We start from the raw sequence: 115,343 nt of genomic DNA, 5'->3' as shown, positions 1-115,343 counted from the left end.
ACGGCATTGCCCTTGCCCCTATTTCAGGGAAAGTGATGGCAAACGTCGCTTGCGGTGAAGACCCGGGAATCGACATACGGCCCTTTTCTATGGATCGTTTTCAAGAACCCGTTACTCCTAAAGGGAAATAAGAATTCCTCTCCTAAAGGGGACCGCTTCTATGAAACGGGATCAGCCAAAAGGGAGTGAAGAACATAATGAATGCCTACCGATTGGATTCCTCTGAAAAGAAACGAGAGCCCATCGAATTTTATTTTAATAACAAGAAATTAAGTGGCTATGACGGCGAGCCCATTGCCGTTTCCCTGCTTGCGAACGGAATTCAAACCATTCGAACGTGCGAGGTGACGGGAGAAGGACGAGGCGTGTTTTGCGGTATTGGCCATTGTTACGAATGCCGCGCAGAAGTAGACGGCGTGGCCAACGTACGGACATGCCTCACGCCGAACCATCAAGGAACAAAAGTCATTTCGCCTCGTTCGTTTACGATAAGGGAGACATTAAACGATGATAGTTGATGTAGTCATTATTGGCGCAGGGCCATCCGGCTTATCTGCTGCCATAGAAGTCGCGCAACATGGATTAACGGCAGCTGTGATCGATGAATATTACCGTCCTGGCGGTAGATTACTAGGACAGCATTACGAAGATCCCAATGCTCCTCCGGACGACAAAGTATGGGACGGCAAAAAAGTGGCAGACGAATTGGCGCGCAAAGCAGAGGACCTGGGAGTTCATTTATTTACGAATGTTACCGCTTGGTCGGTCAGTGGAAAATGGAAGGTTGAACTAACAGGGGCTTCTGTAAAGTCTGTAGAAGCAAAAGCCATGTTATTAGCGACCGGCTCCATCGAAAAGGCCTTGCCTCTTCCAGGGTGGACCTTGCCAGGAACGATCAGTATTGGCGCTGCGCAAACGTTTACGAATTTACACCATATTGCCGTAGGGAAAAAAGTGATGATCGTAGGGGTGGATCCTCTTTCTTTATCCGTCATGATGGAGATGAAAAACACGGGCATTGATGTCGTTGGCATGGTCCTGCCTCCCGATACGCCAGCGATCGGACACGGCCATTCACCGGCACGAACGCTCGAACGACTGAGTGACGTCGCGGGACTTGCTCCGAATCCGCTGTTGCGAACAGTCGGGAAATTTTCCTTAACCCGCTTTCCACGTCTTGTCGCCCACGCCTTGCGTTTTAATTTTCTTAAAGTAAATGGCGTACCGCTCCAACTCCGTAAAGTGGCGACCGAGATAGAAGGGAACGGAAAGGTCGAAGGAATCACACTGCAATCTGTCACAATTGATGGCAAGATAACCGGTGAGCCAGAGCATGTAGAAGTCGATACCGTCTGTTTATCAGCTGGCTTATATCCGATGGTAGATCTTGCGCAAACGGCTGGCTGTCCGATGGTCGATGTCCCTGAGCTTGGCGGGACGGTTCCGCTTCATGGCCCGGACATGTCTACCCCCGTGGAAGGGTTATACGTGGCAGGAAATATCACCGGCATCGAAGGAGCAAAAGTGACCATCGCTCAAGGCCAACTGGCGGGCATCTCAATGTTAGCGTCTTTTGGCAAATCAGGGTCGCTGTCCGTGCAAGAAGCAAAGGAGAACGTCAACAAAGCTCGTGATATTTCTCCACTGCGTTTCATGCCGGACATTGAAAAAGGACGCTTGAAAATGGAAGAAATATGGAAGGAAGAGGGAGTTTATGAGCGACGTAATCATTTGCAGGTGTGAAGGTGTCTGTCTTAATCAAATTACAGAAGCCATTGACCAGGGGGCGAGCAGTGTACCAGGAATTAAGAAAAGAGTTCGCGTCGGCATGGGATATTGCCAAGGAAGAGTGTGTCAGCCTGTTGTTCGTCAAATTCTCGAATCCGAACTGAAAGAAGACAGCAAAACAAAACCGCCGCTTCAGCGGGCTCAATCTCCCGTCCGTCCCGTTCTTTTAGGAGATATCCTCAAGGAGTAAGGAGCGGAATTCAAGCAGAAGGCAAACGAAAATCTCGCGAAATACGAAAAGGGGGTAAAAAAGTGGGGGAACAAACGAACTTCCTCGTAATGGGGGGAGACCAACGGTATGTGGAAGTTGTCCATCAATTATCTCAAAAAGGAATCCATATTTATTTAGCAGGTTATGATCATTTATCATTTTCAAAACCAAATGTTCAACATATCGATTCAGAGAATGCAGACCTTAGCAAAATGGATGCCATCCTGCTTCCTTTAAGTGGAACGAATGCGGATGGCGAAGTAGAAGCAGAGTATACAGATAAACAATGGTCCCTGACCCTTGACATGTTAAAGAACATGCCAAAACATGCCGTCGTCTACACAGGAATTTCTAACGAATATTTAGACCGTATTACTAGCGAAGCAGATAGAAAACTAGTGAAGCTCATCGCTCGTGACGATGTAGCGATTCTGAATTCGATCCCGACTGCAGAAGCGACACTAGGCATTGCCATCCAGGAAACAGACATAACGATACACGGTGCAAACGTGTTGATCCTCGGATTCGGAAGAACAGGTATCACATTAGCAAGACTCTTTGCCGCGACAGGAGCGAACGTAAGCGTCGCTGTTCGAAAAGAAGCAGATGCTGCGAGAATTACAGAAATGGGACTGCTTCCGGTTCGTATGGAGGATATCAACGAAGAAGTTACAAATATGGATATTTGTATCAACACGGTGCCTCACGAAGTGTTGAACGAAGACGTGATTTCCCACATGTCCCCGTCTTCCTTGATCATAGACATTGCCTCGAAACCAGGTGGCACAGACTTCAAAGCTGCAAACGAAAAAGGAATAAAAGCCATACATGCTCTCGGCCTTCCCGGAAAAACAGCACCAAAGTCAGCCGGAGAAATCATCAGCTCTGTTTTGCTGAAACTGTTGCTTCAGAAGTGATCATATTTTGCTTCAGGGAAGAAAAAAGAAGTCATGGAGCAAAGGTAACGGGTTCGCTTCAGAGGTGCAAACAAGTCATTCACAATCCAAAACGCATGGGATTTCACAATGAAATTCTCATGCGTTTTACTGTTGATATATAAGGGATTCTTTATCTTGTTCATACATTTACACCTTAAATTCGCAAGGGGAGAATAAGTCATTTCCTGACTACGATGTTGAGTGCGATTGGTCATGTTTAATAAAAGGGTTTGGAGATAAATGATAAAATGAATAGCAGAAGGAAGGCGTTGTATGACAAATAGAATAAAAATAATAATAGCAATAAGTGTTTTATCTATTGTTACAGTAGCGTTTTTAATTAGTACTCAATCATATTTCAATAACAAAGAAATTAGACTTGCGAGTGACCAATGCTATGAAATAGGTGGCTTGCCTAAAGTAGAACGTGATTCTCTGACTTTAAGCTTTTCATTTTCTCGCCAAAAGGATAACTAATTTAGGTGCAGTGTAATGGCTAAATGCTTATGTCACTAAAGGGGGAGCTTGTTGAAGAATAAAATGAACGTGAAATTTTTCTTTTCTAAGCTTTTTTATAGTGAATTCCGTTGGGTATTTCCATGATTTGACATGCGCCATGGAAAAGGTATGAGACAAGAATTCTAGTGAAGTCTATAAATGTATGTTTCATGGATGATAAAAACGAGGTCATAGAGCAAAATTATCTTGTTTTTTAAAGAAAAAGTGCTCCATGGACGTTTCATAAGACAAGTATTCCATGAAAAAGTACAAAACTATGTCTCATGGCATAAGAAAACGAAGAAAATAGATCATCCGAACGAATGGACCTCGTATCCACCGTTCGGATGAGTTTCGTTATACGCTGTTTCCTATTTTACCGATTCCGTCTTCTTAGAAAGCCATGTTTCAAATGTATACGACATTTCCCAGAATGCGAGCTCGTATTCTTTTGCGATCACAAACTGTTCTTTGATCTTTTCTTTTTCTGCGTCACTCGCCTGGTCCGCCAAGGAATCGAGCAAATCAATCATTTCCTGGGTGGAATTCTGGAACCAATCACTCGCATACATCTGGATCCAGTTGGCATAGATTTTTTCCTCCGGCTTCGCGTCTTGATATTTCAGCCCAATATCAGCATAGAGCCAATAACATGGCAGCATCGCCGCTACGATTTGTCCCAAGCTTCCAGACAAAGACGCTCGGTACAAATGGGACGTATAGGCATAAGCGGTAGGGGCCGGTTGAAAGGTTTCCATCTCTTCCTCGGTGATATTTAAGAGGTCCGCATGCTCCTTATGCACGGTGAGCTCTGCTTCCGCTGTCATCTTCGCTTTCTCAGAAAGACTCGCGGAAATGTGAAAGTCGTCTGCATGAGCTGCCGCAAACGCATGCACTTTCCCGTAATGCTTTAAATAATAAATATCTTGCATGATGTAGTTTTTAAATGTCTCGAGCGGCAAATCACCATTGGCAATCCCTCTTACAAACGGATGATTCAAACTCAGACCCCAGCTATGCTTCGTTGCTTCTCTTAATTCTTCTGTAAATCGCATAGAAAAATCCTCCTCTATTTTCGTTTCCGATGATGGAGGAGGAAATGGATGTACGCTATAAGAACACAATCATTTTATGTTGAATCAGCGTGACTTCCACTTCCCTCCGCTGGTATTAACCAGATCAGGTTCAAAGGGTGACTCTCAAGCCCGGAGGCTACCCCTAGCAGAAACGTATATTGTATTTCATCTCTACCGTAACATAGTTACTCGATTTTTCAAAATAATAATAACACAGAGTATGCGTCAAGTTTTCCTCGTGAAGGTTATTGCACTAATATTTCCAGCACTCGATTTTTGTACACCGTTTATCTCTGAAGGGGCGGTTTGACTTCCATTCGCTCTGGACGAATGCTTTCCGCGGGCATGGCTTGAGCCTCCTCGACCCTCTAAAGCGGGTCTGCGGGGTCTCAAGACTCATGCTTTTCCCGCAGGAGTCATCGCCCAAAGCTCCTTCCAGTCAATAAACTCGCTAGAAAATTACAAATAGCTATAGGATATATAAAACATCAATAAAACACAGATATTGCTTATTTTGGCCATCTTCACCCTTTTCCGTGGTTCTTCATGGGTGAAAAACCTTTCAAGGGTTTAACGTTGTCCTCGCTACGTTCACTCTTGAAGAAACCTTCCTCCATAAGATGTTTTTTGCAATAATTAGTTCAAATAATCTCGAGAAATATTTTACACATACTAACACAGATGGTTATTATCGTGAAACAACATATAGAGTTTCCATCGAATCATCGGATGGACTTTGGAAATAGGCGCCGGTTTCTTTCAATTTGTTGATCGCCTTGACGTGCTTCGTTATTATTTTTTCACCCGGGGTGAGGAGCGGGATTCCTGGTGGATAAGGAAGGACGGTTTCCGCGCAAATCTCACCGACCGCATGTTTCAAGGGCACCTGTTTTCTCTTACTGTGAAACGCTTCACTCATTGGCATTTCCGGTTGATGGATGGTTCCTTCTTCAGCAAACAACTCCATATCAAGAGAGGACACTTCAGCCCATTGAGACATGTTCTGCAGTTTTTTATCGATGGTGTTGATCGCAGTAACGACTTTTTTGATATCCTCTTCGCTTTCACTGAGTGAGAAAAGGAAGCAAATATTTCGTGGATCACTAATCTCAGCCGTACACCCTTCTTCATAAAACATATCCAGTAATTGATACCCCGTTACCCCTTCGCAGGAAATAATCCATTTGAGAGGATCCATGTGATCGACGCCCTCGCTGCCACTCCAAATGGAAAGCTTCTGCAATTGACAAGAAAGCACCCTTCTCTCTTTTTCCAATCGCTTCACTGTATCTTTTAATTGCACGGCCCCTTGTGTCGCGATGTAACGTCTGGCCAAGTCCAAGGATGCAAGAAGTGGATAAGAAGGACTTGTCGATTGCACCATTCCGAGAACTTGAGAAAGTCTTTCCCGATCAATGAAGGTGGATTGGACATGCAGCATGGAAGCCATTGTCATCGCCGGCAACATTTTGTGTGTCGATTGAACGACGAGATCGGCTCCTTGGGATAAAGCAGAAGGAGGAACCTCATCAATTAGACCAAAATGGGCGCCATGTGCTTCATCAACGATAAGAGGGATCTCTCTTTCATGACAAAAACGGGCAAGCGACGTCATGTCCTGGTGCATGCCGTAATAGTTTGGATTCGTGATCCACACTCCTTTCGCGTCAGGATGATCCTCTAACGCCTGTTTGATAAAGGAGATATCCGACATTTTTGCTACTTTTGTCGTCGCTTCCATGGAAGGCGCGATAAAAATAGGACGTGCACCTGCGATCATTAGTCCGTGAAACACAGACTTATGCATGTTACGCTGCACGAGAATTTTATCGCCTGGTCTACATAAAGTAAGCGCCGTACTCATATTTCCAACCGTGCTTCCCCCAACGAGAAAATACGTATGATCGGCCCTGAATGTCTCCGCTGCCAAACGCTGAGCTTCCGCAATAAAGTCTTGCGGGTGATGCAAATCATCGATCCCTTTTGAATGAGTCGTATCGATTTTCATCACTTCCGAGAAGTGAGCGGTTCCTATTGGATCGAATACCCGACCGTCTTTATGTCCCGGCACATGAAGAGAAGTGCGATTGCTTTGTTCGTAGGAACGCAGGGCATCATATAGAGGAGCCTGCTTTTGTGTATCTTCGTGAATCGGCTGCTCGTTAATCGTAAGAGCTGACATGTTCCACATCGTGATCCCTCCGCCGTTAAGTTTGAAAACAGACTTATTTCTCTTCCTTTTTAATTTGCAAGAATTGTGCCAATTGACATCGAGGGCAGGAAATCAAGATCTAACAGGCGTTCCGGGGTCTAATGGTGATTCATGAAGAGGGAGTACTGACTTTGTAACGTAAAAAACCGCCGAATTTTTGGCGGTTTAGATCTGACAGTGAGAGGTAACTTGTTGTTTTCGATAAGTACAATGCTAAGAGAAGGAGGTGAAGCAAAAGATAGAGGAGAAAGACAAGAGTAGAAGCAGCAGAAATCTAGTTTTCATTGATGAGTCTTTCGTTTGTGGGTATGATAAAGAAAAGGCACCCGCTGTGAACGAGTGCCATGCAGCTTAGCAAGAAAGACAGAGTCCCGATGGAAGTATAGTTACCAAAGAGAAGTAACCTATATCCTGAGCAAGTTTTCCCCAAAACGAACGCAGGATAGGGTTACTTTTTTGGTTTATGGATACAATAATTCGTCTAGCACTTTTTCTGTGAAAATAAAAAGGTAAAACTTCTACGGAATTCTGCATATTTGTCATGAAGCGACGACTTGAAAGGGGGATTTGTGTTTGTAAACATTTAAAAAGTGGATTTTTAGAAAAAAAGACAATAGGAAATAGAGGGTGTGATCTCATTTTTTTGAAAATCACAACCTAGAGGAATATTGTGTTGGATGGGTTAACCGACTAGACGTGGTTCAGAAAAATGCTGTTTATTAAGAAGTAAAGTATAAATGATCCGAAGAACCTTGTGTGCGATAGCCTGTAAAGCCTTTTTCTTACCTCGTCTTGCGGAAAGAGACCAGAAAGTATTTGCCATTGAAGTATTTTTCGATCTTGATATGGCCCACGCGACCTCACATAGAGCTGCTTTTATATGTGGGTTTCCTTGAACGCTTTTGGTGCTTTTTTTTTACCAGCACTTTCATTATTCCCAGGTGATACACCAGCCCAAGAAGCTAAATGTCTTGATGAAGGGAATTGGCTCATATCTGTTCCGATTTCAGCAATAATACAGGCTGCGGTATTTTCTTTTATTCCTGGTATCGATAATAGAATCTCCTGTTCTTCCTGGTAATATTGTAGAATCGTTTCAATGCGTGTTTCTAGCTCTTGGATTGATTTTTCCAAGTACACGATGTGGTTCCATGAGCTTTTGATCATAAACATTTGGTGTTCATTTAACGTTCCAAAAAGGGATTCAGAGATGGTGTCAGCCTTCTTACGGAGTGAATGATGGATATTGGCATCGACATCCGTTTTATCAAGATACCCTTTTTCCGCGAGTTGATTTAAAAGTTTGCGGCCGGATACTCCGAAGATGTCAGAGATAACGGAACCGAGTTTTATGTTAGAGCATTCAAGCACTTTTGAGATTCTATTTTTTTCTGAGGTCAAGGTACCAATCCATTTTTTTCGTAATCGAGTGAGATCACGCATTTCTCGAAGGTCTTGCGAGGGAACAAAACTTTTCTCAATTAACCCGTGACGAAGAAGTTTGGCAATCCATTCCGCATCAGAAACATCTGTTTTACGACCGGGAACGTTTTTGATTCGTTGGGCATTGGCAACCGTAATGTCAAAGTACCCTTCAAGGATATTATACACCGGCTTCCAATAAATTCCTGTACTTTCCATGGCAATGTGGGTAATTTCCTTTTCCTCCAACCATTTTAATAATTCAAAAAGACTTTTGGTTAGAGTTGAAAAGGTCTTGATCTCTTTTTGGATGACTTCCTCACTAGAGCCAGTTAAGGTACAGACAACAATCTCTTTTTGATGAACATCCATCCCAGCACAATGAGTTAATAAAATGTCCAAATAAAACAACCTCCACAATAATGTCTATGGAAAGTGGAATAAGCTTGGTCAAATAGCATTTTTCTGTACGTGATCATCTTCAAACGTTGAAGAGTCGACATAGGGGTGTACACAAGACAAATCCCAAACAGTTTCTTACACAGGGTAAAACCACCACAAAAGCGCACGTAAAAATTACTTTCCATAGCATTAATCAGTATGGAAAAATAGACAAAAATAAAAACCCCAGCTTTAATAATTTTCATGCCGGGGTGTGAGTGTGAAATCATGAGTGTTTCTTAGTGCACATTTAATTTATTCATTTTATATTGAAGCGTTTGTCTCGGGATGCGTAACAGTTTAGCTGCTCGTTGGACATTGCCGTTCGTTTCTTGCAAGGCTTCTTGGATGAGTCGTTTTTCCGTGTCTAACACGGCTTCCCGGAGAGGCGGGAATGTTTCAGGACTGGCCTGCGACGAGGAAGACATCGTATCAATGATATGTTGAGGCAAGTGCTCGGTTGTGATAGTGTCTCCTTCAACCAGGTTCATCGCGGATTCAATGGCATGCTCGAGTTCACGCACATTTCCGGGCCAATGGTACGAGTGAAAGATCTCTTTCACGGCAGGGTCTACTCTTGTAACGAGCGTTTCGAATTGATAGTTGTATTTTTGAATGAAGTGATCGATGAGTACAGGGATATCGTCTCGTCTTTCCCGCAGTTCAGGGATAGGCAGATAAATTACATTGAGGCGGTAATAGAGATCGGAACGTAATTTTTCCTTTTCCACACAGATTTCCGGTTCTTCATTCAACGCTGCGATGATACGAACGTTAACCGGAAATTCTTTTGTCCCTCCGACTCTCCGAATCAAGCCGTTTTGCAAGACACGGAGTAGTTTGGCTTGAATATCAAGCGGCATCGAGCTTAATTCGTCCAGAAAGAGAGTGCCGCCATCGGCGAGTTCGAACAGGCCAGGCCGGTCGATCGCTCCGGTGTAACTTCCTTTTACTGTTCCAAACAAAGTACTTTCCAATAGAGAAGAGGGAATAGCGGCGCAATTTTGGGCGACAAATGGCTTGGTTTTCCGAGGGGAGGCATTATGGATGGCCTGCACGAGAAGCTCTTTTCCCGTACCCGTCTCCCCGTAAATTAATATCGGTGATGTCGTCGCCGCGACTTTTTCTGCCTTCTTCTTCAATTCCTGAAATGCCTCGTTCTTCGTAATAATATCCCTCATATGAAAGACAGCGCCCGTCGTGTCGTTCGTGTTGCTTCTGTTCGTTTTCCCTTTTTCAATTTTTGCTTGTAAATCTAGAAGCTTCTCCGATAAATGCTTCACTTTCGTAACGTCTTTTGCAACTTCCACCGCTCCGATAAGCTTCCCGTTTTCTTTAATAGGAAGCGTTGTGTTCACGGTATCTACCAATACACCGCGGCTGTTTTGATACGTTTGGTGCTGGTTATAAATGGCTTCCCCGGTCTGGCACACTTTCATTAACGTGCTTGTCTCGATTGTTAGAGAAGGGAAGTTCGTAAGCAAGTGCTTGCCGAGAACCTCTTCTTGTTCGAGGCCGTCAAGCTTGGCGGCTACGTGATTATAATAAATCGTAATCCCATCCGCATCCACCGCATGAATCCCTTCATCAATCGTACGCAAAATAGCATGAAGCATTTTATTTGTATTGTTCATTTATGACCTCCTCCAGTCAGAGAAGATTGCCAACTTTTCGTCATTTTAACCGCCGGAAATTCGGCACCCGCTCTACAAGCAGGAAAAAATTTCATGCCATGATTATAAGTTATTTTTTCATGTTTGTCACAAGAGCCACAAAAGCAATACATACCTCGACCTTTATATTTTCTCAATAAAACTTTACGTAAGATTAAGGCTAATCTAATAGTACCTACATAATTATTCGATACGATGTAACTGTCGAAGCAATTACATATCCTCTTTACCAAGGGTGATGAGACGATGGAGAATACCCAAGTGTAGAAGAAGGAAGTTATCAACGTGTGGATAACTATGCCTTCCCGCGCTTGGGTATTCTTTTTTTACACAAGAAGGAGGGGCGCCATGTTCAGAAGAGAGCAGTGGGAACCAACGTATCCGATCACGGCAGCAGTAAGGGATCTGAAGCATATGGATATCGCCGTTCAGTCTGCCGTACCTACTATCTTTTTAATGTGCGGTGACATTCTAACCGTGAAAGAATGTGTGGATAAAGCGAAAGACGCGAATAAAAAGATTTATCTACATGTGGATTTAATTAAAGGTCTTGCCAATGTGAAAGAAGGCATTATGTATCTTGCGAAGGAATGTCAGCCCGATGGTATCGTTACGACGAAAACCCAACTGATCAAAGCAGCCAAAGAAGCAGGTCTCACGGCAATCCAGCAAGTCTTCTTGTTTGATACACAAGCCTATCACACGGCATTAAAAAATATTAACAAGTCCGAGCCGGATGCGGTGGAAATGATGCCTGCGTTGATGCCACGAGTCATTGAAGAATTTACTAACGCCGTACAACAGCCCGTCATTGCTGGCGGCTTAATACAGTCGCAGGGCGAAATAGAGGCGGCTCTCGAAGCGGGAGCCAATGCGGTGACTATCGGAAACCCAGCGATGTGGGAGATAGATATTAGCAAAAGTAAAGGGAGACAGCGATATGCATGAAACCTTACAGAGAGTGGAGTGGGAAAAGATAAAAGGCTTTTTCTTTGACTTGGACGGGTGTATGTACGCAGGGGACAAACCGTATCCGAGGTCCCAAGAATTAATTCTGTACCTTCTGCAACAGGGAAAGAAAGTAGCCTTTCTCAGCAACAATTCCACCGATCGAACGGAAACGGTAAGAAAGAGAATGAGACGGATGGGCTTTCTCGTGGAAAAGACACCGATTGTGTTAGCGTCCGAATTAGTAGGAGATTATTTGAATAAAAAGGTTGGAAACGTAGCGGCTGCCATTTTCGGTTCTGACGAATTAAAAGAGTCAGTGCAGAAAGCTGGGCACACACTGGTGGACTCTCCCATAGATGTGAGCGAGGTCGTCATTGTCGGGAGGGATGAAACTTTTTCCTATCAGAAACTGCAATTCGCTTGTGACCAGCTGTCTCATCATTCAAGGCTGATTGCAGTGAATGCCGATGTGTCCCATCCGCGGACGAACGGTAAAATGGTCCCGGATACCGGATCTCTCATTGCGGCCATTGAAGCGGTGACGGGCGTAGAGGCAGAAATTGTCGGTAAGCCTTCCACTCACGCTTTCGAGCATCTGTGCCAAGTAACAGGGTTATCCACAGACGAATGCCTCATGGTCGGTGACAACCTATACACAGACGTGGAAGGCGGGGAAAGAAGCGGCATGCATACGTGCTGGATCACTCACGGAAAAACGAAACCGGATTTTGTTTCCGTCCAGCCAACGATCGAAATTCCAGCCATTGCGAACTTGTATGATCTGCTGATACAGAAAAGAAAACATATTTTACATTAGAGAGGCAGGAGAGGGAAATGGAACGTCGCGTAATCATGATTTGTATTGATGGAATGGCCGGGTATTACTTACATGATTCACAGTGCAAGATGCCGAATTTACATAAACTGTTGCAAAGCGGGGTGCACTCTAAGAATGTGACCACCTCTTATCCTAGTTCCACGTGGATTGCGAACACATCGATTGTGACAGGCGTTCATGCGGACAAGCATGGGGTTCTCGGTAATTGGGTCGTCGATCGCCATACGAAGCAAGTGAAGCAGTTTTTCGGAGACCGTGATTTCAACAAAGAAGATGTCGTAAAAGTGCCGACTATTTACGACGTCGCCCATGATAACCAACTGAACACAGCAGCTTTGTGCTGGCCGGTCACAAGAGGCGCCGAGAAATTGGACTGGAACATTCCTGAGTTTTATGAACAGGAATTGTTCGAAGAGTGGGTCGATGAAGGGTTTTGGAATGAATTAAAACAAGCAGGACTTCCCGTCGAACAATACGGAATCTGGAGCAAAGATCATGCGCGAGGACCTATGCAAGATTGGTTGACGACCGAAATCGGTAAGCATTTACTAAAAAACCACCAGCCAGAAGTGCTTCTCATGCACTATTTAACAGCAGACAGCTTCCAGCATGATTACGGGGTTCAGACGCCGGAAGCATACTGGGCACTTGAGTATATCGATCGGATGATTGGAGATCTCATCCAGACGCTCGAAGAACAATCTCTTCTTGAAGAAACACATATTCTTCTCGTCTCTGATCATGGTTTTTCGAAAGTGGACCAAGTGTTTGCGCCGAATGTGTTATTCAAACAAAAAGGCTGGCTGAATGAAGCAGAACCGGAGAAAAGTGATGTGATCGCAGTCTCCAATGGCGGCTCAGGTTACATTTATATTCTGAACGAAACGAAGAAAGAAACATTGCGCGAAGAAGTGAAAGAAGCATTGCAAAGCTATGGGTGTGTGGAGCATGTCTATGAAGCAGATGCCTTCGAGTCGCTGCATTTACCACAGGAGGAGGAAAACCGATTTACCCCTGACTTCGTATGTGAAGTGAGTGCTCCGTATTTTGTCTACTACGGAAGCGAAGGAGAAGACGTCCTGTCTGATCATCCGTACCGTGGAATGCACGGATTTTTGCCGGCCAAAGAAGATCTTAAAGCTCTTTTCATCGGGGCGGGTCCTCAATTCAAGCCGAACCAAGAGATCGAATCGATGAGTACGGTAGATATTGCGCCTACCATTGCGAGACTTCTCGGCCTTGATATGAAAAATACCGATGGCCGAGTGCTTGAAGAAGGATTAAAACAGGAGAGTTTCCTATGAATGGCATGAAGCCGCAGAAGTCGTTTGCCCATGTACCGACCGACGGAGCGAATACGGCAGGAGGTTCATCTGTTTTCGGAGGACAAGCCCCCTCTCACAAGAAATGGCTGACAGGAATCAAAGAGAATATATGGGCGTATGTGTTCTTGGCCCCCGCTCTCCTGTTATTTGGCATCTTTTTTGTCTATCCGTTTGTCTATTCCAGTTATCTTAGTTTCATGGATTGGAATTTATACAATGATGCTAAGGAATTTGTCGGACTTGCCAATTATCAAGCGCTATTCGGAGACCCTGTTTTTTGGAAAGCAGCATTAAATACCGGGTTGTACGTCATTGGAACGGTTCCGGTCTCGATGATTCTCGCCCTCGGGTTAGCGATCCTCGTAGAAAAGGCGGGAAAGCTAAAAGAATTTTATCGGTTTCTCTTATTTATTCCGGTGGTAGCTTCGATCGCGGTCGTAGGGATTATATGGAGTCTCTTGTATAGCCCAGCCGGAGGATTCATCAACCAAATGTTAGCGCTCATCGGTATTCAAGGACCAAACTGGTTGAACGACCCGAAGTTTGCGCTCGTTTCTTTAATGATCATCGGGATTTGGAGTGCGGTCGGCTACAATATGGTGCTATACATCGCCGGCTTAAAAGGGATTGATCCACAGCTGTACGAAGCCGCCGAGCTGGACGGAGCTTCCGGATGGCAGCAATTCTGGAAAATTACTGTCCCTCAATTATCACCAGTCTCTTTCTTTGTGTTTATTATTAGTATTTTTAACTCGTTTCAAGTATTTTCAACGATTCACATTATGACACAAGGGGGACCGAACAACGCTACAAACGTCGTCATTTACCAAATGTATCAAGAAGCCTTTCAATTTTTTAACATTGGCAAAGCGAGTGCATTAACGTTTGTCATTTTCTGCGCCGTCTTACTATTAACGGTTGTCTTTATCCGATCCACCCAACGAAACGTTCACTATGAATAGGAGGGAGTGACGTGGCTGTTCCGACGAAAAAAATAAAAGCAGGGTTTTTTCACAGTTTCATGTTTGGCGTGATTTTAGCGATTCTCTTTCCACTGCTATGGATGGTTCTCGTGTCGATCCGGCCGGCTGATCAAGTCTTTGGGGCAAGCTTGTTTTTCTCTACCTCATTTTCACTGGAGTCTTATAAGCAAGTGTTTGAACAACGACCACTCGGCGTTTGGATGATGAATACCGCTGTAGTTTCCATCTTACAGACCGCAGGCCAAGTAATGATTGCGATTTTCGCAGCGTTCGCTTTCAGTTACTTTCGTTTTCCAGGAAGAGACGTGTTATTCTATTTCGTTCTCGTCACGATGATCGTACCGCTCCAGGCTTTAATGGTGCCGACCTATCTCATTGTCGATACGATGGGCTGGCTAAATAGCTTTGCTGCGGTGATCGTGCCGACACTAGCAAGCGGCTACGCGATTTTTCTCATGAGACAATTTTTCCTGCAAGTACCGAAAGAATTGACAGAAGCGGCCAAAATGGACGGCTGCGGCCCGCTTCGGATATTACGAAATATTTACTTACCCGTGTCGATTCCAGCCATCACGGCACTGTCCGCTATTTTGTTTGTCACCAACTGGAATGAATACTATTGGCCGCTTTTAGTTCTCACCGATGAAATGAAACAAGTGCTGCCTGTTGCCATTACGAGCTTCACAAATGAAGGAATTGTCGATTGGGGACCGACTATGGCAGTAGCAACATTAACCGTATTACCGGTGATGGTTCTATATTTCTTTTTACAAAAGAATTTCGTCGAAAGTTTCTCACAATCTGGGTTAAAATAAAGGGGGATACTTCATTGTTAAAAAAATCATGGTTTGCGTCAGGTGCTGTATTGTCTATGCTTCTCATCGCAGGGTGTTCAGGAGACCCGAGTAGTTCCGAAGCATCGAATGAAAATACAAATGGAGAAGGACCGACAGAAATTGAATTCTATCATATTCACGGCGGGGAAGCGGGAGAAGCTGTCGATGAATTGGTAGCAGAATATCACGAACAACAGGATGATGTAAGAGTCACTCCGGTATACGTCGAAGGTTCTTATGAAGGAATGCTTGAAAAATTGCAAATGCAAGCGACGTCCGGAGAACTCCCGGCAGTTGCTCAAGCCGGATTTGTGTACAGCCGTTTCATGATTGAAAACATGCCAGTCGCACCGATTCAAGACTTTATCGATGAAGAAAATTACAACTTAGATGATTATTATCCGAAAATGCTCGATTTAGGCCGGGACGATGAAGAAACAATTTGGAGTCTGCCATTTGCGGTGAGTACCCCAGTCGTCTACTACAATAAAGATTGGTTTGAAGAAGCAGGATTAGACCCAGAAAATCCACCGCTTGACACATGGGAAGATGTGCGTGACACTGCAAGTGTGTTAGCAGAAGAAGATGGCAAGTATGGAGTCTTCTACAACCATACGATCACAGGAAACTGGATGTTTCAAGCGATGACCGAAACAGCAGGTGGACGTATGGTGAACGATGACGCAACAGAAGTCACCTTTAATGAAGAACCAGGTGTGAAGTCCCTTCAATATTGGGTGGACTTAGTAAATAAAGATCAGTCAATGCCGAACGTAAACAATGACCAAGCGGTACAAGCATTCAACAGTGAAGAGCTTGGCATTTATATCAATACGACCGCAAGCTTGCGTCAGCTGCAAACGAACAGTGAATTTGAAGTAGGTACCGCACCGTTTCCAACCGTGGACGGCCACGATCGTCAAGTACCTGCAGGCGGAAACAGCGTCTATATCATGGATACCGATGAAGCACAAAAACAAGCAGCCTGGGATTTCATTAAGTTTTTAACGAACCCAGAAGGCACAACGACATTCTCCTCGGCATCAGGATACATGGCAGTTCGCGAAAGTGCGGTCGAACAAGATGAACTGTTAGGAAAGTATTTAAATGAAGAAAATCCAGCTGCGAAAACAACGTATGAACAGACAGACGAAATGGTACCATGGTTTAATTTCCCAGGGGACGCTGGTACGAGAATTTACAAGATCGTTCAAGACAATATTCAAGCAGCCTTAACCGAACAAAAGACTGCCGAAGAAGCGCTGCAGGACGCGGCGGAAGAAGCAAACCAATTGATTGAAAAATAGGAGGGATACCGTATGGCAGACATTTCCCTGCAGCATATTTATAAAACATATGACCAGTCGGTAACGGCCGTGAACGATTTTGATTTGAACATCCACGATAAAGAATTTATTGTTCTCGTCGGACCCTCCGGATGTGGAAAGTCGACAACGTTACGGATGATCGCGGGACTCGAGGACATCACTGAAGGCAATTTAATCATCGGGGACAAGCTCATGAACGACGTCCCCAGCAAAAAACGAAACATAGCGATGGTCTTTCAAAACTATGCCCTATACCCGCATATGAACGTCTATAACAATATAGCGTTCGGCTTGAAATTAAGGAAAATGAAAAAAGACGAGATCGAGAAAAAAGTGAAAAGAGCCGCTCACATTCTAGGCATTGAATCACTGTTAGACAGAAAGCCGAAAGAGTTATCAGGCGGCCAGCGCCAGCGTGTCGCATTGGGACGAGCCATCGTTCGCGAAGCCGATGTCTTTTTGATGGACGAACCTCTTTCTAATTTGGATGCAAAATTAAGAGTACAAATGCGTGCCGAGATTTCCAAGCTCCACAAACAACTGCAAACAACAATGATTTATGTGACGCATGACCAAATCGAAGCGATGACGATGGCAGACCGTTTAGTAATCATGAAAGACGGTGTCATCCAGCAAGTCGGCACGCCGAAAGAAGTATACAATTCTCCAAAAAACGTATTTGTTGGTGGTTTTATCGGTTCTCCTCCGATGAACTTTATCAGAGGCCAGCTGGCACAAGACACCTTTTACTTCGGAGATCAAGCGGTCGTCCTCCCAAACACCGTACGAGACCGTCTGGCAGACTACCAAGGGAAAGAAGTCATTATGGGAATACGTCCGGAGAATATGGAGATTGAAGACAGTTCCGACGAAACACCGGGGCAAGCAGTGGAAGTATATGTAGAGGTGTGCGAATTAATGGGAGCCGAATCTTACCTTCACTGTCACGTTGCAGAAAATCGCTTCATTGCCAAAGTTTACACCCAAGATGAGGTGGCAGAAGGAGAACAACTCCAACTCCGTTTTGATATGAAAAACGTACATTTTTTTGATACCCAGACGGAAGAATGTCTGACCCTGAACCATACAGCAAAAGAGGCAGGAAAACCAAGAAAGCTTGCGACTGTTTAATAGAGGGATGAGAGAGGGAGAACAGAGGATTCATCTGTTTTTCCTCTCTTTTTAATGGCTGTTTGGCGATTGTAAGATCCTGTACCAAGGGCGTCTCGCAGCAGTCCGAGGTTGCGTGCCCGGAAATGAAGTCGGGATTCGCTTGAGGTCAAGCAAGGTTCTGGATCGTGCCCGCAAATGGGAAAACTGTCGTATAGAGTCACGCAAGCCAGTGGAAGCTGCCCAAAATGGAAACGGAATTCTTATGAGGTCACGCAATCCAGAGGAAGCTGCCCAAAATGGAATCGGAATTCTCGTGAGGTAACGCAATCCAGTGGAAGTTACCCAAAAAGCAAATCGGCATCTTCGTGAGGGCAGGCAGGGAGTCGGAAGCTGCCCAAAATGGAATCGGAATTCTCATGAGGTCACGCAAGCCAGAGGAAGTTGCCCAAAAAGCAAATCGGCATCCTCGTGAGGTCAGGCAAGGAGATGGAAGTTACCCAAAAAGCAAATCGGTATCTTCGTGAGGTCAGGCAGGGAGGAGGAAGCTGCCCAAAAAGAGAATAGGCATCCTCATGAGGTCACGCAAAGAATCAAAACTTACCCAAAAACAAAAGAATAATCTTGGTAGGTCACCCAAACCCATCCTACAAACGTTTCCCAAGTGTTAGGAGCATTCGATAAGCGAAACCCCATTCCAAATGTGCTAGTAACGTACATACAATCGACAGTCTACTTCACGCATTGACCTTCTTCCGCACCGAAAAATGTGGTAAAATATTACATAATTTTATTTTGACATATAACTGACCCTTTTCTATCGTAATCTATTCCATAGAGAAAGAGGAAAAAAGAAGGATTAACAAGATTTTTGGAGAATTTTACAAATAATAAAATGGGCTTTGGTGTACCAAATGATGTACAATGAATAAAAATAGGTTCTCTTCCAGAGAAGCTGCAACATGTCACTTTTCTGATGCTTGGCTCGGTGGGAAGAGGTACAACGAGATAGTACTCTATAAGCAATGGGGGAATGTAAAGTGGCAAAGCGGGCTCAAGGATTGCAGGAATTTGAAATAGACGTCGGGCACGGACACTATACGTGGGATTTAAAGCAAGGAAGCTATCAATTAGAAGGAGAAGAAGTTGTCCTCTTTTGGGTGGAGACGGCGTTGAAGTCATTCATCGACACGATCGAGGAAGTATCAGGAGATGACGCAGCGAGCGTCGTTATGGAAACAGCTGGGTACCGGATGGGGAAAATCGTCGTAGACTTTTTCAAGGCAGAAAAAGGTGGAAGGGTGCTTGACTATCTGCCATCGATTTACGCGTCTGCAGGTTGGGGGACCGTGGACATTGTAGAGGCCTGCGAAGAGAATAAATCATTTACGATCCGCTTTACAAATACATGGGAATACAAAATCAATAAAGCACAAGGAAAGAAAAAGATTGGCTCATTTATTCCGGGCCACTGGGCTGGATTATTAACGTCTCTGTATGAAACGGAGATGGGGTACTACAAAGAGAAGAGCCAGGTGGAAGGGGATGAGTATGACGAGTTTCTCTTTTATCCCACCAATGAATCGCCAGTAGAAAACATTCATACCTTCTCACGCCGACGCGAACAAGAAGAAATAGAAAAGCTGGAAGCTCTCGTCAGCGACCGAACAGCGGAACTAGAAAATCTGGTGCGAGATATTTCTTCTCCGATTATTCCCGTCTTGGAAAATGTTGTCGTCGTGCCGATGCTCGGAAAATACGACCGGGAAAGAGCAGAAGACATGCTGGATCAGATTATGTACAGAATTCCGGAGTATGGCGCGAGATATTTAATTCTTGATTTAACAGGTATCGACGAAAACATTGATGAGTTTGCGATTACACTCATTAACCGTCTCATCCAAGCAACCACTCTCTTAGGAATCAAACCAATTTTAGTAGGGATCTCACCAAAGCTCAGCATGCAACTCGCTCATTCTGATTTTGACTTGGAGCGCGTTGACTGTTTTGCTAATTTAAAGCATGGTGTACATTTCGCCTTGGCACAAGAAGGGAAACAAATTATGGGATAAACCGGACGGAGTAGAAGCCGTCCGGGTTTTCTTATTCATACGGTAATCAGTGATTCTCTTTTCTTATGAAAGTCTTGTAAATACTCCTTTTCAAAAGCGGCAGCTGCTTGTAAAAGGCGGCGCTCTTCGTGATAACGGCCGACGAGCTGCAACCCGAACGGCAAACCGGAGCTGTTGAGTCCTCCTGGCATGGACAGGGCTGGATGACCAGACATGTTAAAAATAGACGTGTAGCGGATCATTGCTTCGAAAATGCTCTCTTTTTCGCCGATTTCCACTTCGGTGGTACCGAGCTTGACGGATGTCATTGGAAGAGTTGGAGTTGCGAGCACATCGACATCACGCAAAGCTGTGTTCACCGCTTCCCGAATTTCTTCTCTACGCTTCAACGCCTCAATGTACATGAAAGAAGAAATCGAGAGACTGGACGTTAAAAATTCTTTCACGTTATCACTATATTGGGACAGAGAGTGTTCCATGTCGTCGCGGTGCACGTAGGCTCCTTCTGCTTTTTCGATCACAAAGACGCGGTCCACGTCACGCTTCGATAAGGGAAGAGCCACCTCTACTAATCTCGCTCCTGCCGCTTCCATTTGGTGGAGCGCGTGCTGATAGAGGGCAAGCACTTCATCTTCTGCTTGTTCATTAAAATACGTCAAAGGCACCCCGATGCGGACTCCGCGCAAATCGTTTTCCGCTTCTTCGATTTGATAGCTTTTTCCTAACAAGGCCTCTGTGAGAGAAATCAGATCGCTCGCATTGTTTGCTATCGGACCGATATGGTCGAGGGACCAAGCAATGGCTGTCACGCCAGATGTTGAAACAGAACCATAAGTCGGTTTCAAACCAAATGTCCCGGTTAAAGCAGAAGGCATGCGAATCGAACCGCCGGTATCTGTCCCGATCGAGCCTAGACCTAAGTGAGAGAGGGCCGCTACCGACGAACCACCGCTTGAACCGCCGACTGAGTATTTGTCGTTCCATGGATTTCGTATCGTTCCAAAGAAAGGATTTTCTCCTGTCGTGCCGAGTGCAAATTCATCCAAGTTCGTTTTGCCGAGGGAGACGGCACCTTCCCGTTCTAGAAGATCCACCACAGCTGCATTTTTCGTTGGGACGTGTTCGGTGTAGATCGATGACCCACTCGTCGTCCGAATTCCTTTCGTAGCTATCAGATCTTTGATGGAGAGAGGAATGCCTTCCAATGCACCGATATACCCGCCGGCTACATATTTCTGTTCGGCGATACCCGCTTGATGCAACGCGTGATCGGCTGTCACGGTAAGAAAAGCGTTATAATCTTTATTCATTTGTTCGATACGATCAAGAAAGGCAGATGTAATTTCTACGGGGGAGAATTCTTTTTGCCGGTATCCTTGTAACAATTGTCGGATCGTCCATCGTTCCATTCGTTTTTCCCCTTTCAAACAAAAGGCGAAGCGCTCAGGCTCCGCCTCTCCTTATAGTTCGTACAGCTCTTCGCGACGGTCGTGAAGCACGTGGTTGCGCTCACTTACCGTCCGGGATAGTGTGGCCTTGCTTAAATCACAGGAACCATACACGATTTCTTCTTGATCCTGAGATGCAGGTCCTGATATCGGCCGGCCGCTAGGTTCAATAATGACACTATGTCCGAGAAATGATTGTCCTCTTTCTGTTCCGATCCGGTCCGCGGCAGCAACAAACACACCATTGGAATGAGCGTTAGCCATGCATAAGTGAACGGCCATCGGGAGATCTTCCTTTTTCTGTTCGGGCATCGGGACCCAGTTTGTCGGGACAGCGACAATTTCAGCACCGTTTAAGGCGCAAGTACGGAATGATTCTGGGAACCAGACGTCATAGCAGTTTAAAATGCCGATGCGCCCGACCGGTGTATGGAAGACAGGATTTTTGGCGTCGCCCGGTTCAAAAAAGAGCTTTTCTTTGTTCCATAAGTGAACTTTCCGGTACGTTCCAATGTAACCTTGCGGGCCGGTGAGAACGACGGAATTGTATAACTTGTCGTTGTCTCTTTCATTAATCCCCGCCGCAATGTACACATCATGTTTGCGGGCAGCTTCCGTCCACGCTTGTGTCGTATCTCCTTCTGGAATGGGTTCGGACAAGGAGTATGCTTCTTCGCGGTCGTTAAACACATAACCCGAATTACACAGCTCTGGAAGAACGATCAGTTTCGCACCTTGGCTTGCTGCTTCACCAATCAACTTCAGCGAATGTTCAACGTTGTACGTTTTGTCTCCGACGCGCGGGTCAAACTGTATACAAGCGACTTCCAACATAATTCATTTCCCCCTTATGAAAAATTTGTTTATACTTTTCGGAATTCACGCCCGCCAATTTTGGGACATACACAGGCGCTTGTTGTCGCCGATAGGCAGGCGCCTTCCGCTTTTCATGATGTCCAGCTTCAGCGCCTAGCTGCTCGGAGGCCCACACGACGTGGGTCAGATCGGCGTTGTCCTAGGACAGGACGAATTTAGCCGATCATCTATAATCGCCTTCCCCTCCGGCCATCAGGATGGCCTGGCATATTCGAAGGATCACCGCCTAAGTACTCCACGTCCTGTGGAAACGGCGGTGCTAGTACCTCCTGTACGTCGGAACCTGTCGCAGCTAAGCAAGGTGCTTTCGCTTTTCTGTTTACCAAATGCTTTTTTGTTTTAGTTCATAGACAAAGTAACCGAAAACGGTAATCATCAAGATCGCAGAAATGGCAATGCTTCCCCAAACGAGGATTTGAAATAATCCTAATGATATATACATTATGAAACCTCCTCTTCTTTTCCTGCATCTTTCAGTGTTTTCCAGTTAAAGTTGGCGGGCATCAGTAAGCTTCCGATCCAGCAAATGAGGAACGAGAGCCAGCCGCTCGTCACAATGCCTTGCAAGTCGCCGATTGTGAAGTAAACGACGTAGCCGACTGCAATCGCGACAACGGATGCGGTGAACGTGACATTCACATTGAGCTTTTTCCAAAACAAGCCAAACGTGATTGGGAAAATAAAGGCAGCGTTCACAACACCTAAGAACAACAGCATCTGCAGCATCGATGTAAGCTGTGGCAGACTGAAGAGAAGGGCAACGACCCCGATCACGAGCGTCATCATACGAACGACTTTGATTTGGTTCTTTCCTTCTGTGTTCGGTTTGATTTTCAAATACACATCATTATAAATAAGAGACACAAGAGCGTTAATTAAAGCAGCAATCGTTGACGCAAGCGCCGCCCACACACCAACTAAGAAAGCCCATTTCGCGAACTGGCCGCCGTAGATTTCAGCAATGTAAGGAGCAACTTGGTTGACTTGATCAGGAGCCTGCTGGGTACTTATCGCAACGAACGCGAGAGATGCAACAGCAAGTGGTACGAAAATCCAACCGATTCCCGCTAAGCTGAAGATTCCCATAATTTTGTCGCGACGTACAGCATAAGCTCTTTGCCAAAACGTATTATCCATGAACACTTCCCCGATAAACATCGCAGGAGCGGCAAACAGGAATAACAATCCTGGCTGGTTCAGTAAATTCAACGAATCAGGATTCACTTGCATCATGCCTTCGTAAACAGGAGTCGCGCCAACTGTAAAGTAAACAATAGGCGGTACGACGATGACGACGACTAATATCAGCATAACTTGGAAGAATGCAATCCCCGTAACGGATGAAAAACCACCCATCGTGGAATAAATGATAACGATAAGAAAGGTAAGAATAACAGCTAACTCATAAGGTACACTAAATATTTGCTCAAGCAGAAGTCCTCCGCCGATACCTTGTGTCATTAAGAAGCCAAATACCCATACAAACGCCATAATTAAAAATAAAATGTAATTTTTGCGGTCAAAACGGTTTTTAAACAAATCCCCGACCGTACGCCCATTTGGAAGCACTTGATGTATCCGGCGGGCGAGCGGTGCAAACGCAAACACAGCGACACCGGCCATAATACCGTATCCGAGCGCACCTAACACGCCGTCTACGTAAGCCGCTTCCGGGCCGGCCATAATGGTGTTTCCTGTAATCCAGAATGCTAACAGAGACGTCGTTCCGAACGCCACTCCGAGCTTACCGCGGCCGCTAATATAATCATCGACCGACGACAGCTTCCGGGAAATAAACCAGCTCGAAATGATAAAAGCAGCCCCTAATAGCAAAATAATAAAAACATTACCCCAAGGTATATTCATCTCTCTTCCCCCTCTTGAAGATTACTCTTTGTCTTTGGTGCCGTATAAGTTGAAATACGTGCCGAATGAACAAATTAAAATAACAACAAATAATAGAAAACTAGCGATAATCCAAAACGTCATCAGTTTTCCCTCCTTTCCTTCGCAACGAGCCGCGTCTCATTATACAAACGCGTATCTAAATCCTCTAAGTAAGGAATGCGGCGGCGTTGCTTATCGACGTCAGCCAAATTAATGGTTGCGACAATGACGTCGTCTTCTCTAGTTGCTTCTTGAAGTACGTCTCCACTCGGAGAAACGATGCGGGATTTGCCGCCAAAGACCGTTTCCGACTTTTCTGTACCTGTCCGATTGGCGGCAATGACGAAAATGCCGTTTTCAATCGCACGGGCACGAGTAGCGATATCCCACACATGACTGCGCGCTTTTCCAAATGCAGAAGGGTAGACGATAATATCTGCCCCGTTTAAGGTAAGAAGACGTGACGGTTCCGGAAAACCGACTTCATAACAGATTTGCAGACCGACTTGAACGTCACCATCGATGTTAAATGGCTCTAAATCCGAATGTCCAAAAGAAAAACGTTCTTTTTCTCTGTCCCATAAATACGTTTTGCGGTAACGGCCAATCACACCTGTCTCATCAGCAGCAACAGCAACGTCATATACCTTGTCCTCACTTTTTTCCATATAACAGGCAACGAGAGTGATGCTGTGTTCTTGGGCGATATCAGTCATCCAGTGCGATGTTTTCCCGGGAATGGATTCAGCGAGGATGCTGTCGTTTTCTTCCACGCGGTAGCCGGTATTGAACAACTCTGGAAGGACGATAAACTCGGCTCCTTGCTTGACCGCTTCTTCAATCAACCGTCCCGCTTTTTTCGTGTTGGCTTCCCAATTTTCTAAGTCGCAGTTCATTTGCACAGCGGCGACGGTCATTTGCTGTTTTCTCATAGTCTCACCTCCTCTGTGGCACTTGTACTATAAAATATTGCAATAATTGTGCCAAAATTTTAAATCGCGACACAGAGAAGTTTCATGTGAAACAAAAATCACTCGGATGCAAATGTGCATTTCAAAATACTGTAAAATAAGACAAAATGAGTAGAAAAACAGCAGATTGGTATTCATGCAAAAAGGCATGAGTCATGCTTAAATGCATGAACATTAGAGAGTAATACGATATTTTTTCAGCTTCCGGCTGATGGTTGATTGATTCACACCGAGTTTTTCGGCCATGTCATACATATTTGGATACTCCTTAGCCGCCCGCTCGAGCAACATCTTTTCCACTTTTTCTGTCGCTTCTTTTAAAGGAAGAATGGAAGAAAGATGAACATCACCGTGGATAGGACCGTCTTGATTGTGACCAAACAGACCGGGTGGCACATCAGCAAGGGTAAGCACGTTAGTAAGAGACGTAACGATGAGACGCTCTGTGACATTTTGAAGCTCCCGGACGTTCCCCGGCCAAGCATGGCGCTCGAAAGCTTCTAACAAATCTGTATCAAACTTAATGTCTTTTTCATATTTCTCGTTATAATAATTTTTAAAATGCATGCAGAGCGGAATGATATCTTCCGGCCGCTCGCGAAGGGGAGGAATCAGAAGAGGCACGACATGAAGGCGGTAGTAGAGATCTTGCCGGAAACGCCCATGTTTCATTTCTTCTTCTAAATTTTTATTCGTGGCGGCGAGAATACGCACGTCCACTTTCACGGACTGGTCGGACCCTAATGGATAAATCTCCTGGTCTTGAAGAGCTCGCAACAGCTTCACTTGGAGAGCCAAAGGTAACTCACCAATTTCATCTAAAAATAACGTCCCGCGGTCGGCGAGTTGAAACATCCCTTTTTTCTTGCTGGAAGCTCCGGTATAAGCACCTTTCTCATGACCAAACAATTCTGATTCAAGCAGCTGATCCGGGATCGCTCCGCAATTAATTTTAATAAAAGGCTGGTCCGCTCGTTTACTGTGATCATGAATGTACGTGGCTACGACTTCTTTTCCGACACCGGATTCTCCGGACAAAAGAACCGTCGAATCAGCGTCTGCCACCGTCGAAGCAAGGGTGAAGACGGCTTCCATTTGACTGCTTTTATAGATGATGTGGCTTTCTTGATCTCTCGTAATTTTTGCTTGCTTTAACTGTTTACGGTAGCCATCGAGGGTAGAACGAAGCTCGCCGACTTCTTCCTCTAAACGGGACTCCGCGGTAATATCACGAGAAGTGTTTACGACGCGAACGATGTGGCCGTCATCGTCTTTAATCGGAGTACCAACGACAGTAAGGGTCCGGCCCGTTTTTGTTTTTTGCAACGAACGAACCGGCTTTTGACTCTCCAAGACGAGTCTCGTGATGGACGGGGAATAAATACCTTGTCGCTCTAACTCATATACATTTTCTCCAACGAGTGATTCCGCCTCGATGCCCCAGAGCTCTTTGGCGGCAGAGCTGACTCGCAGCGTATTACCGTCTTGATCGGCCACATAAATGACGTCGAAGCTTGACTCAAATACAGCCCGCAAATCGAGAGCTAAATTCGAGCTTTCCTCAAACACTCTCTCTAGTAAGGAAAAGAGAGGCATAGTGGCCTGTTGTTTCTGTAAATCAGCGGAAGTCAGAGGTGGAGACTGCAGGACACGAAACAGCTCTTGATACTCTTTCTTTATTTTCCGTGTGAACTGCTCCTCATCCAGCCAGCCTGTATAACGGCCGTTTGTTTGCAGTATATACACATCCGTTGCCTCGAAATCGATTGTTGCAACCGAAAATGTTTGTGGCGTTACCACTTCCCATCTGGTTAGAGAGCGAGCGGTTTGGGGTACATAAACATGCGTGAGCTTCTCATCTTGGACAACGAGCTGGGCATCATCCGTCTCTTGGTTCACGTCGCTTATGTTTGTTCGTACAATAATCGATTTATTAAAAAAGTAATCGGCATACAATATAATGTCACCTCTTTCGGTCTTTGAAGGAGAGAATCTCGTCAACACAAGGAATAAAGAAAAATCATGATGGAAAAGTCAGAAAAAAATGTGTAATCTTATTATACTAAAAAATAGACGGAGTGACGACTGATGCAAAACGAATTCAATTGGTATAGAATGGATCTAGAATTGTCGACAAAGAAGGTTTGGTAAAGATGAAAGATTCGCCATACGAGGAAAACGTTTCGGCGCCTCCGGAAAAGACAGGAGCTATTAAGAAATTCAACCCGTGGCAGATGCTCGGGTGGCTGTTGGTGACACAGGTGATGGTCGCCTTCGTCGGACGAAGCATTGCGCCACTTGGCGTGTTTATCGGGAGCAGTTTGTCGCTCACAAACACGCAAATCGGAATGTTGCCGGCAGCTTTGTTTCTCGGACAAATTGCAGCATCGATTCCGTCGGGTCTCCTCGTCGATCGGATCGGATCGAGAGCACTACTGTTGCAGCTTTCCCTCTGTCTCGGCTTGAGTTTTATTGTCGCAACCATGACGTCGAGTTTTATTTTGCTGCTTCTTATTTTAGTCATTGGCGGAATCGGCTATGGATCGATGCATCCCACATCGAATCTCGGTATCTTGCATTGGTTTGAAACGAGGAGCCGGGGGACAGCAATGGGAATAAAACAAATGGGCGTGACCGCGGGTTCGGCGCTTGCCGCTATTATACTCGTTCCGCTCGCCGCTTCATTTGGCTGGCGTCCCGTCGTTTTCGGAGCTTCTCTTCTGCTCGTAGCGATAGGATTAGTAAGTTTTCTCCGCTTCCAAGACGGACCAGGATTCAAGAAAACAAAAAAGGGAGAGAAAAAAGAAACCGGAAAAGCATTTCTAAAGATGACGAAAAATCGCACCTTGCTGGCGTTAAGCAGTGGAGCTATCGGGTTAACAATCGCCCAGACATCGCTAAATACATACGTCATTATTTATGCCAATCAAGTGCTTGGGATTTCGATTGCGCTCGCGGCGGCTTTGCTCGTTATTGCGGAAGTTGGCGGTTCGATCGGCCGCATCGGTTGGGGAATGATCAGCGACCGGCTGTTTAACGGCAATCGTATGATTATTCTCATGATGACGGCTTTGATTTCTTCTATAGCTGCCGTTTGTATCGCACTGTTTAAGCCGGGAGTCCCGTTCTTGTTTCTCGCCATTGTCATTTTCTTTTTCGGCCTCGGGTGTTCGGGATTTAACGGCCTGTGGATGAACGCAGCGACCGAAATTGTCCCACCGAAGCAAGCAGGATTATCGAGCGGTTTCAGCCTCAGCGTCGGGTCCTGGGGAATGGTGATCGGGCCGCCGCTATTCGGATTTATCGTTGATATGACCGGTTCGTTCACTCTCGGCTGGTATATTCTTGCAGTCATTCTCATTCTTACCGCTATGTTATATTTACGCATTCATTTCACACTGAAAAAGGAAGGAGCTACCGAACATGCCTAACGAACATGCTCACATTTTTAATCCAGAAGATCTGCGCACGCAAGACATGTACAAGTTAATGATCGGGTCCGTGGTGCCACGCCCGATTGCCTGGATCTCATCGAAGTCCAAAGAAGGAGTGCTCAACTTGGCGCCTTTCAGCTTTTTCACCGTCGCTTCCCGCAAGCCGCCAACCTTGCTTGTCTCCATCGGACCGGGGGTAGGCGAACGGAAAGGTACCATCAAAGACACCCTCACGAACATCCGCGACGTCGAAGAATATGTGATTAACATCGTACCAGACAAACTGGCAAACCCGATGCATGAAAGCTCACTCCATGTCGCACCGGAAGTGAACGAATTTGAAAGCGCCGGACTTACTCCCGAGCCATCAGTCACGATCGACGTGCCGGCTGTGAAAGAATCACCCATCGCATTTGAATGCAAGCTCGACCGCATCATCGAAGTCGGCACCGACCATCTCGTCCTCGGCCAAGTACAACGGGCCCGCATTGACGACGATGCCTACCTCGGCAACTACAAAACCGACATAGAAAACTGGAAGCCGCTCGCCCGTCTCGCCGGCGACTACGCTAATCTCACGCCATCATTTAAGCTGCCGCGAGAGTAGAGCGGACCATGGATTGTACCCTTGATAGAAGAGAAGGGGAAATCAAGGTTACTAATGGTAGCGGTAGGTGCCCTTGAAAGTAAGAGAAAGAAGAGGAAGGGAACTATTTTCTCTCTAGGAGCTGTGTTAGCGACATAGGAAGAAGAAAAACGAGAAGCAAGGGCATGAATAAGAATGGATATGGATAATGCCCTTGAAAGAAGAAAAAGCAAACTCAAGGTAAATAACGGGTTCGGTTGGTGCCCTAGAAGGCAGGAAAAAGAAGAGGAAGGGAACGAACTTTTCTCTAGGAGCTATCTTAGCGACGTAGGAAGAAGAAAAATGAAAAGCAAGGGCATGAATAAGAGTGGATGATGACCTTGAAAAGAGAAAAAGCAAACTCAAAGTAAATAACGGGTTCGGTTGGTGCCCTTGAAAGTAGGAAAAAGAAAAGGAAGGGAACGAACTTCTCTCCAGGCACAGTCTTAGCGACGTAGGAAGAAGAAAAATGAAAAGCAAGGGCATGAATAAGAGTGGATGATGACCTTGAAAAGAGAAAAAGCAAACTCAAAGTAAATAACGGGTTCGGTTGGTGCCCTTGAAAGTAGGAAAAAGAAAAGGAAGGGAACGAACTTCTCTCCAGGCACAGTCTTAGCGACATAGGAAGAAGAAAAACGAGAAGCAAGGGCATGAACAAGAATAGATGATGCCCTTGAAAGAAGAAAAAACGTAATCAACGTCTTTAATGAATGACGTTCGTGCCCGTGATCACAGCAAAAAGCCAGGCATGGTAACGAGAACAACCTACCCCCCACGAACGACACCAATGACGACAGAGAAGAAAGCAAGAAAAGGGAGGCAATGACGATGAAGCTGAGCATACTCGATCAATCACCGATCATGGCAGGACAGACACCGCAAGAAGCATTAGAAGCATCCGTCACCCTCGCACAGCTAGGAGAACGGCTCGGGTATACTCGTTTCTGGATGACCGAACACCACGATTTAGCAGGGCTCGCCAGTTCTGCACCTGAAGTGATGCTCAGCTACATCGGTGCACAGACCGAATCGATCCGGCTCGGGACAGGAGCCGTGCTGCTTCCGCATTACAAGCCATACAAAGTGGCAGAAATACACCACACCCTTGCGACATTGTTTCCGGACCGCATCGACGTTGGTGTCGGACGGGCACCCGGCGGATCCGCAGAAGCGACCAATGCCCTCTCTGACAACTATCTGCAACAAGTATATAAAATGCCTGACTTGGTAAAACAACTGCTGCGCTTTATAGACAATATGGGACCCGAAGAAGGAGCCAACCCATTATCTGCGGCCCCGGTGCCAGACATTCCCCCAGAACAATGGCTCTTAGGTACGAGTGAAAAAAGCGCCCGGCTCGCCGCGGAAAACGGCATGGCCTATGCGTTCGGCCAATTTATGAGTGACAACAACGGCCCGGCAGCGGTACAAACATACCGGGAATCGTTTCAACTGAGAAAGAGAGGCCAGACCCTGCGCCAGGCCTCCCCCCAAAAACCACAAGTCATCGTCACAGTCTCCGCGCTCTGTGCAGAAACAGCATCCAAAGCGGAAGACCTGGCACGCTGCAACTTTGTCTGGTCGCGGCAAAAAGACAAAGGGGAAGAAAAAGAAACCATACCCTTCGTGGACGAAGCAAAAAAATATCCTCTTACCGAAGAAGAGGAAAAGAAATTCGAGAAAATGAAGCGCAACATGGCGCTCGGTGATCCCGCACAAGTGAGAGATCAGCTTCTCGAATTCAAAGCACAGTATGAAGCGGAAGAAGTAATGATCAACACGATCGCACCGACTGTAGAAGACCGCTTGGAATCATACCGGCTGATTGGAGGACAGCTCCTGTAAGACCAGCCGGTTTTCTTTTTTAGTAGGGGTGAATCTCTGATAAGTTCTCTTGTTTCGCTGATAACACCTTTTACTTCGCTGATATTCTACTCCAAATCGCTGATACCCATCCCAATTTCGCTAATACAGACGTACATTTATCCATCCACATACCTATGCAGGTAGACGACACCTTCCGTACAATTCGCACCGTCATTCCAACAAAGAATGAGACATTTTAGCCACATGTAACCTAGCCAATTGTTAAACCAACTCAATCCATTCCCCACGATGTACTAAAAAATGATATAATTAATTTCTAAATTTTTTAAAAAGGTGATCGTATGGGGAGCTCTGTTTTGTTCGATGTTCAAGAAGAAGTGAATCTAGTCGCAGAAGCTATTAAATCGGTACTTAACATTGAGGTTATTATATACGATAGAAATAAAAGAGTGGTCACGTCGACAGGGGGCGGAGAGCATGCGCGCGTGGGGGAAACCGTACGAGGGCATATTATAGGGGAAGTGTTTCGGACGGAGGAGCCCGTTTTTAATTTTAATCCCGGCTTTCACTCGATCTGTCAAAGCTGTGAATTAGTTGGGAACTGTCCCGAAAAGGCAGACGTCTCATTCCCGTTGTATCATGAGGGGGAGATCGTTGGGGCCATCAGTCTGACCGCTTTCTCCAACGACCAAATGACCGAATTTCGCCAAAAGTATTCTGCTTTTTCTAATTACTTGGAAAAAATGGCAGATTTAATTAGTCATAAAATAACGTCCAGCACGATCCTGAAAAAATATATATCGACCTCTCGCATGTTAGAAGTATCTATTCAGTCCATGTATGAAGGGATCCTGGCCTTGGACCAAAATGGTTATATTAGTGAATTAAATCGTTCCGGAGAAAAGATGCTCCAATTGAAACGAGAGGAGGCTCTCGGTGTAAACATAGAAGATGTTCTTCCAGAGCTTCCTATTCAGAAAGTGTTATCCACAGGAACGGGGTATAATGATCACCCGTTAACGAGTGTCATTGATGGTACTGAAATTCAATTAGTGGGCAGTGCGACTCCTTTAATTCACGACAGCCATATCATTGGTGTAGTGGTTTCTTTTAAAGATCTCAATGAAGTAAGAAACTTAGTGTACTCTATCACTTCAGAGGATGATAACAAATCAAGTTTTGACATGATTATCGGAGATAGCGACTCTATTATTCGTACGAAACAAACAGCGAAAAAAGTAGCGCAGACCGATTCCACGGTCATTATTTTAGGGGAAAGTGGGACAGGGAAAGAACTCTTCGCGCGTTCCATTCACCATGAAAGCCCGCGTGCAGATAAACCATTTCGAGCGATCAATTGTGCCGCCATTCCGGAGCATTTGCTCGAAAGTGAACTATTTGGGTATTCGGAAGGAGCGTTTACAGGCGCGAATAAAAAAGGGAAGCCTGGTAAATTTGAAATGGCGAATGAAGGTACTCTCTTCCTTGATGAAATTGGCGATATGCCGTTACACCTTCAAGTGAAAATACTTCGTGTGCTTGAAGAAAAAAGAGTAGAACGAGTAGGATCGAATGAGGTTGTCGATATTAACGTTCGCATTGTCGCTGCGACGAACAAGAATTTAGAGAAAATGGTGGAGACGGGGGAATTTCGAGAAGATCTGTATTATCGCTTAAATGTTATACCTTTGCATATCCCGCCTCTGAAAGAAAGAGTCTCGGATATTCCTAAGCTCTTGAATCATTTTGCGGTACACTATAGTGAGTTATTAGAGAAACCAATACGAGGATTCACGAAAGAAGCCGAAGGGATACTAAAAGACTATACATGGCCCGGAAATATTCGGGAACTCCAAAACGCAGTCGAGTATGCGGTAAATATGGCGATAGGTCCTTGGGTCAAGACAGAGTACCTGCCTCCAAGAATAAAAGATAAGAATGGAGAGACAAGTCAACCAACGGATGCCATCATGACCTTGGAAGAAATGGAAGAAAAGCTTATCGAACAAGCGTTATCGGAGTACGGGGAAACAGTGGAAGGGAAGCGGAAAGCAGCAGAAGCTCTCGGCATTAATTTAGCAACACTTTACCGAAAAATAAATAAGTTAAAAAAGCTTCGCGAAATGCAAAATTGATTTGCAAAATGCGAAAAACCGTTAAATACAAGCTATCCACCAAACGGCGGATAGCTTTTTCTAATTTGAGAGATGATATTATTTCGCAAAGTGCAAAAAATATCACATTCTCTATAGCTTAAAAGTCTCGGGCGAAAAAGAAAAGCTGTAATCTAGGTGGGTTCACAGGTGATGTCAAATTGGCACAATTATTGCAATTATAACTTGTGAACGAAAAGTCAGTAAAAGCATCTAAAACGTATACTATCATTGTTACCTATTAGTAACTAAGAGAGGTGATTCTTCAAAGATTATCTTGTAGGTAACTCTCTGACTCTCAAAATAAAGGACATCAAATGGAAGGAGAGAAAATTCATGAAAGCTTTAGAAAATGTAACAGTACTAGATTTGAGCCAAGTAATGGCAGGACCTTATTGCGGGATGTTGCTCGCGGATATGGGTGCAGATGTCATAAAAGTAGAACCTCCAAAAGGAGAAAATACTCGCCACTGGACGCCGCAAGTAGAAGGGGAAAGCGGCGCATATATGGCGGTGAATCGGAATAAAAGAGGAATTACCCTTAACCTAAAATCAGACGAAGGAAAAGAAGTTCTCTATGAACTTGCGCGCAAGGCAGACGTCCTCATTGAAAACTACCGGCCAGGTGTGGTAAAACGGTTAGGTATTGATTACGAGACGCTAAAAGAAATCAATCCTGGACTCATTTACTGCTCAATTTCTGGATTTGGTCAGTACGGCCCGTATTCGTCCCGGGGCGGCTATGATCTCATCGCTCAAGGAATGACAGGGATCATGAGTGTGACCGGAGAACGAGGCGGTAATCCAGTAAAATGCGGATTACCGATTACAGATCTCGGGGCAGCTTTGTTTGCCACGTATGGTATATTGAGCGCACTATACGCCAGAAAAACAAGCGGAGAGGGACAATTCATTGATGCATCTCTCTTTGACACGGGGCTCGCTCTATCCGTTTGGGAAAGTGTTCAATATTGGTATACCGACGAAACGCCAGAGCCTACGGGAAGTGGACACAGGCTATCTGCTCCGTACCAGGCCTTTCAAGCAAGTGACGGCCACTTCACAGTTGGGGCCGATACAGCACACCATTATCCCGTGTTTTGCCAATTGATTGGCAGACCAGAAATGGCCGAAGATGAGAGGTTCAAAGACGATGCTTCTCGTATCCAACATCTAGATATCTTTGTATCTATGATCGAAGAAAAAACGAGTCAGCAAACACGTGCATATTGGCTCGAAAAATTCGAGGAAGCAGGCATTCCGGCTGGCCCGATTAATACGTATCCAGAATCCCTTAGCGATCCACATACGCAAGCACGGGAAATGGTCGTCAATGTGGAACATGCTACAGCCGGTACCCAAAAAGTACTTGGTGTTCCGGTTAAATTGTCTAAAACTCCTGGACAAGTCTCAAAGCCTGCTCCACGGTTGGGAGAACACACACGTGAAGTATTACAAGAAATTGGCTGTCGTGAAGATTTGATTGAAAGCGTTACAAAAACTGAAACTGTTTAAGTTCTAAATAGCTCCTATGTTTGTAAGTGGAAAAATGATAGAAGAAAAGAGGTTATATAAATGGATGCCATTAAAAAGATGTATATGATGAAATCATGTCGGAAAATTTTAGAACAGTGTCTGAACGTTCAACCAAAGGAAAATTTGCTTATCCTTACAGACATTAACACAGCCGAAATAGGTGAAATGTTCTCGTTGGTGGGAGAAGAGATGGAAGCTGAGGTAGTAATGACCATCATGATGCCAACATCACGTCATGGGGACGAGCCTCCTCGAATTATTGCAGAGGCAATGAAGGCTGCAGATGCCATTGTTGCGCCTACTACGTATTCCGTAAATCATTCATCAGCACGAAAGGCAGCTAGTGATGCCGGAGCTCGTTTAATTTTTATGCCGGATGCAAATGAGGAAATTTTCTTAGACGGTTCTCTCGATATAGACTATTTAGAACAAAAGAAAAAAATTGACAAGTTATCTAAGATATTAGAGGAAGGGTCTGAAATCCGTATTCGTTCGGCTCTTGGCAGCGATATAAAAATGGATATTCGTGGTCGTCATGCTGTTCCGCAAACAGGTATATGTCATGAGCCTGGATCCATTTCGCCACCACCTTGTATAGAGTCTGCAGTAGCACCGGTTGAAGGTTCAACAGAGGGAGTCATGTATGTAGACGGAGCGATTGTACCAGGGCGCCCTTGTGAGGAACCAGTCAAGCTAACATTTGAAGAAGGCAAAATTGTATCTATTGAAGGTGGTCAAGATGCGAAGATGCTTGAGGAACTTCTAGCGAGCTATGATCATCCCAATGTCTATCATGCCGTGGAAATGGGAATGGGTATGAATCCCAAAGCGAAGATCGGTAGAGGTGGTCAAACAGAAGATGAAGCGGAGTTCGGCACAATGCATATAGGCATCGGAAACGGTATTACGTTCGGAAGTAGTATTCGGGCTCCAGGTCACTGTGACTTAGTAATGAGAGATCCAATGATAGAAGTGGACGGTAAATTATTAATGAAAGACCGAGAGATTTTTCTAGACTAAGCTTTGTAGAGGTGGAGGGGATGGCGTGCCAGATATAACTTTAATATTAGATTCGCTCTGGAGCATGCTGACTATAAAACACTTACTTTTATTTGTTATAGGTACGATAGCAGGAATATTGATAGGATCTTTACCTGGATTAACAACGACGATGGGGATATCTCTATTAATCTCGTTTACATGGGGGATGGATTGGTTAGAAGCCGTCACCCTCATTATCGCTCTACACGTTGGTGGTACGTATGGTGGGTCTACAGCAGCCATATTTTTGAATATTCCCGGGACTCCAGCAGCAGCAGCTACAGCCCTTGATGGATACCCGATGGCTCAAAAAGGGGAGGGGGGTCTGGCTAGAGGGATAGCAACCGTTCAGTCTTTTTTAGGCACCGTTATAGCTGCAGTTATCTTTTTAGTTGCCGCTCCTCTACTTGTTGAGCTTAGTATGAATTTTGGTTCATGGGAGTACTTCATGTTAGCCTTCTTCGGGATCCTAATTAGTGCAAATATAACTTCAGGATCACTGATCAAAGGTCTCATGGCGGGGGTTTTAGGGTTGATGCTTGCCACCGTTGGGATGGACAGCATTACGGGGAATCAGAGGTTTACGTTCGGTGAAGCGAGTCTCATGGATGGTTTTAGCTTAATTGCTGTTTTAATTGGTTTGTTCGGGATTACAGAAATCATCCACTCCCTAATGGAATTAAAGCCTCCTCTGAAATCAAAGAACGTTAAGTCAACAATCCCACCTTGGAGGTTAGTTAAAAAGTTCTTGCCTCTAGGAGGAAGGTCTTCTGTAGTGGGAGCATTTGTAGGATCCGTGCCGGGGGTTGGTGCTGATGTGGCCTCATGGGTTTCTTATGACTGGGCACGAAGAAAAAGCAAGGATAAAGAGTCATTTGGTAAAGGTAATCCAGAGGGAGTAGTAGCTTCAGAAACAGCGAATAATGCCTGTATTCCAGGGTCTTACGTGCCGATGCTCACTCTAGGTATTCCCGGGGATTCGGTAACGGCGGTAATCATGGGAGGGCTGTTACTCCATGGTCTCCAACCAGGACCGAAGTTGACCGTATCCAACCCGACGATCGTATACGAAGTGTTTTTTATTCTCGTTATCTCTGCGGCAATGATGTTGATCTTTGGGTTATTATTTACTTCTGTCTTTCAGAAAGTGCTTTTGCTTCCGAAAAGTACAGTATTAACCGTCATAGTCGTTATCAGTATCATTGGAACCTTTGCAGTAAACAATCGTCCGTTTGACATCCTAGTGATGTTTGCTTTCGGGATTATCGGTTACTTTATGAGAATGTTTGGGATGGCTGCGCCGCCTCTTGTTCTAGGTTTAATACTAGGATTAATGGCGGAACAAAACTTTCGTAGAGCAATGCTGAGTGCCGACTACTCCTTTTTACCATTTGTAACAAGGCCGCTAAGTTTGCTGTTGTTGATTTTAATTGTCCTAGTATTTTTGTTCCAAAGTGAGAAAGTGAAGAATTGGTTTGCCGCTAAGAGAAAGCGCTTATTTGGGAATTCCTAACAAGAAGAAAGGGTGAAAAAAAATGAAAAAGTTCATAAGTTTGTTATTATTTATACTCTTGGTTTTTGTCAGCGTGGCTTGTGGAGGTGCGAATGAAGAAGGGGAAGCATCGACAAGTGATAGTGGTGAAAATAGTGAAAATGCCGCGGAAGGCTATCCAGATGGACCGATTGAAATCATCGTAGGATTTGGAGAAGGAGGCGGAACAGATACAATGGCGCGCATGCTCCAGCCTATATTCCAAGAAGAGCTGGGTGTAAATGTAGCGGTCCGAAATATGCCAGGAGCCTCCAGTGCACTTGCCCTAGAACATGTAGCAGAACAACCAGCAGATGGGCAAACTATTTTATTCCAGACTGATCTATTACGTGTTTTTCCAACGATGGGAATGACAGATTTAACGTACAAGGATTTTGAACAAGTTGGAGTAGGAACGATGGGTATTGCAAATTTTGTTGTCTCTCCTGATTCAGAATTAGAAACCTTTGATGATATCGTATCTTTACTTCAAGAGGGAGATGCCACTATTGGTGTAGCAGGGGTAGGAGACCCATGGCACTTAACTGCAGAAATTGTGAATAGCGTAGTTGAAGGGGAATCTGAAATCATCACTTATGAATCAGGTTCAAATGCGGCAATGGCCACGTTAAGAGGGGAAGTTGATTTTTCAATAAGTGGCGTAAATGAAGTAGTTGATTTGTTACAGTCAGGAGAAGCCGAATCATTAGCTGTTATGGACAAAGAAGGATTTGAAGTTCCTGATTATGGAACAATCCCTCCAGTTACTGATTTCGTTGAAGAACTTGAGGCTTACGCGCCTGAAGGAACATGGTGGGGGCCTGCAGTAAAAGCTGGAACTCCTGAGCCAATTGTAGAAAAACTGCGTGAAGTTTACAATAAAGCGCTTCAATCAGAAGAATTTAAGAAGTTTGCTGAAGAAGGTGCCATCGTTATGATAGATGTGGATGATCCGCAAGAGTATACAAAAGAAACAACGGAAATAACGAGTTGGCTATTATGGGACATTGGAACGGGCAAGCGTTCACCAGAAGAGGTTGGTATTCAAAGGCCTGAATAAAGGAAGTGAAACGTCGTGAGCAAAAAAGACTTGGGATTAGGAGTGTTTATGGGAGTGATAAGCTTGCTGTATCTTATGCAAGCTTTCCAACTTCCTGCAGGACAGCATTGGTTAAATTCTTCTAGAACCTTTCCTCTTTTGCTAGGTTTTGGTCTGTTACTATTATCCATTTTATGTATAGTCCAAGCATATAGACAAAAGCAGAGAGGAGAAAAAAACGAGACTCCCATCACGAAAGCTATGTTACTGCGGGGGCTGTTTTTTATAGTAGTGACCCTGATATATCTAGCTGTATACCCTATGATTGGTTTCTTTCCAGCCACGTTCATATATGTAGTTGCCATGCTCCTCTTTTACCGTGAAATTAAATGGTACACAGCTTTCATTGTGGCAGGAGCAACTCTATTATTCATTCATCTCATTTTTGAACGGCTGCTCTTTCTCCCTCTTCCTACTTAAATTTGAAGGAGTGATCACCAATGAACCACGTATCATATAAAATAGAAAATTACGTTTGTGTCATAGAAATAAATAACCCTCCCATGAACATATTAACGAAGGAGTTTCGGGAAGAGTTTGTGCCTTTTATGGAAGGCTTGAAAACAAACAAAGAGGTCCGTGCCATAATTATTACAGGGAGCGGGGACCGCGCTTTTTGTGCGGGTGCCGATTTAAATGAAGAAGGGGAACTGGATGACGAAACGGTGTACCAGTTCATCAAAGAGGATAACCGGAACTATGATATTTTGAATGAAATGCCTCAGCCTGTGATCGCAGCCGTGAATGGCTACGCGTTTGGAGGAGGATTAGAACTCGCACTGGCAGCGGATATCCGTTTGCTCTCCGATAACGCCAAGCTATGTGCGGCAGGCGTAAAAGTAGGACTGGTTGTCGGACCGACACGGCTTGTTCGTTTAGTAGGAATGGCAAAAGCGAAGGAAATCCTCTTATCAGGAAACACCCTCACCGCGGAAGAAGCGGACAAGGCAGGATTAGCTTATAAAGTCGTTCCTCAAGATAATCTATTAGAGGAAGCGAAACAGCTGGCAGAAAAAATCGCTTCCCGCGCGCCGGTCGCCGTGGCAAACGTGAAAGAATCGATCCATCGTGCTTTTGATGAGGACTGGGACGGTGCGATGGAAGATGAAATAGGGCGCTTCATCAAGTGTCAGTCAACAAGAGACCATAAGCATGCCATTGAAGCCTTTTTTAATAAAGAGAAGCCTGTGTTTACAGGGGAGTAGGATAGGAGGGAAAGTCATGATCAGACATTTGAAAGGGAGAATACCATCGATTCATTCGGAAACATATGTGGATGAAAGTGCCCAAGTCATGGGAGATGTCAGACTGGCGAAAGATGTAAGCATTTGGCCGACGGCAGTTCTTCGTGGAGATGATGGCAATTATATCGAAGTAGGAGAAGGGAGCAACGTACAAGACGGCTCCATATGCCATGTCACCAATGAAGATCCGGTCATCATTGGAAAGAAAGTAACGATTGGTCATGGTGTCATTCTTCACGCCTGTACCATAGAAGATTATGCTCTGGTCGGAATGGGGGCGACGGTTCTGGACGGAGCCGTCGTGGAGACAGGGGCCCAAGTCGCTGCCGGAGCGTTGGTGCCGCCCGGAAAACGAATTCCGAAAGGGTCTCTCGCGGTCGGGGTTCCGGCCAAGGTAGTGCGAGAGCTAACAGAGGAAGAGAAAAAAGAAACAGTCGAGAATGCCAACGAATATATCGAATTATGGAAAGAAGATTACCAAAAAGATAAGCTGAATATGGAAGGATAGCATTATACGAAAACCCCCGATCCTGCGAGAGGACGGGGGTAGCATGTGTATCATGTAGTGTTCGGTCTCGCTAGTACCGGCCCTGCGGCAACTCCAACCTGCTCACCAAAACCCATATGCTTTTTCTTTCTCCTGTTCCCAGTACGCGGCTTGCTTATGGTCGCCCCGTTTCTGACACAACCAGATAAGCGTGTCAAAAATCGGTTCATTGTCTTCAAACAAAGCGACGACTTGGCTGAGCCGGTTGATCGCGTCCGTCCCGCGGTCTTGCTTCCAAAGCCATTCCCCGAGCCACGTAACGAGCTGGACGAGGCGGTATTCTTGCTGCTTGCGCATGTCGAGAAACCAGTCATCGTACACTTCGGTCAAGTAGTCCCGAGAGGAAAGCTGGCTCAGCAAATGGGTGATTTTTTCATACTTACGATGGTCATTTGCTTCCGCCATGGCCGACTCCGTTCCCTTAACGAAAGAAAGAGCGTCACTTGTCACACGGCCATTCAGAAAAATGTGTTCCCGGTCAATCACAAGCACGGGTTCTTTCGTCGGAAAAGAATGGAGCACGCGTTTCAAGTGAGACAGATACACCCGTAAGTTTCGTTTCGCGGTCATGAGCGGTACTTCCGGCCACAGTTTTTCACACATATTATCCCGGGTGGCCGTTTGGTGAAACAACAAGTATACTAAAATCTGCTTCGCATACCGTTGATTCCACCCTTTCGTGATCGTTTTCCCGTTCACGTTGACCCGGAAGGCATGCAACAGATCGACGTGGATCGTATTCACATTCTGCTGATTTTTCCCCTCCAGGTAGATGTCTCTCGAGTAGCGACGGATATTTTCATGCATGAAATGAACAAACTCATCCTGTTTATGTATCTCTTCCGGAGCGGAGCGAAAAAACTCTTCAATCATAGAAGCTGTTAAGTCTGGCTGATCGAGCATAATAAACGAGGACGCATTCGGTATAGCCGCATACTGGAACTGTTTTAAATAAATAGCATTAAACGCAAGCAAATTTGTCGGAAACAATGCTTCTTTTTCGCCCGACAAGACAAACGAAGGGGTACGGATCGCTCGCATGAAGGGAGTAGGATCCGTACTGATTGTAAAATCCATAATCTCTTCATACAATGAAAAGTCCACATTCCAGATGAGGCGTCGCAGCTTTCGGTAGCCCTCCTGTTCCGGTTTTAACACGGTAGACATTTTGGTGATGTAGTCCACCAACGGCGTCGACCGTCCACCGAGAAGAAGCTGTCTCCGGTGTCTCCGCACAGAAGACACTGATTCCTCCGGGAAAAATACCATCGAAATGAGTACATTCTTTTTGACCATATCCTCATGTATTTGCGTGTACTTCAACGCAAGTAACGAGCTAAACCCCATACTGACCAAATAAACCGGGCCGAGATCCAGCGAATCAATAAGAAAACGCAAATCATCGACATACGTATCGAAAGAAAAAGCAGCATCCCCCCGGTCACTTTTCCCATACCCACGCAAATCATAAAGCACTGTATGATAGTTCACTCTCAAACGAGAAACGATAGAATCATAGATCGTGTGGTCAGAAATATTCGTATGAATGAAGACGATCGTTTCACGACTGTCAGGGTTCAACGCCCGCTCGGACACATAATAGATCTTCGTCCCATCCTTATCAAGAAACGGCAAACTTCATTCCCTCCTATTCACAAACCTCAGAAGAGCTATCAAGAAAAAATACTGCGAATAAGTTATAGACTACTATAAGAAAGGCTCTTCAATGTTCCTGTTGTTCTTCGAAAACATTCTTTATTAAAAAGTAGGGTAGCACAATGTATGTAAGCTAGCGATTCAGGGGCTCGCACCAACGAGTGGCAGTCTACGTAGAAAAGACCCGCATAATGTAATTTTATCAACCGAACTTTACAAGAAGTATTCGCTTTTCCATGTCTAGCTACGGCGTCCAGCCACTCGGAGGCCCATAAGCAAATGATCTTCTGCTAAGTGCGCGAACGTCCTGTTCGCAACGCAGAAGTCAGCACCTCCTGTGCAAGCCAGTTCGGCGTTGTTCCACGGATGGAACGTACTTAGCCGATCGTCCACTTCAGCAAAGAAAGCAAAAAGCGGCTTTCTTTGCTGGCCCTCCAGAACCTGTCGTGGGCCCACAGGAAGTGGGTCAGTTCGACGTTGTCACAGGACGTGACGTACTTAGTCGAACTTCCTTAAATGCCTTCGCCTTTCTCAATGTCCAGCTTCAGCGCCTAGCCGCTCGGGGTTTCATCGTCCTCACCTCCGGCCATCGGGATGGCCTGTGGCAAGGACAGATGAACCTGACGCGGGCCCACAGGAAGTGGGTCAGTTCGACGTTGTCACAGGACGTGACGTTCTTAGTCGAACTTCCGTAAATGCTTCCGCTTTTCGCTTTGTAACGTTAGTGTTGCGTTTGGTGTAGTAGGATTATAACACTAGCAAACAGGTAATTTGTACCATGAATTTCCAATTCCGCACCAATCGACAAAACTTTTATTCACAAATTAGACAAATATTATTCCCATATTTGGAAATTCGTGGTAGGATGCTAGTAACAATCATGATGATAGGCCCAACGTAGTCATGTCATGGGTGAGTCGTTAGTCACTGGGGGAGGGGTGCGATTGATTGATCTTCATACGCATATCTTGCCGGGGATCGATGACGGACCGCAGTCAGTGGAGGAAGCGCTAGATGTCGCGGCATCTGCAGCAGCGAATGGGGTATCGACGGTTGTTGCGACACCGCATCATCGAAATGGCGCTTTTACCAATCCGGGGGATGCGATTTTGCCATTGGTACACAGCTTCAACCAAGAGTTAAAAGCAAAAGGCGTTCCCCTCACGGTGCTGGCTGGCCAGGAAAATCGAATTCATGGTGACTTGTTGGACGAGCTGCGCGATGGTACTGCCATTACGCTCCATCACAGTCGTTATGTATTTATTGAGTTTCCGTCTGTCGAAGTACCGGCGTATGCGAAACAATTGTTTTTCGATATCCAGATGGAAGGGTATGTACCGATCATCGTGCATCCAGAACGGAACAAAACATTTGTTGAGCAGCCGGAAAAGCTGTATCAGTTCGTGAAGAACGGCGCGTTAACACAAATTACGGCTCGTTCGATCTTGAACCGAAGCAGCAAACGAGTTCGCCGATTCACCGAACAATTAATCACACACCATTTGACTCACTTCATGTCATCGGACGCGCACAATGCAGGGTCTCGGCCATTTGATTTGAAACGAGGGTATGATGTGGTTGCCGATGAGATCGGGGCACATTATATGGAAACGTTTCAATTAAATGCCGCCCGCATCCTTGAAAACAAAAGCGTCCTCGTCGACCGGCCAGAGAGAATAAAAAAGAAACGGATTATGGGGCTCTTTTAAAGCTATTGGTCTATCGGACAGACGCTCAGGGACGCATGCCCTGAAGCGTCTGAACACACTGTTGTTTTTGTTAATTAAAAAAATTTCCATTTGACGAAATTGTTTATTGACTTCTATACCCAAGAAAATTAAGATGTAAACATAACATTTACTTACATTTTTTTACAATAAGTGAAGTCATTCGTCGAATGGGATCAGGGGGAACATCATGTTACAACATCTCATTACATCCAAGACAAGACTGCGATTATTAGTGAAGTTTTTCGTTTATGAAGGAACGGAAGCGTACTTGCGGGAACTGGCAAAGGAATTTGGGGATTCCACGAATGCCGTCCGTGTGGAATTAAATCGACTGACAGACTGCGGGCTATTAACCCGTAGCGAAGAAGGAAACCGCAAATTCTATCAAGCCAACCCGGAACACCCTTTCTATGCAGATGTTCAATACATCGTACGCCGTTATATCGGCTGGTTTGAGTTTGAACAAGTGTACAAGTATCAGAAAGAACACATTCAGTCCATCTATCTACGAGAAAAAGAGGACGAACGGGATACATATGAATATGTCATCACACAGAAGAGTGGAGACGGACACATAGACCTCGATATGGCAGAGGCTGTGGGAATTCCGATTGTCCTGGAAGACAACGTAGAGGAAACGAGAGACCCGCATACACCTTGTTTTCTCATTTGGATGAACGAACAGCAAGACACCGTTCCTTGTTAGAGGGGGCACCAGGTAACGCTCGTTACACCGGTATCATTACGAGCACTCGGCCGTGCTGTGGGCTGCTTTCCAGAAAGCATGCCTTAGACGCCCGTTGTCAATAGCGCGGTGTGAGGAGAGGTTAGATGCCTCCTATTTATTATTTAAGAGGAATAATAATTATATAACGTATTCTGTCTTGGCAGAACAAGCCAAATTGTTCTGTCCAGAGAGGATACGTTTACGGGAGAAAACACCATCTTACAATCATAGGAGCGGCTTTTCACTTACGCAACAATCATTCAGAATCATCAAAATAGAAAGATACATAAAGGGGATAGGAATAGGTAATGGGTTTTACTTCAGTGAGTAATCAATAGAGGAACTGAAGTTTTTTTGAATAGGAGGAACAAGACCATGACATACGGGAAGCGCCTGCTCGCGCTCATGGGAATTGATACATTTATTGTCATGTCTGCAGTGTTTATTGGGGGATATTTGATTTACGATACGAACTACATCGGTATGCCGATCATCTTTGCGAGCTCACTCACACTCGTCATTTCACATCATTTGTATGCGCACTTATTCAAACTTTATAAACGGGTGTGGCAGTACGCGAGTATCAATGAGTTGATTGAAATCTTCAAAGCCGTATCACTTTCGATCGCAACCACCGGTTTGATGCAGATCATTGTTTTCACGACGTTGCACAGCCGTACGCTGATTATTACGTGGATGCTTCATATCCTATTCATCGGCGGTGCGCGTTTTGCGTGGCGGATGTTCCGCGATACATATATGACATCGAGCAAAAACAAAAAGCGGACACTCATTATTGGTGCGGGCAGTGCAGGCACGATGATCGCACGGCAAATGCTACATAGTAAAGACAGTGAACTGTGGCCGGTTGCGTTTGTCGACGATGACATGACGAAACAGCATTTAGAAATTATGGGGTTGCCCGTAGAAGGGACCGTCCATGACGTGCAAAAAGTTGTGAAACATGCACACATCCAGCACATTGTAATCGCGATTCCATCGATGAAAAAAGCAGACTTACAGCGAATCTACGAACAATGTATTAAAACAGGGGTACGCACACAGATCTTGCCACTCATGGAAGACTTATTAAGCGGAAAAGTATCCGTCAGTCAGTTCCGTGACGTTCAAGTTGAAGATCTGCTCGGACGTGAACCAGTCGAGCTCGACATCGATAACATTGCGGACTCTATCACTGGGAAAACAGTACTCGTTACCGGCGCTGGTGGATCGATCGGCTCAGAAATTTGCCGGCAAATCATGAAGTTCCAGCCCGCGCGTCTTATTTTATTAGGGCACGGAGAAAACAGTATTTATGACATTGAAATGGAACTGAAGCAACAAGACAGTCCTACAGAAATTATGACAGAAATCAGTGATATTAAAGATAAAGACAAAATGCAATTTATATTCTCAAAAGAGCACCCAGACGTCGTCTTTCATGCAGCGGCACACAAGCATGTACCGTTAATGGAAAGAAATCCAGAAGAAGCGGTTAAAAATAATGTCATCGGCACGAAAAATGTTGCCGAAGCTGCTCACAAAAACGGGACAGAAACTTTTGTCATGATCTCAAGCGACAAAGCGGTCAATCCGACAAGCGTCATGGGGGCGACGAAACGGATTGCCGAAATGGTCGTCCAGCACATGAACAAAACAAGCTCAACGAAATTCGTCTCTGTCCGCTTCGGTAATGTACTCGGAAGCCGTGGCAGTGTCATTCCGCTATTCAAAAAGCAGATCCAGGCTGGGGGACCCGTCACAGTTACCCACCCGGAAATGACACGTTACTTCATGACGATTCCGGAAGCCTCACGTCTTGTTATTCAAGCAGGAGCACTTGCGAAAGGCGGCGAAATCTTCGTCCTCGACATGGGCGAACCTGTTAAAATTGTCGATCTTGCCAAGAACTTGATCAAGCTCTCCGGGTGTAGTATCGAAGAGATTGGTATCCAATACTCCGGTATTCGGCCTGGCGAGAAAATGTACGAAGAACTATTGAAAGACGACGAAGTCTATCCCGAGCAGATTTATCCGAAGATTCATATCGGGAAAACACCAGAGATCGAAGAAGCGTATTACATGCATGTGCTGGAGAACTACACACGTATTACATCGGAAGACTTGCGAGAAACTTTAGTAAATATAGCGAATTTTACAGAAAAAGAAAGAGTACTTACAGAAATGGGGTAAGTAGGGACTACATACAAGTCGCTACAGGCGGGTTGCTTTCCGCGGGCACGGCCTCAACTTCCTCGGCAGAAAGTCACTGCTTGCGGGATTTTCGGCTCGCGCTGTTCCCGCAGGAGTCAACCTCCTTTCGCTTCGTGTAACTGTGATCACTAGTTCACTCTTTTCGATAATAAGCTTACAAAGATAAAGACTACAGGTAGGTTTGGGGGTTTTGGATATGAGGGTTAGGAAGGCGATTATTCCGGCGGCGGGTTTGGGGACTCGTTTTTTGCCGGCGACGAAAGCGCAGCCGAAGGAGATGCTGCCTATTGTTGATAAGCCAACGATTCAGTATATTGTGGAAGAAGCGATTGCATCTGGTATTGAAGACATTATTATCGTTTCCGGACGAGGGAAACGTGCGATCGAAGACCATTTTGATAAATCATACGAATTGGAAGAAACATTACTCAAGAAACAGAAGATAGAGATGCTTGACGAGATTCAGCGCATTTCATCCCTTGCGAATATTCATTACATACGTCAAAAAGAACCGAAAGGACTTGGGCATGCCATTCATTGTGCAAGCCGCTTTATTGGCAATGAACCATTCGCCGTTCTATTGGGAGACGATATTGTTAAATCAGAAACGCCATGTCTCCGTCAGCTCATTGACGTATACGAACGGTATTCGTCATCTGTTGTTGGTGTGCAACAAGTACCCGATGAAGATGTTTCAAAATATGGGATAGTAGCTCCAAAAGGGAATCCTATCCAAGACGGTGTTATTCATGTAGAGAATCTCGTGGAAAAGCCACCATATGCAGATGCCCCATCGAACTATGCAGCGATGGGGCGTTATGTGCTACGACCAGAGATCTTCGACATTTTAGAAACACTACCACCAGGAGACGGAAATGAAATACAGCTCACCGACGCGATTAAACAACTGAACCAACAACAACCTGTTCTTGCGTGTGAATTCAGCGGACAACGCTACGACACTGGCGACAAATTCGGGTTTGTTAAAGCAACCATTGATTTCGCATTAAAACGAGACGACTTGAGAGAAGACGTGAAACACTATCTGCAAGAAGTCATCGGATCAGAACTAGTAGAAAAATAACGTCAACAACAAGAAAATAGCCCTCTTAGAGCAGCAATAGACTGCTTTAAGAGGGCGTTTTTTGCTTGATAAATTGGTCGAATTTTACGAGATGGCTATCTGAAGTAGATAAAATTTAGTAGGTTAGTAGTTGGTTGGAATTAAGCTTCCGGCGAAGTCCTAATCTACTAAAAAGTGACTTAACCCAATAGAGGAAGGAAGACTTATAGATGGATTCAACAAAAGTGAACGAAAGAATATTTCTTTCATCACCTCATATGAGTGATGAAGGTTATGAAATGGAATATGTAAAGGAAGCTTTTGATACAAATTGGATTGCCCCTCTTGGAGAAAACGTGAATGGATTTGAAAGAGAGCTTGCTGAGAAGGTTGGTTCTAAAGCTGCAGCAGCACTGTCTTCAGGAACATCTGCTATTCATTTGGCTCTTAAAGCAGCAGGAGTCGGAGAAGGGGACATTGTATTCTGTCCAACACTTACATTCTCAGCTACAGCTAATCCAATTATCTATCAAAATGCAGTCCCGGTATTTATTGATAGTGACTATGAAACGTGGAATATGTGTCCTAAAGCATTAAAAGAAGCCTTCGAGAAATATCCGGAAGTGAAGGCTGTTATTGTTGTTCATCTTTATGGTCTATCTGCTGATATGGATAGAATAATAGAACTTTGTAAGAAACATAACGTCGTATTAATAGAAGATGCTGCTGAAAGTTTAGGAACTTACTATAAAGGTAAGCATACTGGAACATTTGGCGATTACGGCATCTTCTCTTTTAATGGGAACAAAATCATCACTACTTCGGGTGGTGGAATGCTTGTATCTAATAATGAAGAACGAATTGCAAAGGCTAGATTCTGGGCAACACAATCTAGAGATCAAGCAAGACACTATCAACACAGTGAGTTAGGTTTCAACTACCGTATGAGTAATGTTATTGCTGGGATTGGTAGAGGGCAGCTTAAAGTGTTGGATCAAAGAATTGCTAAGAAGAACTACATTTTTGAGTTTTATAAGAGGGAGCTTAGTGTTCTTGAAGGTGTTGAGTTCATGCCTATTAATGAGTGGGATGAACCAAATTATTGGTTAAGTTCGATGACTTTGACGGGCAAGGTAAGGCCAACCGATGTTATGGAGGCTCTTGAAAAAGAAAACATTGAATCAAGGCCAGTGTGGAAACCAATGCATATGCAGCCGTTCTTTGAGAAATATGATTTTGTTGGGACGGATGTATCGGAAAGATTGTTTGAGAAGGGTGTGTGTTTACCTTCGGATACGAAAATGACAGATGAAGATTTAGAAAAAGTAGTAGAAAAAATTAAAGAACTGTGGAGCTAATATAGGAAGGATGAATAATTAAGTGAATGAGATTAATGTTCTAATCCTAAGTGCCGGAAGAAGAGTTGAATTAGTACAAGCTTTTAAAAAAGCAGGTCAAAAATTAAATATTAATAGCAAGGTTGTGGCAGGTGATTGTTCTGAAACGGCACCAGCATTATATTTTGCAGATACAACTTACAAATTACCTCGTATTAATGATCCTAACTATATTACTTCTATTCTCGAAGTGTGTAACGAAGAAAACATAACTATTATAATCCCAACTATAGATACAGATTTATTATTACTTGCAGAGAATAAAAAGTATATAGAATACGAAACAAATGCGAAAGTATTAATTTCGGATATTAGAGTTATAGAAATTTGTAGAGATAAAATAAATACTCATAACTTTTTAGAGGCTAATGGATTTGGGATACCTAAAATTTACTCTAATCAGGATTTAGCAAGCAGTAGGGTTGAGTATCCATTATTTATTAAACCCGTATCCGGGAGCTCTAGTATTAATACATTTATAGTGAATAATAAAAAGGAATTGGATACTTATAGAGGTTTAATAGAAAAGCCTATTATCCAAGATTTTATAGAAGGTGAAGAGTATACAGTCGATGTCTTTCTGGACTTTGAAAGTAATGTAATCACAGTTGTTCCACGTCTTAGAATGGCTACTCGGAGTGGAGAGATTTCTAAAGGGAAGATTGTAAAGGATCAAGAAATTATAAAAGATGTAAGTCGTTTGATGAAAGCACTAAAACCCGTCGGACATATTACCGCACAACTCATGAAAACAAGAGATGGGATAAAGTATATTGAAATAAACCCCCGGTTTGGAGGAGGAGCTCCCATGAGCATTCAGAGTGGAGCTGATTCATGTGAAAACCTCTTTAAAATATTGATGGGGCAGAAACTAGAATATAACGAAAATTACAGGGATAATATTATGTTCTTAAGATTTGATAGCAGTATCTGTGTAGATGAAAACATGCAAATAATTGATAATACCACCTTGGATAAAATTTGGAGTTAGTTAGATGGTGAAGACGAAAGCAATAATATTTGACTTAGATGATACTCTTATTTCGGAAAAAGAATATATTAAAAGTGGCTACAAACATATATCGAAAATATTAAGTGGAAAATTAAACAAAGATGAAAATGCGCTATATGAACTACTTCTCAGATTGTTAAGTAAGAGCTCTCAAAATGTTTTTAATAGACTTCTAGATATATTTGAGTTTAATTACACAAGAAACGACATTGGATATCTTGTAGAAGAATATCGCAACCATTTGCCTAATATCGTATTTTTTGATGATGTATTACCATGTTTAGATATCTTGAAAGACAGAGAGGTTAAAACAGGAATCATAACTGATGGTTATTCAAATGCACAAAATCAAAAGATTAAAGTAATTGGTGCAACCAATTATTTCGACAAGATTATTGTCACTGATGAGCTAGGGAGAGAATATTGGAAACCACATCCTAAATCATTTGAAATCATGAAACATGCGTTAGACGTTGAGTATGATGAAATGATTTATGTTGGGGATAATCCTAAAAAGGACTTCTATATAAGTAGAATATACCCCATTAAAACTATAAGGGTACAACGGGAAAATGGCGTTTATGCTACCAGTGAATATTATCAAGGTGTAAAAGAAAATATCACTATTTCCACTTTAAAAGAGATTAATGATGTGCTCAATTTATAAACTCTGAATGATTGGAGATCATTTATGAATACAAATTCTAAAAGAATTGCAATTACCGGTCCATTCGCTGATGTTAATTTTGGTGATTATGCAATGCTAATTAATAACATTTACGACCTAGATATAAAAGACATTACACTATTTTCATATGATAATGATTTCCTTAGAACTATAAGAGAGGATTATCTAAATGATTATAATGTAAATATAGTTGAGGTTAAACTCAAAAATGAAAATAGCAATTGTATAAAAGATGAATATACATTAATGCCAATTGAAATATTGTCAATGATTAGTAATTACGATGAACTACGAGAAAAAATAGAAGATATCGATGTTTTGATAGTAAATGGTGGAGGTTATTTTAATGGTCTGTGGAGTATGCCTCATAGAATAGTAAGGTTAATAAAAATAATTTCACCAATACTAGTAGCCAACCAATTAAATAAAAAAATAATGTTTACAGGTAATAGTTATGGTCCTTTTGCAAAGGATTCCGAGTTTTTTGCTACTCTATTTAATGCATTGAGTAATGTAACTTTTGGATGCCGCGATAATTTATATTCTCCAATGTGGGCTAGACAAGTTGGAGTGAAAGACATCGGCATTAAAAATATTCCGGATGACCTATTTTTAATAAACGATAGGATCCTAGCACAACAAATAACTACATCAGTTAAAAGTAAAGATTATATTGTTATGGAAACCTACTTACCTTTAGATTTTATTAAAGAGAACATTAATTACTTTAAAGACTTTTCAAACAAAATATTTGAACGATATGGTTTAGAAATAGTCTTTCTACCACTTAATTTAGAGCATGGTGGTATGCAACAAGGAGTGTATCTTAATGAAGTCCTTGATAACTATGAGTATGTGGATATAACTAAGAAGGGGTACCTTCCAATCCAAGATGCGGTAGAAATAATTAGGAATGCGAAGTTAGTGGTTAGCTCCAGGTATCATGCTTTGGTAGTTGCATTAGGAACAGAAACTCCAACCATTAGCGTCTTGAAAGATGTCATGGGTGATAAAAGATACTACTATAACAAGAATTGCGGGATGTTAAGGCATGCTTTAAATGGTACTGACTTTGATGAAAGATTTTATTTAAGATTAGATTATCTTGAAACATTAGACTTTATTACAGAGAACTTTAATGAAATTGTTGAAGAGCAAAAGAAAAATTATAATTCACGGTATATCTCAAATATAGAATTTCTTAAGGCAGTTAGAAAAGAATATTTAAATGAAATAATTAATTAATGTATTTAATTGATTGGTGAGGGTGAATAAATGATTTATAGAAAGTTTCTTAAAAGAGTAATGGACATTATTTTTAGTGGATTGGCTTTGTTAGTCTTGTCTCCAATATTTTTAGTTATTGCCATAGCGATCAGGGTAGATACTAGAGGGCCTGTGATATTTACGCAGAAAAGAGTTGGAAAAGATAAAGCACCATTCAAAATTTATAAGTTCAGAACAATGCTGACATTTGAAGATAGCTTTTATGAAGATGGAACACCAATTGAAAACTATGACCGAATAACAAAAGTGGGAAACTTCTTGAGGAAGACTAGCATGGATGAACTTCCGCAGCTTATTAATATATTTAAAGGTGATATGTCAATCGTAGGACCTAGACCAACCTTGCAATATCAAGTGGAAAAGTATAATTCTATACAAGTAAGACGTTTGGAGATTAGACCAGGTCTAACGGGTCACGCTCAAGTGAGTGGTCGGAATAGTCTGAGTTGGGAAGAAAAGATTCAATGTGATTTAAATTACGTTGATCGGATAACTTTTTTAAGAGATATTAATATAATTTTAAAGACTGTATTAGTAGTTTTAAAAACTGAGAAGGTAGAATTTACACGACCAGACAGTATTAGTAAGCATTCAGGGGATGTAAGGAAAGACGTTGAAAACTCTTAGGGGGATAATAGACTTGTGAAGAAGGTTTTGGTTTTAGCAAATCATATTTTAGGTATTTACAGTTTTCGAAGAGAACTGGTACAAAGATTACTTGATGAAGGATATGAAGTCCTTATTGCAGCGCCATCACACGAAAAAATGTCTTATTTTAAACAAGTGGGATGTAAATGTATTGAAACACCAATTAGAAGACGTGGGGCAAACCCCATTACTGATTTTAAACTGATTTTAAATTATTACGAAATAATCAAAGAAAATAAGCCACATTTAGTATTAACATATACTATCAAGCCTAACGTGTATGGGGGATTCGTTAGTAGGTTTTTGCGAATTCCATATATTGCAAATGTTACTGGAGTAGGGACTTCGATAGAAAATAAAGGCTTTATTCGAAAGATATCATTAGAGCTATATAGAATTGGCTTAAAGAGAGCAAAGTGTGTATTTTTTCAGAATGAACATAACAGGTCATTTTTTTATAACAACGATATTGTAATAGGAAAAACTAAGTTAATTCCTGGATCAGGTGTGAATCTCCTGCATCACACATTAGAGGAATATCCGAGCAATGATCGAGTAATAAAGTTTCTTTTCATTGGTCGAATGATGAAAGATAAAGGCATTAATGAATTACTTATAGCTGCTAGTAAGGTTAAGGAAATATATCCTAATGTACAATTTGATCTGATAGGTAGAATAGAAGATGATTTTAATAATTTGTTAAAAGAATATGAGAATAATGAGATTATTAAATATCATGGCCGCCAAAATAATGTTCATAGTTTCATAAAGGATTGTCATGCAGTTATTAATCCATCCTATCACGAGGGTATGTCTAACGTATTGCTGGAATCAGCATCAACAGGACGGCCTGTACTGGCCTCCAAAATACCCGGATGTAGAGAAACATTTGAAGAGGGAGTTAGTGGTTTTGGCTTTGAAGTAAGAAATGCTGATGATTTAGTAGAAACAATCATTAAATTTATTCGACTCCCCTATGTAAAAAAGAAGATGATGGGTATTGCTGGACGCAAAAAAATTGAAAAAGAATTTGATCGGAATATTGTAATCGATGCCTATATGCATGAAATTAACAAGGTAACGGGATGGGGGAAATGAGATGGGCCTATATGAAAAGATTGTTAACAGAGAAGAGAAAATCTCATTAGTTGGACTAGGCTATGTTGGTATGCCAATTGCTGTAGCATTCGCTAAAAAAGTTGATGTTATTGGATTTGATGTAATTAAACAAAAAATTGAACTTTATCAAAAAGGGTTAGACCCTACAAAAGAAGTAGGAAATGAAGTGATTAAGAACACAACTGTTGAGTTTACATCAGATGAAGCAAGCCTTCGCGAAGCGAAATTTCATATTGTAGCTGTACCTACGCCTATAAATGATGATCATACACCTGATTTAATTCCATTGGAATCTGCTAGTCGTACCTTAGGTAAAAATCTAACAAAAGGTTCGATAGTTGTCTTTGAATCCACAGTTTATCCAGGTGTAACCGAAGATATTTGTGTTCCTATATTAGAAAAAGAGTCAGGGTTAGAATGTGGCATTGATTTTAAAGTGGGTTATTCACCAGAAAGAATTAATCCCGGTGATAAAGTTCATAGATTAGAGACTATTATAAAAGTTGTAGCTGGTCAAGATGAAGAAACCTTAGATACTGTTGCTAAAGTATATGAATTAGTTGTTGAAGCGGGTGTGCATAAAGCCGATAGTATTAAAGTAGCTGAAGCTGCCAAAGTTATAGAAAATTCACAACGGGATATCAATATTGCTTTTATGAACGAGCTATCAATTATTTTTAATAAAATGGGAATTGACACAAAAGCAGTTCTTGAGGCCGCAGGAACAAAATGGAACTTTCTTAATTTCTCGCCTGGACTAGTTGGTGGCCACTGCATAGGGGTAGATCCATATTACCTTACATATAAAGCAGAGCAGATCGGTTATCACTCCCAGATCATTCTTTCAGGAAGAAAAATTAATGATGATATGGGCAAATATATAGCTGAAAGCACAATAAAGAAGATGATTAAGGTAAATAAACAAATAAACGGTGCAAAAGTAGCTATATTTGGTATTACGTTCAAAGAGAATACTCCTGACGTACGCAATACAAAAGTAGTCGATGTCATCAAAGAATTAGAAGAGTACGGAGTAGAGGTTAAAGTAGTAGATCCTATTGCAGAAAAAGAAGATCTATGGCGTGAATATAGAATCAATCCTTGTAAAGTGGAAGATATCAAAGAGATAGATGCAGTAATTTTTGCAGTTCCACACGATGAATTTAAAGCTATTCGTTTAGAAGATGTAAAAATGATGTTTGATCCAATGGGATATGCAAATTCAGAAGCAATGGATGAAGTTGCTGCAACATCTGAGCGTAATATAGCTCTTGATAGAAAAGATTGTGTCCTAATGGATCTCAAGGGAGTATTTAATAGAAAAGAAGCGGAAGATGCTGGGTTTGCATATTGGAGGTTGTAAAAAATGGGCTATGAAAATATAAAGTTTCCAGAGGGTAGTACATTCTTGGTTACTGGATCTGCTGGTTTTATTGGTTCTAATTTAGTAGAAGCCATTCTTAACTTAGGTCATGAAGTTAGAGGTCTTGACAATTTTTCAACTGGTAAAAAAAGAAATGTAGAAGAGTTTTTGGATAATCCTAATTACGAATTTATTGAAGGAGATATTCGTGATTTTGACACATGTAGGAAAGCATGTGAAGGAATTGATTTTGTTTTGAATCAAGCTGCTTGGGGGAGTGTTCCGAGAAGTATTGAGATGCCTTTGTTTTATGAAGAGGTAAATATAAAAGGAACATTAAATATGATGGAAGCTGCCAGACAAAACGAGGTCAAAAAGTTTATCTATGCATCAAGTTCATCTGTGTACGGCGATGAGCCCAACCTACCCAAGAAAGAGGGGAGAGAGGGAAACGTATTTTCACCTTATGCTCTAACTAAAAAAGTAAATGAGGAATGTGGAAAACTATATACCCAATTATATGGTCTTGACACCTATGGATTACGTTATTTCAATGTATTCGGTAGAAGACAAGACCCTAATGGTGCCTATGCAGCGGTAATTCCAAAATTTATTAAACAGTTACTTAATGATGAGCAACCAACTATTAATGGTGATGGAAGGCAGAGTAGAGATTTTACTTACATCGAGAATGTAATTGAGGCTAACTTGAAAGTTTGTAATGCATCTCATGAAGCAGCAGGGCAGGCCTATAATATTGCTTATGGTGGGAGAGAATATTTGATTGATATCTATACCTATTTGTTGAAAGCGTTAGGAAAAGATACTCAGCCTATTTTTGGTCCCGATCGTAAAGGTGATATTAAGCATAGTAATGCTGATATTAGTAAAGCGAAAGAATTGTTAGGATATAGTCCAAAATGGAGTTTTCAAAAAGGAATTCAAGCTGCGATTAAATGGTATAAAGAAAATCTTTAATAGGCAAGAAATATTATAGATAAATTGACCATTTGATACAATAGGTAGGTGGAGTCAAATGAAACTACTGTTTGTTCATGATACGAAGCTTAAAGAAGATTTTAATGGTACATATTATACCGGTGGTAGCTATAGTGGAAAAGTATGGGATAGATATTTAACTATAAGTTCAAAGTTGAGTATTATTGCACGGAAAGAGCCAATTATATATGATGTTGATGTTGCAAAGAAATGGTTTAATTATTTTGACAAAGAAAAAGTCAATTTTATTGAGGTTCCAAACTTAAATTCATCTTATAAAGGTTTTTTTAATTTCCAAGCTCGAAAAAAGATACGTGAAATTATAAAGAATGCAGTATTAAAAACTGATTTTATAATTGCAAGGTTACCTAGTAACAATGGAAATATTGCAGTATACTATGCAAAAAAATTTAATAAGCCGTACTTGGTTGAAGTAGTAGGCTGCTCTTGGGATGCGTTATGGAACTATAACTTTAAAGGGAAATTACTTGCGCCACTTAAATATTTTAAACAAAAGAATGCAATTAGAGGAAGCAAGTATGCTATCTATGTAACTAAGAGCTTTTTGCAGAGTCGTTATCCCACAAATGGTGATAGTGTAAATTGTTCTAATGTATTACTAACAGATTTTGATGAATCCGTGGTAAAAGAACGCATTGATAAAATAAAATCACTAGATTTAAAAAGTAAGTTAGTTATTGGCACTACTGCTGCAGTAAATCTTAGATATAAAGGACAAGGATCAGTTATTAAAGCTATAGGTAAATTAAAGGAGCAAGGAATAACAAACTTTGAATATCAACTAGTTGGTGGGGGAAATCGGTCTTATTTAAGTTCAATTGCTAAAAAATATGATGTTATTGAACAGGTGAAATTTTTAGGTCCAATGCCTCATAAAGAAGTTCTGAAGTGGCTTGAATCAATTGACATTTATGCTCAGCCAAGTAAAACAGAAGGTCTACCCCGTGCCTTAATAGAGGCAATGAGTCGTGGGGTTTTTGCAATTGGCTCTAATGCTGGCGGGATTCCTGAGCTATTAGAAGATAAATATATATTTAGTAAGGCAAAAAATAATGAATTAGAAGTTTTGAATATCCTAAAAAAGGTAACAGCTGAGGATTTATTAATACAAGCACAACGAAATTATAGAATTTCTAAAGAATATGATAAAAACGTTATTGAATTACGCCGCCAATTATTTTTCAGTAAAGCCCTAGGACAAACCTAATAAAAGTAATACTATTACGAAAGGTGTCGAATAAATATGAAATATGAAGTTTTTAGTTTTGTTTTATAGCATCTAGTCCGGTTATAAACGAACATAAAGACTGACAGAAACTTTACTGATTAGATATATGGTATGTTGCCAAGGGCCAGAAAATCTAATGTGAAGTATAAAAACATAATGTTGCAAGTGACAATGTAGTCTTTGTACCTAACAATAATATTAGAAACGATTATTGTTTTGTTGTATTCACAAAGATAATTATTACAAATTCTATAAATTGCGTGCAACGCTTGAATCATGGAAGAGTATTATCTAACTCCAAGCTTAAATACTCTAAGTAAGGTGTATGTTTATATTTGTATGTAAATATACTGAGATATGGTGATGCTTAAAATAAAAAACCTCGAAGAAAGTAGTGTTTTAGGTTGGCTATGGCGAATGAAAATAAATCAATAGTTTTTTTTCACCGTATATTGTCAAAATATTTCCTTGTTCAATATATAATTTTAGTAATCTCATTTCAATATGGTGTGAATTTGGAGATCCTTAATATCATTTTTTTTACTATAGCCTTTTTTTATGTAATGAATAAGATGCGGAGAGTTCAAGAAGAGGGTTTCCAAGGACAATCCTTTCTGGTTATTTTTCTAGTTTATTGTTGTTTTTTTATCTCAGTGCTATCTTTTACCACACTTTTTGCAAGTAATCCATCTTACTCCTTTATACGCATTCTGATTACAGCTTGGTTACTATTTACAATGATGGTTGTTTTTTATTATATTTTTATACAGATCCAAGGAAAAGAAGACCTGAATAAGGCTGTATCCAAAAGCCTCTTTTTAATCCTCTTAGTGGCTACTTTAGGACAACTTTTAATACCTGAGTGGGCTTATGGATTAAGATTGAGTGGAGGAGTGAACCCTAATGGGATGGGGTATATTGCCCTTTTTTGTAATTTCTGGTTTGCATATCAAAAAATTGACAAAAGTACTAATAGCATTATAGCTTATTCCGGTTGGTTATTATCATTTATTGTGGTTCTTTGGGCCATGTCACGTACAGTATTCTTATCATTGGGAGTTCTATATGCGGTTTATTTCTTCTTTTTAATATTATTTAATATGTACAAGCTAACTTTAAAAAGAATATTGCTTTTCCCAGTTTTTTGCGCCTTGTTATTTACAATATATAACTACGTGAGAAATTCTTTTTGGTATCAGCAAAATATCGCTAGACTATTAGATTCAACTAATTTAGTCTCTAGGGAATCAGCGTGGGCACTCGCTTTAGAAAAATTCAAAGAAAACATCTGGGTTGGGAGTGCCGGGTGGTGGAACATGTCTAAAATTTTAGATAGCTCATATGCTACTACTGATTCTCCGCACAGTCTTTATCTAAGATTATTATCGGAAACAGGAATTATAGGATTAATTACAGTGCTGGTACTCCCTTTATTTCTATTGTTAGCGTTAATATTCAAGGCTTCTTTAAAAGAAGTAATAAATAAAAAGCAAGTATTCCTTATTACAGGAATGCTTCTTGGTTTATTTGCTGGACTAGCTTTTGAGGATAGGTATTTAACTGGATTTGGAGGGTTTAATACAGGAGCTATTGTCTGGGTGATGGCTATGGGCGTAGTAAATTTAAGCAAACAATCCCCAAAAGGGGATTAAGCATTACTACAAAACAAAGAATTCTTTTAAAAAACACAAAAAGATTAAGACTCACATACTGGTCAATAGTTGAAAGAAATAAAGGAAATGTAAAGTATACTACCACCAATAGTTAAATTGATAGTATTTAAAGATGATATACAATGTAAGAATTCTATTTTCGAATAGGTTTTATTAGCATCTTAGTAGTACTATATAAGTATGTCTTTGTATAAATTTTTGGTGGGTTTTAGTGTGCTTGTTAAGAATTTATTAAGGCATTGGAGGAAATATGGAATACTTATTAGTTAGTGTGATAATTACAACATATAAAAGGGATAAAAAGGTCTTGAAAAGAGCAATTGATAGTGTTTTAAATCAAACGTATACTTCTTTTGAGCTGATAGTAGTAGATGATAATGGTCTGAATAATGAATTTCAAAAGGGGGTAGAAGAAGTAGTAAATAGTGTTAAAACAATAAAGGATATTAAACTAATAAAGCATGAAATGAACCAGGGTGCTCAGAAAGCTAGGAATACGGGTATAAAAAATGCAAGTGGTAAATATATAGCCTTTTTAGATGATGATGATGAGTGGTTAGATAGGAAATTAGAATTACAAATAGATAAGTTCCGAGATACCGCTGATGACGACTTGGGTTTAGTTTATTGTTGGTATTATAAATACAAGCAACTTGAAGAAGACAATTATGATGAAATTTTTCAAAAAACAACGATCAAAACAGAACGGGTAAAAAAAGAGCTGCTTTACAGAAATTTTATTGGCTCTACATCATTCCCATTAATTAAAAAGGAATGTTTTGATAATGTTGGTTATTTTGATGAGAATCTGGAAGCTAAACAAGATTATGATATGTGGATTAGAATAAGTAAGAAGTACAAAATAGATTATGTTGCGGAACCATTATGTAATTATTATGACCATTTTGGAGAAAGAATAACTAACAATATAGAAAAAAAGATAAGAGCAGAAAAAATTTTTTTAGAAAAGCATTTAGAGTATATTCAAAATGACAAAAAAGCACTTGCTACCAGAAATAAAATAATAGGTATGATGTACTTGAAGGGAAACGATTACACTAATGCAAGAAAATATATTTGGAATAGTGCTAAGTTACTACCATTTAATTATAAAGTGCATTTATTGATGTTGATTTCTATTTTAAAACACAAACCAACATTTGTAAAAAAATATATATAAGAGATATGTTTTTTTGTATGATTCTTGTTAGGGAAAAATGTTTAACACACTAATTCTAGCAAATATACTATTGATGTCGTATTAAATTAAGTAATAAAAGTACTACTACAATAAAGGAGCCTAGAATGAAAAGAAAAATTATAAAACTAAGTAGTAGCCCTTTTATTAAAAACGTAATAATATTATCCACGGGAACTGTTGCAGCTCAGGCAATTTCAATTTTATTAATCCCAATAATTACTCGATTATATGGACCAGAGGCCTACGGAATGATGGGAGTCTTTGTCGCTATTACTGGAATTGTATCTCCAATAGCCGCACTTACTTATCCTTTTGCTATTGTACTCCCTAAAGATGATAAAGATGCACAGGGGTTACTTCGACTGTCTTTGTATATTTCATTAGGAATTGCTACTTTAACCCTTTTTATTTTATTTTTTAATAAACAACTTATTGTTAGTTTTTTTAACATAGAAGAGGTCGCTCCTTATTTATATTTAATACCTTTAGTTATTCTTTTCGCGGGACTATATCAAGTAACTGAACAGTGGTTAATTAGAACTAAACAGTTCGGTATAACTGCAAAAGTAACCTTTGCCCAATCATTATTAATGAACGGTGGAAAAGCAGGAATCGGATATATTTACCCTGCTGGGACTGTACTAATAATTATGAGTGCCCTTGGGTCAGGACTCAGAGCATTTTTAATGATTTTCTTATTAAGGAAATCGAGGAACAAGATATCATTTCAATTCTTTAAGGGAGATTCTATTAAAGGACTTGCAAACAAATATAAGGATTTTCCCATTTTTAGAGCACCACAAGTATTTATCAATGGCATTTCTGATAATTTACCAGTTGTGTTACTATCAAGTTTTTTTGGCCCCGCATCTGTTGGATTCTATACCTTAGGTAGAACTGTATTAGCTATACCGTCGACTCTTATTGGGAAATCAATAGGTGATGTGTTTTACCCTCGTATTTCAGAAGCTGCACATAGTGGTGAGAACTTAACAAAAATTATTAAAAAGGCAGTATTTGCATTAGGTGCTATCGGTATTGTACCATTTGGAATTATTATAATATGGGGTCCCTGGTTATTTAATTTGGTGTTTGGAGCAGAATGGGGGGTAGCTGGTGAATATGCAAGGTGGATATCGATCTGGCTATTTTTCAAATTTGCTTATCAGCCATGTATAAAGGCGTTGCCTGTTCTATCTGCACAAGATATTCATCTTAAATTTACATTTCTCAACTTAATAATTCAATCAATTGTTATTTTGCTAGGATATTATATTTTCTCTAATGATTTAATAGTTATTGCTTTATTTGGCGTTTCAGGTGCAGTTTTATGTGTTATTCTAATTATTATTACATTACATATTAGTGAAAAATTTGATGAGTATAAAAGAGTTTCATAATATATGCTATTAAAATAAAAATTACAATTGCTCATACAGGATGTGTGACTTGTCAAAAGCCATTTTATTCGCCCAACATCATGAAGTCACGGCTTTTGATATTTCTCGAGAGAAAGTAAATATGAATAACGATAGAATATCCCCGATTGCTGATAAGGACATCGAGGATGTTTTTGCGTCTAACGATTTGCATTTAACTGCTACTACAAATAAAGAGAAAGCGTTTCGGGATGCGGCGTATGTGGTGATCTCTACTCCAACGAATTATGATCCGAAGAAGAATTATTTTGATACGAGTTCGGTTGAGTGTGACATTGCTGATGTGTTGGCGGCCCATAAAGAAGCTGTGATCGTGATTAAATCAACGGTCCCGGTTGGCTACACGTAGCAAGTGAGGGAGGAGTTTGGTACGGAGAATATCCTATTCTCTCCCGAGTTCTTACGGGAAGGTCCGGCGTTATATGATAACATGTCTCCGTCCCGAATCATTGTCGGGGAAGAGTCTAAGCGGGCGCGAGTGTTTGCTGAATTATTGGCAGAGGGTGCGGTGAAAGAAGATATTCCGATGTTGTTTACTCATTCAACGGAAGCTGAAGCAATTAAATTATTTGCGAACACATACCTGGCCATGCGAGTGGCTTTTTTTAATGAGCTCGATTCCTACGCGGAAGTGAAAGGGTTGAACGCCCAACAGATCATTGATGGCATTGGACTGGATCCGAGAATTGGCGATCATTACAACAATCCATCGTTTGGCTATGGCGGCTACTGTCTGCCGAAAGACACGAAGCAGCTCTTAGCGAACTTCGCTGACGTTCCGAATAACATGATCACCGCCATTGTGGACGCGAACCGGACGAGAAAAGACCACATTACAGATCAGATACTTGGACGGAATCCTGAAGTTGTCGGCATTTACCGGCTCACGATGAAAACCGACTCTGATAACTTCCGTCAATCCGCCATTCAAGGAATTATGAACCGGTTGAAAGTGAAAGGGATAGAAGTCGTCATTTATGAACCAACACTTACCGAGGATACATATGATGGCTTTCGAGTGATCAGAGATTGGGAAGACTTTAAAAAAACATCCGATGTGATCGTCGCCAATCGGATGTCCGACGAGCTGCGTGATGTCGAAGAGAAAGTGTACACACGCGATGTGTTTCGTAGAGATTAATACTTGACTCTTCGAAAGAATCCTTATGAGTTTGACAAGGCGTTCCATCTTTTAGAAGCTTCTAGTGCAAACGCTATTAAAAGAAAAAACGATGGGGAAGAAACCTGATAGCTAGTAAGGATTATGATGAGGTTATGCAAAAATACCTGATGGAAAATGGATCGAATTTCATCATAATAATAATATTTCGTAGGGGTTATTCATAACGGAATTAATAAACCTATTTATGAAGATTTTAATATTATAATTGTAACATTATTTAGTTTTTTCAACAGGAATGGGTTAGAATTAAAATAATTCACACTTACTGATATACAATTTGCTGAAACGCATATTAAAAACAACTTAGGACAATAGAAAGGTTAAGAATAATGAAGAAAAACGAAAAGAATGAGGAAGGATTAGTAAAGGACACCTGTGATGCAATTTTTGACTACACTAAAACTATCTATCTAGAGGAGGCTGAAAGATTTAAGCAAATTGAATCTAAAGCAAGTATAACTATTGGGTTTAGCGGAGTAGTTTTAGGAATTTATATTGCTTATCTAAGTAATTTTGAACCCATGGGAACTGGTTATCTAATTTATACTTTAGTTTTTGAGCTGGGAATCTTATATCTATTAATAATGGCATTGTTTGAATTTCTTAAGACAATTAAGAGGGATGACTATCGGCAGGCTGGATTAGAAAACGTTATAACTTATGAATTTGGAAGGGAATTAGTATCGAAGGCTAAACTAGATCTGGCAGCTACGTATAAAGAAGCAATTGATTATAATCGGGCGAAACTTGAAAATAAATTAAAATTTTACAACACAGGATTGTTACACATAAGTTGGGGGTTAACAATATTCCTAGTACACTATTGTGATAGAGGAGGTTTTAAAGTATGTCACATGATAAAAGGAAGAGATTCTTCGAGGATGCTTCTCAAAGTGGAGACGGGCCGAGAAGTAAAGGAGCAACTAAAATTACGAAAAGTGTATTTTATGAACGAGAAACAAAGCAAAAAAATTATAAAGGGCTTAATAAGAGGAAAGAAAAGTAATAATATCTCAGACAGAATAACCACTTTTAAAAAGGAGTTTGATGCCATTGATGCCATACAATAGTAGCATGAACATAAAGCGAAAGATTTCAAAGTTCCACCATCAATGTGCTGCCATGGAAACGTCGTAAACATACAATTGGTGAAGTATCGATAAGTTGTGATGTAAAAATAGAATACACATGTGATGTGTTCAGTAGAGACTAAGAAAGAACAGCGGTGGAGAGGATCCTCGTTGTTTTTTTGTATAAGACCGGGGAAGAGTATGGTTATTGTCGATATTCAAAATGCCCTGTCGTGTTTAACGGAAGAATAGATTTGAAAATTATAGGATTCTGTTTTTAGAGCTCATTATAAAGGACTTGTTGGGGGGACAGACTTGTTAGGATGGCTGAATATAAACGAAATGAAAAGCAGGCAGCGTCTTTTGAAAGGGCCAGAAGTAACTGCCTTATTGGGAATACTGTGAGGAACAACGGGGATAGAAAAATCTAGCCTTTATAAGCACGAAGATGACTAACTCAGAATCCTATTTCAGTGAGAGCAATTTACTGCCTTAGATGGAAGAAGGGAAGTTGCATAAGGATCCTATACCAGGCAGTAATATATAGTGGAGAAGTAATGAGAACCCATTGAGAAGGCTTAAGTTGCTTGGTGGGCTTCTTTTGTTGGTTGAGGGTGAGTACTAATACTTCTACGAAATTAAAACCCGATAAAGCATTTATAAGACAGATTGATATTATGTTAAAGCGATGAGGATAAATAAATAGTAAATTTATAAACTGGTATCTAAAACTGAAAGAGGAATATAATAGAAAAAATGTATGGAGGTGCCCGAATTGAAGGCAATAGGAGTCAGAGTTGAACCTACCAAAATAAACTATACAATCCTGAATAAGGAAAACGTGGAATTCTATTCAGAATCTTTAAATATTCCCAAAGTTATGGAAGATGATATACCAAGACAATTATCCTTCATAAGAACTACATTATACTCAATAATCTGTGAATATGGTGTGAAATATGCAGGACTACGAACTGCGGAGGGATCCACACAAAATTTGAATATATTTAGAATTAATATTGAAGGTGTTATAAAGGAACTTTTTTCGGATAGTACCATTGAATCTTATTTTACTGGCACATTAAATTCTATGGCATCACGCTTGGAAGTAACAGTAGATGAATTGAAATCATGCATTGATGGAGAGTCGGGATTGTTCGATATCAATTGGAGTGAAATAAATAAAAATAAAAGAGAAAGCCTTTTAGCAGGTCTTGCAGCACTCAATTCAAGTGAGGGAGTGTTTAACAATGCTTAAACTAAACCATGTAAACCCACATTTAACTTTAGATAAATGGAAGGCGATTGGGGGAGAAGGTAAAAATTCCGAGGTGTGGATAGCTAGAGATAAGCAATTGGAACAGGTATTGGTGTTAAAAGTAATAACAAAATTGTCATTAGAAAAGCAAAATGTTGAAGACTTTTTCCTTGAGTCAAAAATACTTAATGAAGCAAACCACCCACATATAATGCCTATAAACTATTCAGCTGAAGACGATAAAAACATCTATATCACGATGCCTTATTATGAAAAGGGATCTATTAATAGCCTTATTAATAAAGAGATGTTATCTGTGAGGGAGATTACTAAGTACAGCATTGATTTTTTATCTGGATTAATGTTCTTACATATAAAAGGGTTAGTTCACCTGGACATAAAGCCAACAAACATTATGTTGAACGATTCCAATAGAGCAATTTTAACTGACTTTGGACTTTCAAGATATTTAAACGAATACGGTTTAACAAACCAAGAATTTCAATATAGGATACATAGATCACCTGAATCATTTGATACAAGTGACAAGTCAATAACTGATGATATTTATCAAGCAGGGTTAACTATGTATAGAATGTGTAATGGTAACGAAAATTTCAAGGAACAATATAATGAATTAATTTCTAAACATAACGGCGATAGAGACAAGATTGTCAAAGCAATTAGAAAAGGTGAGTTTCCACACCGGAGACATTATTTACCACATATTCCAAAGAAGTTAAGAAGGATTATAAACAAAATGCTGCATCCTGATGTTTCCAAAAGGTACCAAGAGGTTCTAAGCATTATAAATGACTTAAGTAATATAGAAGAATTATTAGAATGGAAATATGAAAAGGTTAAGAGTAACGAAGAAGTCCAATGGACATATAATAATGAAAAGTCTATAATAATAATAAAAATTGAAAAAAGAAATAGTAATAAATTTGTTACATTAGGAAATAAATATATAAAGTCAAGTGGGAATACTCAGCGTATCAGAAAAAAAGTTGAAAAATCACATAGTTCATTTGAAGAAGCAATGAGTTTTATTGAAAGTGTTTTACTAGAATATTCGTAAAGGAGGTTGTGATGATGTATAAGAAAGCTATTAGTTTGTCGCGCAAATTTTTAGCTAACCCACATCAAAATACTCCTTTAAACGAATTACTAAAAAAGAACAAGTCTGTTGATTTACGTAATAACAGTATTGTCATTGATTACGAAAATGGATACGATCAAATTAAACCCATTGATACAGAAAAACGATTTTAGTAATTTCCTTCTAGGCTATTTTATACGAATAATAATTTAAACAAATGATACCTTAGCTCACTTATTTAATTGGGGGGCTATTTTTATTTTGGTTAAATGTATTAGGGGTAATTTTTTTAAAGTGGAAGAACACCTGGAATAAAAACTGAGAATGACTAGCTAGTATCATGAAGCTATTAGGAAAACCAGGCTACGAGAAGAGAACAGAAAAATTACAAGAAAGTTGATATTAACCATGAGAGCGATCGCCTTCTTCATCTTTTTACTCATTTACTTATGCGGCATGTGGACCAGCAGCCCCAGCGCATTTATTAATGGTCTTGATGTCTCCTTCCAATTCATAACAGAAGTAAGCTGGCCCAAATTCTGGGACGCCAGCTACATCACCAGCACCGAACCTTACTTCATCATCTCCAAAATCGGCCACCTCGTCGGCAGCTTCCTCCTAGCCATCCTCTACTTCTTCTGGCTCGAACGAACAAAAGGAACATTGACACTCTTAATCCTTCTACTAGCCACCATCGAAATCAGCCAAGAATACTTCACAAGAGACGCCCGCTTTCTTGATCTCACGATCAATCTAGCGGGCGTTTTGTTGGCTGTGGGATTGTTTAGAGAAAAAGAGAATTAATACGATAAATAATTTTAATCAAACTAGAAAAATTTTCTTAGAAAGTCTTTAATTTTGAAAAACATGGCCGATATAAAAGATACAAGGATGTTGAACTGAGTCTTTAAGGAGGAAGAAAACATGGGTTTAGTCGTATCTCGTCGCGAAGGTGAAGGTCTTATCATTGGAGATGATATCAAAATCACTCCAGTCGCTCTTGAAACGGGTTTCGTACGTCTGCACATCGAAGCACCAAAAGATGTGGAAATCTCACGGGAAGAAACGTACGAACGCGTGACAGGAAAAGAATTAAAAGATTTTCAAATCAACTCTGTCAAATCCTCGAAGAAATAACATACATACTTTTCTTTGAGATTTGAATACATTCCTTGCTCCCATATGGACGTGGTTGCAAGTAAAACACAATATGGAGGTTATTTATTATGATTATCAACAACAACATTCCAGCGTTGAACACTCATCGTCAAATGGGTATCAACCAAAACAACATGCAGTCTTCCATGGAGAAGCTGTCTTCAGGTCTTCGCATTAACCGTGCAGGAGATGACGCGGCAGGTCTTGCGATTTCTGAAAAAATGCGAGCGCAGATCAATGGTCTTGATCAAGCAAGCCGTAACGCGCAAGATGGAATTTCTTTAATTCAAACTGCTGAAGGTGCACTTGATGAAACACATAACATTTTACAACGTATGCGTGAACTTTCGGTGCAAGCTGCAAACGACACCAATGTAGAAGTAGATCGTAACGAATTACAGAAAGAAGTAGATCAGTTAGCGCAAGAGGTATCTCGCATCGCCGATACTACACAATTTAACACTCAAAACTTACTTGATGGTGACTTTGAAGCTAAATTCCAAATCGGAGCTAACTCAGACCAAAATATCTCTTTGGACATATCAGCAATGGATGCTGATACTTTGAGTATAGGTACTAACCTAACTGCTACTACTACGGATAGTACTGATATTGCTGGGGTAACAGGTAACCATCAAGTGCTCCAAGACGATGATGATGCTAATGTTGCTGTCCACGTAGATGGTGCATATTATGCCATTAGTGATGTCGAGGCAGATAATGATTCTACCCCTACTGAGTTAGTAGTAAAAGAAGGAGCTACTGCTTATCTTGAAGGGGATGCTTTAGCTGATGATGCCGAAACTATTAAAGGCATTGACGTTTCCAGTCAATCATCTGCAGATAGTGCTATTACAACAATTAATGATGCTATTGAAACCGTATCTGCAGAACGCTCGAAGTTGGGATCATATCAAAATCGCTTAGAGCATACAATTTCTAACTTGGATAATGCTTCAGAGAATTTATCTGCTGCTGAATCACGTATCCGCGATGTCGACATGGCAAGAGAGATGATGGAGATGACAAAATCAAATATCCTTTCTCAAGCTTCTCAATCTATGCTTGCACAAGCGAACCAGCAGCCTCAATCTGTACTTCAACTTCTTGGTTAGTCTGTTTAATGTATACTCAAAGACGAGGGACCTTTTCATTAAGGTCTCTTTTTTTTATTTCAAAAATATAAGGCGGGCCGTTATGGAGAGCTCGTATGTAGACGTTACGTTTGATAGACGAAGTCACTGACCTTATAAATGGTTCAGTAGAGATACATTTAATAAACATAGATAATGAAGAGAGTATAAAAATTGGTTGGGCCAATTTTATCTATTAAACACCTATACTAGTGTCGATCGAAGTGACATTCTCTCAAGAACAGATGAAGTTTCTGGTGACTTATTCGATGTAATGGGAGACTTATACGAGGTTCTAGAGGAGGATGATCTTGGTTTTGTAGCTGTGATGGCGCATTTTAAGATAGATGAAGAGTACAGAGGGGAGGGTTACGGAAAAGTAGCTTTCGAAAAAATCATCAAATACTTCGAATTGCTGAATGTTGATTATTTTGCCCTCATTCCTTATCCCGTGGAAATAGAAAGGGAAGATGTAACGAAACAAGATATACAAAAGTTAGTGAAATTCTATCAAGCGTTTCATCTGAATATTGTCAAACAGAACAGTGACACACAACTGGTAATGGGAGAGACTTGAATTTATTGGTTTAATTCCATCTCGCACGATATATAGAAGGATTTCCCCACCAAAAGATACTCCGGGCTCCTTTGTATTTTAGGAGTACATATTCCCCAATTACCCATAACATTCCCCCAAAAAACATAAAGAAAATTTACGTGATATGGATGTTATCCTCATATATTCCGTTACAGGGCAGCTCGGATTAGACAATGGATATGCCAGGAACGAATGACCCTACACATAACAACTTCTCTTATTTATTCAACTAACTGGGAGTATGATTGATTTAGAAACAGAAACGCAAACAATACCGCCAGAAGGGGAACGTACTCTTTTAATCAAAGGGGAAGTTATTAAAGAATTTAAGGAAATAAAAATATTTTTTTATCACACCAACGTTATGAAAGAGCAAAAATTACTAAACAAACAATGTCGGTAATTGACGAATGAATTTTATAGGTATTTAGCCTCTCTTGTCGAAATATAAGTCAGGAGGGTTCAAGTCAGATGATAGAAAAATATTTAATATCTAATTGTTTATTTATAATTGATGAATTTAATGAAAGATATGAAAAAGAAAGTAAAGAAGATCTTAAAAAAATTGCGGATGAAGAATATTCTGAGGCTGATTTGGTAGTTAGATTAGGATATCCATTTAGACATATGGCAACTTTTAATATGCAAGGAAAATCAAAAGATAAAGGTAATGATATAGTTGTAAAGAAAAAGAATTTTATGATTGAGGTCAAACTTCTAAGAAATTGGAAAAGTAGTGCGGGAAACTCGAATAGCATGTTGTGGGACCCTATCCAGAAAGATTTTAACTGGATATCAGATGAAATAAAAAAAGGAAAACAAGGTTACAGAGCTTTTGTTATTGGATGGTTCAATGCAGTTGATCGATTCAGTCAGATAGTACAGTTAGGTAAGGGTAGTGGGAGATTTCCTGAAATTGATCAAGAGAAGTCCGATTACTTCCCTTTTTTAAATAAAAGAGGAAAAAAAACAAAAGATATCTTTTATATGTATCCAAACGCATATAAAGAATTAACAGTGACTATACCTGGTACGCTGAAGGAAGTTTAAATTGCATGTTTTTTGGAAAAGAGACTGATAAATTTCATATGGCTATATTTTGGTGAAGTTTTAAAGGGCATTATTTTTCGAAATAAACTTACTTGACTAACTACCCAGTAAGGTGTCTATCAATGTCTATTATGTAATAGGGTCATTGATAGAACGAAGAGTAAACTTGTTTCAGCTACAAATAGCTTTCATGAAATTGAGTTTCATTATAGTAATCGATAAATAGAACCTTTTCGCATCACGGCTATTTCGTAGAGAATCTTTTTTATTTCTTCAGGAATCTAAGTAGCACTAATATTGTGGCAACCGCGGATTTTGCTTCCATCCGAATTGCTAATTCCCTAATAGGGCGTGGGATTTGCTGTCTTAATACATGACTTGATCTCTTTGGCGATGAACAAAGGGGAGAAGCCATAAATATCAATCAACCTCATCACATCTTCATTTTTTAATATAAATTCTGAAGATGATAACCGGTTTTTAATATGGACTCCAAGCCTTAGGGCTGTATCGGTCTTGTTCTCCACGTCTTCTATATCAAAAAGTAGCACAGACCAGCCGCGGTCTGTGCTACTAAGCTTCGCATTTCATACATCCATTAGATGTTTACTTTGTTCGGATCGTACTTTACTTCAGATCCCCATTGCTTCGTAAGGATATCATAGGTGTCTGGTCTGCGGTCACGAAGAAGGGGCCACAGTCTTCTTGCCTCTCGGATGTCGTTTAGATCGATCTCTGTAACGAGCACTTCGTCGTTATCTTTGGAAGCCTGGTCAATAATTTGGCCATACGGACTGGTGACGTAGCTAGAACCGAAGAAACGCATGTCATCTTCCCGGCCGGTACGGTTGGCAACTCCTACGAACACACCATTTGCGACAGCGGCAGATTTACCTTGAATGGCAGTTAACGTATCAAAGTACCACTCGTAGAAATCGTCTTCTCCAGATTCTGCGGTTGGTACAACGATGATTTCTGCCCCGCGCAGTGCAAGCGCACGCATGACTTCTGGGAACCAGGAGTCTTGGCAGATCGCTATGCCTATATTTCCGAATTTTGTTTTGTATACAGGATAAAGTGTGTTTCCTGGTGAATAATAGAATTTCTCATTATAATTTTCATGTTCATACGTGTGAGTCATTCTTGTGGTTCCGAGCAAGGTACCATCCGCATCGATACATACTGCGCTGTCGTAATATTCACCTTTCATGCCTTCTTCTAAGAGACTGAAGATCGTAACCATATTCAATTCTTTTGCCTTCTCTTGGAAGGTCTCCACCATCGGTCCTGGGATTGGCTCCGCAAGGTCGAATGAATGACTTTGCGCTCTGTGCTGTGGGAAGAATTTGTCAAACCCTACTTCGGGGAAACAGATAACATTCGCCCCGTCTTTTGCTGCATCTTCCATCATCTGAATTCCTTTATCTACATTCATCTTTCTGTCATCTGTTGCTGAAATTTGTCCCATTGCTAGTTTTATTTTCATTTTATTTCTCCCTCCAAATAATTAGTTATGTCGAGTGGCTGAATGTTATTTCTCGGATGAAGATGCTCACCCCCCTTAAAAAAAACGAACATGATTATCCTGCGATCTTTTTCGATTTCTCTTTTTCGGATATGGATCCCATAATAAGTCCGTATACAGCAACTACAACTATCATTCCAAACCCGTAGTAGAAGGTGTAAATATCCCCAAACGGAGGAATAACGGATAGAGCTAAGAAAACAACAAGACCAACTAATCCGATAATAGACAATATGGGTATGTTTCCTCCTGGAACCCGGTACGGACGCGGATAGTCAGGTATTTTCTTCCTTAGCGCTATATTAGTAGAGATAGCGATCACATATTGAACAATCCAGATAAAGCTTGATATATAGACGAGCGTGGCCATGCCGCCTCCGCCAAGCGAAAGCATGAGAGTGAGTGTTACAGCGTAATAAGTGATAAGTGTTCTCCAAGGTGTTTTAAATGTGGGATGCAACCATTTTAACTTAGCCGGCAGCATATTGCCTGGCTTTTCTGCCATCCCGTACATGAGCCGTGAAACCGATGAATAGTTGGCCAGGACGGTGGCGACCGTACAGAAGACGGCGAATAAAAATAAGACAACGACACCGACACTCCCGGCGATATACGAGCCAATTTGGATCAGGCCACTTTCAGAGGAGAGAACATCCGCTGGTACTAAAAGGTAAGCACCGAGACCAAAGATGATATTCAGAACTCCAATGGCCAAAATGGCGAAAAACATTCCTCGTGGTAATGACTTCCCTGGGTTCTTTACTTCTTCTGCCAGAGGGGCAGCTACTTCGAAACCTGCAAACAACCACATCGCTAAGAGAAAGGCCCCGATTAATCCTGCGAACCCGTCTGTAAAGAATCCGGTTGTTAGCTTCGAAAAGTCTGGTGCTTGAATGCTCAGCCCTGTAAAAGCAAAGATGCCAACAAGCAATGTGATGACGACAATGGCCCACAGAAGGTAGTCACTTAATTTTCCAACATTTTTAATTCCAATTAAATTAACGATAAGCCCAAAGGTCGTGACTAAGATGGCCCATCCCCACCACGGTACTCCAGGGACAAAACCGTTTAATACATAACCGAAGAAAATAACTTCAGCCGAAACACCGGCAGCGAAGGACAGAACATAAATCATGGATGCCATGGATCCTAATCGATTTCCAAACTCTCCTTCCACATACGTCCGAATACTTGCAGCCCGGGGATACATGGTAGCTAATTCGGAATAATTCATTGCAATTAAAAAATAAAGCAATCCAGCAATCAAAATACTTACTATAAATCCTACACCATACTCAGCGAAACCGATCAAAGCCGATCCCCACGTAGATACACAAACAACCAATCCAAAGGAAACGGCCATCACCTGTCTTGTTCCCAAGGATTTGTCAAAGTCCACTTGCTTGTTTGCACTCATCCGAGTCCCTCCTTTATTGATTACTTTAGAATACTTTGAAAGTAAAGAGTACATTTCTAAAGGGTGATCCTGTCTTTTAATAGGGAAGAATATAATGTGCTGCGCCGATTGACGATATATCTCATTTTCGGATCTAATGCTTGCTGTAACGGCAGTTCAACGGTTTTGACACCTTCGTTATCTTTCATTTCTAACAGAATGCTGCCAGTAGCGTCGATCACCATACTGTCCCCACAGAAGTTCAAATCTTTTTCTTTCCCGAGTCGGTTACATATAATGACTGGTATTTCATTTTCCATCGCCCGACATCTTGCATACAAGCGATGATGCTCCTCGTATGGGTCCATATTGGCGTTAGCGATAACTAAAAAGTCTGCATTTTTAAGTTTTAGGATTCTAGCTACCTCTGGAAATTCAACATCAAAGCAAATCATCATTCCGATGTTTCCTATCGGTGTTTGGATGACTTTCAGTTCGGATCCTGCAGAAAAGTACTTTTTCTCTTCATCAAACAAATGCGTTTTTCTGTAAATATCGACTATGTTTCCGTTGTCATTAATGAGGGCGGTTGAAATATAATAGTGATCTTGCTGATCCTTCTCCGCAAACCCTACTACGGCATAAATAGAGTGCTCGGTGCAAAGCTTTTTGATTTCCTCTAAATGAGGACCGTTTTCATCTTCTGCTAAAATGTTTACCTTGTCTTCAACAGAATACCCGGTTAAAAAAAGCTCCGGAAACACGATAAGATCTGAGTTTTCATTCTTTGCCTTGCTGATAGCGTGAGCAATTTGTTTTAGGTTATTTTTTTTATCAGCCAGTTTTGGTTTTAATTGAGCCAGTGATACATTGATGCTCTTCACTTTTTTCACCCCCTCTGTGATGCTCCCATCGTGATTAGCCCGTAGGATTAGTGACATCTTTACTTTCAAAGTTCTAACCTAATATATTGCAAGATTGGTGCCAAAAAAATTCGACGGGAAGTAATTCTGACGGAAATGCTGTGGGAATAAAGAAAACTAATTGACAATTTTGAGGATTTCTCTATACTGATAATAACAAGTGATGAATTATATCATTGATTTTTCTTAAAATAGGTTATTAACGATGAAAAAAATCATTAAAGATGAAAATAATCATCACTATAGGGGTGTTCATGCGAATGAATAATATTAGACAATTGCTCTGTATGATCGATCACAAAGGAATCATTCAAGATATAAAAGGAGATCAGGAAGAGGTATTTGACGTATCTCCGCCGATGCTTTCAGTCGGGTCTTCCTTTTACTCCGTTCCATGGAATTCCGTGTTTATTGAGCCCTTCTATCTTGATCACAGTAAATCGCAGCCGCTAACGACAAACACAGGAAAAAAAGTTTTCTTTCATTATTATCCTGTTAAAGCAGGCACAAGCTTATTTGAAGGAAGTGTATGTACCTTCACTAACACCTCGCCCGCGGTAAAATGGAAAACCGAGAGCTCTCTTATTTTGAAATCTTCGTCGATGCAACAAATCATGACAATTATCCAAAATGTCTCGCACGTAGATTCTACCATTCTTATTTTAGGAGAATCGGGGGTCGGTAAAAGTGTACTGGCCAAATTCATTCACGAAAGAAGCAAACGGAATGAGGGGCCTTTTCTTTCTATTAATTGTGGGACATTGCCTGAGAATTTGATTGAGTCTGAACTCTTTGGATATGAAGCAGGTACATTTACTGGTGGCAGCAATCAGGGGAAGAAGGGGCTGTTTGAAGCAGCAGAGAAGGGCTCTATTTTATTGGATGAAATTGCTGAATTGCCATTTTTTGTTCAATCGAAACTTCTAGATGTTGTTCAAAGAAATAAAATTCGAAAAGTAGGTGGGGTCCAAGAGAAAGATATTGATGTTCGCATCATGGCGGCCACCAACAAAGATTTATCGAAGCTCGTAGCAGAAGGGAAATTCCGGGAAGATTTATTCTACCGATTAAATGTTGTTCCTATCAATATTCCACCTTTGCGGGAGAGAAAAGAAGACCTTCCGGAGTTGATAGATCACTATTTAGCGTTTTTTAATCAAAAATATGATCGCCATGTCACGCTGAGTGAAGAAATGATCCACGATTTCATGAACGATGACTGGCCGGGGAACATCCGGGAATTAACAAACAAAATAGAAAGAATCGTCGTTACAAACAACCTTCCGAGCGGGAATCATGCTCTGCCTTCTGAGGAGAGAAACAGTCCCAACCTGAAAGCAGAGAGAATGGATGCTGCCGCTTTTCCATCCTTAAAGGAAGCAAAAGCACAAACAGAAAAAGACCTCATTTTGAAAGTCTATGATATTTATAAAAATACGTACAAAACAGCAAAAATACTAAATGTCGATCAGTCTACCATATCCAAGAAGATAAAAAAATACAGAGATGAAGATAAAAAGGAGAAGGCAGCGTATGAGTGAGCGAGTGATGAAATTAGCTTTAGCACAGCTTAGGTGTGAACTTTTAGATAAAGAATACAATCTCAGAAGGATTCTATTCAGCATCGAATCAGCGAATAAAAAAGGAGCCGATTTTATCTTATTCCCTGAATTGTGCCTAAGCGGCTATATGATGAGCACAGAATTATACCGTATTGCCGAACCCGTAACCGGTGACAGTATCATGAAAATTGCGGAAACGGCGAAAGAAAATAATATAGGGGTAGTCGTGGGGTTCCCTGAGAAAGAGGGAGAGAAGCTCTATAACTCTGCAGCGGTTATTGATAGAGATGGTTCCTTGCTCTGCACCTATCGCAAAACACACTTATACCATACAGAACATGATTTTTTCACCCCCGGCGATCGTTTTCCAACTATTGAGCTTGGAGTCGGTAAAGTCGGAATTCTAATTACCTATGACATGGAGTTTCCTGAAGCCCCGCGGATACTTGCTAAAAAGGGAGTTGAAATCATTCTCGTCCTTGAAGCCAATATGGTACCTTATCAAAAACACCAGGATATTTACTTGCGGTCCAGAGCTCTTGAAAATCATATTTATATGGCCGCCACAAACAAAGTAGGTTTGCATGTGGATAACGTATTTTTCGGCGAAAGCCAAATCGTTCACCCAAACGGCCACTCCTTATACAAAGCAGGGAACAATGAAGAGCTTCCAGTCATAGAGGTTCCGTTAAACGAAGCGAAAGCGGCAGTAGGAGTACTTGACTATCTAAATAACCGCCGTGAAGATCTTTACATGTAAAGTAGCAGACAAATTAAAGAACTGCACTCCGGCTAGCCATCCTCTATCCCCAGTGGCTTGGTAGAACGCAAGGAACATTGATATTCTTAGCACTCTTACGCTCCGCCGTTGAAACCAAATAATAACTCTTCACAAGTGACGCCCGCTCCCTTGGTTTTGCATCATTCTAGCGGGTGTCCTGTAGGTTTAGACAAAAACTGATGGTGTAAAACGATTTTTATGCAATGTGAGGAATTGATGCATTTCATTTAGTGTTAACAACAGTTTGCAGTTTCCTGATCACAAACGAAGCTCCTTCATCTCTTTTCTACTTCATTATCGATTTCTGTTATTATAGTAAACCATTGATTGAATTTTACATAACAGGAGGTTCATCATATGCTCTTAAGGCAACTAGAATATTTTGTGGCTGTCTGTGAAGAACTGCATTTTACTAGAGCCGCGGAAAAATTAGGGATCACTCAACCGTCGTTAAGCCAGCAAATTCGTGAGCTGGAACATGAAATGGGTACTCCGCTGTTTGATCGTATCGGGAAGAAAATCTCGATCACATCTAGTGGGAAACTGCTTTTAGAACACAGTCAAAAAATATTTCAAGAACTGGAGGAGGCTCACATCGCGATCAGTGAATTAAATGGACTTCAGAAAGGCCATATAAAAATTGGATCGTTATTGACTGTAGTTAATTATCTGCTTCCTCCCACAGTCATTGAGTTCCGGAGCATTTATCCGGGCATCAAGTTATCCATTCTCGGGTTACGAACTGTTGACATCTATTCCAAATTGTTAGAAGGGGACTTAGACATCGGGGTCGTTTCCTTACCTGTCATGGACGATAGGTTTGAATTTATTTCCCTTTACAGTGAGGAAATTTCTCTGGCTGTTTCAGTCAATCATGAATTATCAAACGAGGACTCTCTCTCTTTAGAGATTCTAAAAACAACGGATTCTATTTTACCTCCTACGCATTACTACCTCCGACAGGCCATCAATGAATCCTGCAAGATGCTGGGATTTGAACCAAAACCTGTACTCGAAATGACGACGATGGAGTCTATCATTAACATGGTGAAGCAGAATGTGGGGGTATCTGTTTTGCCAAGACCTTACCTGGATTATCTGAAAAATAAAGATATAAAAATTATCCCTATCACCGCGCCTGCACCAACAAGAGAGATCGGCATAATTTATCAAAAGGAAAAGTATTTATCTTTGGCGGTGCGTGAATTTATTAAACAACTTGAAAAACGTCCACTTGCATAATTGCAAATGAAGGTTCCTGGTTCTGTCACATCATTTTGTCTTTATCATAGGTGAAAACTATCGAAACTATATAAATAATTGAATTGATCTATGATTATTCCTCTCCTATACTAAAAATATGAAAGAAATAAACATTCAAAAATTTCAAAGTGGAGGGTCTTATATGTCAGTCAATCCAGGTAAAATTCTTCCGTATGTTGATTATGTAGAGGCAATGAGAAAACCGTTGCTTTCACCGGCGATGTGGAAATGGGACGATATTGAGAATCAGTTATATTCTAGTGATAGTGATCGTCGCCATTTAGTTACACTCGGGCATCCAGAGTTGGAAGAAGAAGCTTCGGCTGTTCATGATTTAGCTATCGTGATCCAAGTGATAAAACCAGGTGAAAAGAGCAATCTTCACCGCCATGGCCCTTGGGCGATTCACTTCGTAGTAAGGGGAGAAGGCTATACAGCCATCAATGATGAAAAGTATCATTGGGGATTTGGGGATACCGTGTTAACACCAGCTTGGACGTATCACGAGCATGTCAATACAAGTGAAACAGAAGATGCCATTCTCTATACATTCCAAAACAGCCCAGCTCTAAGCAGGAGTAATAATCTATTTCGTGAAGAGCCTGCGGGCTTGCCTCCTAAACATGTGTTACAGAAAGACGATCCGAACCAATCGTTCCAACCGGAACCACCCGTGACAGCGAATAACGATGTAACGAACTGGAAGTAAGTAAATGCTGGATTCAGAGAAAAATCTCTGAATTCAGCATAAAATCATCTTTTTGAAAGCGCTATTTTAAGCATACAGAGGAAAGGGGGCAACGATGTGAGTCATCTCAAGGAAGAGAGTGTCACAACACCAACTCAAAATAATGAGAAAGAAATAAACACGGAATCGCAGATGAAACAATATATAGGCCCTATGAGCAAAATATTAACTGCTATTTTTATATTCTGGTTTATTTTCCAGATGTATTTTAGCAGCATTGGAATCTTGGACGCGATTAAATTAAGAGCATGGACCCTTGGCTTTTTACTCGTTTTAACATTCCTTTTATTTCCTGCGAAAAAGGTTCAGAGAAAAATCCGTAGATTGCCAACAAAGATGGACATGTTACTCATATTCTTATCGATTGCTTCTGTCGGTTATCTCATCCTAATGTTCGATACGTTTGCCCGAGAGTGGGGCGGGATTCACCGTTCGAACTGGAACTATGTGTTCGGCGGAATAGGAATTATTATGCTATTCGAAGCGAGTCGGCGTGTGGTTGGAAATATTTTGACAATCATCGCGGCCGTATTCTTGCTGTATGATATCTTCGGAGAAGTGGTTCCGGGAGTACTAGGTCATCGGGGCTTTTCCCTTGAACGTATTATCGATCTAATGTTTTGGGGACCTTCTGGAATATTTGGAATTGCCTTAGGTGTATTTGCGACATATGTATTTATGTTTGTATTGTTTGGAGCATTTTTGAAAAACAGTGGATTTTCTGACTTTATTAATGACTTAGCGTTGACACTTGCCGGACGCTCTGCTGGCGGTCCAGCAAAAGTATCTGTCATCGGGAGTGCAACCATGGGAATGATTAGCGGCAGTGCGGTTGGTAATGTTGTAACTACAGGAGCCATAACCATTCCTTTAATGAAGAAAACTGGTTATTCCTCCCGTTTTGCTGGAGCGGTAGAAGCAGTGGCGTCAACCGGAGGGTTATTTGCTCCTCCTATCATGGGAGCAGCCGGTTTTATCATGGCTGAATTTATTGGAGTCCCATACTCAACAATCATGTTAGCAGCAATTATCCCAGCTTTGTTGTATTTTATTACGATTTTCATGGCTGTCCACTTTGAAGCAAAGCGAATCGGACTATCTGGAATTTCAAAGGAGAATATACCGAATGCACTGCAGCTATTAAAAGATAGAGGGCACCTTTTACTACCGTTAATTGTATTAGTGTGGCTGCTAGTAACTGGTGTCACCCCGATTTATGCTGCCGTCTGGGCGCTGGGTGCCACGGTTGTGGCCAGCTGGTTTAGAAAATCAACACGTATGGGCTGGAAAGACATTATTCGCTCCATTGAAGAAGGCTGTCGAGGGGCAATCATTGTCGGTATAGCCTGTTCGATAGTTGGAATAATCGTTGGCACCATAACGCTGACAAGTTTGGGCTTAGTCATAGGAAATAACATTCTCCACTTCGCTGGAGAAAACTTATTTCTAGCTGGCTTTTTGACTATGATCATTAGTATTATTCTTGGGATGGGAATGCCGGCTACGGCTGCATATATCATTGTAGCGACGATTTCGGCACCAGTATTAGTAGAATTAGGAGTGCCAGCTATCGTTGCACACATGTTTGCATTCGTTTATGCTTCTTTATCAAATATAACACCTCCAGTTGCTCTTTCGTCTTACGCAGCTTCGGGAATTGCTGGTGTCTCACCTAATAGGCTTTCTTTTACAGCGATTAAACTTGGGATAACAGGCTTTATTATTCCGTTCTTCTTTCTGTACAATCCCGTGTTACTGTTTAGCGGTGAAAATATAGGAGGAAGTATCCAAGCACTTATAACGGCAAGCATTGGTGTTGTCTGCCTGGCTGGCGGTCTTCAAGGTTGGTTAATAGGGAAAGCATCCATTCTTCAAAGAATTTCCCTTTTTATTATCGCACTTTTAATGATTACACCAAGTCTCGTTACAGACGCAGCAGGTATAGTAGTCTTGGCTTTAATAGTGATTTGGCAACGAATCAGTACAGGAAAAGACAGGAATATGTCTGCCAGTGTGAATTCTGCAGGGTAAATTTTTAACTTAGGGGAGGAGTCAAATTGAGTATGAAGAAAATTGGTTTTATCGCAATTATGGTAATTGCTGTGATGAGTATGATTGGTTGCGTGGATGAAACAGGTCAACCTGCTAGTGACTCTACAGGTGAAAATGCAGAAGCAAAAGGGTATCTTCAAGAAACGGATAACTACAAAATAAGCTTTACTACTGGGGGGGAGACAGGAGTTCTTTATCCATTAGGAGCAATCATGAGTGATTTCTGGTCAGGTGAGTTACCGAATGTGGAAGCAACATCCTCAGCTTCCAATGGAAGTACTCAAAACCTTACCTTCCTTTCCCAAGGGGAAGCGGAAGTTGGTTTAACGATGGGGAATGTACTCATGGAAGCGTATCATGGGGAAGGTGATTTTGAAGGGGAACCATATGAAGACGTGAGAGTATTGGCTGGATTACATCAAAATTATGATTACATCGTTGCTCGAGAAGGTTCTGGTGTGGAATCCGTTAAGGATTTAGAAGGACGCGATTTTGTTCCTGGAGCAACTGGCAGTGGTACGGAGAAAGTCTCACGATTAATTTTAGATGCGTATGGGCTTAGTATTGATGATGTAAATGCTTCTTTTGTGGGATTTGGGGAAGCAACAGAATTAATGAGAAATAAACAAATTGATGCTGCGATTATCAGCTCAGGCATCCCGGCCTCAGCGGTGACAGAAGCACTAAGCACTGCAGACGGTAAATTATTAGATATAGATGAAGAACAGAGAGACAAGTTAGTAGAAGAAAACAGTTTCTATATTAAGTCAGAGATTCCCGCAGGAACTTATGACGGACAAGAGGAAGCTGTAAAAACGACATCTCTTCAAAATATACTCGTTACCGACGCTAGCATGCCAGATGACGTGGCTTATGACCTAGTAAAAAGCTTCTGGGAAAACCAAGAGCAAATGGAAGGCTCACACGGCGTATTCGATGAATTTGACGTGGAGAATGTAATGCTAGGAACGGGCGAGGTACCATTCCATCCAGGAGCAAAAAAGTACTATGAAGAGCAGGGTGTGTTAGAGGAATAATCGATGTCACAAAATGTGGCTCCAGCTTGTATTTGACGTGTAATTCATGTATGAAATGGCAGTATATTTTTTGTATATGAAAGGACCTTAAATATACTGCCTATGTACAAAAGGTGTATATTTAAGGTCTGTTGATCATGGAGCTTATTCAAGTAAAACACCCAATAGCGAAAGAGGAACGCTTTAATGATTTTCAATAATTCATACCAACCATGCCTCCATCATGTCAGCATAGTCTTTTACACTAATTTTTTAAACCAGTTAATCAACGGAGGGATCTCATCACGATAAACGGTAGCGATCACATGGTTCCCATCTGTTACGAACAGAGAATCGGAAGGAACATTGTTTTCCTCGATAACTTCAGATATTCCGCTATCTGGCCAGTCTGTTCCGCATAAAAATGGTGGCTCTGATCCAACTAAAAAACCTGAAGGATCTTTTTCCAGCTGGGAAATCAACTTGTGATTGAGATCATAGCCTACAAATTCATACATTTGATTATGTACCTCTGTAATAATGGTTAGCTCATATAATGATGTTCGAAATAATCTTTTTCGTTCTTGCATATCCGGTTTAACTTTGAATTCTATTTCTTTTAGTTTCAGCGGTTTTGTTTTTTCGACATGATAGGTTGCTTGTTCTAAATCCATCGTAACTTTCATAACTTCATCCTCCTCTTTGAAGTCCTACCAAGAAAATGCGGAAAACATACACTAAGCAATTTTCGGCACAAAGCAAGCCGATATGTCCTACGCTAAGGAAAATAGTTACATTTTTAATGAGCGATTCATGAGTGTATGCTTCCATATATGTATACAATTATGAATCAACCATAACGTATGTTTTCCGCAAAATGGTAGGGGTAGCTCTAAAATTGTTCAACCTTCTATAATGACTAATACAACCCTGTATCAGCTAATTTTTATGAACGATGTAATTTTTAATAAAACATCATCAACTCCTCCCACAATCACTTTAAGAATCCAACTATTACAGTAATCCACCAGATGGTTACTTCTCCGTTAATGTATCTGCTTCTAACATTTTCTATCGTTTTTGGTGTCCCATAATCATATCTTAAAAAATCAACACAAGTAGAATCTATAATAATTAGTTCACTATTGTTAACAGCAAGAATAAAACCACCCTTATTCCCGGCGGTGGAAACTCAGCGATCGACTGGCCAGATTGAGCCCATCGCATAGAAAGCCTTATACTGCATGAGTATGCTAGGGTCATCGCTGGAAACCAATACAGCAAGAAGCCTAGATGAAATTTACAGATCAATAATATGAGTTATGAGAAAGACATTGTCGGAAGAGGCAATGTCTTCTTTTTATATCTTTATCAGGATGGTGAATAACATAAAAAATGTATAGTACTCCTCTAAACTATCAGGCTGTTGTTGCTAAGAGAATGACTTCGGGCGACGCATAATTGAATATTTTTCATCCAATGAAATAACAACAAATCTGGATAAAGTATCACGTACGACGTGCAAAAGGAGTTATATAACTATCAAAATGTCATCACTTTCATGAATGACAACATCAAATGATACGGCATGATGTTGAGATAGTAGATGAGGAGAAAGTTTTTAAAGAGGTTAATTTGAAAAATTTTCTGCCCGATATTTGGAAATTTCACCACCAATATTATATTAAAAAAATAAATAACTAGGGATACTAATTGATCATTTGTATTTTAAAAGACAAAGGTTATTAAAATCTAAGGGTTCTAGATAATTTTATTATTGTAAAAAAATTTTAAAACATTTCAAAAAATAATTGACATTGAATACGCTTACATATAAAATTACATTTATAAGTTCATATAGTAAACATATTGTTCACGATGTGAACAGAGGGAGGAGGGGAGAATGAGTACTGCTTCAAAAGGGACCGTACAATCTGTAGAACGTGCGATCGATTTATTATATTGCTTTACATTAAATGACTATGAATTGTCTATAAACGATTTTGTCGAAAGAACCAATCTTAATAGAACGACAGTATTTCGTCTTCTAAACTCTTTAAAAGTAAAAGGACTAATCACGCGAAACGAACAAAGTGGTTTATACCGATTAGGACTTCCCATGATCGGCATGGGGCAAATTGTTAGCGAAAATATAGATGTCCGAAAGGAAGCTTTCCCTGTATTAAAGCAATTGTCGAAAGAAACTGGGGAAACAGTCGGCTTAAATATCATACAAGCCAATCGGCGTGTGTGTGTGGAAAAAGTGGATGGGAGCGAAGATATTCGGCAATTTGTCAGGCTTGGCTATCCTTATTCGCTTGTCAAAGGAGCATCCGGGAAAACACTCCTAGCCTTTTGTTCCAAAGCATTTATTGAGCATGCGCTGAGGGAGTGGGAGGACCTAAATAATGAAACGATAGACAGAGCAAGTTACTTTGAGGAACTTGATAACATACGTAGCCAAAAAGTTGCTGTGAGTGAAAATGATAGAGTATTTGGAGCTTGCTCCATCTCAGCCCCGATTTTCGATGCAAACAAAAACCTTGTGGCTGGTGTGTCGTTGTCAGGCTTGTCCATGAAATTAACCGAAAATTTAAAAGAAAAATACACAGAACTTATTCGCGATGCAGGAAAAAAGATTTCAGAAGCAATGGGTTATGAATGGGAGTAAAAATAGATAGCAAGGAAAGGAGAAAAATAAATTGGCCCAAACAATTATAGAGAAGATTATCTCAAAACATGCAGGCCATGACGCAAAGGAAGGGGAGATTACTTTAGTTCAAGTGGATGGCACGATGGCATCTGATACCACGGCACCACTTGCGATTCAATCGTTTGAAAATATGGGTGGAAAACAAGTGTGGGACCCATCACGTGTATCCTTAGTAATCGACCATGCTTCCCCAGCTCCAAATCAAAGAATCGCTAATCTTCATTCAATGATGAGGGAGTTTGCTAATCAACAAAACATTAAATTATATGACGTGGGAGAAGGTATCTGTCATCAACTTATGGTGGAGAACAAACATGTGAAACCTGGAGACTTATTTTTGGGAGCTGACTCTCACACTTGTACGTACGGAGCCCTTGGAGCTTTTGCAACAGGTGTAGGTTCAACAGACTTAGCAGGTGTTTGGTTGACAGGGAAAACATGGGTAAAAGTCCCACCAACGATCCAGATTCGTCTCCATGGAAAGTTGCAGACAGGAGTTTCAGCCAAAGATCTCGTTTTACATCTTGTCGGCACACTTGGCATTGAAGGAGCAACGTATCAAGCCATTGAGTATACAGGTGAAGCCTTACATCATCTGTCGCTTGCAAGTCGGATGACCCTGGCTAATATGTCCATTGAGATGGGGGCAAAAGCAGGTTTAGTAGATACCATCGGCTTAGAATGGGAGGACGAATTTGAAGCGATTCACGCAGATGAAGATGCGGAATACAAGCAAGTAATTGATGTAGATGTATCCAAAATAGAATCGCAAATTTCTGTTCCTCATTCTCCTGACCATGTTCAACCTATTAGTAAAGTAAAAGACACCCCCATTCAACAAGCATTTATTGGAAGTTGCACGAACGGAAGACTCGAGGATTTACATGAAGCTGCGAAAATTTTAGAAGGAAATAAAATTGCACCTCATGTCCGTCTCATTATTGCACCTGCATCTAAGAAGGTGTTAGATGATGCTTTATCCGATGGGACTGTACAAATCTTAACTAGAGCTGGGGCTTCTTTTATTACGTCAGGGTGCGGACCTTGCGTAGGTACCCATCAAGGAATTCCTGGAAGTAATGAAAATATTATCTCTTCTTCCAACCGTAATTTTCAAGGCCGAATGGGAAATCCAGAGTCCAATGTGTACCTAGCTTCACCGGCAGTGGTAGCTGCCACAGCGTTACATGGAAAAATAACGGATCCTTCACAAGCAGAGGAGGTTGGTGTGTAACATGAAATTAACAGGCAACGCACATGTATATGGAAGTAACATTGATACGGATCGAATTATCCCAGGGAAATACACAAAAACATTAGATATGTCTCAACTAGCAGACCATGTACTCGAAGACCTCGATCCAGATTTTCGAAAGAATGTGAAAGAGGGAGATGTTATTGTAGCTGATGACAATTTTGGATGCGGATCATCACGTGAACAAGCCCCATTGGCATTAAAAGCGGCAGGAATTTCAGCGGTTGTTGCCCGCTCATATGCAAGAATTTTCTTTAGAAACGCTATCAATGTCGGCCTTCCTGTGATTGAGGCAAGTGATCATGCCATTGAAAAGGAGAACATCGTACAAGTCGACTTAATGAATGGCATTATTTTCAATAAGACAAAAAATGAAACCTATCAAGGGACAACCATGCCGCGGGTGATGATTAATATTTTAGAAGAAGGCGGTTTAGTTCCTTATTTAAAAAAACATAAAGATTACGTGTTGTAGTTGTTAGAAAAAACAAATTTTTAGGAGGGTTTCAAATGAATAAAAAGTGGTTCACTTCAGGAATATTAGCGGGCTCTCTCGCTGTACTGGCAGCGTGCGGTGGCGGAGAAGAAAATAGCAATAGCAGCAATGCAGAAAGTGATAATAGTTGGCCGGATGAAGAACTGACGTTAGTGGTACCTTATAGCGTTGGAGGTTCGGCGGACAGACAAGCAAGAGCGTTAGCTCCGATTCTTGAAGAAGAGTTAGATACGTCTGTCGTTGTTGAAAACAGAGAAGGTGGAGGTGGTGCTTCTGGTACAAACGCCCATAAACAAAATGATCCAGAGGATGGAACTCATATTATTTATCAGTCCCATCCCCATTTTGAAGCAGGGATTGTTAGAGAAGCAGGATATGAGTTTGAAGACTTTGACATCTTAGGCATCACCCACTCTTCTCCAATTACAATCTGGGTAGATAAAGACTCTGAATATGAAACAATGGAAGATTTATTAGTTGGAATTGAAAATAATCCTGGAGATTTAAGTTATGCGATGATGTCTAGTTCCTGGTCTGATATATCGGTGAAAATGATAATGGATGAGTTAGGATTGGAAGTACGTGACGTGCCATATGATGGCGGTGGACCTATGAGAACTGCATTGATGGGTGGAGAAGTAGACTTTATTGCTTCCGATATTGAAGGTACCCTTGCAGGGGCTGGGGAAGACTTACGCCCACTAGCTATTTTTAGTAATGAGCCGTATGAGCATGCTGCTGATGTTCCGTTGATTAACGATGTCATGGAAGAAATGGGAGAAGATGCTGAATTCCCAGCTGTTTCGAACCGAAGATTTGTCCAAGTGAAAAGCCAATTCCAAGAGAGCCATCCGGAGCGGTGGGAAACGTTAGAAGCTGCTTTTGAAAGCGCTGTAGAAAGTGAAGAATTTAAACAGTGGGGCGAGGACCAATCGATGTATCTCGGATGGATTCCATCAGAAGAAGCAACGGAAAGCTTAAGTCAAACGGTTGAAGTTATCTATGACTATCAAGATCTGTTTCAATAATTCCTGCAATGAAAGGAATTGATTACAATGGCTCATGAGATAAAAAATATATTATTTTTACTCTGCATCGGTACCTTCGCTGTCGTTTATTACTTGGATGTGCGAACCCTTCCGGAACCAGAGGAGAGAAACTTAGTAGTCTTACTGCTTTGGGGATTAGGTATACTGCTGGTCATTGAGACCAGCAGATCCCTCATCCGTGGATGGAGAAAAAGACAAGAAGAGCACTCTTCATTTTTTCAAGATATGAAAGCATGGGTAATGGGAAAGCAAGCTATATTGCTTTTTGGCATTATTGCTTATGTCATATTTGTTCCAATTGTAGGATTTTTTGTGACATCTTTCGTATTTATCGTCCTCTTAAATTACTTATTAGAGAGTCGAAAAGCATGGGAACTCACTGTGATCCCAGTTATATTGCTTATATTAATTTACGTATTGTTCAGTATGTTTCTAGGTGTAGAACTTCCTAGAGGATTCCTTGTTTAAAAGGAAAGGCAGGTGATAGGTAATGTCTCTTATAGATTTCTCAGCAACTGCAGAAGCGTTTAGCATGATTTTCAGTGTCGAAATTCTGCTTTACATAATAGCGGGACTATTTGTCGGCATTGTGTTGGGCTCCATACCTGGCTTATCAGGATCATTAGGTATTGCCTTAATGCTCCCAGTCACTTATCACATGGAACCTATTAGTGCGATTATGTTTCTGTCTGCTATTTTTACCGGAGGAGTATACGGAGGTGGTGTAACAGCCATTATGCTAAACGTTCCTGGAGCCCCCGGATCTGTGGCGACCACGCTAGATGGCTACCCAATGACAAGGCAGGGTAGGCAAAATGAGGCACTCGGTATTGGGCTCATATCATCAGTTATTGGGTGTCTTTTTGGATATTTATTAGTCTTTATATTGCTAAAACCCCTTGGCGGGTTCGTATTAAACTTTCAAGCCCCCGAGATGATGATTCTTACATTGTTTGCTCTTTCCATCATCAGTACGATTAAAGGGGACATTACAAAAACACTGATTGCTGGGTTTGTAGGTCTTTTATTAGGAACGATCGGGTCTACTGCATTCGGCAGGCCAAGAGGTACATTTGGTGTAATGGATTTGTATGAAGGGATTGAGATTGTACCAGCATTAATGGGGTTGTTGGCCATCTCAGAATTGTTTTTCCTCGTGCAACGAAAGTTTATTGTCGACTCAGAAGATGGAGTCTCTCAAAAGAACTTTAAAGATATTTTAAGAGGAATGGGAATTGCTGTCAAACAAAAGGTGAATACGGTTCGTTCCTCGCTGATTGGGTTATTTATTGGGTTATTACCAGCGGCGGGAGCTACGGTAGCGTCATTAGTAAGTTATTCTCAGGCTCAGACCTTTTCCAAAGAAAAAGACAAAGATTCTTTCGGAAAAGGAAATCCCTCTGGATTAGTAGCAGCGGAAAGTGCAAACAGTGGATCTGAAGGTGGTTCGATGGCCACCATGCTAACATTTGGTATTCCAGGTGGGAGTGCCGCGGCTGTTTTAATGGCAGCATTTATGGTTCATGGCTTAACTCCCGGTCCGTTTCTTGTGAGAGATCATATGGATCTTACCTATGCGGTTATTATCGGAAATTTCTTTCAGGGTTTTTTACTCATTGGGATTGGTCTTCTGTTTGTTTGGTATTTCAGTAAAATTGTTCTCGTACCAACCAGGTTATTAATTCCAATCGTGACCGTGTTTTCATTATTAGGAGCTTTTTCTGTACGTGGCATTTATATAGATGTCATTCTTACACTCGCTTTTGCTGTGATTGCGTTAGCGATGAGAAAACTAGACTATCCTATTATCGCTATCTTACTTGGGTTAATTCTAGGATCCACTATTGATGGAGAACTTGCTAGAACAGTTGTCTTGTACGAAGGCAGATATCTTGAATTATTTCAACGTCCTATATTCACCGCAATGACTGTGTTAACCATTATCATTTTCTTTGTACCAGCTATAAAAAAATTTTGGAAACGCAATAAAAAATCGGCATCCTGATAGTGATTGGTTTGCAGAGAGGAGAGATTGGTGGGAATCTTACAAACTCTTATCTTCATCATGCTAGCGATCACTGGAGCCTTTATTGGATACAAATTGAGAATTCCAATGGGAGCGGTCTTGGGGGCCATGCTATTTGTAGGAACAGGGAAAGCATTTTCCCTTCTTCATTTGGAATCCTCCGATCCCTTTTCTTTTATCGTACAAGTTTCTCTTGGGCTGATGATCGGTCTAAGTTTTACAAGATTATCAAAACAACAATTTAGTCAAGTAAGGAACAGCTTGATATTTGTCATCGTCAGCGTTGTTACGATGACGATACTTACAGGATACATCGTAAGTTTCTTTCCTTTTGTAACTCGCTCCGTGGCCATTCTTTCCTCTGCACCTGGTGGGATGGTCGAAATGGCAACCATGGCGGAAGCGCTTGATTTAGAAGCACCAGCAGTAGTCTTTTTGCATTTTATTCGGTTGCTTATTGTTATGCTCGTGTTTCCACAAATCATTAAGTATTTCTTTAAGACGATCCCGGTTTCTGATCGACCTGGATTGGATCTTACGATGGGCCAGCCCCCTTTAGAGAAAAAGGATGAGAAAACAAAAGAGATCATGCGAAAATACACTATTTTAGTGATCGCTGCCCTTACAGGTGCTTTTGTTGGTTTTTTAACCGGTTTTCCTATTGGTGCTTTATTAGGAAGTCTAATCACAGTAGTAGTGATTAACTTAAAAACAGGTCGTTATCGGTCATTGCCTATAACAGTAAAAAGGGGCATTCAAACACTTATTGGTGGAAGTATTGGATTAAACTTTTCCAAAGAAACATTTCTTATATTGCCCAAGTTGATCGCTCCAGCTCTCGTTATTACGATAATGACAATCGTGTTCGCTTTAATTTTTGCTTCCTTATTATCGAAGTTTTTAAAAGTGGATTACTTAACAGCTGTTTGTGGGCTGGCACCGGCTGGGATGAGTGAGATGGTATTAATCGCAGAACACTATCAAGTGAATATTCCAACCGTTGTTACCATGCATCTATTCCGGATTATAACCATCGTTACGCTTATTCCTGTTATCGTCTATAGTCTTTTTTAAAAAATTTGCATCTGATAACGTTGGTTTCCGCATCAGGTGGATGCCTTTCTTGGGCTCTGTCTCGGCCTCATCGAATCGCTGGGGGCGGGGGTCTTCGGTTTTCGCTGTTCCTGAAGAAGTCACCGCCTTCCGATTCAATCAACGAAGTGAAATAGACTTACTAAATATATATTCAACTGAGAAATACAAGTAAGAAAGGGGTATGGTTATTGTGAAACAACTAACAGGACCATTATCAGGCGTGAGAATATTAGATCTTTCCACGATGATCGCTGCACCTTTTGGGGCTACTCTCTTGGGTGATTTTGGAGCAGAAGTGATTAAAGTGGAAATGCCAGGGAGTGGAGATTCATTGCGAGGCATGGGTCCCTTTAAAGGAGAGGAGCCGTTACGCTGGCCGGGACTAGCTCGTAACAAAAAATCCCTTACCCTTGATTTACGCAGTGAGGAAGGAAAAGAAATTTTAAAAAAGCTCGTCGCAAAGTCCGATGTTGTGATTGAAAATTTCCGTACCGGCACGTTGGAGAAGTGGGGAATTGGCTACGATGTCCTAAAAGAAATAAACAAGGATATTATTATGATGCGAGTCACGGGTTACGGTCAAACGGGACCGAACAGTCACAAGGCCGGTTTTGGCACCCCAGCGACGGCGTATAGTGGGTTTACTTACCTGCACGGCTATACAGACAGACCTCCAATCAGTCCATCATTTTCCTTGCTTGACTATATTACAGGGGTGTATGTAGCTTTTGGTGTGGCAGCTGCTTTATATCACCGCGGAACAGAGGAAGGACAAGGTCAAATGATTGACATTGGGCTGTATGAATCTGTTTTTCGAATGATGGAGTTTCTTGTTACCGATTACGACCAAAACGGTAAAATTAAAGAACGTTCCCCAGGTCTTAGTGGCCATTCCGCACCAGCCGGGACATTCCAGACAAAAGACAAGCATTGGGTCGTTCTTGTAACAAGCTCCGACAGCACTTTTAACCGTTTAGCCAAAGCCATGAACCGGGAGGATATGCTTGAAGATGAGCGTTTTTATACAAATTCCGTGCGATTAGAGCATTTTGAATTAACAAATGGCATTGTTGCCGATTGGATCAAACAATTTACACGCGATGAATTACAAGATTTACTTGATGAATATGGAGTACCAGTAAGCCCGATTAATAGTATTAAGGATATCTTTGAAGATGAGCATTATAAATCAAGAGAAAATATTATCGAGATGGACCACCCTCGTTTAGGGAAAGTGAAAGTTCCAGGAATCGTTCCTAAATTCTCTGAAACACCAGGCCGTATTCAAAGAGGAGCTCCAGACCTTGGAGAGCACAACGAAGATATACTAACCGGACTACTTGATTATAGCGAGGAAGAAATCCAACAGTTAAAAGAAAATAAAGTGCTTTAAGAAAGGGGAAAGAGACATGGGATTACCAAAAGAAGTGAATATCACAGAGGTTTGTCCGCGTGATGGCTTTCAAAGTTTACCAGATCACGTGCCGACAGAGACAAAAATTGACATTATCAACCGTTTAATCGATTGCGGTTTCTCGCAAATGGAAGTTACCTCCTTTGTTCATCCAAAAGCTGTGCCACAAATGAAAGATGCGGATGAAGTGTTAAAAGGTGTGAAGAAGAGCAATAACGTATTATTTCGTGCCCTTGTCCCAAACCTGCGTGGGTTGGAGCGTGCCATAGCTGCTGACGTTGAAAAAGTAAAATTAATGCTATCGGCAACGGACTCTCATAGTTTGCATAACGCAAACGCCGCGACAATGGAAGCCATGGATAAATTTATTCCATTGGTAGAAAGAGCAAAAGAATCAAACACAAAAGTGGCCGGTTCCATTGCTGTTGCTTTTGGTTGCCCTTATGAAGGAGAAGTACCAACTGACCGACTACTTGAGATCTGCCAGCGTTATGAGGATATGGGAATTACAGATATTTCACTCGCGGACACCACGGGAATGGCTCATCCGGTACTTGTGAAAAGAGTTATTTCCACGCTTCGTGAAGAAAAACCTCATTTTCACTTTTCCTTGCATCTTCACAATACCAGAGGGATGGCTTTTGCTAACGCAATCGCCGGACTAGAAGAAGGGATCACCGACTTTGATAGCTCTGCCGGTGGAATTGGAGGCTGCCCATACGCACCAAATGCAAGCGGGAACATAGCTACCGAAGATATTGTCCATGGTTTTGAAGAAATGGGGATAAAAACAAACATTGACCTAGACGCCGTGATCGAAGTGGGACGAATCCTCGCAGAACAATTCCCAGCTCAATCCGACAGCTTTATCTTAAAAGCAGGGAAAAGCAAAGATCTCGTCACAGCCCCTGGAAAACAAGTAAAAATAGGAGAGAAATAAATGCCATGACCGCTCTGCCACGTAAGGTAGAGCGGTCCTCATGTATTATTCTTATTAAATTTTTCTCTTAATTGATATGAGGTAAGAAAGTAGCCTTGCCTAATTATTAGGAACTGAGAAATGTTGGGTAGCACTTGTTCATGTCTCCATTTGTTTTTATTACTTACATACACATTTTACTCTCCTGAATAACGCCAACTTCCAAGCCAGGATAGGTTGCATGCAGAAGAGCGTGATTCCAACACCTCAATTATAAGGTATAATATAGATACCCTCATTGTTGATCCAGTCAGCGTAGAGCACATCCTGACTATGCTGGATGCCATTGGCGGCGAGCTGATTGTTCAGCCACGTCTGGTCAAAGCCCAATGCTTTTACGTTATCTTCTAACACGACCCCATCCATAATCACGGTGGTGCTGAGGAAGACAGGCTGGTCCGGTAGGTTCAAGTCCTGATTGGTTACTTTTTGGTAGGGGTTCTTTTTTAAAATACTAATGGAACCGTTTGTTTCCAGAATGGCATAGGCGACTTCACGGATCGAAAAGATTTCACTCTGTCGAAGCAGACTTAACAGCTGGTTGATATTCATTCGATTCTTTTTCAGTTGGTCCCTGTCAATTTTCCCGTCTCGTACAATGATAGAAGGATTGCCTTCCCAAAAACCCCGGGCTCCTTTGTATCGTAAGAGCATCTTTTCCACAATCACTAATAAAAACCCCCATAAAAATACCGTATAGAAAATATACATAATATGGACATTTTTCTCATATATTCCGTTTCCTAGCAGCTCCGATAAGACAACGGCAGACACAAAGTCAAACGGCGTCAGCTGATTAATCGTCGTTTTTCCTAATAGCTTTGTAATGAAAAAAAGCAGAAAGAAGCCGATGATGACTTTCATAGAAATGTCAGTCACGCTTAGTTCCATCTCCATCCTCTCCTGTATCTATGAAAAAATGAATATATGTCATAGTTTGGGCTAATTTTCATGTTTTCATTCAAAAGGGATATATTTCGTTTACGGACTAAGAATGATGGTAAATATGCGAGACGAAGAGGGGAAGACTGTTGGATGAGGGCACCAAACGGAGTATAACGAGAAAACAGGAGATCCAGTTGTTTTTCGGTCATAAGCGGGGGAGTTACACTTCATGAGATGGCATCTTGGTGGCTGTGTGTGAAATGACTTCCATAATCACCCACAAAAAATAGCCCGGTCCTTGGAAAACTCGTAGGGTCTTCTCATTAAAAATACTGGATTCTACCAGGGAGGACCACACACATAACCACTTCTTATTTATTTGTAAGGGCATATGGAAAAGGATATAAGAATGGGGGAGAAAGTAAGGAAGAAGTGTATCGTGTCCGTCGCATACACTTTTTATAAGGCTGGATGGCGACGTAATGTGCGAATGTAAACTTCATGTTCTTCAATAATTTCGTGGATCGATTTCTGGTCTCCGACTAACTGGTTGAATCTGCTTGTCGTTTCATCGTGATATTCTGATAGCTTGCCCGTATGTTCTTTAACGATTCGTAGTTCCTCTGTGTTCTGATCTACTTTTTTCTCTAAATTTGAATGTTTCGTTTCAAGAGAAGCTATATTGATGTCCAATTTGTCAAAACGGTGATTCATTTGGGAATGGAGCTCATTTATTTGTGATCCTAGATCATTTGTTTTTGTCTCTAGGCCATCTACCTTCGATTCCAAACTATTTACTTGTGCTTGCATACCATTCATCTGAGTCTGCATTCCGTTTACTTGTGCTTGCATATCATTCACCTGAGTCTGCATCCCGTTTACTTGCGTTTGCATATCATTCATCTGAGTCTGTATCCCGTTTACTTGCATTTGCAAACTATCTGTTTTAGTGTGCAAGCTATGCATTTCATGTAAGATTAAGTCGAGCTTTTCTTCCATGTTTTCCTCCTCCTTTCCCCACAGATTACCATTATCATATCATCATTCTTTCAAATCTCAAGAACTAACGAAAGCAATCGTCGCATGGTGGTGTAGGAAAGTAAACGGCAAAAATTTGCTCTAGCAGGTATATCTCCGTAACTTCTACTGTCCGCGCTCAAGTGATCCCTCATAGTTCTCTATAAAAAATAGTTTGAAAAAACAGAGGGAAGACGATAAACTAGGCGTAAGTGATAATGATAATCATTTATATAGCGGTGAGGAGTGGATGGAGATGAGGCAGGAGGAACTGTTTGATGTCACGATCATCGGTGGCGGACCGGCGGGACTCTATTCGGCTTTCTATAGCGGTCTTCGGGAAATGAAAACAAAAATCATAGAGTATCAGCCGCAGCTTGGCGGCAAAGTCCATGTGTACCCGGAAAAAATGATTTGGGATGTAGGTGGCCTGACACCGACTTCTGGAGCGAGATTAATCGAGCAACTTACCGAACAGGCACTGACTTTTGATCCGGACGTGCTGGTAAACGAAAAAGTAGAATCGATCACACGCAACGCCCAGGGGATATTTATCCTGCAGACAGCCTCTGGACAGAAACATTATTCCAAAACAGTGATCGCCGCTGTCGGAAGCGGTATCCTGACGCCGCAAAAGGTAGACATAGAAGGAGCAGAACGGTTTGAAGTCTCCAACCTGCACTACACCGTCAAATCCCTCCAGCATTTTAAAAATAAAACCGTCGTTATTTCCGGCGGCGGAAACTCAGCGATCGACTGGGCGAATGAGATCGAGCCCATCGCAAAGAAAGTATACCTCATTTATCGAAACGACCAGTTAAAAGGCCACGAAGCCCAGGTAACACAGTTAATGAACAGCACAGCGAAATGTTTTCTTCGAACATCTATTACCACATTTATCGCCGACGACCAGCGTGAAAACATAGAGGAAGTCGAGCTGACAAACCAGGAAACAGGAGAGGTATCCTATCTTTCTGTCGATGATGTGCTGATTAATCACGGCTATGAACGCGATACCGAATTACTGGAAAACAGTGATCTCGATGTAGAGCTGACCGACCACTATATTGCAGGCAGTGTAAATAGTGAATCATCCGTACCAGGTTTCTATGCAGCCGGGGATATCTTAAAGCATGACGGCAAATTGAATTTAATTGCCGGCGCCTTTCAAGATGCAGCCAACGCCGTCAACAAAGCCAAGCAGTTCATCGACCCGGATGCAGGAAAAAGTGCCATGGTGTCTTCCCACCACAAAGCCTTTACGACACGTAACCGCAAGCTTGTAAAAGAGATGGTGAAGTAGGGGCGATTATTGAACGTCCCATAGTACTAACTATTTAGAACCGAGAGCTCAAGAGCATGTCCTCTTGATCGCTCTCGTTTTTTTCTGTGAGGGCAGGGGGATTCACTTGATGGTGAATGACCTTGGAGTAGGAAGAGCAAGGATTCAAGGTCAATATGTCTTTGGGATAGTGACCGACGCGCAGGCAAAAATTAGATCAAGGTCGACGAGAGACTGTAATTCCGTGGAATAGTACCCAATTTGATGAGAAAAGAAAGATCAACGTCACTAATGCCCACGTTGGATGACCTTGAAACATGCGATCAAGAAGACAAGGTCGATAAACCACTGGGATAACGCCCTACCCACAGGAAACAAGCCAGTCAAGGTTAACAAAAAGCTCGAATATCAGAGTATAGTGCCCTAGCTTTCTACACTAGAACCTTCAAAGTCATTAATCGACCTTGTTAATGACCTAGAATGATACACACAAGCATTCAAGGTCAATAACCCATGGGAATAATGCCCGACACTCAGTAAAACAAACCAGTCAGGGTTATCCATTCGAACGCTAAATCTAATTAGTTTTAATAAAGATATAGAATTAAAGATTTAGAATAAAGAGCAGTCGCTTTTTGCCATATATATTGACCTTCTTCTGGCATTAATTCATAGTTTATTGATTTGATTTCTTGATATAATAAAAATTATTCATTATAATATGAGAAGCTATCACGCACATACTAGGGGGAATAACGTTGGGATACGGAGCATATCGGGTTGGAGTGGATATAGGAGGAACGTTTACGGACTTTACCTATATTGACGAGACAACGGGAGATATTCACACCTTTAAGACACCAACCGTAACGGAGGATCCAAATATCGGAATTCTAAATGGACTTTCGTTATTACAAGACAATGGCATTGCGCCTGAGGATATTACTTTCTTTACTTATGGAACAACGATTGGTTTAAATACAGTTTTGCAACAAAAAGGAGCCAACATCGCACTGTTTGTGACCGAAGGGTTTAGAGATCTACTAAACTTCCAGAGGCTCAGACTTCCTATACCATACGATTTTCGCTCGCGGCATCCGGAACCATTCATTCCAAGGTCGCGTGTTTTTCCTATTAAAGAGCGGCTGCGGTTCGACGGATCGGTCGCCACGGCATTGGATCAGGACAGTGTCGATGAAGCCGTGAAGAAAGCTGTCTCGCTGGGAGTGGAAGGGATTGTTATTTGTTTCTTACATAGCTATATTAACCCGGCCCACGAAAAAGAGGCGGCAACCCGTATTTCTGAGATGGCAGAGGGAGTGGAAGTGAACGTATCCTCTGAATTATGGCCGCAAATGCGTGAATATGAACGAGCGGTCATGACGTCTATGAATATGTATATCCAGCCTAAAGTAAAGCGGTCCTTCCAAACGCTCACGAAAAGCATGGAAGACGCAAAAGTGGGATCAAAGCCGTTCATTACCCAATCTAATGGGGGCATTATGAATATTGAGTCGGCTGCTGAACTTCCAGTTTCTACTCTATTTTCCGGACCGGCCGCTGGTGTCGGTGGAGCGCTTGAAGTAGCGAAACGCGCCAAGATTGATAATATTGTTACCTTTGATGTAGGAGGAACAAGTGCGGATATTTCTATCATTGAAGGCGGTCATCTTAATTATTCAGAGGCAAATACATTAGCTGGATTTCCAGTGATGCTTCCTTCTGTTTCTATGTATTCTATCGGGGCTGGCGGCGGCTCTTATGCTTGGATTGATAATGGAGGTCTTCTAAAAGTAGGGCCGGAATCAGTTGGTTCGACTCCAGGGCCCGCTTGTTATGGTGTCGGAGACAAAGCAGCTTTGACGGATGCATTTTTAATTTGTGGCTATTTGAATCCTGCGAGCTTTGCAGGGGACATTGAATTAGATGTCAATAAATCACGGGAAGCGCTGCGGCCGATTGCCGATTATTTACAGGTAGAAGTCGAAGAAGCTGCGGATCAAATGGTTCGAGTAGCGATTGCCAACATGTATGCGGAAATGAGTAACGTGATGGAATATCAGGGGTTTGACCCGAGAGACTTTACCTTACTCGGCTTCGGGGGTGCCGGTCCTGTATTAGCGAATATGCTGGCAAAAGAGATTCAGGCAGATGGCGTCCTTATTCCGAAAAGCCCTGGAACGCTCAGTGCTTTGGGAGCTTTAACCGCTGATTTTATCCATGATGAAATCAAGTCGATCCAAACGCTGCTAGACCATATCAGTATTCGGGATTTACAAGAAAGCTATGTGAGTTTGATAAAATCTGCGAAGCAGTGGCTGGAAAAGCAGAGTACGCGTTTCGAACCAGAGCAGAAACTCCAGCTTTCGATGGATGCGAGATATGAGAATCAAGCCTATGAAATCAATCTTCCTCTTTCCATGTCGACTTTTGATGAAAAAGGAAAACAGACGATAACAGACAGCTTCCATGACCTACATTTATCAAAATACGGTCACAATGATCGGGAAGCACATATGGAGATCATAAACCTTCGCGTTCGTATCATTGGCAGTACTCCAGAGGCAGAGCCGAAGAGAGTTCCTGAAAAGGAAGTAGAAGCGCAGCCTGTGGCTACGAGGCAAGTAGTGATAGAGGGAGAAAAGTATGAAGCAAACGTTTATGGCAGAGATGATCTCAGACAGAATCATGTGATTTATGGTCCTGCGATTATCGAACAAAATGATACCACTGTTCTTATCCTGCCGGGGTGGAAGAGTGACGTCGATCCATTTGGAAACTTACTGTTACGTGCAGAAAAGGGGGAGGCATGATGCGGACAGATCCAGCAACATTAGAGATTATGAGAAGTTATTTCAACTCGATCGCAAGCGGGATGGGGCATGTTATTGAGCGCACGTCCTACACGACTTTTGTTAAAGAGTCCGCCGACTTTGCTACGGCGCTTGCCTCACCGGAAGGCGATTTTTATGCGTACCCGCGCTCTGTCGGAGTAACTATTTTCCTTGGTCTTAGTTTAAAGAAGGCCATCGAATCATGCGGGGAGCTAGAGCCCGGAGATATTTTAATTACGAACGACCCGTATACGACGGATGGTCTGGCCACGCATTTGCCTGACGTTCATATTATTAAACCCATTTTTCATGAAGATAAACTCATCAGCTATGCGTGGGCTTTCGTTCATTGTAGTGATGTCGGAGGGTTGGTTCCGGCAAGTATTTCACCAAAAGCGACAGATGTTCATCAAGAGGGCTTACGGATTTCTCCCGTGAAATTATATAAGCGAGGCCACTTGAATGAAGACGTCCGTCTCCTCATCGAAGCAAATAGCCGAGTTGCTCATTTGAATTACGGAGACATTAACGCCATGGTCGCAGCGGTAAATACTGCGGAAAGCCGCCTGGAAACAATGATCGAAAAGTTTGGGGCAGAAGCGGTGACATTGGCCTCTCAGGATTTATTGCAACAAGGGGAAAAAAGAGCAAGGAATGTGATCGCAAACATACCTGATGGCACGTATAGCTTTCACGATTATTTAGACGATGACATGTTGACGGATATACCTGTTCGCTTGGCAGCGGATATCACGATAAAAGATAGTGATATTAAGATTGATTTTTCGCGTTGTGATTCCCAAGTGAAATCCGCGTTTAATCTAGTTACAAATGGAAGCCGTCACTCTTTTATGCTGCAAGGCTTGATCAATTACATTATTAGTGAAGACCCTTATATCCCTATTAATGCTGGTATTATTTTCCCGGTAGAGGTAAACGCGCCAACCGGGACGATTGTGAATCCGGCATACCCGGCTGCTGTAGGGGTGCGTCACAGTATTACCATGAGATTGTACAGTGTAATTCTCGGTGCTTTATCCAAAGCGCTTCCTGAAAATGTTCCGGCCGCTGGCGCAGGACAAGCTGCTATCGTCGTGTTATCTACCTTAAATAAAAACACAGGGAATCAAAACATGGCAGTGGTTCAGCCGCTTGGAGGCGGTGGTGGCGGTCAGAGTGACATGGATGGGGTAGACGGCATTGATCACTCTTCCGGATTTTTAAAAAATACGCCGATTGAAAGCTTAGAGCAACATATTGACATCCTCGTTCATCGGTATGAACTCATGCCTGGCACAGCTGGACCAGGGTTTCATCGTGGTGGACATTCCATTCGGTTGGATTTTGAAGCGGTGCGCCCTGATTCCATGGTGACGGCGCGCGGGATGGAGCGGATGCGTTTCCAGCCTTGGGGGATTAATGGCGGACGAGCAGGCATTTCTGGCGAGGTTGTTACCAACCCAGATACCAATGATGAGAAAATAGAAGAAAAAATAAATGTGTTGACTCTTCGCGAAGGAGATATCGTTAGTATTCGGACACCTTCTGGCGGGGGTTGGGGAAATGCGAACAACCGTCCTCCCCACCTAGTGAAGAAGGAAGTGGAAGATGGGCTGCTTTCAATAAAAGCGGCGAACGAGATATACGGGGTAGTTCTTGAAGAAGAGGCGACAGGAGATTTCCGTGTTGATGAAAAAGCAACCGAAAAAACGAGACAGCTGATGGAAGACAAACCGGGCTCATTCTGGGACTTCGGCCAAAAACGTGAGGAATATGAAAAGGAATGGACGATAGAAGCGAGCGATGAGTTGGCTCGCTTGCTTCAGAAGATTCCACCTTCTGAGCGGTGGTATAGAAAGAAAGAAGTTCATGAAAGACTAGTGAATCAAAAAAATATCACTCGGGATGCTGTAGCGAAAATCTGGTCCGAGTGGAGCGAGAAAGACGAAGGAGGAAATGAACGATGAAAAAATATAAAAAGTACATGAAAAGTTTTTTTCTAGTCACTTCTTCCCTCTTCCTGTTAGCGGGATGTGGGGATAACGGTGAAAGTGAAGAAGAAAGCGCAGGCGGTGGCGAAACGGATGAAGTGACCATCGGAGTTTACGGTGGGGACTGGGAGTCTCAGATTAAAGAAGCGGGGCTCGAACAGTTTGAAGAGGAAACAGGTATTACTGTAAACGTTCAAGCTGGTGCTGATGCAGAATGGTACTCCCAACTCCAAGCATCAGGCGGTAACGACCCGCTGTATGATGTGCTCATTTTGCAGCCGGACACCATCACAAAAGGGATTTCCGCTGATTTGCTTCAGCCGCTGGACGCGGAAAACATACCCAACTTGGAAGATATTTACCCATCGGTACGAGAGCGTTTTACGGTGGATGGTAACTTATATGCCGCTGGATTCAGTATGGGTCAGTTAGGGATTGCTTATCGAAAAGACCTAGTGGAAGAGGAGCCGGAAGCATGGATGGATCTATGGGAACCAGAGTTTGAAGACAGCTTAGGTATCTCTTCTCCTTCTTATTCGGCTGGTCTGCAATTTTTCTCCGGTATTGTCAATTCGTTAGGGGGAGAAGAGTCTAACCCGGAAGATATCGATCAGACGTTTGAGAAGTTGAATGAGTTAAACAGTAACGTGGTGGCGTATCCTGATAATCCGGGAACGATACAGACTTTGTTAGAACGTGGTGAAATTAGTGCAGTACCTTTCTGGGATGGCCGGACGTTTGCACTGCAGGAAAGCGGCTTGGATCTAGGATTTACTTATCCGGAGGAAGGTCCTGTTGCAGCCGTGGCTAGCTGGGCCATCACAAAGGGGAGCCCTAATCTCGAGAATGCATACAAACTAGTGAACTATTTACTGGAACCTGAAGTACAAGCTAACTTTGCAGAGCTATCTTATTATGGTATGTCGAACAGCAATGTAGAATACAGTGAGGAATTAGAAGAAAGGATTCAAGTTGGTGAGGAATTTTATGAGCAGTTAAAATGGGTCGATTATGAAACGGTGACACCACAGTTAAACGATATCACCCAACGTTGGACTGACACATTCGGTGGTGCGCAATGAGCATCGAAGTAAGCGATATTAGTCAATATTTTGGTGATCAAGCCGCGCTCGAGAACGTGAGCTTAGACATCAAAGAGGGAGAGTTTTTTTCCCTTTTAGGACCTAGTGGGTGCGGCAAAACGACACTGCTTAATATTATTGCTGGATTTCTTTACCCAACGACAGGTACCGTGAATATAAACGGAAATGAGGTCACGGACCTGCCTCCTTACCGGAGGAAAATAGGCATGGTGTTTCAAAACTATGCGCTTTTCCCACATCTCAACGTATTTGATAATGTAGCCTATGGATTAAAAGTCCAAAAGCTCCCCAAAAAAGAGATCAAGGAAAGAGTTCATGAATCTTTATCGCTCGTGAAATTAGAGGCGTTTGCGAAACGAATGCCCCAGCAACTAAGCGGTGGACAGCAGCAACGGGTAGCCATGGCTCGCGCGTTGGCCATCCGTCCATCGGTCTTGTTGTTAGACGAGCCGCTCAGCAACCTTGACGCTAAGTTACGGAAAGAAATGCAAACGGAGCTGCGCTTGTTGCAGCAAAAAATAGGAATAACGACCGTTATGGTTACGCATGATCAAGAAGAAGCGCTAAGTATGTCTGACCGTATTGGTGTGTTAGGTGAAGGACGTGTTAAGCAAATTGGCGAGCCTTTGCATATATACCGACAGCCGGAAAATCGTTTTGTAGCCGAATTTATTGGACAAGCTAATTTGCTTGAAGTCACACCAGCAGATCATCCACCAGAGGATGACCGCTATTGTTATTTTCATGCGGATCATTATCAAGATGAAGAAGGGGAGCCATTGAAACTTAAGGTGTTAAAAGAGAATTTGGACGGCCCCGCTGAACATTGTCCATTACTGATGATCCGTCCGGAACGAATTCATATCTCGGATCAAGCCTCAGCAGAACATGCAAATGAGGTGAAGACTGAAATTCAACATGTAAATTACCAGGGGAACGCGATTCAACTAGAAGTGGGGATGCAGGGAAAGGGAACGTTTCAAGTACAGGTCTCTGATTCTGTATTTGTAGACCCTCCCGAAATCGGGATGCTCCTCTATATATCATGGAAAAATGAAGACATGATACCCCTTGCAGGGGAGGAGAGTCAGAATGCGCCGGTTTATCAAGAATCAAAGAAATAAAGGATTTTACTGGCTGCTGCTTCTCCCGTCCATTTTATTTTTAATCGGATTTTTAGTCATCCCTTTTGTATTGCTTGCTGATTTAAGTTTCCGTGATGTAGACGCCTATATGAACACGCAAGATACATATTCCTTTGCCCAATATGCGGAAGTGTTTTCTTCATCTACCAATCTAAAAACGGTAGGTATTACACTGATCGTAGCATTTATCACGGCCATCCTTACGCTCACATTAGCGTATCCGGCTGCTTATTTGCTTGTTTATGCGAAGAGAAGTTTTGTCCGGACATTGTTATATATTATTTTGATTACTCCACTATTAACGAGTATGGTTGTGTTGAGTTTTGCTTGGATAGTAATTTTAGCTCAAAATGGCCTCATCAACCAAATCTTAGTGTCATTGAATGTCATCGATGAGCCATTGTCGATGTTATGGAATATGCAAACGGTTATCGTTGCATACATTCAAGTGCTGTTGCCATTTGCCGTGCTGCCCATTGCTACATCGCTGAGTGACATAGATCCGTCGTTGACTAAAGCGTCCATGAGCTTGGGAGAAAGTCGAATCCGTACGTTTTTTCGTGTCATTCTCCCGTTAACTATTCCTGGATTCATTGCTGGATTTATTATTGTTTTTTCGCTGGCAGCAGGAAGCTATATTACCCCTCTTTTACTTGGAGGAAGACTACTTCCATTATTGCCACTGAATATTTATCAACAAGTGATACAAATGTCGAATTTACCACTCGCCGCCGCCTTATCTTTCACCCTGTTGGCCGGAGTGGGAATCGTCGTATCGTTTTTTGTTTGGATGTTGAACAGATGGGAGGCGAGAATGAATGGATAATCGTGTCGTAAATAAAAAGAAGAAACCACCGAGAGATTGGGGTGCTATGTTTCTGTGGATCGTTGGCGGGTTCATATACTTGTTTTTGACTCTGCCTATCCTAGTCATTATTCTTTCAGCATTTAGTCCCAATCCTTATCCTGAATTTCCGCCTACCAGCTTTTCGCTTACATGGTTTAACGAAGTCTTCACCAGTTCCGAATGGTTAGAAGCGTTATGGACAAGTATCCTTCTTGTGATCATCGTGACACCGATCACGCTCATCCTTGGAACGACTGCAGCCTACGCGATCGCAAGGCTCGACTTTCCAGGAAAACAAGCCTTGCAGGCATTGATGATGTCCCCATTAATGATTCCTCATGTTGTGTTGGGGATTGCTTTGCTTTATCAAGCAACCTCCATGGGCTGGATCGGGACCATTAATGGACTGGTCATTGCCCATTTGGTCATCGCATTCCCGTATGTCATTCGTACGGTCAGCGTCAGTGTCTCCAACTTAGATCCAGCATTAGAAGCGGCTTCTATGAATTTAGGAGCAGGTCCCGTCCGTACGTTTTTCAAAGTTACGGTGCCTTTAATAAAGCCTGGTATTATGGCCGGGGCTGTGTTTGCGGCAGTCACCTCCTTTGGCGAGATATCGATCAGTGCTTTTGTGTCATCTCCCAATTGGGTGACCGTACCAGTACGTATTTTTAACTACGTCGATCAAACCTTCGATCCGGCCATCAACGCCGTATCCGTCATATTCATTCTCTTGTCTGTAGGAGCAATGATAATTATTGAGCGCACCATTGGATTAACAAAAGTGTTCTAACCGTACATTTGGAAACGAGAGCCTCAAGAGCACGTCCTCTTGATCGCTCTCGTTTTTTTCTGTGGGTTACTTGCTCGTGAATGACTTTAGAGTGGTAGAAACAAGGATTCAAGGTCAATAAACCTTTAGGATAGTGACCGACATATAGGTGAAAAACGGGTCAAGGTCGACGAAAGACTGCAAAATGGTGGAATAGCACCCAAGCTGGCAAGAGAAGACAAATCAACGTCACTAATGCCCACGTTGGATGACCTTGAAACATGCGATCGAGAAGACAAGGTCGATAAACCACTGGGATAACGCCCTATCTACAGAGGAGATGCAATTTAAGGTCATCAAAAAGCTGGGAAATAAAAGTATAGTGCCCTTGCTTTCTGTGATAGCACATTCAGAGTCATTAATAGACCTTATTAATGACCTAGAGTGATACACACGAACATTCAAGGTCAATAACCCATTGGGATAATGCCCTACTTACAGGAAAAAAAGCAGGTCGGGGTCACCCATTCCAGTGACGAACCAGTACTAGGTTAAAACGGCAAAGATAAATACAAATATTCTTGCAAATCAAAAATAACTCGTTATAATAAAAGTACAGAATAAAGAACAGCACCCGTGTGGGAACACGGATGCTGTCTCGCAGCCATAGCAGAAAGGCGATGGCTCAAAAGAGGTTATGAGTAACCAATCCTAGCGCTACCTTCCAAGTAAACACGCAGGATAGTTACTTGTCATTATGGTTACAATGACGGCGATGATGCTCAAAAAAGGCATGAAAGACCCGAGATAACGGTCTTCATGCCTTCTTTCTATTTTAGTAACAACGACACCACATCATCTATCACTTGGTCCGCTCTTTCTTCCAATGATTGCTCTTCCGTGGCAGCGATCGGATGGGCTATAACTGCAAACGGATAGTCGGTGAACCCTTGCGCCAACGCCATCGCTTTACCAGATGGGACGAAGGGTTCTGTTAGTACTGCTGCTGCGGGAATCCCGAGCTTTTCCATCACTAACGCATCGAGCAAACTGCCCGAACTACAGGATCCTCAGTCCCCGGTCCCGGTAATGATGCCATCACATTGTTTCGCGAGGGCTTCCGCTTCTTCTTTCACAATCGGATGAGAAGACGTCGGCTTGCGGTGATAGATAACATGCTTCACCTTGCTCGTATCTTTCAACTGTTGACCAATCGCTTGTAAGACCACATCGGAGTTCTTTTTTCCATTGTCAATCAAACCAATGGTGGCTCCTTCAAGGGTATGCAGTCGCTCTGCCCTTGATGATTTTGCGGAGATGGTCTCATTGGTAGGATCTAACACTTTGACCGTTGTCATTGATGGTCCCTCCTTATTAAACATGATTTGATATCCTCTTCCTATGCTCATTAGCCTAATGAGCTGCACTTACAATTGTCAGCCACCGCCTGTACACGACTTAATCGAGCGGGTAATCGCTTGAGTTTGTTGTTTTTTGCCCCACCCCGGCATACATGCAGAAAAACGTCCAGCTTCTCCACCGGCAACGATTAATACAATATCATCCGGTGAAGGAACAGCCGTATGGAATGTTTCCTCATCTTCGGCCGTGATGTCGCCAGGGAGCATTCCAAATTTTTTCAAATCGGCTGTTGACCGTTTCGCATGTTCAAACAAGAATTCCCTGATTCTTTGTTTATTCCAGCCTTGATCTTGGCAGGTACGGTAATGCTCAGGACAAAGTACCACGGTAAACTGCTGATCATTGATCATATTAAACGTACCAACAGCTGACATGCGGTCCGCCATCGTCATTAACATTCCTTCTGCTTTTATAGCGGAATGGTTTTGGATTTGATTCGGACCTTCTGCGGCAATCACGGTGACGGTACTTTCCTCGGCTTCAAATCCTTTTTCCACATGAAACGGTGTCCACTCTGTTTCTTTTTCAGCAATACAAAAAGAAAACTTACCCGGATGTCCGAGGGTGGCACGATCGAAGTCACGACAGCCGCCTAGATTATGTAGAACAAGCCGAATCGCTCGTCCGATTGTAGCGTTCGCACGATGTCCCGGACCAAACACGCTTTGTCCGTTATTCAATCCAAGCTGTTCCACGACGGGGCCATTTACGATCACAAGGATGCCGGGACCATGCGTACTGGCAGTCGGCCCATGTAAATTAAATTTCTCATCACTCATCGCTGTCAACGCTGCGACAAGGACAGGAAAATAGTCAGGCAGACATCCTGCCATGACCGCATTGATGGCCACCTTTTCTGCGGTAAATACTTTTTGTCTTTCCGGAATCCCACCGATAACAAAATCTGGGGACAACCCCGAAAAATCCAGCATCTGCTGCACTTTTTCTGGAGTTGGCGGAATAATAGGAAGCCCATCCGTCCAACCCTTCGCCATGTAATCCTCATTTACTTCAGCTATATCCGGAAATTCAAACGTTTCAGATTGCAACATACGTCCACCCCTTTCTTCGGAAGCCCAACTTTCTCCCCTCTATTTTATTTGAAATATTAGAATTATACAATCAACGATCCTTTATTGGTATATTCAAAGAGTAAAATAGAAGAAACTTTCTTGTGATGAACAAAAAGTAGAAAGGTATCATGACTGGTAGGTTTGCATTGGATACATTGTGCTGACGTGATTCATTAGAAGGAAATCAAATGAAACGGTTCCCTGAAGTGGAGAATTTATCCATCCAACAGCGTTTAGTTTAACACCCGAATCCCTCTCCAGAAAATTATTGCCTGTAAACTTTCAGAGAAACCTTGTCGGACTGTGGAAAATACGTAATAATTATATTAAGAACATTATTACGTAAAAATAAATGTTAGTATATTTTCGGTTGTCAAACAATTGAAAATGATACGACAGTTAAGTAAACACGCTTTCATCTATTAAGTTTCGCATGAAGAGGGGTTCTTATCTCTTAAAAAGGGGGATTTTTTCAATAATAACACTCTGCTAAAAAACAGAAGCAATGATCGTTTTTGAAGTTGTATCGTTCAGATATTCTGATTCTTGCGCAATATAAGGATGGAAAAAACTTTTTCTTTTGACTTTTTTTACTTTTGAGAAAATGAAGATCAATAAACTAAGAACTAGTTTGATAATCTTTTCAATGTAAGGGAGGTTTCGCTAACCGGAATCGCCACGTGCTTGATGTATCATGTAAGGTTATTTAACTATAGAAAACTAACGACATTATTGCGAAATATATTTAATTAGACATGTTAAGGTTTCTCATGACGGTGATACCTTATAGTTTGAAAAAGGCGGGGATCAAATATGTTAGAACAAAAATTAGAGAATCTTCAAGAAATACTAAGGCAATTGGACACCATAGTTATTGCTTTTTCAGGAGGCGTTGATAGCACTTTTCTTTTAAAAGTTTCTCTTGAGACGTTAGGGAAAGACAATGTACTAGCTGTAACAGCGGATAGTGAAACGTACCCATTTGAAGAATTAGAGGAAGCCAAGCAGCTAGCTAAACAGCTAGGTGCCCGTCACGAGATCATAGAGACATCCGAGCTCAACATTCCCGGTTATTCAGAAAACACACCTAACCGCTGTTATTTTTGTAAAAAAAGCCTATTTGATCATCTGATACCTATTATGCATTCCCAAGGTTATAAGAACATGGCATTTGGTTTGATTGCTGATGATATGGGCGAGCACCGGCCAGGGGTGAAGGCAGCGAAAGAGTATAACGTTCGAGGACCTTTACATGAGGCAGAGTTATACAAAAATGAAATCCGTGAACTTTCACAGCAAATGGGATTACCCACGTGGGATAAGCCATCATTTGCTTGTCTATCGTCACGGATCGCATATGGGGAAAAAATCACGATAGATAAATTAAGGAAAGTACATGAATCTGAAAAGGCGATCAAAAATTTGGGTATTCGACAAGTGCGAGTACGAACCCACGGTGATACAGCTAGAATTGAAGTAGAACCTTCTGAAATGAGTACCTTATTAAAATACCATGAGACGCTCACAGAACAATTGACGGAGATTGGCTATACATATGTCACCATGGATTTAAAAGGGTACAAAAGCGGAAGTATGAATAAAGTTTTGTCCAAATAATCATAGACTTGCATAAATTTGCGAGATGGCAGGTGACATTGTGAAAAATTATGAGGATTTAGGTTTTAGTAAAGTGGATGTACAACGAGAAGAACGGTCGGGTTATCCAGAAGTCATCTTTGGAGAAGGCAAAACCCCAGAGCAGATCCGGGTCATCATGAGTATCCTAGTCGAAAAACATAAAAAAGCAATGGTAACGAGGTTAAGTAGAGAGAAGGCGGAAGCATTAATAAAGCATTTTCCAGAAGCTCGATACGATGACACCTCAAGTGTGCTGTTATACGGAAATACAGATTATGAGTACCCCGGAAGTGTAATGGTAATGTGTGCAGGAACCTCGGACTTACCAGTGGCAGAAGAAGCAGCGTTAACGGCGGAATGGATGGGGTGTCCAACTACAAAGCTTTATGACGTCGGGGTGGCAGGTATTGATCGATTATTAGGTCATCGAAAGGAAATTACAGAAGCCAGTGTACTTATTGTGGTTGCAGGTATGGAAGGGGCGCTTCCTAGTGTGGTGGGGGGGCTAGTGAAACGCCCTGTCATAGCGGTACCTACTTCCGTAGGCTATGGAACCCACCTCCAAGGAATTACACCGCTCCTATCCATGCTTACCTCCTGTTCCTCAGGTATGAGTGTGGTAAACATTGATAATGGTTTCGGAGCAGGATTCCAAGCGGCACTTATTCTAAAACTTGCAGCGGACATAGGAGGGAATAAATGAGACATTTATATTTTGATTGTCAGTACGGTATTTCAGGTGACATGACTTTAGCAGCGCTCATTGATTTGGGCGCTGATCTCCAATACATAAAAAAGGGGCTACAAAGCCTCCCGGTAGATCCTTTTACTATGGAAGTAAAGCCAATTGAAAAAAAAGGCATATCTGCAAAATTGCTAGAATTACAATTAAATGATTTATCACATGGAGAGACTCATGAACACTCGTCACACTCTCATCAGGAACACCATTCACACCCTCACACTCACCGTAAAGCTTCAAGGATTTTGGAAATGATTCAGAAAAGCGAGCTACCCGAAAGAGTGAAGGAACGTAGCATTGGTATATTTGAAGAGATTGCAGAAGCGGAAGGGAAAATTCATGGAATTGATCCAAAAGATGTGCATTTCCACGAAGTAGGAGCGATGGATTCCATTATTGATGTAATCGGAGTTTGTCTGGCACTAGAAAGTCTGGGAGTTGACAAAGTAACTGCAGCACCTGTACCAACTGGCTATGGCAAGGAAAAAATGGCCCACGGTCTCTATCCCATTCCTGCTCCTGCTACTGCTGAAATATTAAGAGACATTCCAATCGCCGACTTTCAAGCGGAGGGAGAATTGACAACACCAACAGGGGCAGCTTTCCTGAAGGTTTTATCGGAAGAATATGGATACTTGCCTCCGCTAACGATAGAAAAAATAGGTTATGGTGCAGGCCAAAAAGACTTTCATCATCCTAACGTGCTTCGCGCTATATTACTTCAAGATCGAAACAGCAACAATGAGAAGAGTATTATGGTGCTTGAATGCCAGGTCGACGATATGACAGGGGAAGCACTTGGTTATATAATGAATGAGATGCTGGAAAGAGGCGTGTTAGACGTTTATTATACTCCAGTAACCATGAAGAAAAGTCGTCCTGGCTGCCTAATTACGGTATTAGCGAAGCCAGAGGATACTGTTAAATTAGAGAATTTCTTACTTACCGAGACGAGTACATTCGGAGTCAGAAAAACAGAATGGAGAAGAAAAATTCTTTCCCGTCGATTCTGTAAAGTGACAACCCCGTACGGAGTTATCACAGTGAAGTTAGGTTATCAAGAAAGCAGGTTGATTAAAGCATTACCTGAGTTTGAAGATGTAAAAAGGGCTGCCCAGAGATATCAGGTGCAGTTAATGGAAGTATATACAGTAGCCCAGCAGGCTGCCACAGAACAGTTTCAGTAAGGATGAAATAGATGAATTGCAATAGTCGGGTTATATTGATTACTATCGCTTATTTGAGCATATTTTTATTGATTGGATGCTCAACGTCAGGCGAGCAGAACGATGGAGAGGTTGAGAAATCAAACTCTCAGACAAATAGTCTAGTACTAGCTGTCGGTGGGGAACCGGATGAGGGGTTTGACCCAACAATAGGATGGGGCCGGTACGGTTCTCCGCTATTCCAAAGCACATTACTGAGTCGGGACCGGAATATGGAAATTCAGATGGATTTAGCTGCTAGCTATCATGTTAGTGAAGACGGGAAGACTTGGATTGTGGAGCTGCGAAAAGATGCTCGATTTTCCGATGGTGAATCTGTGACAGCACAAGACGTTGTTTTTACATTTAACCAAGCTGCGAATAGTGCTTCAGTGGTTGACTTGAGCCATTTACAGAACGTAAAAGCGATTGACGATTTTAAGGTTGCTTTCACGTTAAAGGAACCTCGATCTACCTTTGTCTATTCTTTATTGACCATTGGCATTGTACCTGAACATCTGTACGATACTGATTATTATGAAGAACCCGTTGGCTCAGGGCCATATCAGATGAAGGAATGGAGAAAAGGCCAGCAATTAATAGTGGAAGCCAATCCGCATTATTATGGTAAAAAACCTGAGTTTGAAAGAGCGACATTTCTGTTTCTTGAAGAGGACGCAGCATTAGCGGCAGCTAGAGCAGGAGAAGTTGATGTTGTGTCTGTACCTCCTTCCTTTGCCGGTCAGGATATTGCAGGGATGGAGTTGGTGACATTGGAAAGTGTGGACAATTTAGGTATTATGTTTCCTGTAGTGCCAGAAGGTAAAAAGACCGAAAAAGGGGTACCTATCGGTCATGATGTAACTGCTGACAGGGCAATACGGCAGGCTATTAATATAGCGATCGACCGAAAGGACCTCGTGGAAGGTGTTTTAAATGGTTATGGCACTCCTGCATATACGGTTGCAGATCATTTGCCTTGGTGGAACGAAGAAACAGAGGTTCAGGACGGAGACATAGAACGTGCCAAAGACATAATGAGAAGCGCGGGCTGGCGACAAGGAGAAGAGGTATTTGAAAAAGATGGACTGGAAGCAAAATTTACTTTGTACTACCCTACTGAAGACCAAGTTAGACAGTCCTTGGCAATGGCGTTTGCTGAATTAATCTCACCTCTTGGGATTGAAGTGGATACAGAAGGGAAAAGTTGGAACGAGTTAGAACGTTTAATGCATTCACATCCTGTATTAATGGGGTGGGGAAGCCACACCCCCATTGAGATATACAATTTATTTAGTACAAGCACTCAAGGTGAAGGATATTATAATGCAAATTATTACTCTAATCCTGTCGTTGATGACTATATGAATAAAGCTCTTCGTGCCGCGACAGAAAACGAGGCTATTCCATATTGGCAAAAAGCACAATGGGACGGCCATACAGGATTTAGTGCAAAAGGAGATGCACCGTGGGCTTGGCTTGTTAACGTGGATCATACATATTTTGTGAAAGAGGATTTAGTCATAGGTGATCAAAAAATTCAGCCACACGGGCATGGTTGGCCTATCACTGATTTTATTACGGAATGGCACTGGGAAGATTGAATATTGAAAGAAGGAATAGCAGTGAGGCCGCAGAAATTAGCAAGCTACTTTATCAGTAAACTACTACGCCTCGTGCTGCTCCTGTTTGCAGTCAGCCTGGCATCATTTATCCTCATTAGTTTCTCACCAGTAGATCCTGTTCAATCCTATATTGGTGCAGAAGCTAGTAGAGTCAGTCCTGAACAGAGAAAAGAGATTGAGGCATATTGGGGACTCAACGAACCATTAATAGATCAATATAAAAAATGGGTAACTGCCATTTTGCAAGGAGACTTAGGGACATCTCTTCTTTTTAGAGCTCCCGTCTCTCACGTGATTGGAGAGAGGTTTGTTGCCTCTTTCTTATTAATGGCAATAGCGTGGATACTCTCTGGTGTCATTGGGCTCATTCTCGGAATCTTAACAGGGAGTAAACACGGAAGTTGGCTTGACCGTAGTATTCGTTTGTATTGCTACATACTCTCCTCAACACCTAGTTTTTGGCTCGGGTTGCTGCTGTTAATGACGTTTTCTGTATGGCTTGGCTGGTCTCCTGTCGGTTTAGCCTCCCCGGCAGGGATATTGACGGACGAAGTGACGATCTGGCAGAAGCTGAACCATCTAATTCTTCCTGCATTAACTTTAAGTCTGTTAGGTGTTGCTCAAACGACACTACATACAAGGCAGAAGTTAATCGAAGTACTAGCAAGTGAATATGCTATTTACGCGAAGGCCAAAGGGGAAAGTGACTTGCAATTGCTTTGGAGACATGGTCTGAGGAATGCCGCACTACCTGCAATTTCGATACAATTTGCTACATTTGGTGAATTGTTTGGCGGCGCTGTCCTTGCGGAGCAAGTTTTTTCGTATCCTGGACTTGGACAAGCGGTGGTGCAAGCTGGTTTAGGCGGTGATATTCCATTATTATTGGGAATCGTTTTATTTTCCACAATTTTTGTCTTTACCGGTAATAGTCTAGCAGATATCATATACCGGTTAATTGACCCTCGTTTAAGAAACGGAGGGAGACAATGAAAAAGGCACCTGCATTGAGTATTAGGGTAAAAACGATATTAAGGATGATGTTATCAGGTTTAATTTTAGTAGGGGTAGTAGTTGGCGGTTTACTTATCGGGGAAGGACGACCAAGTGTCGACCTACTAAACAGAAACACACCCCCTTCACTTAATCATTTATTCGGTACCGATTGGCTTGGGCGTGATTTGCTCGCTCGTACGTTGAGAGGTCTGACAATGAGTATCATGATTGGAGTCATTTCGGTAACTATAAGTGCTACTATTGCGTTCCTGCTGAGTATAATTTCGTCTTGGGGTCGTTTCTTGGATATATGTGTTAATTGGTTCATTGATATGTTTCTGAGTGTACCTCATATTGTTATTCTTCTTCTTATTTCATTTGCACTCGGAGGAGGAGTCAAGGGAGTGATTGCAGGACTTGCACTCACTCATTGGCCTATATTAACTCGTCTTCTTCGTGCTGAAGTTATGCAAATAAAAGAATCGGAATATGTGTCCTTGTCCCGACAATTGGGGAAATCACGCTTGTTTATTTCCCGTCGCCATATTCTTCCTCATATAATCCCGCAACTCTTTGTTGGCTGGCTGCTGTTATTTCCTCATGTTATTCTCCATGAGTCAGCTATTACATTCCTGGGGTTTGGCTTGCCGGCTGAACAACCATCAATAGGGATCATTTTATCTGAGTCCATGCAGTATTTAACGGCAGGTCTGTGGTGGCTTGCTTTCTTTCCGGGATTGGCGTTATTACTCGTGGTTTTAAGTTATGATTTGCTTGGAAATAGTATTCGGACATTTATCGATCCGTATCAAGTTCGTAAATAAATGGAAAAGGAGAGAAGTAAGGTGACTGGAGTAAAAAAGGAGAAGCCATTGCTAGAGGTTCTCGATCTTTCTCTCTCTTTTAAAAAAATAAAACGAGGATTACATGAAGAATGGCAAGATACGTTAAATCATGTAAATATAGCCATCAGCAAAGGGGAGGTAGTAGCTGTGGTCGGTGCCAGCGGTTCAGGCAAAAGCTTGCTCGCAAACGCTATTCTTGGACTCCTCCCTAGTAATGCTTATCTGTCCGGCAAGATATTCTACTATGGGGAACCCCTAACCGGTCGTGAACAAAAAAAACTTCGAGGGAAAAAAATCACCCTTATTCCTCAATCCATACAATCTCTGGACCCACGAATGAAAGCAGGAAAACAAGTGAGAGTGGCTGCTCATAGTAAAATCAGCAAAAAGAGTCAAAGAAAATTGTTTGAGAGAGTAAAATTACCTAGAGCTTCAGAAAAACAGTACCCTTTTCAATTGTCTGGGGGAATGGCGAAACGAGTATTGATAGCCTCCTCCATAGCCAGAGACCCTGAACTCATCATTGCTGATGAATCAACTCTGGGAGTAGATGACTATGTTGCGTCGGAAGTATTGTCACTGCTTAAGCAATTTGCGAAAAAAGGCAAAGGAGTGATGTTTATTACTCATGATATTAAGGCGGCCCTCACCATTGCTCATAAAGTTGTTGTCTTATATGCCGGTACAACAGTGGAGGTAGCACCCAGCTCTCACTTTGAGGGCAATGGAGAGAAGCTTCGCCACCCCTATACGAAAGCTTTGTGGCAGGCTCTTCCGCAAAATGGTTTTCATCCGCTCCAAGGGGAACAGCCGTTGCTAGGCCAAGTGAAAAAAGGCTGTTCGTTTGCCTCGAGGTGTTCTTGGGCGGATGATCAGTGTTATGAGGTAACACCGTCAAATAAAATATATGATGAAGGACAAGTGAGATGTTTTCATGCTTGAAATCAAAAATGTTAGTTATCGGTATGAAGAGTTCTGGTTATTAAAAAATGTCAATTTAGTTATACGGCCAGGAGAAGTAATAGGACTTTTTGGTCCCAGTGGGTCCGGAAAAACAACACTAGCCAAAATAGCAGCTGGTTATTTAAAGCCAAGAGAAGGTGAGGTCATAATAGATCAACGTATTCAGGGTACCAATAGAGAAAAACATCCCAATCCTGTTCAATTAATTTGGCAACACCCGGAAAAATCTATGAACCCTCGATGGCGTATGAAAGAAGTATTAAAAGAGGCTGGAGAACCATCCTCGGAAATTCTATCTGTTTTAGAAATAAAGGAAGAGTGGCTGAACAGATGGCCGAGTGAACTTTCCGGCGGTGAATTACAACGATTCCAACTAGCCAGGGCTTTGATCTCTACAAGTCAATACTTAATAGCCGATGAAATGACTGCTATGCTGGATGCTGTTTCTCAGGCAAACATATGGCATGCCGTTCTTCATCTTATGAAAAAACACCAGATTGGAATGCTCGCAATCAGTCATGATAAACGATTATTAGAAATGGTCAGTGATAGATTAATATGTTGGTAAGAATGGCGAGGTACTACTTGCGAACTGATCACTGCAGCCGGTTAAGTTACATCCAAAATTTTTCTCACCCGCTCATTAGTTACTAACTTATGTTAAGCCCACCTTACAAAAGAAATGTAGAATGTAAGCAAACAGCACAATATTTAGAATATTCTTGAC

100 protein-coding genes, 2 pseudogenes and 1 riboswitch (1 of these 103 running past the window's edge) are annotated in these 115,343 nt (G+C 41.8%); of the genes and pseudogenes, 83 read left to right on the top strand and 19 right to left on the bottom strand.

What is annotated here, in order from left to right; genetic code table 11:
- The 6 genes from BM095_RS05790 to BM095_RS05765 form a co-directional block, all read left to right on the top strand.
- Positions 1 to 131, top strand: partial view of an NAD(P)/FAD-dependent oxidoreductase gene (locus BM095_RS05790; protein ID WP_091658791.1) — the end only. The gene continues 1,084 nt to the left of window position 1, outside the view; only the last 131 of its 1,215 coding nucleotides appear in the window; its start codon lies beyond the left edge, outside the window; it ends in the stop codon at positions 129 to 131.
- A 66-nt stretch (positions 132 to 197) separates the two neighbouring features.
- Complete coding sequence (locus BM095_RS05785; RefSeq protein WP_091658786.1) at positions 198 to 518, top strand: (2Fe-2S)-binding protein; 321 nt, start codon at positions 198 to 200, stop codon at positions 516 to 518.
- A complete protein-coding gene (locus BM095_RS05780; protein WP_091658780.1) occupies positions 508 to 1,743 on the top strand; it encodes an NAD(P)/FAD-dependent oxidoreductase in 1,236 nt (411 codons plus the stop codon). Before BM095_RS05785 ends, BM095_RS05780 begins: the two co-directional genes overlap by 11 nt.
- A complete protein-coding gene (locus tag BM095_RS05775) occupies positions 1,715 to 1,978 on the top strand; it encodes a (2Fe-2S)-binding protein (protein WP_091658772.1) in 264 nt (87 codons plus the stop codon). The genes BM095_RS05780 and BM095_RS05775 overlap by 29 nt, the downstream gene beginning before the upstream one ends.
- Positions 1,979 to 2,040: 62 nt before the next feature.
- Positions 2,041 to 2,916, top strand: coding sequence for a dipicolinate synthase subunit DpsA (gene dpsA, locus BM095_RS05770; protein ID WP_091658768.1), 876 nt, complete (start codon positions 2,041 to 2,043; stop codon positions 2,914 to 2,916).
- Positions 2,917 to 3,210: 294 nt separating this feature from the next.
- Complete coding sequence (locus BM095_RS05765; protein WP_091658765.1) at positions 3,211 to 3,414, top strand: hypothetical protein; 204 nt, start codon at positions 3,211 to 3,213, stop codon at positions 3,412 to 3,414.
- Between the two features lie 392 nt (positions 3,415 to 3,806).
- Here the strand turns inward: BM095_RS05765 and tenA are convergent, their stop codons facing one another.
- The 4 genes and pseudogenes from tenA to BM095_RS05745 all read right to left on the bottom strand — a co-directional run bounded on the left by tenA (position 3,807) and on the right by BM095_RS05745 (position 10,220).
- Positions 3,807 to 4,490 (bottom strand): thiaminase II, encoded by a 684-nt coding sequence (tenA, locus tag BM095_RS05760; RefSeq protein ID WP_091658762.1) that lies wholly within the window; start codon positions 4,488 to 4,490, stop codon positions 3,807 to 3,809.
- Positions 4,491 to 4,574: 84 nt separating this feature from the next.
- Positions 4,575 to 4,665, bottom strand: a riboswitch (TPP riboswitch).
- Between the two features lie 534 nt (positions 4,666 to 5,199).
- On the bottom strand, positions 5,200 to 6,702 hold the full coding sequence (locus BM095_RS05755) for an aminotransferase class I/II-fold pyridoxal phosphate-dependent enzyme (RefSeq protein ID WP_245757824.1): 1,503 nt from the start codon (positions 6,700 to 6,702) through the stop codon (positions 5,200 to 5,202).
- 703 nt (positions 6,703 to 7,405) lie between these two features.
- Positions 7,406 to 8,547 (bottom strand): annotated as a pseudogene (locus BM095_RS05750) (IS110 family RNA-guided transposase).
- 278 nt (positions 8,548 to 8,825) lie between these two features.
- Positions 8,826 to 10,220: a sigma-54 interaction domain-containing protein gene (locus tag BM095_RS05745; protein ID WP_091658759.1), complete on the bottom strand. Its 1,395-nt coding sequence runs from the start codon at positions 10,218 to 10,220 to the stop codon at positions 8,826 to 8,828.
- A 387-nt stretch (positions 10,221 to 10,607) separates the two neighbouring features.
- On the opposite strand from BM095_RS05745, the gene BM095_RS05740 reads away from it, so the two are divergent.
- The 8 genes from BM095_RS05740 (at position 10,608) to BM095_RS05705 (ending at position 19,702) form a co-directional block, all read left to right on the top strand.
- Complete coding sequence (locus BM095_RS05740) at positions 10,608 to 11,207, top strand: glycerol-3-phosphate responsive antiterminator (protein WP_177194710.1); 600 nt, start codon at positions 10,608 to 10,610, stop codon at positions 11,205 to 11,207.
- Complete coding sequence (locus BM095_RS05735; RefSeq protein ID WP_091658754.1) at positions 11,200 to 12,027, top strand: HAD-IIA family hydrolase; 828 nt, start codon at positions 11,200 to 11,202, stop codon at positions 12,025 to 12,027. The genes BM095_RS05740 and BM095_RS05735 overlap by 8 nt, the downstream gene beginning before the upstream one ends.
- Positions 12,028 to 12,044: 17 nt before the next feature.
- Positions 12,045 to 13,352 (top strand): alkaline phosphatase family protein, encoded by a 1,308-nt coding sequence (locus BM095_RS05730; protein WP_091658751.1) that lies wholly within the window; start codon positions 12,045 to 12,047, stop codon positions 13,350 to 13,352.
- Positions 13,349 to 14,335, top strand: a complete 987-nt coding sequence (locus tag BM095_RS05725; RefSeq protein WP_245757823.1) for a carbohydrate ABC transporter permease — start codon at positions 13,349 to 13,351, stop codon at positions 14,333 to 14,335. The genes BM095_RS05730 and BM095_RS05725 overlap by 4 nt, the downstream gene beginning before the upstream one ends.
- An 11-nt stretch (positions 14,336 to 14,346) precedes the next feature.
- Entirely contained in the window at positions 14,347 to 15,171 is an 825-nt protein-coding gene (locus tag BM095_RS05720) for a carbohydrate ABC transporter permease (RefSeq protein WP_091658749.1), read from the top strand.
- Positions 15,172 to 15,185: 14 nt separating this feature from the next.
- Entirely contained in the window at positions 15,186 to 16,499 is a 1,314-nt protein-coding gene (locus BM095_RS05715) for an ABC transporter substrate-binding protein (protein ID WP_091658746.1), read from the top strand.
- 12 nt (positions 16,500 to 16,511) lie between these two features.
- On the top strand, positions 16,512 to 17,651 hold the full coding sequence (locus BM095_RS05710) for an ABC transporter ATP-binding protein (RefSeq protein WP_091658744.1): 1,140 nt from the start codon (positions 16,512 to 16,514) through the stop codon (positions 17,649 to 17,651).
- 1,019 nt (positions 17,652 to 18,670) lie between these two features.
- Entirely contained in the window at positions 18,671 to 19,702 is a 1,032-nt protein-coding gene (locus tag BM095_RS05705) for an STAS domain-containing protein (RefSeq protein WP_091658741.1), read from the top strand.
- Positions 19,703 to 19,737: 35 nt separating this feature from the next.
- Here BM095_RS05705 and BM095_RS05700 read toward each other — a convergent pair whose 3' ends face one another.
- The 6 genes from BM095_RS05700 to BM095_RS05680 form a co-directional block, all read right to left on the bottom strand.
- Positions 19,738 to 21,111, bottom strand: a complete 1,374-nt coding sequence (locus BM095_RS05700) for an amidase (protein ID WP_091658739.1) — start codon at positions 21,109 to 21,111, stop codon at positions 19,738 to 19,740.
- Between the two features lie 51 nt (positions 21,112 to 21,162).
- Positions 21,163 to 21,984, bottom strand: coding sequence for a nitrilase family protein (locus tag BM095_RS05695; RefSeq protein WP_091658736.1), 822 nt, complete (start codon positions 21,982 to 21,984; stop codon positions 21,163 to 21,165).
- 361 nt (positions 21,985 to 22,345) lie between these two features.
- Positions 22,346 to 22,468: a hypothetical protein gene (locus BM095_RS16850; protein ID WP_281243868.1), complete on the bottom strand. Its 123-nt coding sequence runs from the start codon at positions 22,466 to 22,468 to the stop codon at positions 22,346 to 22,348.
- Entirely contained in the window at positions 22,468 to 23,892 is a 1,425-nt protein-coding gene (locus BM095_RS05690; protein ID WP_091658733.1) for a sodium:solute symporter family transporter, read from the bottom strand. The genes BM095_RS16850 and BM095_RS05690 overlap by 1 nt, the downstream gene beginning before the upstream one ends.
- A 122-nt stretch (positions 23,893 to 24,014) precedes the next feature.
- Entirely contained in the window at positions 24,015 to 24,845 is an 831-nt protein-coding gene (locus tag BM095_RS05685; RefSeq protein ID WP_091658731.1) for a carbon-nitrogen hydrolase family protein, read from the bottom strand.
- Positions 24,846 to 25,058: 213 nt separating this feature from the next.
- Positions 25,059 to 26,840 carry a sigma-54 interaction domain-containing protein gene (locus BM095_RS05680; protein ID WP_091658728.1) on the bottom strand — a complete coding sequence of 594 codons (1,782 nt, stop codon included), beginning with the start codon at positions 26,838 to 26,840 and terminating at the stop codon, positions 25,059 to 25,061.
- Positions 26,841 to 27,037: 197 nt separating this feature from the next.
- Between BM095_RS05680 and BM095_RS05675 the strand changes: the two genes are divergently transcribed.
- The 12 genes from BM095_RS05675 (at position 27,038) to BM095_RS05620 (ending at position 39,882) form a co-directional block, all read left to right on the top strand.
- The gene (locus BM095_RS05675) at positions 27,038 to 28,315 is read left to right on the top strand and encodes an MFS transporter (protein WP_091658725.1); all 1,278 of its coding nucleotides are present in this window, start codon (positions 27,038 to 27,040) and stop codon (positions 28,313 to 28,315) included.
- Positions 28,308 to 28,925, top strand: coding sequence for a flavin reductase family protein (locus BM095_RS05670; protein WP_091658720.1), 618 nt, complete (start codon positions 28,308 to 28,310; stop codon positions 28,923 to 28,925). The genes BM095_RS05675 and BM095_RS05670 overlap by 8 nt, the downstream gene beginning before the upstream one ends.
- A 174-nt stretch (positions 28,926 to 29,099) precedes the next feature.
- Positions 29,100 to 29,279: a hypothetical protein gene (locus BM095_RS05665; RefSeq protein WP_091658717.1), complete on the top strand. Its 180-nt coding sequence runs from the start codon at positions 29,100 to 29,102 to the stop codon at positions 29,277 to 29,279.
- Between the two features lie 492 nt (positions 29,280 to 29,771).
- Complete coding sequence (locus BM095_RS05660; RefSeq protein WP_091658714.1) at positions 29,772 to 30,788, top strand: LLM class flavin-dependent oxidoreductase; 1,017 nt, start codon at positions 29,772 to 29,774, stop codon at positions 30,786 to 30,788.
- Between the two features lie 323 nt (positions 30,789 to 31,111).
- Complete coding sequence (locus BM095_RS05655) at positions 31,112 to 32,905, top strand: sigma-54-dependent Fis family transcriptional regulator (RefSeq protein WP_091658711.1); 1,794 nt, start codon at positions 31,112 to 31,114, stop codon at positions 32,903 to 32,905.
- 354 nt (positions 32,906 to 33,259) lie between these two features.
- Positions 33,260 to 34,438 carry a CaiB/BaiF CoA transferase family protein gene (locus BM095_RS05650; protein WP_091658709.1) on the top strand — a complete coding sequence of 393 codons (1,179 nt, stop codon included), beginning with the start codon at positions 33,260 to 33,262 and terminating at the stop codon, positions 34,436 to 34,438.
- Between the two features lie 60 nt (positions 34,439 to 34,498).
- Complete coding sequence (locus BM095_RS05645) at positions 34,499 to 35,479, top strand: aminopeptidase (protein ID WP_091658706.1); 981 nt, start codon at positions 34,499 to 34,501, stop codon at positions 35,477 to 35,479.
- Between the two features lie 25 nt (positions 35,480 to 35,504).
- Complete coding sequence (locus BM095_RS05640; protein ID WP_091658704.1) at positions 35,505 to 37,013, top strand: tripartite tricarboxylate transporter permease; 1,509 nt, start codon at positions 35,505 to 35,507, stop codon at positions 37,011 to 37,013.
- A gap of 22 nt (positions 37,014 to 37,035) precedes the next feature.
- Positions 37,036 to 38,091, top strand: coding sequence for a Bug family tripartite tricarboxylate transporter substrate binding protein (locus BM095_RS05635; protein ID WP_091658701.1), 1,056 nt, complete (start codon positions 37,036 to 37,038; stop codon positions 38,089 to 38,091).
- A gap of 15 nt (positions 38,092 to 38,106) precedes the next feature.
- Positions 38,107 to 38,550 carry a tripartite tricarboxylate transporter TctB family protein gene (locus BM095_RS05630; RefSeq protein ID WP_091658699.1) on the top strand — a complete coding sequence of 148 codons (444 nt, stop codon included), beginning with the start codon at positions 38,107 to 38,109 and terminating at the stop codon, positions 38,548 to 38,550.
- Positions 38,551 to 38,570: 20 nt separating this feature from the next.
- Complete coding sequence (locus BM095_RS05625) at positions 38,571 to 39,335, top strand: enoyl-CoA hydratase/isomerase family protein (RefSeq protein WP_091658696.1); 765 nt, start codon at positions 38,571 to 38,573, stop codon at positions 39,333 to 39,335.
- Between the two features lie 16 nt (positions 39,336 to 39,351).
- The gene (locus BM095_RS05620; RefSeq protein ID WP_091658694.1) at positions 39,352 to 39,882 is read left to right on the top strand and encodes a gamma carbonic anhydrase family protein; all 531 of its coding nucleotides are present in this window, start codon (positions 39,352 to 39,354) and stop codon (positions 39,880 to 39,882) included.
- Between the two features lie 102 nt (positions 39,883 to 39,984).
- Here the strand turns inward: BM095_RS05620 and BM095_RS05615 are convergent, their stop codons facing one another.
- A complete protein-coding gene (locus tag BM095_RS05615) occupies positions 39,985 to 41,556 on the bottom strand; it encodes an alpha/beta hydrolase (RefSeq protein WP_091658691.1) in 1,572 nt (523 codons plus the stop codon).
- 965 nt (positions 41,557 to 42,521) lie between these two features.
- On the opposite strand from BM095_RS05615, the gene BM095_RS05610 reads away from it, so the two are divergent.
- The 27 genes and pseudogenes from BM095_RS05610 to BM095_RS05490 all read left to right on the top strand — a co-directional run bounded on the left by BM095_RS05610 (position 42,522) and on the right by BM095_RS05490 (position 69,938).
- Positions 42,522 to 43,286: a tyrosine-protein phosphatase gene (locus BM095_RS05610; RefSeq protein WP_091658688.1), complete on the top strand. Its 765-nt coding sequence runs from the start codon at positions 42,522 to 42,524 to the stop codon at positions 43,284 to 43,286.
- Between the two features lie 208 nt (positions 43,287 to 43,494).
- Complete coding sequence (locus BM095_RS05605; RefSeq protein ID WP_091658684.1) at positions 43,495 to 44,013, top strand: winged helix-turn-helix domain-containing protein; 519 nt, start codon at positions 43,495 to 43,497, stop codon at positions 44,011 to 44,013.
- Positions 44,014 to 44,409: 396 nt separating this feature from the next.
- Positions 44,410 to 46,227, top strand: coding sequence for a polysaccharide biosynthesis protein (locus BM095_RS05600; RefSeq protein WP_091658682.1), 1,818 nt, complete (start codon positions 44,410 to 44,412; stop codon positions 46,225 to 46,227).
- A gap of 217 nt (positions 46,228 to 46,444) precedes the next feature.
- Positions 46,445 to 47,332 carry a UTP--glucose-1-phosphate uridylyltransferase GalU gene (gene galU, locus BM095_RS05595; RefSeq protein WP_091658679.1) on the top strand — a complete coding sequence of 296 codons (888 nt, stop codon included), beginning with the start codon at positions 46,445 to 46,447 and terminating at the stop codon, positions 47,330 to 47,332.
- 224 nt (positions 47,333 to 47,556) lie between these two features.
- Complete coding sequence (locus tag BM095_RS05590; protein ID WP_091659777.1) at positions 47,557 to 48,669, top strand: DegT/DnrJ/EryC1/StrS family aminotransferase; 1,113 nt, start codon at positions 47,557 to 47,559, stop codon at positions 48,667 to 48,669.
- Positions 48,670 to 48,691: 22 nt separating this feature from the next.
- The gene (locus BM095_RS05585; protein WP_091658675.1) at positions 48,692 to 49,699 is read left to right on the top strand and encodes an ATP-grasp domain-containing protein; all 1,008 of its coding nucleotides are present in this window, start codon (positions 48,692 to 48,694) and stop codon (positions 49,697 to 49,699) included.
- Positions 49,700 to 49,703: 4 nt separating this feature from the next.
- The gene (locus BM095_RS05580) at positions 49,704 to 50,387 is read left to right on the top strand and encodes an HAD family hydrolase (RefSeq protein WP_091658668.1); all 684 of its coding nucleotides are present in this window, start codon (positions 49,704 to 49,706) and stop codon (positions 50,385 to 50,387) included.
- A gap of 24 nt (positions 50,388 to 50,411) precedes the next feature.
- A complete protein-coding gene (locus tag BM095_RS05575; RefSeq protein WP_091658666.1) occupies positions 50,412 to 51,653 on the top strand; it encodes a polysaccharide pyruvyl transferase family protein in 1,242 nt (413 codons plus the stop codon).
- 30 nt (positions 51,654 to 51,683) lie between these two features.
- Entirely contained in the window at positions 51,684 to 52,322 is a 639-nt protein-coding gene (locus BM095_RS05570) for a sugar transferase (RefSeq protein WP_091658664.1), read from the top strand.
- A gap of 15 nt (positions 52,323 to 52,337) precedes the next feature.
- Entirely contained in the window at positions 52,338 to 53,441 is a 1,104-nt protein-coding gene (locus tag BM095_RS05565) for a glycosyltransferase family 4 protein (RefSeq protein WP_091658661.1), read from the top strand.
- Between the two features lies 1 nt (position 53,442).
- Positions 53,443 to 54,825: a nucleotide sugar dehydrogenase gene (locus BM095_RS05560; protein WP_091658659.1), complete on the top strand. Its 1,383-nt coding sequence runs from the start codon at positions 53,443 to 53,445 to the stop codon at positions 54,823 to 54,825.
- A 3-nt stretch (positions 54,826 to 54,828) separates the two neighbouring features.
- Entirely contained in the window at positions 54,829 to 55,803 is a 975-nt protein-coding gene (locus BM095_RS05555) for an SDR family oxidoreductase (protein WP_091658656.1), read from the top strand.
- A gap of 58 nt (positions 55,804 to 55,861) precedes the next feature.
- A complete protein-coding gene (locus BM095_RS05550) occupies positions 55,862 to 57,052 on the top strand; it encodes a glycosyltransferase (protein ID WP_091658653.1) in 1,191 nt (396 codons plus the stop codon).
- A gap of 431 nt (positions 57,053 to 57,483) precedes the next feature.
- Positions 57,484 to 58,725 carry an O-antigen ligase family protein gene (locus BM095_RS05545; RefSeq protein WP_091658649.1) on the top strand — a complete coding sequence of 414 codons (1,242 nt, stop codon included), beginning with the start codon at positions 57,484 to 57,486 and terminating at the stop codon, positions 58,723 to 58,725.
- 271 nt (positions 58,726 to 58,996) lie between these two features.
- Positions 58,997 to 59,926 carry a glycosyltransferase family 2 protein gene (locus BM095_RS05540; RefSeq protein WP_091658646.1) on the top strand — a complete coding sequence of 310 codons (930 nt, stop codon included), beginning with the start codon at positions 58,997 to 58,999 and terminating at the stop codon, positions 59,924 to 59,926.
- A 125-nt stretch (positions 59,927 to 60,051) separates the two neighbouring features.
- Positions 60,052 to 61,347, top strand: a complete 1,296-nt coding sequence (locus BM095_RS05535) for an oligosaccharide flippase family protein (RefSeq protein ID WP_091658643.1) — start codon at positions 60,052 to 60,054, stop codon at positions 61,345 to 61,347.
- A gap of 14 nt (positions 61,348 to 61,361) precedes the next feature.
- Positions 61,362 to 62,527: pseudogene (locus BM095_RS05530) on the top strand (nucleotide sugar dehydrogenase).
- Positions 62,528 to 62,898: 371 nt separating this feature from the next.
- Positions 62,899 to 63,639: a hypothetical protein gene (locus tag BM095_RS05525; protein ID WP_091658640.1), complete on the top strand. Its 741-nt coding sequence runs from the start codon at positions 62,899 to 62,901 to the stop codon at positions 63,637 to 63,639.
- A gap of 775 nt (positions 63,640 to 64,414) precedes the next feature.
- Entirely contained in the window at positions 64,415 to 64,897 is a 483-nt protein-coding gene (locus BM095_RS05520) for a hypothetical protein (RefSeq protein ID WP_091658638.1), read from the top strand.
- Positions 64,890 to 65,978, top strand: coding sequence for a serine/threonine-protein kinase (locus BM095_RS05515; protein ID WP_091658636.1), 1,089 nt, complete (start codon positions 64,890 to 64,892; stop codon positions 65,976 to 65,978). Before BM095_RS05520 ends, BM095_RS05515 begins: the two co-directional genes overlap by 8 nt.
- A 14-nt stretch (positions 65,979 to 65,992) precedes the next feature.
- Positions 65,993 to 66,172: a hypothetical protein gene (locus tag BM095_RS05510; RefSeq protein ID WP_091658634.1), complete on the top strand. Its 180-nt coding sequence runs from the start codon at positions 65,993 to 65,995 to the stop codon at positions 66,170 to 66,172.
- A 235-nt stretch (positions 66,173 to 66,407) separates the two neighbouring features.
- Positions 66,408 to 66,803: a hypothetical protein gene (locus BM095_RS16325; RefSeq protein ID WP_143083184.1), complete on the top strand. Its 396-nt coding sequence runs from the start codon at positions 66,408 to 66,410 to the stop codon at positions 66,801 to 66,803.
- Positions 66,804 to 66,923: 120 nt separating this feature from the next.
- A complete protein-coding gene (locus tag BM095_RS05505) occupies positions 66,924 to 67,136 on the top strand; it encodes a carbon storage regulator (RefSeq protein WP_091658631.1) in 213 nt (70 codons plus the stop codon).
- A gap of 89 nt (positions 67,137 to 67,225) precedes the next feature.
- The gene (locus BM095_RS05500; RefSeq protein WP_091658629.1) at positions 67,226 to 68,272 is read left to right on the top strand and encodes a flagellin N-terminal helical domain-containing protein; all 1,047 of its coding nucleotides are present in this window, start codon (positions 67,226 to 67,228) and stop codon (positions 68,270 to 68,272) included.
- A 196-nt stretch (positions 68,273 to 68,468) separates the two neighbouring features.
- Complete coding sequence (locus BM095_RS05495; protein WP_091658626.1) at positions 68,469 to 68,867, top strand: hypothetical protein; 399 nt, start codon at positions 68,469 to 68,471, stop codon at positions 68,865 to 68,867.
- A gap of 262 nt (positions 68,868 to 69,129) precedes the next feature.
- Positions 69,130 to 69,291, top strand: coding sequence for a hypothetical protein (locus BM095_RS16500; protein ID WP_177194709.1), 162 nt, complete (start codon positions 69,130 to 69,132; stop codon positions 69,289 to 69,291).
- 68 nt (positions 69,292 to 69,359) lie between these two features.
- The gene (locus BM095_RS05490; protein ID WP_091658624.1) at positions 69,360 to 69,938 is read left to right on the top strand and encodes a hypothetical protein; all 579 of its coding nucleotides are present in this window, start codon (positions 69,360 to 69,362) and stop codon (positions 69,936 to 69,938) included.
- Between the two features lie 598 nt (positions 69,939 to 70,536).
- Here BM095_RS05490 and BM095_RS05485 read toward each other — a convergent pair.
- The 3 genes from BM095_RS05485 to BM095_RS05475 form a co-directional block, all read right to left on the bottom strand.
- Positions 70,537 to 71,424: a nitrilase-related carbon-nitrogen hydrolase gene (locus BM095_RS05485; RefSeq protein WP_091658621.1), complete on the bottom strand. Its 888-nt coding sequence runs from the start codon at positions 71,422 to 71,424 to the stop codon at positions 70,537 to 70,539.
- 94 nt (positions 71,425 to 71,518) lie between these two features.
- The gene (locus tag BM095_RS05480; protein ID WP_177194708.1) at positions 71,519 to 72,880 is read right to left on the bottom strand and encodes an APC family permease; all 1,362 of its coding nucleotides are present in this window, start codon (positions 72,878 to 72,880) and stop codon (positions 71,519 to 71,521) included.
- 56 nt (positions 72,881 to 72,936) lie between these two features.
- Positions 72,937 to 73,743, bottom strand: coding sequence for a carbon-nitrogen hydrolase family protein (locus tag BM095_RS05475; RefSeq protein ID WP_091658615.1), 807 nt, complete (start codon positions 73,741 to 73,743; stop codon positions 72,937 to 72,939).
- Positions 73,744 to 74,042: 299 nt separating this feature from the next.
- Between BM095_RS05475 and BM095_RS05470 the strand changes: the two genes are divergently transcribed.
- From BM095_RS05470 to BM095_RS05445, 6 genes are all read left to right on the top strand, one after another.
- Entirely contained in the window at positions 74,043 to 75,323 is a 1,281-nt protein-coding gene (locus tag BM095_RS05470) for a sigma-54 interaction domain-containing protein (protein ID WP_245757822.1), read from the top strand.
- Complete coding sequence (locus BM095_RS05465) at positions 75,316 to 76,104, top strand: carbon-nitrogen hydrolase family protein (protein WP_091658610.1); 789 nt, start codon at positions 75,316 to 75,318, stop codon at positions 76,102 to 76,104. Before BM095_RS05470 ends, BM095_RS05465 begins: the two co-directional genes overlap by 8 nt.
- Before the next feature lie 378 nt (positions 76,105 to 76,482).
- Positions 76,483 to 77,367, top strand: coding sequence for a LysR family transcriptional regulator (locus BM095_RS05460; protein ID WP_091658608.1), 885 nt, complete (start codon positions 76,483 to 76,485; stop codon positions 77,365 to 77,367).
- A 163-nt stretch (positions 77,368 to 77,530) separates the two neighbouring features.
- Entirely contained in the window at positions 77,531 to 78,097 is a 567-nt protein-coding gene (locus BM095_RS05455) for a cupin domain-containing protein (RefSeq protein ID WP_177194707.1), read from the top strand.
- A 96-nt stretch (positions 78,098 to 78,193) separates the two neighbouring features.
- Positions 78,194 to 80,167: a TRAP transporter permease gene (locus tag BM095_RS05450; protein ID WP_245757821.1), complete on the top strand. Its 1,974-nt coding sequence runs from the start codon at positions 78,194 to 78,196 to the stop codon at positions 80,165 to 80,167.
- Positions 80,168 to 80,199: 32 nt separating this feature from the next.
- The gene (locus BM095_RS05445) at positions 80,200 to 81,225 is read left to right on the top strand and encodes a TAXI family TRAP transporter solute-binding subunit (RefSeq protein ID WP_091658602.1); all 1,026 of its coding nucleotides are present in this window, start codon (positions 80,200 to 80,202) and stop codon (positions 81,223 to 81,225) included.
- A gap of 239 nt (positions 81,226 to 81,464) precedes the next feature.
- On the opposite strand, the gene BM095_RS05440 is transcribed toward BM095_RS05445, so the two are convergent.
- Complete coding sequence (locus tag BM095_RS05440) at positions 81,465 to 81,890, bottom strand: hypothetical protein (protein ID WP_091658600.1); 426 nt, start codon at positions 81,888 to 81,890, stop codon at positions 81,465 to 81,467.
- Positions 81,891 to 83,107: 1,217 nt separating this feature from the next.
- Here BM095_RS05440 and BM095_RS05435 point away from each other — a divergent pair.
- From BM095_RS05435 to BM095_RS05395, 9 genes are all read left to right on the top strand, one after another.
- The gene (locus tag BM095_RS05435; RefSeq protein ID WP_091658597.1) at positions 83,108 to 83,875 is read left to right on the top strand and encodes an IclR family transcriptional regulator; all 768 of its coding nucleotides are present in this window, start codon (positions 83,108 to 83,110) and stop codon (positions 83,873 to 83,875) included.
- 31 nt (positions 83,876 to 83,906) lie between these two features.
- Complete coding sequence (locus tag BM095_RS05430; protein ID WP_091658594.1) at positions 83,907 to 85,151, top strand: 3-isopropylmalate dehydratase large subunit; 1,245 nt, start codon at positions 83,907 to 83,909, stop codon at positions 85,149 to 85,151.
- Between the two features lies 1 nt (position 85,152).
- Complete coding sequence (locus BM095_RS05425) at positions 85,153 to 85,647, top strand: 3-isopropylmalate dehydratase small subunit (RefSeq protein WP_091658592.1); 495 nt, start codon at positions 85,153 to 85,155, stop codon at positions 85,645 to 85,647.
- A gap of 35 nt (positions 85,648 to 85,682) precedes the next feature.
- Positions 85,683 to 86,696 carry a tripartite tricarboxylate transporter substrate binding protein gene (locus BM095_RS05420; RefSeq protein WP_091658589.1) on the top strand — a complete coding sequence of 338 codons (1,014 nt, stop codon included), beginning with the start codon at positions 85,683 to 85,685 and terminating at the stop codon, positions 86,694 to 86,696.
- 27 nt (positions 86,697 to 86,723) lie between these two features.
- Positions 86,724 to 87,185: a tripartite tricarboxylate transporter TctB family protein gene (locus tag BM095_RS05415; protein ID WP_091658588.1), complete on the top strand. Its 462-nt coding sequence runs from the start codon at positions 86,724 to 86,726 to the stop codon at positions 87,183 to 87,185.
- Between the two features lie 22 nt (positions 87,186 to 87,207).
- Positions 87,208 to 88,722: a tripartite tricarboxylate transporter permease gene (locus tag BM095_RS05410; RefSeq protein WP_091658586.1), complete on the top strand. Its 1,515-nt coding sequence runs from the start codon at positions 87,208 to 87,210 to the stop codon at positions 88,720 to 88,722.
- A 30-nt stretch (positions 88,723 to 88,752) separates the two neighbouring features.
- On the top strand, positions 88,753 to 89,817 hold the full coding sequence (locus tag BM095_RS05405) for an AbrB family transcriptional regulator (protein WP_091658584.1): 1,065 nt from the start codon (positions 88,753 to 88,755) through the stop codon (positions 89,815 to 89,817).
- A 211-nt stretch (positions 89,818 to 90,028) separates the two neighbouring features.
- On the top strand, positions 90,029 to 91,231 hold the full coding sequence (locus BM095_RS05400; protein WP_407639134.1) for a CaiB/BaiF CoA transferase family protein: 1,203 nt from the start codon (positions 90,029 to 90,031) through the stop codon (positions 91,229 to 91,231).
- A 16-nt stretch (positions 91,232 to 91,247) separates the two neighbouring features.
- Positions 91,248 to 92,192, top strand: a complete 945-nt coding sequence (locus tag BM095_RS05395) for a hydroxymethylglutaryl-CoA lyase (RefSeq protein ID WP_091658581.1) — start codon at positions 91,248 to 91,250, stop codon at positions 92,190 to 92,192.
- 246 nt (positions 92,193 to 92,438) lie between these two features.
- Here the strand turns inward: BM095_RS05395 and BM095_RS05390 are convergent, their stop codons facing one another.
- Together BM095_RS05390 and BM095_RS05385 are read right to left on the bottom strand one after the other, a co-directional pair.
- Positions 92,439 to 93,122: a DUF421 domain-containing protein gene (locus BM095_RS05390; RefSeq protein WP_322787596.1), complete on the bottom strand. Its 684-nt coding sequence runs from the start codon at positions 93,120 to 93,122 to the stop codon at positions 92,439 to 92,441.
- Between the two features lie 453 nt (positions 93,123 to 93,575).
- Positions 93,576 to 94,115, bottom strand: coding sequence for a hypothetical protein (locus BM095_RS05385; RefSeq protein WP_091658577.1), 540 nt, complete (start codon positions 94,113 to 94,115; stop codon positions 93,576 to 93,578).
- Between the two features lie 274 nt (positions 94,116 to 94,389).
- On the opposite strand from BM095_RS05385, the gene BM095_RS05380 reads away from it, so the two are divergent.
- The 7 genes from BM095_RS05380 (at position 94,390) to BM095_RS05350 (ending at position 104,128) form a co-directional block, all read left to right on the top strand.
- Positions 94,390 to 95,436: an NAD(P)/FAD-dependent oxidoreductase gene (locus BM095_RS05380; RefSeq protein ID WP_091658575.1), complete on the top strand. Its 1,047-nt coding sequence runs from the start codon at positions 94,390 to 94,392 to the stop codon at positions 95,434 to 95,436.
- Between the two features lie 737 nt (positions 95,437 to 96,173).
- Entirely contained in the window at positions 96,174 to 98,228 is a 2,055-nt protein-coding gene (locus tag BM095_RS05375; protein WP_091658573.1) for a hydantoinase/oxoprolinase family protein, read from the top strand.
- Positions 98,228 to 100,216 (top strand): hydantoinase B/oxoprolinase family protein, encoded by a 1,989-nt coding sequence (locus tag BM095_RS05370; protein WP_091658571.1) that lies wholly within the window; start codon positions 98,228 to 98,230, stop codon positions 100,214 to 100,216. Before BM095_RS05375 ends, BM095_RS05370 begins: the two co-directional genes overlap by 1 nt.
- On the top strand, positions 100,213 to 101,322 hold the full coding sequence (locus BM095_RS05365; RefSeq protein ID WP_091658568.1) for an ABC transporter substrate-binding protein: 1,110 nt from the start codon (positions 100,213 to 100,215) through the stop codon (positions 101,320 to 101,322). The genes BM095_RS05370 and BM095_RS05365 overlap by 4 nt, the downstream gene beginning before the upstream one ends.
- On the top strand, positions 101,319 to 102,467 hold the full coding sequence (locus BM095_RS05360) for an ABC transporter ATP-binding protein (protein WP_091658566.1): 1,149 nt from the start codon (positions 101,319 to 101,321) through the stop codon (positions 102,465 to 102,467). The genes BM095_RS05365 and BM095_RS05360 overlap by 4 nt, the downstream gene beginning before the upstream one ends.
- Positions 102,436 to 103,314, top strand: coding sequence for an ABC transporter permease (locus BM095_RS05355; protein WP_091658563.1), 879 nt, complete (start codon positions 102,436 to 102,438; stop codon positions 103,312 to 103,314). Before BM095_RS05360 ends, BM095_RS05355 begins: the two co-directional genes overlap by 32 nt.
- Before the next feature lie 46 nt (positions 103,315 to 103,360).
- Positions 103,361 to 104,128, top strand: a complete 768-nt coding sequence (locus tag BM095_RS05350) for an ABC transporter permease (protein ID WP_322787599.1) — start codon at positions 103,361 to 103,363, stop codon at positions 104,126 to 104,128.
- A gap of 809 nt (positions 104,129 to 104,937) precedes the next feature.
- On the opposite strand, the gene BM095_RS16845 is transcribed toward BM095_RS05350, so the two are convergent.
- Both BM095_RS16845 and BM095_RS05330 read right to left on the bottom strand, forming a co-directional pair.
- A complete protein-coding gene (locus BM095_RS16845; RefSeq protein ID WP_273701400.1) occupies positions 104,938 to 105,465 on the bottom strand; it encodes a UGSC family (seleno)protein in 528 nt (175 codons plus the stop codon).
- A gap of 78 nt (positions 105,466 to 105,543) precedes the next feature.
- Positions 105,544 to 106,581 (bottom strand): hypothetical protein, encoded by a 1,038-nt coding sequence (locus tag BM095_RS05330; RefSeq protein ID WP_091658548.1) that lies wholly within the window; start codon positions 106,579 to 106,581, stop codon positions 105,544 to 105,546.
- 834 nt (positions 106,582 to 107,415) lie between these two features.
- On the opposite strand from BM095_RS05330, the gene larE reads away from it, so the two are divergent.
- Genes larE through BM095_RS05290 form a run of 8 tightly spaced genes read left to right on the top strand, consistent with a single transcriptional unit; the run spans position 107,416 to position 115,184 of the window.
- On the top strand, positions 107,416 to 108,219 hold the full coding sequence (larE, locus tag BM095_RS05325) for an ATP-dependent sacrificial sulfur transferase LarE (RefSeq protein ID WP_091658545.1): 804 nt from the start codon (positions 107,416 to 107,418) through the stop codon (positions 108,217 to 108,219).
- A gap of 40 nt (positions 108,220 to 108,259) precedes the next feature.
- Positions 108,260 to 108,943 (top strand): nickel pincer cofactor biosynthesis protein LarB, encoded by a 684-nt coding sequence (gene larB, locus BM095_RS05320; RefSeq protein ID WP_245757820.1) that lies wholly within the window; start codon positions 108,260 to 108,262, stop codon positions 108,941 to 108,943.
- Entirely contained in the window at positions 108,940 to 110,169 is a 1,230-nt protein-coding gene (gene larC, locus BM095_RS05315) for a nickel pincer cofactor biosynthesis protein LarC (RefSeq protein WP_091658540.1), read from the top strand. Before larB ends, larC begins: the two co-directional genes overlap by 4 nt.
- Before the next feature lie 11 nt (positions 110,170 to 110,180).
- Entirely contained in the window at positions 110,181 to 111,791 is a 1,611-nt protein-coding gene (locus BM095_RS05310) for an ABC transporter substrate-binding protein (protein ID WP_091658538.1), read from the top strand.
- Positions 111,792 to 111,794: 3 nt separating this feature from the next.
- Complete coding sequence (locus BM095_RS05305) at positions 111,795 to 112,805, top strand: ABC transporter permease (RefSeq protein WP_245757819.1); 1,011 nt, start codon at positions 111,795 to 111,797, stop codon at positions 112,803 to 112,805.
- Positions 112,802 to 113,632 carry an ABC transporter permease gene (locus BM095_RS05300; protein ID WP_091658535.1) on the top strand — a complete coding sequence of 277 codons (831 nt, stop codon included), beginning with the start codon at positions 112,802 to 112,804 and terminating at the stop codon, positions 113,630 to 113,632. The genes BM095_RS05305 and BM095_RS05300 overlap by 4 nt, the downstream gene beginning before the upstream one ends.
- A 21-nt stretch (positions 113,633 to 113,653) precedes the next feature.
- The gene (locus BM095_RS05295) at positions 113,654 to 114,595 is read left to right on the top strand and encodes an ABC transporter ATP-binding protein (protein WP_218151609.1); all 942 of its coding nucleotides are present in this window, start codon (positions 113,654 to 113,656) and stop codon (positions 114,593 to 114,595) included.
- Positions 114,588 to 115,184, top strand: coding sequence for an ABC transporter ATP-binding protein (locus BM095_RS05290; RefSeq protein ID WP_091658527.1), 597 nt, complete (start codon positions 114,588 to 114,590; stop codon positions 115,182 to 115,184). The genes BM095_RS05295 and BM095_RS05290 overlap by 8 nt, the downstream gene beginning before the upstream one ends.
- Positions 115,185 to 115,343: the final 159 nt, after the last annotated feature.

Source organism: Alteribacillus iranensis (genome assembly GCF_900113025.1).
Lineage (GTDB): Bacteria > Bacillota > Bacilli > Bacillales > Marinococcaceae > Alteribacillus_A > Alteribacillus_A iranensis.
The sequence above is the reverse complement of the archived record's forward strand: the minus strand, read 5'-3'. Positions and strand labels throughout refer to the sequence as shown.

Bases quoted from the DNA above. Each gene is read 5' to 3' on its own strand.
- BM095_RS05390 (WP_322787596.1), bottom strand. From the start codon at position 93,122: ATGGAACTAAGCGTGACTGACATTTCTATGAAAGTCATCATCGGCTTC.
- BM095_RS05785 (WP_091658786.1), top strand. From the start codon at position 198: ATGAATGCCTACCGATTGGATTCCTCTGAAAAGAAACGAGAGCCCATC.
- BM095_RS05500 (WP_091658629.1), top strand. From the start codon at position 67,226: ATGATTATCAACAACAACATTCCAGCGTTGAACACTCATCGTCAAATG.
- BM095_RS05710 (WP_091658744.1), top strand. From the start codon at position 16,512: ATGGCAGACATTTCCCTGCAGCATATTTATAAAACATATGACCAGTCG.
- BM095_RS05440 (WP_091658600.1), bottom strand. From the start codon at position 81,890: ATGAAAGTTACGATGGATTTAGAACAAGCAACCTATCATGTCGAAAAA.
- BM095_RS05385 (WP_091658577.1), bottom strand. From the start codon at position 94,115: ATGGAAGAAAAGCTCGACTTAATCTTACATGAAATGCATAGCTTGCAC.
- BM095_RS05580 (WP_091658668.1), top strand. From the start codon at position 49,704: ATGGTGAAGACGAAAGCAATAATATTTGACTTAGATGATACTCTTATT.
- BM095_RS05310 (WP_091658538.1), top strand. From the start codon at position 110,181: ATGAATTGCAATAGTCGGGTTATATTGATTACTATCGCTTATTTGAGC.
- BM095_RS05410 (WP_091658586.1), top strand. From the start codon at position 87,208: ATGTCTCTTATAGATTTCTCAGCAACTGCAGAAGCGTTTAGCATGATT.
- galU (WP_091658679.1), top strand. From the start codon at position 46,445: ATGAGGGTTAGGAAGGCGATTATTCCGGCGGCGGGTTTGGGGACTCGT.
- BM095_RS05650 (WP_091658709.1), top strand. From the start codon at position 33,260: ATGAAAGCTTTAGAAAATGTAACAGTACTAGATTTGAGCCAAGTAATG.
- BM095_RS05395 (WP_091658581.1), top strand. From the start codon at position 91,248: ATGGGATTACCAAAAGAAGTGAATATCACAGAGGTTTGTCCGCGTGAT.
- BM095_RS05545 (WP_091658649.1), top strand. From the start codon at position 57,484: ATGGCGAATGAAAATAAATCAATAGTTTTTTTTCACCGTATATTGTCA.
- BM095_RS05730 (WP_091658751.1), top strand. From the start codon at position 12,045: ATGGAACGTCGCGTAATCATGATTTGTATTGATGGAATGGCCGGGTAT.
- BM095_RS05600 (WP_091658682.1), top strand. From the start codon at position 44,410: ATGACATACGGGAAGCGCCTGCTCGCGCTCATGGGAATTGATACATTT.
- BM095_RS05690 (WP_091658733.1), bottom strand. From the start codon at position 23,892: ATGAATATACCTTGGGGTAATGTTTTTATTATTTTGCTATTAGGGGCT.
- BM095_RS05780 (WP_091658780.1), top strand. From the start codon at position 508: ATGATAGTTGATGTAGTCATTATTGGCGCAGGGCCATCCGGCTTATCT.
- BM095_RS05505 (WP_091658631.1), top strand. From the start codon at position 66,924: ATGGGTTTAGTCGTATCTCGTCGCGAAGGTGAAGGTCTTATCATTGGA.
- BM095_RS05725 (WP_245757823.1), top strand. From the start codon at position 13,349: ATGAATGGCATGAAGCCGCAGAAGTCGTTTGCCCATGTACCGACCGAC.
- BM095_RS05655 (WP_091658711.1), top strand. From the start codon at position 31,112: ATGGGGAGCTCTGTTTTGTTCGATGTTCAAGAAGAAGTGAATCTAGTC.
- BM095_RS05560 (WP_091658659.1), top strand. From the start codon at position 53,443: ATGGGCCTATATGAAAAGATTGTTAACAGAGAAGAGAAAATCTCATTA.
- BM095_RS05695 (WP_091658736.1), bottom strand. From the start codon at position 21,984: ATGTTGGAAGTCGCTTGTATACAGTTTGACCCGCGCGTCGGAGACAAA.
- BM095_RS05350 (WP_322787599.1), top strand. From the start codon at position 103,361: ATGTTTCTGTGGATCGTTGGCGGGTTCATATACTTGTTTTTGACTCTG.
- BM095_RS05645 (WP_091658706.1), top strand. From the start codon at position 34,499: ATGGATGCCATTAAAAAGATGTATATGATGAAATCATGTCGGAAAATT.
- BM095_RS05540 (WP_091658646.1), top strand. From the start codon at position 58,997: ATGGAATACTTATTAGTTAGTGTGATAATTACAACATATAAAAGGGAT.
- BM095_RS05510 (WP_091658634.1), top strand. From the start codon at position 65,993: ATGTATAAGAAAGCTATTAGTTTGTCGCGCAAATTTTTAGCTAACCCA.
- BM095_RS05575 (WP_091658666.1), top strand. From the start codon at position 50,412: ATGAATACAAATTCTAAAAGAATTGCAATTACCGGTCCATTCGCTGAT.
- BM095_RS05635 (WP_091658701.1), top strand. From the start codon at position 37,036: ATGAAAAAGTTCATAAGTTTGTTATTATTTATACTCTTGGTTTTTGTC.
- BM095_RS05525 (WP_091658640.1), top strand. From the start codon at position 62,899: ATGAAGAAAAACGAAAAGAATGAGGAAGGATTAGTAAAGGACACCTGT.
- BM095_RS05665 (WP_091658717.1), top strand. From the start codon at position 29,100: ATGGATATGGATAATGCCCTTGAAAGAAGAAAAAGCAAACTCAAGGTA.
- BM095_RS05460 (WP_091658608.1), top strand. From the start codon at position 76,483: ATGCTCTTAAGGCAACTAGAATATTTTGTGGCTGTCTGTGAAGAACTG.
- BM095_RS05425 (WP_091658592.1), top strand. From the start codon at position 85,153: ATGAAATTAACAGGCAACGCACATGTATATGGAAGTAACATTGATACG.
- BM095_RS05775 (WP_091658772.1), top strand. From the start codon at position 1,715: ATGAGCGACGTAATCATTTGCAGGTGTGAAGGTGTCTGTCTTAATCAA.
- BM095_RS05700 (WP_091658739.1), bottom strand. From the start codon at position 21,111: ATGGAACGATGGACGATCCGACAATTGTTACAAGGATACCGGCAAAAA.
- BM095_RS05740 (WP_177194710.1), top strand. From the start codon at position 10,608: ATGTTCAGAAGAGAGCAGTGGGAACCAACGTATCCGATCACGGCAGCA.
- BM095_RS05380 (WP_091658575.1), top strand. From the start codon at position 94,390: ATGAGGCAGGAGGAACTGTTTGATGTCACGATCATCGGTGGCGGACCG.
- BM095_RS05365 (WP_091658568.1), top strand. From the start codon at position 100,213: ATGAAAAAATATAAAAAGTACATGAAAAGTTTTTTTCTAGTCACTTCT.
- BM095_RS05415 (WP_091658588.1), top strand. From the start codon at position 86,724: ATGGCTCATGAGATAAAAAATATATTATTTTTACTCTGCATCGGTACC.
- BM095_RS05515 (WP_091658636.1), top strand. From the start codon at position 64,890: ATGCTTAAACTAAACCATGTAAACCCACATTTAACTTTAGATAAATGG.
- BM095_RS05570 (WP_091658664.1), top strand. From the start codon at position 51,684: ATGATTTATAGAAAGTTTCTTAAAAGAGTAATGGACATTATTTTTAGT.
- BM095_RS05330 (WP_091658548.1), bottom strand. From the start codon at position 106,581: ATGTTGCAATCTGAAACGTTTGAATTTCCGGATATAGCTGAAGTAAAT.
- BM095_RS05470 (WP_245757822.1), top strand. From the start codon at position 74,043: ATGAATAATATTAGACAATTGCTCTGTATGATCGATCACAAAGGAATC.
- BM095_RS05370 (WP_091658571.1), top strand. From the start codon at position 98,228: ATGCGGACAGATCCAGCAACATTAGAGATTATGAGAAGTTATTTCAAC.
- BM095_RS05480 (WP_177194708.1), bottom strand. From the start codon at position 72,880: ATGAGTGCAAACAAGCAAGTGGACTTTGACAAATCCTTGGGAACAAGA.
- BM095_RS05745 (WP_091658759.1), bottom strand. From the start codon at position 10,220: ATGAACAATACAAATAAAATGCTTCATGCTATTTTGCGTACGATTGAT.
- tenA (WP_091658762.1), bottom strand. From the start codon at position 4,490: ATGCGATTTACAGAAGAATTAAGAGAAGCAACGAAGCATAGCTGGGGT.
- BM095_RS16325 (WP_143083184.1), top strand. From the start codon at position 66,408: ATGAGAGCGATCGCCTTCTTCATCTTTTTACTCATTTACTTATGCGGC.
- BM095_RS05550 (WP_091658653.1), top strand. From the start codon at position 55,862: ATGAAACTACTGTTTGTTCATGATACGAAGCTTAAAGAAGATTTTAAT.
- larC (WP_091658540.1), top strand. From the start codon at position 108,940: ATGAGACATTTATATTTTGATTGTCAGTACGGTATTTCAGGTGACATG.
- BM095_RS05675 (WP_091658725.1), top strand. From the start codon at position 27,038: ATGAAAGATTCGCCATACGAGGAAAACGTTTCGGCGCCTCCGGAAAAG.
- BM095_RS05765 (WP_091658765.1), top strand. From the start codon at position 3,211: ATGACAAATAGAATAAAAATAATAATAGCAATAAGTGTTTTATCTATT.
- BM095_RS05660 (WP_091658714.1), top strand. From the start codon at position 29,772: ATGAAGCTGAGCATACTCGATCAATCACCGATCATGGCAGGACAGACA.
- BM095_RS05625 (WP_091658696.1), top strand. From the start codon at position 38,571: ATGAACCACGTATCATATAAAATAGAAAATTACGTTTGTGTCATAGAA.
- BM095_RS16850 (WP_281243868.1), bottom strand. From the start codon at position 22,468: ATGTATATATCATTAGGATTATTTCAAATCCTCGTTTGGGGAAGCATT.
- BM095_RS05360 (WP_091658566.1), top strand. From the start codon at position 101,319: ATGAGCATCGAAGTAAGCGATATTAGTCAATATTTTGGTGATCAAGCC.
- BM095_RS05490 (WP_091658624.1), top strand. From the start codon at position 69,360: ATGATAGAAAAATATTTAATATCTAATTGTTTATTTATAATTGATGAA.
- BM095_RS05465 (WP_091658610.1), top strand. From the start codon at position 75,316: ATGAGTGAGCGAGTGATGAAATTAGCTTTAGCACAGCTTAGGTGTGAA.
- BM095_RS05300 (WP_091658535.1), top strand. From the start codon at position 112,802: ATGAAAAAGGCACCTGCATTGAGTATTAGGGTAAAAACGATATTAAGG.
- BM095_RS05290 (WP_091658527.1), top strand. From the start codon at position 114,588: ATGCTTGAAATCAAAAATGTTAGTTATCGGTATGAAGAGTTCTGGTTA.
- BM095_RS05605 (WP_091658684.1), top strand. From the start codon at position 43,495: ATGTTACAACATCTCATTACATCCAAGACAAGACTGCGATTATTAGTG.
- BM095_RS05485 (WP_091658621.1), bottom strand. From the start codon at position 71,424: ATGAAAATAAAACTAGCAATGGGACAAATTTCAGCAACAGATGACAGA.
- BM095_RS05555 (WP_091658656.1), top strand. From the start codon at position 54,829: ATGGGCTATGAAAATATAAAGTTTCCAGAGGGTAGTACATTCTTGGTT.
- larE (WP_091658545.1), top strand. From the start codon at position 107,416: ATGTTAGAACAAAAATTAGAGAATCTTCAAGAAATACTAAGGCAATTG.
- BM095_RS05535 (WP_091658643.1), top strand. From the start codon at position 60,052: ATGAAAAGAAAAATTATAAAACTAAGTAGTAGCCCTTTTATTAAAAAC.
- BM095_RS05435 (WP_091658597.1), top strand. From the start codon at position 83,108: ATGAGTACTGCTTCAAAAGGGACCGTACAATCTGTAGAACGTGCGATC.
- BM095_RS05420 (WP_091658589.1), top strand. From the start codon at position 85,683: ATGAATAAAAAGTGGTTCACTTCAGGAATATTAGCGGGCTCTCTCGCT.
- BM095_RS05355 (WP_091658563.1), top strand. From the start codon at position 102,436: ATGCGCCGGTTTATCAAGAATCAAAGAAATAAAGGATTTTACTGGCTG.
- BM095_RS05685 (WP_091658731.1), bottom strand. From the start codon at position 24,845: ATGAGAAAACAGCAAATGACCGTCGCCGCTGTGCAAATGAACTGCGAC.
- BM095_RS05755 (WP_245757824.1), bottom strand. From the start codon at position 6,702: ATGTGGAACATGTCAGCTCTTACGATTAACGAGCAGCCGATTCACGAA.
- BM095_RS16500 (WP_177194709.1), top strand. From the start codon at position 69,130: ATGATTGATTTAGAAACAGAAACGCAAACAATACCGCCAGAAGGGGAA.
- BM095_RS05735 (WP_091658754.1), top strand. From the start codon at position 11,200: ATGCATGAAACCTTACAGAGAGTGGAGTGGGAAAAGATAAAAGGCTTT.
- BM095_RS05455 (WP_177194707.1), top strand. From the start codon at position 77,531: ATGTCAGTCAATCCAGGTAAAATTCTTCCGTATGTTGATTATGTAGAG.
- BM095_RS05620 (WP_091658694.1), top strand. From the start codon at position 39,352: ATGATCAGACATTTGAAAGGGAGAATACCATCGATTCATTCGGAAACA.
- BM095_RS05445 (WP_091658602.1), top strand. From the start codon at position 80,200: ATGAAGAAAATTGGTTTTATCGCAATTATGGTAATTGCTGTGATGAGT.
- BM095_RS05670 (WP_091658720.1), top strand. From the start codon at position 28,308: ATGCCTAACGAACATGCTCACATTTTTAATCCAGAAGATCTGCGCACG.